The organism is Micromonospora ferruginea (assembly GCF_013694245.2).
In the GTDB taxonomy this organism is placed as follows: Bacteria; Actinomycetota; Actinomycetes; order Mycobacteriales; family Micromonosporaceae; genus Micromonospora; species Micromonospora robiginosa.
The window spans coordinates 4,581,393-4,694,512 of the sequence record NZ_CP059322.2 but is presented as its reverse complement, the minus strand read 5'-3'; the positions used below and the strand labels follow the sequence as shown (position 1 = coordinate 4,694,512).

106 protein-coding genes and 3 pseudogenes (2 of these 109 cut by a window edge) are annotated in these 113,120 nt (G+C 73.0%); 58 read left to right on the top strand and 51 right to left on the bottom strand.

Annotated elements, in window-relative coordinates; translation table 11 throughout:
- The 9 genes from cydC to deoC all read right to left on the bottom strand — a co-directional run.
- Positions 1-299, bottom strand: the start of a protein-coding gene (gene cydC, locus H1D33_RS20405) for a thiol reductant ABC exporter subunit CydC (RefSeq protein ID WP_181571622.1). It extends 1,543 nt beyond the left edge of the window; 299 of the gene's 1,842 nt are visible here — the first part of the coding sequence; its start codon is at positions 297-299; the stop codon falls past the left edge of the window.
- Positions 300-348: 49 nt separating this feature from the next.
- Positions 349-2,031 (bottom strand): thiol reductant ABC exporter subunit CydD, encoded by a 1,683-nt coding sequence (cydD, locus tag H1D33_RS20400; protein ID WP_181571623.1) that lies wholly within the window; start codon positions 2,029-2,031, stop codon positions 349-351.
- Complete coding sequence (locus tag H1D33_RS20395; protein ID WP_181571624.1) at positions 2,028-3,050, bottom strand: cytochrome d ubiquinol oxidase subunit II; 1,023 nt, start codon at positions 3,048-3,050, stop codon at positions 2,028-2,030. The genes cydD and H1D33_RS20395 overlap by 4 nt, the downstream gene beginning before the upstream one ends.
- 11 nt (positions 3,051-3,061) lie before the next feature.
- The gene (locus H1D33_RS20390; RefSeq protein ID WP_181571625.1) at positions 3,062-4,309 is read right to left on the bottom strand and encodes a cytochrome ubiquinol oxidase subunit I; all 1,248 of its coding nucleotides are present in this window, start codon (positions 4,307-4,309) and stop codon (positions 3,062-3,064) included.
- A 100-nt stretch (positions 4,310-4,409) separates the two neighbouring features.
- Positions 4,410-5,315: a M56 family metallopeptidase gene (locus tag H1D33_RS20385; protein ID WP_181571626.1), complete on the bottom strand. Its 906-nt coding sequence runs from the start codon at positions 5,313-5,315 to the stop codon at positions 4,410-4,412.
- Between the two features lie 10 nt (positions 5,316-5,325).
- Entirely contained in the window at positions 5,326-5,778 is a 453-nt protein-coding gene (locus H1D33_RS20380; RefSeq protein WP_181571627.1) for a BlaI/MecI/CopY family transcriptional regulator, read from the bottom strand.
- Between the two features lie 32 nt (positions 5,779-5,810).
- Positions 5,811-6,635: an aldehyde dehydrogenase family protein gene (locus H1D33_RS20375; protein WP_181571628.1), complete on the bottom strand. Its 825-nt coding sequence runs from the start codon at positions 6,633-6,635 to the stop codon at positions 5,811-5,813.
- Complete coding sequence (locus H1D33_RS20370) at positions 6,628-8,058, bottom strand: aldehyde dehydrogenase family protein (RefSeq protein WP_181571629.1); 1,431 nt, start codon at positions 8,056-8,058, stop codon at positions 6,628-6,630. The genes H1D33_RS20375 and H1D33_RS20370 overlap by 8 nt, the downstream gene beginning before the upstream one ends.
- 5 nt (positions 8,059-8,063) lie before the next feature.
- Positions 8,064-9,023, bottom strand: coding sequence for a deoxyribose-phosphate aldolase (gene deoC / locus H1D33_RS20365; RefSeq protein ID WP_181571630.1), 960 nt, complete (start codon positions 9,021-9,023; stop codon positions 8,064-8,066).
- A 136-nt stretch (positions 9,024-9,159) separates the two neighbouring features.
- On the opposite strand from deoC, the gene upp reads away from it, so the two are divergent.
- Both upp and H1D33_RS20355 read left to right on the top strand, forming a co-directional pair.
- The gene (upp, locus tag H1D33_RS20360; protein ID WP_181571631.1) at positions 9,160-9,792 is read left to right on the top strand and encodes a uracil phosphoribosyltransferase; all 633 of its coding nucleotides are present in this window, start codon (positions 9,160-9,162) and stop codon (positions 9,790-9,792) included.
- A 119-nt stretch (positions 9,793-9,911) separates the two neighbouring features.
- Positions 9,912-10,610 carry a GOLPH3/VPS74 family protein gene (locus tag H1D33_RS20355; protein ID WP_181571632.1) on the top strand — a complete coding sequence of 233 codons (699 nt, stop codon included), beginning with the start codon at positions 9,912-9,914 and terminating at the stop codon, positions 10,608-10,610.
- A 66-nt stretch (positions 10,611-10,676) separates the two neighbouring features.
- Here the strand turns inward: H1D33_RS20355 and H1D33_RS20350 are convergent, their stop codons facing one another.
- Together H1D33_RS20350 and H1D33_RS20345 are read right to left on the bottom strand one after the other, a co-directional pair.
- Complete coding sequence (locus H1D33_RS20350; RefSeq protein ID WP_181571633.1) at positions 10,677-12,341, bottom strand: phospho-sugar mutase; 1,665 nt, start codon at positions 12,339-12,341, stop codon at positions 10,677-10,679.
- Between the two features lie 49 nt (positions 12,342-12,390).
- Positions 12,391-14,403, bottom strand: a complete 2,013-nt coding sequence (locus H1D33_RS20345) for a serine/threonine-protein kinase (RefSeq protein WP_181571634.1) — start codon at positions 14,401-14,403, stop codon at positions 12,391-12,393.
- A gap of 187 nt (positions 14,404-14,590) precedes the next feature.
- Here H1D33_RS20345 and H1D33_RS20340 point away from each other — a divergent pair, with 187 nt between their 5' ends.
- Entirely contained in the window at positions 14,591-16,174 is a 1,584-nt protein-coding gene (locus H1D33_RS20340; RefSeq protein ID WP_181571635.1) for an acyl-CoA mutase large subunit family protein, read from the top strand.
- Positions 16,175-16,658: 484 nt separating this feature from the next.
- Positions 16,659-17,918: an amidohydrolase gene (locus H1D33_RS20335; protein WP_181571636.1), complete on the top strand. Its 1,260-nt coding sequence runs from the start codon at positions 16,659-16,661 to the stop codon at positions 17,916-17,918.
- Here H1D33_RS20335 and H1D33_RS20330 read toward each other — a convergent pair.
- Positions 17,875-18,861 (bottom strand): DUF4349 domain-containing protein, encoded by a 987-nt coding sequence (locus tag H1D33_RS20330; protein WP_181571637.1) that lies wholly within the window; start codon positions 18,859-18,861, stop codon positions 17,875-17,877. The genes H1D33_RS20335 and H1D33_RS20330 overlap by 44 nt on opposite strands.
- 123 nt (positions 18,862-18,984) lie before the next feature.
- On the opposite strand from H1D33_RS20330, the gene H1D33_RS20325 reads away from it, so the two are divergent.
- From H1D33_RS20325 to H1D33_RS20310, 4 genes are read left to right on the top strand one after another with little or no spacing between them, the layout of a single operon-like run.
- The gene (locus H1D33_RS20325) at positions 18,985-19,617 is read left to right on the top strand and encodes an MBL fold metallo-hydrolase (RefSeq protein WP_181571638.1); all 633 of its coding nucleotides are present in this window, start codon (positions 18,985-18,987) and stop codon (positions 19,615-19,617) included.
- Positions 19,610-20,578, top strand: a complete 969-nt coding sequence (locus tag H1D33_RS20320) for a hypothetical protein (protein ID WP_181571639.1) — start codon at positions 19,610-19,612, stop codon at positions 20,576-20,578. The genes H1D33_RS20325 and H1D33_RS20320 overlap by 8 nt, the downstream gene beginning before the upstream one ends.
- A 43-nt stretch (positions 20,579-20,621) precedes the next feature.
- Positions 20,622-21,362, top strand: a complete 741-nt coding sequence (locus tag H1D33_RS20315; RefSeq protein WP_181571640.1) for an SCO6745 family protein — start codon at positions 20,622-20,624, stop codon at positions 21,360-21,362.
- 41 nt (positions 21,363-21,403) lie between these two features.
- Complete coding sequence (locus tag H1D33_RS20310; protein ID WP_181571641.1) at positions 21,404-22,366, top strand: GNAT family N-acetyltransferase; 963 nt, start codon at positions 21,404-21,406, stop codon at positions 22,364-22,366.
- Between the two features lie 74 nt (positions 22,367-22,440).
- Here the strand turns inward: H1D33_RS20310 and H1D33_RS20305 are convergent, their stop codons facing one another.
- Positions 22,441-22,896 (bottom strand): gamma-glutamylcyclotransferase, encoded by a 456-nt coding sequence (locus tag H1D33_RS20305; protein ID WP_181571642.1) that lies wholly within the window; start codon positions 22,894-22,896, stop codon positions 22,441-22,443.
- 106 nt (positions 22,897-23,002) lie between these two features.
- On the opposite strand from H1D33_RS20305, the gene H1D33_RS20300 reads away from it, so the two are divergent.
- Complete coding sequence (locus tag H1D33_RS20300; protein WP_181571643.1) at positions 23,003-24,406, top strand: NAD(P)H-quinone dehydrogenase; 1,404 nt, start codon at positions 23,003-23,005, stop codon at positions 24,404-24,406.
- 11 nt (positions 24,407-24,417) lie between these two features.
- Here H1D33_RS20300 and H1D33_RS20295 read toward each other — a convergent pair whose 3' ends face one another.
- The 5 genes from H1D33_RS20295 to H1D33_RS20275 all read right to left on the bottom strand — a co-directional run bounded on the left by H1D33_RS20295 (position 24,418) and on the right by H1D33_RS20275 (position 27,670).
- Positions 24,418-25,317, bottom strand: coding sequence for a PhzF family phenazine biosynthesis protein (locus H1D33_RS20295; protein ID WP_181571644.1), 900 nt, complete (start codon positions 25,315-25,317; stop codon positions 24,418-24,420).
- 25 nt (positions 25,318-25,342) lie between these two features.
- Complete coding sequence (locus tag H1D33_RS20290) at positions 25,343-25,993, bottom strand: DUF998 domain-containing protein (RefSeq protein WP_181571645.1); 651 nt, start codon at positions 25,991-25,993, stop codon at positions 25,343-25,345.
- Positions 25,994-26,089: 96 nt separating this feature from the next.
- Entirely contained in the window at positions 26,090-26,422 is a 333-nt protein-coding gene (locus tag H1D33_RS20285) for a helix-turn-helix domain-containing protein (protein WP_181571646.1), read from the bottom strand.
- The gene (locus H1D33_RS20280) at positions 26,419-26,787 is read right to left on the bottom strand and encodes a type II toxin-antitoxin system RelE/ParE family toxin (protein WP_181571647.1); all 369 of its coding nucleotides are present in this window, start codon (positions 26,785-26,787) and stop codon (positions 26,419-26,421) included. The genes H1D33_RS20285 and H1D33_RS20280 overlap by 4 nt, the downstream gene beginning before the upstream one ends.
- A gap of 67 nt (positions 26,788-26,854) precedes the next feature.
- On the bottom strand, positions 26,855-27,670 hold the full coding sequence (locus tag H1D33_RS20275) for a DedA family protein (protein ID WP_246411978.1): 816 nt from the start codon (positions 27,668-27,670) through the stop codon (positions 26,855-26,857).
- Between the two features lie 373 nt (positions 27,671-28,043).
- Here H1D33_RS20275 and thrS point away from each other — a divergent pair, with 373 nt between their 5' ends.
- Positions 28,044-29,261: a threonine--tRNA ligase gene (gene thrS, locus H1D33_RS20270; protein WP_181571648.1), complete on the top strand. Its 1,218-nt coding sequence runs from the start codon at positions 28,044-28,046 to the stop codon at positions 29,259-29,261.
- Between the two features lie 73 nt (positions 29,262-29,334).
- On the opposite strand, the gene H1D33_RS20265 is transcribed toward thrS, so the two are convergent.
- The 4 genes from H1D33_RS20265 to H1D33_RS20250 form a co-directional block, all read right to left on the bottom strand.
- Entirely contained in the window at positions 29,335-31,395 is a 2,061-nt protein-coding gene (locus tag H1D33_RS20265; RefSeq protein WP_181572657.1) for an ABC transporter ATP-binding protein, read from the bottom strand.
- Positions 31,396-31,562: 167 nt separating this feature from the next.
- A complete protein-coding gene (locus tag H1D33_RS20260; protein ID WP_181571649.1) occupies positions 31,563-33,296 on the bottom strand; it encodes an ABC transporter ATP-binding protein in 1,734 nt (577 codons plus the stop codon).
- Entirely contained in the window at positions 33,290-33,811 is a 522-nt protein-coding gene (locus H1D33_RS20255; protein ID WP_181572658.1) for a MarR family winged helix-turn-helix transcriptional regulator, read from the bottom strand. Before H1D33_RS20255 ends, H1D33_RS20260 begins: the two co-directional genes overlap by 7 nt.
- A gap of 62 nt (positions 33,812-33,873) precedes the next feature.
- Positions 33,874-34,401 (bottom strand): MarR family winged helix-turn-helix transcriptional regulator, encoded by a 528-nt coding sequence (locus H1D33_RS20250; protein ID WP_181571650.1) that lies wholly within the window; start codon positions 34,399-34,401, stop codon positions 33,874-33,876.
- A gap of 55 nt (positions 34,402-34,456) precedes the next feature.
- Between H1D33_RS20250 and H1D33_RS20245 the strand changes: the two genes are divergently transcribed.
- The gene (locus H1D33_RS20245; protein WP_307755225.1) at positions 34,457-36,076 is read left to right on the top strand and encodes an MFS transporter; all 1,620 of its coding nucleotides are present in this window, start codon (positions 34,457-34,459) and stop codon (positions 36,074-36,076) included.
- 11 nt (positions 36,077-36,087) lie between these two features.
- On the opposite strand, the gene H1D33_RS20240 is transcribed toward H1D33_RS20245, so the two are convergent.
- Together H1D33_RS20240 and H1D33_RS20235 are read right to left on the bottom strand one after the other, a co-directional pair.
- Complete coding sequence (locus H1D33_RS20240; RefSeq protein WP_181571651.1) at positions 36,088-37,527, bottom strand: GuaB1 family IMP dehydrogenase-related protein; 1,440 nt, start codon at positions 37,525-37,527, stop codon at positions 36,088-36,090.
- Positions 37,528-37,646: 119 nt separating this feature from the next.
- Entirely contained in the window at positions 37,647-39,401 is a 1,755-nt protein-coding gene (locus H1D33_RS20235; protein WP_181571652.1) for an acetyl/propionyl/methylcrotonyl-CoA carboxylase subunit alpha, read from the bottom strand.
- Between the two features lie 133 nt (positions 39,402-39,534).
- Between H1D33_RS20235 and H1D33_RS20230 the strand changes: the two genes are divergently transcribed.
- From H1D33_RS20230 to H1D33_RS20215, 4 genes are all read left to right on the top strand, one after another.
- Positions 39,535-40,128 (top strand): PadR family transcriptional regulator, encoded by a 594-nt coding sequence (locus H1D33_RS20230; protein WP_181572659.1) that lies wholly within the window; start codon positions 39,535-39,537, stop codon positions 40,126-40,128.
- A 94-nt stretch (positions 40,129-40,222) separates the two neighbouring features.
- Positions 40,223-41,182 (top strand): ATP-binding cassette domain-containing protein, encoded by a 960-nt coding sequence (locus tag H1D33_RS20225; protein ID WP_181571653.1) that lies wholly within the window; start codon positions 40,223-40,225, stop codon positions 41,180-41,182.
- Between the two features lie 17 nt (positions 41,183-41,199).
- Positions 41,200-41,955, top strand: coding sequence for an ABC transporter permease (locus H1D33_RS20220; RefSeq protein ID WP_181571654.1), 756 nt, complete (start codon positions 41,200-41,202; stop codon positions 41,953-41,955).
- 117 nt (positions 41,956-42,072) lie between these two features.
- A complete protein-coding gene (locus H1D33_RS20215; protein ID WP_181571655.1) occupies positions 42,073-43,374 on the top strand; it encodes an MFS transporter in 1,302 nt (433 codons plus the stop codon).
- A 14-nt stretch (positions 43,375-43,388) separates the two neighbouring features.
- Here H1D33_RS20215 and H1D33_RS20210 read toward each other — a convergent pair whose 3' ends face one another.
- From H1D33_RS20210 to H1D33_RS20190, 5 genes are all read right to left on the bottom strand, one after another.
- Positions 43,389-44,042 (bottom strand): O-methyltransferase, encoded by a 654-nt coding sequence (locus H1D33_RS20210; protein WP_181571656.1) that lies wholly within the window; start codon positions 44,040-44,042, stop codon positions 43,389-43,391.
- Positions 44,043-44,051: 9 nt separating this feature from the next.
- Complete coding sequence (locus H1D33_RS20205) at positions 44,052-44,708, bottom strand: Maf family protein (protein WP_181571657.1); 657 nt, start codon at positions 44,706-44,708, stop codon at positions 44,052-44,054.
- Positions 44,709-44,718: 10 nt separating this feature from the next.
- Positions 44,719-45,852: a S8 family serine peptidase gene (locus H1D33_RS20200; protein WP_414685427.1), complete on the bottom strand. Its 1,134-nt coding sequence runs from the start codon at positions 45,850-45,852 to the stop codon at positions 44,719-44,721.
- A gap of 1,351 nt (positions 45,853-47,203) precedes the next feature.
- Positions 47,204-47,656 carry a hypothetical protein gene (locus H1D33_RS20195; RefSeq protein WP_181571658.1) on the bottom strand — a complete coding sequence of 151 codons (453 nt, stop codon included), beginning with the start codon at positions 47,654-47,656 and terminating at the stop codon, positions 47,204-47,206.
- 101 nt (positions 47,657-47,757) lie between these two features.
- Positions 47,758-47,970: an acyl-CoA carboxylase subunit epsilon gene (locus H1D33_RS20190; RefSeq protein ID WP_181571659.1), complete on the bottom strand. Its 213-nt coding sequence runs from the start codon at positions 47,968-47,970 to the stop codon at positions 47,758-47,760.
- Between the two features lie 91 nt (positions 47,971-48,061).
- Between H1D33_RS20190 and H1D33_RS20185 the strand changes: the two genes are divergently transcribed.
- Complete coding sequence (locus H1D33_RS20185; RefSeq protein ID WP_181571660.1) at positions 48,062-50,050, top strand: serine/threonine-protein kinase; 1,989 nt, start codon at positions 48,062-48,064, stop codon at positions 50,048-50,050.
- Positions 50,051-50,136: 86 nt separating this feature from the next.
- Complete coding sequence (locus H1D33_RS20180; protein ID WP_181571661.1) at positions 50,137-50,352, top strand: hypothetical protein; 216 nt, start codon at positions 50,137-50,139, stop codon at positions 50,350-50,352.
- Between the two features lie 70 nt (positions 50,353-50,422).
- On the opposite strand, the gene H1D33_RS20175 is transcribed toward H1D33_RS20180, so the two are convergent.
- Together H1D33_RS20175 and H1D33_RS20170 are read right to left on the bottom strand one after the other, a co-directional pair.
- Positions 50,423-51,175: a GH25 family lysozyme gene (locus H1D33_RS20175; RefSeq protein ID WP_181571662.1), complete on the bottom strand. Its 753-nt coding sequence runs from the start codon at positions 51,173-51,175 to the stop codon at positions 50,423-50,425.
- A 92-nt stretch (positions 51,176-51,267) separates the two neighbouring features.
- Entirely contained in the window at positions 51,268-51,792 is a 525-nt protein-coding gene (locus H1D33_RS20170) for a Uma2 family endonuclease (protein ID WP_246411986.1), read from the bottom strand.
- Positions 51,793-51,928: 136 nt separating this feature from the next.
- On the opposite strand from H1D33_RS20170, the gene H1D33_RS20165 reads away from it, so the two are divergent.
- The 4 genes from H1D33_RS20165 to H1D33_RS20150 all read left to right on the top strand — a co-directional run bounded on the left by H1D33_RS20165 (position 51,929) and on the right by H1D33_RS20150 (position 55,138).
- A complete protein-coding gene (locus H1D33_RS20165; RefSeq protein ID WP_181571664.1) occupies positions 51,929-52,672 on the top strand; it encodes a M50 family metallopeptidase in 744 nt (247 codons plus the stop codon).
- A 56-nt stretch (positions 52,673-52,728) separates the two neighbouring features.
- Positions 52,729-53,712, top strand: a complete 984-nt coding sequence (locus H1D33_RS20160) for a ketopantoate reductase family protein (protein WP_181571665.1) — start codon at positions 52,729-52,731, stop codon at positions 53,710-53,712.
- A 63-nt stretch (positions 53,713-53,775) separates the two neighbouring features.
- Positions 53,776-54,276 carry an RNA polymerase sigma factor gene (locus H1D33_RS20155; RefSeq protein ID WP_181571666.1) on the top strand — a complete coding sequence of 167 codons (501 nt, stop codon included), beginning with the start codon at positions 53,776-53,778 and terminating at the stop codon, positions 54,274-54,276.
- Complete coding sequence (locus H1D33_RS20150; protein ID WP_181571667.1) at positions 54,269-55,138, top strand: hypothetical protein; 870 nt, start codon at positions 54,269-54,271, stop codon at positions 55,136-55,138. The genes H1D33_RS20155 and H1D33_RS20150 overlap by 8 nt, the downstream gene beginning before the upstream one ends.
- A 68-nt stretch (positions 55,139-55,206) precedes the next feature.
- On the opposite strand, the gene H1D33_RS20145 is transcribed toward H1D33_RS20150, so the two are convergent.
- The gene (locus tag H1D33_RS20145) at positions 55,207-56,790 is read right to left on the bottom strand and encodes an acyl-CoA carboxylase subunit beta (protein WP_181571668.1); all 1,584 of its coding nucleotides are present in this window, start codon (positions 56,788-56,790) and stop codon (positions 55,207-55,209) included.
- A gap of 73 nt (positions 56,791-56,863) precedes the next feature.
- Between H1D33_RS20145 and H1D33_RS20140 the strand changes: the two genes are divergently transcribed.
- Both H1D33_RS20140 and H1D33_RS20135 read left to right on the top strand, forming a co-directional pair.
- Entirely contained in the window at positions 56,864-57,745 is an 882-nt protein-coding gene (locus H1D33_RS20140; RefSeq protein ID WP_181571669.1) for a biotin--[acetyl-CoA-carboxylase] ligase, read from the top strand.
- Between the two features lie 147 nt (positions 57,746-57,892).
- Complete coding sequence (locus H1D33_RS20135) at positions 57,893-58,462, top strand: PH domain-containing protein (protein WP_181571670.1); 570 nt, start codon at positions 57,893-57,895, stop codon at positions 58,460-58,462.
- Positions 58,463-58,469: 7 nt separating this feature from the next.
- Here H1D33_RS20135 and H1D33_RS20130 read toward each other — a convergent pair whose 3' ends face one another.
- Positions 58,470-59,168: a GtrA family protein gene (locus H1D33_RS20130; RefSeq protein ID WP_181571671.1), complete on the bottom strand. Its 699-nt coding sequence runs from the start codon at positions 59,166-59,168 to the stop codon at positions 58,470-58,472.
- A gap of 63 nt (positions 59,169-59,231) precedes the next feature.
- The gene (locus H1D33_RS20125; protein WP_181572661.1) at positions 59,232-59,768 is read right to left on the bottom strand and encodes a GtrA family protein; all 537 of its coding nucleotides are present in this window, start codon (positions 59,766-59,768) and stop codon (positions 59,232-59,234) included.
- A 415-nt stretch (positions 59,769-60,183) separates the two neighbouring features.
- Here H1D33_RS20125 and H1D33_RS20120 point away from each other — a divergent pair, with 415 nt between their 5' ends.
- From H1D33_RS20120 to H1D33_RS20105, 4 genes are all read left to right on the top strand, one after another.
- The gene (locus H1D33_RS20120; RefSeq protein WP_181571672.1) at positions 60,184-62,025 is read left to right on the top strand and encodes a phosphoenolpyruvate carboxykinase (GTP); all 1,842 of its coding nucleotides are present in this window, start codon (positions 60,184-60,186) and stop codon (positions 62,023-62,025) included.
- A gap of 40 nt (positions 62,026-62,065) precedes the next feature.
- Positions 62,066-62,983 carry a hypothetical protein gene (locus tag H1D33_RS20115; protein WP_307755224.1) on the top strand — a complete coding sequence of 306 codons (918 nt, stop codon included), beginning with the start codon at positions 62,066-62,068 and terminating at the stop codon, positions 62,981-62,983.
- Positions 62,984-63,060: 77 nt separating this feature from the next.
- On the top strand, positions 63,061-64,239 hold the full coding sequence (locus tag H1D33_RS20110) for a geranylgeranyl reductase family protein (RefSeq protein ID WP_181571674.1): 1,179 nt from the start codon (positions 63,061-63,063) through the stop codon (positions 64,237-64,239).
- A gap of 31 nt (positions 64,240-64,270) precedes the next feature.
- Positions 64,271-65,041: an isoprenyl transferase gene (locus tag H1D33_RS20105; protein ID WP_181571675.1), complete on the top strand. Its 771-nt coding sequence runs from the start codon at positions 64,271-64,273 to the stop codon at positions 65,039-65,041.
- 181 nt (positions 65,042-65,222) lie between these two features.
- On the opposite strand, the pseudogene otsB reads toward H1D33_RS20105, so the two are convergent.
- The 3 genes and pseudogenes from otsB to H1D33_RS20090 form a co-directional block, all read right to left on the bottom strand.
- Positions 65,223-66,029, bottom strand: a pseudogene (gene otsB, locus H1D33_RS20100) (trehalose-phosphatase); the annotation flags it as partial.
- Between the two features lie 69 nt (positions 66,030-66,098).
- Positions 66,099-66,452, bottom strand: a complete 354-nt coding sequence (locus H1D33_RS20095; protein ID WP_181571676.1) for a hypothetical protein — start codon at positions 66,450-66,452, stop codon at positions 66,099-66,101.
- Positions 66,453-66,615: 163 nt separating this feature from the next.
- Positions 66,616-67,056 carry an XRE family transcriptional regulator gene (locus H1D33_RS20090; RefSeq protein WP_181571677.1) on the bottom strand — a complete coding sequence of 147 codons (441 nt, stop codon included), beginning with the start codon at positions 67,054-67,056 and terminating at the stop codon, positions 66,616-66,618.
- Positions 67,057-67,320: 264 nt separating this feature from the next.
- On the opposite strand from H1D33_RS20090, the gene H1D33_RS20085 reads away from it, so the two are divergent.
- From H1D33_RS20085 to H1D33_RS20060, 6 genes are all read left to right on the top strand, one after another.
- Positions 67,321-67,662 (top strand): hypothetical protein, encoded by a 342-nt coding sequence (locus H1D33_RS20085; RefSeq protein ID WP_091060782.1) that lies wholly within the window; start codon positions 67,321-67,323, stop codon positions 67,660-67,662.
- Positions 67,659-68,084, top strand: coding sequence for a hypothetical protein (locus H1D33_RS20080; RefSeq protein ID WP_181571678.1), 426 nt, complete (start codon positions 67,659-67,661; stop codon positions 68,082-68,084). Before H1D33_RS20085 ends, H1D33_RS20080 begins: the two co-directional genes overlap by 4 nt.
- Before the next feature lie 262 nt (positions 68,085-68,346).
- A complete protein-coding gene (locus H1D33_RS20075; RefSeq protein ID WP_181571679.1) occupies positions 68,347-69,756 on the top strand; it encodes an RNA 5'-3' helicase PhoH2 in 1,410 nt (469 codons plus the stop codon).
- Positions 69,757-70,058: 302 nt separating this feature from the next.
- Positions 70,059-70,760, top strand: a complete 702-nt coding sequence (locus H1D33_RS20070; protein ID WP_181571680.1) for an aggregation-promoting factor C-terminal-like domain-containing protein — start codon at positions 70,059-70,061, stop codon at positions 70,758-70,760.
- 99 nt (positions 70,761-70,859) lie between these two features.
- Positions 70,860-71,519 (top strand): rhomboid family intramembrane serine protease, encoded by a 660-nt coding sequence (locus H1D33_RS20065; protein ID WP_181571681.1) that lies wholly within the window; start codon positions 70,860-70,862, stop codon positions 71,517-71,519.
- Between the two features lie 107 nt (positions 71,520-71,626).
- Positions 71,627-72,595: an NAD(P)/FAD-dependent oxidoreductase gene (locus H1D33_RS20060; protein ID WP_181571682.1), complete on the top strand. Its 969-nt coding sequence runs from the start codon at positions 71,627-71,629 to the stop codon at positions 72,593-72,595.
- Positions 72,596-72,660: 65 nt separating this feature from the next.
- Here H1D33_RS20060 and H1D33_RS20055 read toward each other — a convergent pair whose 3' ends face one another.
- A complete protein-coding gene (locus H1D33_RS20055; protein ID WP_181571683.1) occupies positions 72,661-73,347 on the bottom strand; it encodes a TetR/AcrR family transcriptional regulator in 687 nt (228 codons plus the stop codon).
- A 140-nt stretch (positions 73,348-73,487) separates the two neighbouring features.
- Between H1D33_RS20055 and H1D33_RS20050 the strand changes: the two genes are divergently transcribed.
- On the top strand, positions 73,488-74,417 hold the full coding sequence (locus tag H1D33_RS20050; RefSeq protein ID WP_181571684.1) for an NAD-dependent epimerase/dehydratase family protein: 930 nt from the start codon (positions 73,488-73,490) through the stop codon (positions 74,415-74,417).
- Positions 74,418-74,443: 26 nt separating this feature from the next.
- Here H1D33_RS20050 and H1D33_RS20045 read toward each other — a convergent pair whose 3' ends face one another.
- Entirely contained in the window at positions 74,444-75,454 is a 1,011-nt protein-coding gene (locus H1D33_RS20045; protein ID WP_181571685.1) for a DMT family transporter, read from the bottom strand.
- Positions 75,451-76,482 (bottom strand): class II fructose-bisphosphatase, encoded by a 1,032-nt coding sequence (gene glpX / locus H1D33_RS20040; RefSeq protein WP_181571686.1) that lies wholly within the window; start codon positions 76,480-76,482, stop codon positions 75,451-75,453. The genes H1D33_RS20045 and glpX overlap by 4 nt, the downstream gene beginning before the upstream one ends.
- A gap of 160 nt (positions 76,483-76,642) precedes the next feature.
- Between glpX and H1D33_RS20035 the strand changes: the two genes are divergently transcribed.
- Both H1D33_RS20035 and H1D33_RS20030 read left to right on the top strand, forming a co-directional pair.
- A complete protein-coding gene (locus H1D33_RS20035; RefSeq protein ID WP_181571687.1) occupies positions 76,643-77,326 on the top strand; it encodes a DUF4245 domain-containing protein in 684 nt (227 codons plus the stop codon).
- 90 nt (positions 77,327-77,416) lie between these two features.
- Positions 77,417-78,253, top strand: a complete 837-nt coding sequence (locus H1D33_RS20030) for a hypothetical protein (RefSeq protein WP_181571688.1) — start codon at positions 77,417-77,419, stop codon at positions 78,251-78,253.
- Between the two features lie 52 nt (positions 78,254-78,305).
- On the opposite strand, the gene H1D33_RS20025 is transcribed toward H1D33_RS20030, so the two are convergent.
- Both H1D33_RS20025 and xseA read right to left on the bottom strand, forming a co-directional pair.
- Positions 78,306-78,518 (bottom strand): exodeoxyribonuclease VII small subunit, encoded by a 213-nt coding sequence (locus H1D33_RS20025; RefSeq protein ID WP_181571689.1) that lies wholly within the window; start codon positions 78,516-78,518, stop codon positions 78,306-78,308.
- Between the two features lie 13 nt (positions 78,519-78,531).
- Complete coding sequence (gene xseA, locus H1D33_RS20020; protein WP_181571690.1) at positions 78,532-79,788, bottom strand: exodeoxyribonuclease VII large subunit; 1,257 nt, start codon at positions 79,786-79,788, stop codon at positions 78,532-78,534.
- Positions 79,789-79,857: 69 nt separating this feature from the next.
- Between xseA and H1D33_RS20015 the strand changes: the two genes are divergently transcribed.
- Together H1D33_RS20015 and H1D33_RS20010 are read left to right on the top strand one after the other, a co-directional pair.
- Positions 79,858-80,844, top strand: a complete 987-nt coding sequence (locus H1D33_RS20015; protein ID WP_181571691.1) for a 4-hydroxy-3-methylbut-2-enyl diphosphate reductase — start codon at positions 79,858-79,860, stop codon at positions 80,842-80,844.
- Between the two features lie 37 nt (positions 80,845-80,881).
- The gene (locus tag H1D33_RS20010) at positions 80,882-81,286 is read left to right on the top strand and encodes a hypothetical protein (protein WP_181571692.1); all 405 of its coding nucleotides are present in this window, start codon (positions 80,882-80,884) and stop codon (positions 81,284-81,286) included.
- 61 nt (positions 81,287-81,347) lie between these two features.
- Here H1D33_RS20010 and H1D33_RS20005 read toward each other — a convergent pair whose 3' ends face one another.
- Entirely contained in the window at positions 81,348-84,653 is a 3,306-nt protein-coding gene (locus H1D33_RS20005; RefSeq protein ID WP_181571693.1) for a S8 family serine peptidase, read from the bottom strand.
- 148 nt (positions 84,654-84,801) lie between these two features.
- Complete coding sequence (locus H1D33_RS20000) at positions 84,802-85,980, bottom strand: DNA recombination protein RmuC (RefSeq protein ID WP_181571694.1); 1,179 nt, start codon at positions 85,978-85,980, stop codon at positions 84,802-84,804.
- 54 nt (positions 85,981-86,034) lie between these two features.
- On the opposite strand from H1D33_RS20000, the gene H1D33_RS19995 reads away from it, so the two are divergent.
- A complete protein-coding gene (locus tag H1D33_RS19995; RefSeq protein ID WP_181571695.1) occupies positions 86,035-86,829 on the top strand; it encodes a hypothetical protein in 795 nt (264 codons plus the stop codon).
- Positions 86,830-86,898: 69 nt separating this feature from the next.
- Here the strand turns inward: H1D33_RS19995 and ppc are convergent, their stop codons facing one another.
- Together ppc and H1D33_RS19985 are read right to left on the bottom strand one after the other, a co-directional pair.
- Positions 86,899-89,685 carry a phosphoenolpyruvate carboxylase gene (gene ppc / locus H1D33_RS19990; RefSeq protein ID WP_181571696.1) on the bottom strand — a complete coding sequence of 929 codons (2,787 nt, stop codon included), beginning with the start codon at positions 89,683-89,685 and terminating at the stop codon, positions 86,899-86,901.
- Positions 89,686-89,809: 124 nt separating this feature from the next.
- Entirely contained in the window at positions 89,810-90,844 is a 1,035-nt protein-coding gene (locus tag H1D33_RS19985) for a hypothetical protein (protein WP_181571697.1), read from the bottom strand.
- Positions 90,845-90,895: 51 nt separating this feature from the next.
- On the opposite strand from H1D33_RS19985, the gene H1D33_RS19980 reads away from it, so the two are divergent.
- Positions 90,896-91,936, top strand: coding sequence for a S66 family peptidase (locus tag H1D33_RS19980; RefSeq protein ID WP_181571698.1), 1,041 nt, complete (start codon positions 90,896-90,898; stop codon positions 91,934-91,936).
- On the opposite strand, the gene H1D33_RS19975 is transcribed toward H1D33_RS19980, so the two are convergent.
- Positions 91,930-92,145: a winged helix-turn-helix domain-containing protein gene (locus H1D33_RS19975; protein ID WP_181571699.1), complete on the bottom strand. Its 216-nt coding sequence runs from the start codon at positions 92,143-92,145 to the stop codon at positions 91,930-91,932. The two genes, H1D33_RS19980 and H1D33_RS19975, sit on opposite strands and share 7 nt — an antisense overlap.
- Positions 92,146-92,210: 65 nt before the next feature.
- Here H1D33_RS19975 and H1D33_RS19970 point away from each other — a divergent pair, with 65 nt between their 5' ends.
- Entirely contained in the window at positions 92,211-92,519 is a 309-nt protein-coding gene (locus H1D33_RS19970) for a hypothetical protein (protein WP_181571700.1), read from the top strand.
- 358 nt (positions 92,520-92,877) lie between these two features.
- Here H1D33_RS19970 and H1D33_RS19965 read toward each other — a convergent pair whose 3' ends face one another.
- Positions 92,878-93,816, bottom strand: a complete 939-nt coding sequence (locus H1D33_RS19965) for a cyclase family protein (RefSeq protein ID WP_181571701.1) — start codon at positions 93,814-93,816, stop codon at positions 92,878-92,880.
- Between the two features lie 154 nt (positions 93,817-93,970).
- Between H1D33_RS19965 and mfd the strand changes: the two genes are divergently transcribed.
- The 4 genes and pseudogenes from mfd to H1D33_RS19945 all read left to right on the top strand — a co-directional run bounded on the left by mfd (position 93,971) and on the right by H1D33_RS19945 (position 101,456).
- Positions 93,971-97,609, top strand: a complete 3,639-nt coding sequence (gene mfd, locus H1D33_RS19960; protein ID WP_181571702.1) for a transcription-repair coupling factor — start codon at positions 93,971-93,973, stop codon at positions 97,607-97,609.
- Between the two features lie 47 nt (positions 97,610-97,656).
- Positions 97,657-98,412, top strand: coding sequence for a hypothetical protein (locus tag H1D33_RS19955; protein WP_181571703.1), 756 nt, complete (start codon positions 97,657-97,659; stop codon positions 98,410-98,412).
- Positions 98,409-99,380 (top strand): annotated as a pseudogene (locus tag H1D33_RS19950) (nucleoside triphosphate pyrophosphohydrolase); the annotation flags it as partial. The gene H1D33_RS19955 and the pseudogene H1D33_RS19950, both read left to right, overlap by 4 nt.
- 450 nt (positions 99,381-99,830) lie before the next feature.
- Entirely contained in the window at positions 99,831-101,456 is a 1,626-nt protein-coding gene (locus H1D33_RS19945) for a DUF885 domain-containing protein (protein ID WP_181571705.1), read from the top strand.
- Between the two features lie 4 nt (positions 101,457-101,460).
- Here the strand turns inward: H1D33_RS19945 and H1D33_RS19940 are convergent, their stop codons facing one another.
- Positions 101,461-102,153 (bottom strand): hypothetical protein, encoded by a 693-nt coding sequence (locus H1D33_RS19940; RefSeq protein ID WP_181571706.1) that lies wholly within the window; start codon positions 102,151-102,153, stop codon positions 101,461-101,463.
- Positions 102,154-102,365: 212 nt separating this feature from the next.
- Here H1D33_RS19940 and eno point away from each other — a divergent pair, with 212 nt between their 5' ends.
- The 7 genes from eno to H1D33_RS19905 all read left to right on the top strand — a co-directional run bounded on the left by eno (position 102,366) and on the right by H1D33_RS19905 (position 107,860).
- On the top strand, positions 102,366-103,649 hold the full coding sequence (gene eno, locus H1D33_RS19935; RefSeq protein ID WP_181571707.1) for a phosphopyruvate hydratase: 1,284 nt from the start codon (positions 102,366-102,368) through the stop codon (positions 103,647-103,649).
- Positions 103,650-103,678: 29 nt separating this feature from the next.
- Complete coding sequence (locus H1D33_RS19930; protein WP_181572662.1) at positions 103,679-104,311, top strand: FtsB family cell division protein; 633 nt, start codon at positions 103,679-103,681, stop codon at positions 104,309-104,311.
- Between the two features lie 22 nt (positions 104,312-104,333).
- Positions 104,334-104,891, top strand: coding sequence for a DUF501 domain-containing protein (locus tag H1D33_RS19925; RefSeq protein WP_181571708.1), 558 nt, complete (start codon positions 104,334-104,336; stop codon positions 104,889-104,891).
- A 1-nt stretch (position 104,892) separates the two neighbouring features.
- Positions 104,893-105,402, top strand: coding sequence for an amino-acid N-acetyltransferase (locus H1D33_RS19920; RefSeq protein WP_181571709.1), 510 nt, complete (start codon positions 104,893-104,895; stop codon positions 105,400-105,402).
- Positions 105,403-105,440: 38 nt separating this feature from the next.
- The gene (locus H1D33_RS19915) at positions 105,441-106,370 is read left to right on the top strand and encodes a Ppx/GppA phosphatase family protein (RefSeq protein ID WP_181572663.1); all 930 of its coding nucleotides are present in this window, start codon (positions 105,441-105,443) and stop codon (positions 106,368-106,370) included.
- 165 nt (positions 106,371-106,535) lie between these two features.
- Positions 106,536-106,868, top strand: a complete 333-nt coding sequence (locus H1D33_RS19910) for a PadR family transcriptional regulator (protein WP_181571710.1) — start codon at positions 106,536-106,538, stop codon at positions 106,866-106,868.
- Entirely contained in the window at positions 106,865-107,860 is a 996-nt protein-coding gene (locus H1D33_RS19905; RefSeq protein WP_181571711.1) for an HAAS signaling domain-containing protein, read from the top strand. Before H1D33_RS19910 ends, H1D33_RS19905 begins: the two co-directional genes overlap by 4 nt.
- A 53-nt stretch (positions 107,861-107,913) precedes the next feature.
- Here the strand turns inward: H1D33_RS19905 and H1D33_RS19900 are convergent, their stop codons facing one another.
- Together H1D33_RS19900 and H1D33_RS19895 are read right to left on the bottom strand one after the other, a co-directional pair.
- Positions 107,914-108,231 (bottom strand): helix-turn-helix domain-containing protein, encoded by a 318-nt coding sequence (locus tag H1D33_RS19900; protein ID WP_181571712.1) that lies wholly within the window; start codon positions 108,229-108,231, stop codon positions 107,914-107,916.
- Positions 108,228-108,593, bottom strand: coding sequence for a type II toxin-antitoxin system RelE/ParE family toxin (locus H1D33_RS19895; RefSeq protein ID WP_181571713.1), 366 nt, complete (start codon positions 108,591-108,593; stop codon positions 108,228-108,230). Before H1D33_RS19895 ends, H1D33_RS19900 begins: the two co-directional genes overlap by 4 nt.
- Positions 108,594-108,766: 173 nt before the next feature.
- Between H1D33_RS19895 and H1D33_RS19890 the strand changes: the two genes are divergently transcribed.
- From H1D33_RS19890 to H1D33_RS19865, 6 genes and pseudogenes are all read left to right on the top strand, one after another.
- Positions 108,767-109,453 (top strand): dienelactone hydrolase family protein, encoded by a 687-nt coding sequence (locus H1D33_RS19890; protein ID WP_181571714.1) that lies wholly within the window; start codon positions 108,767-108,769, stop codon positions 109,451-109,453.
- Between the two features lie 19 nt (positions 109,454-109,472).
- Positions 109,473-110,176, top strand: a pseudogene (locus tag H1D33_RS19885) (uracil-DNA glycosylase).
- Positions 110,177-110,196: 20 nt separating this feature from the next.
- Entirely contained in the window at positions 110,197-110,931 is a 735-nt protein-coding gene (locus H1D33_RS19880; protein WP_181571715.1) for a DUF4129 domain-containing protein, read from the top strand.
- On the top strand, positions 110,928-111,509 hold the full coding sequence (locus H1D33_RS19875) for a hypothetical protein (protein WP_181571716.1): 582 nt from the start codon (positions 110,928-110,930) through the stop codon (positions 111,507-111,509). The genes H1D33_RS19880 and H1D33_RS19875 overlap by 4 nt, the downstream gene beginning before the upstream one ends.
- Positions 111,509-112,507: an AAA family ATPase gene (locus H1D33_RS19870; RefSeq protein ID WP_181571717.1), complete on the top strand. Its 999-nt coding sequence runs from the start codon at positions 111,509-111,511 to the stop codon at positions 112,505-112,507. Before H1D33_RS19875 ends, H1D33_RS19870 begins: the two co-directional genes overlap by 1 nt.
- Positions 112,507-113,120 carry the 5' portion of a DUF58 domain-containing protein gene (locus tag H1D33_RS19865; protein WP_181571718.1) on the top strand. 751 nt of this gene lie beyond the right edge of the window, so only the first 614 of its 1,365 coding nucleotides appear in the window; its start codon is at positions 112,507-112,509; the stop codon falls past the right edge of the window. Before H1D33_RS19870 ends, H1D33_RS19865 begins: the two co-directional genes overlap by 1 nt.

The window sequence follows — 113,120 nt, the reverse complement described above, 5'->3', positions numbered from 1 at the left end:
AGCGCCCGTACCGCGACGATCGCCACGGTCAACCGGTCGAGCGGCGGCCGGCCGGCGGCGCTCATCAGCAGCCAGGTGGCGGTCGCCATCAGCGCCAGCCCGGCGAACTCGGTCGCCGCGGCGAGCAGCCCGGCGCCCAGCAGGCGGCCCAGGTAGGGCCGGGCCAGCCGCAGCACCGCCCGCTCGGCGCCGGGACGGGCCGGCGCCGGCGGCTCCGGCGATCCGGACGGCCGCACCGGAACCCCGGTCGGCCCGCCGGGCTCGCGGCCCACCGGGGTCACGCCGTCGCCCGCCGTCATCGGGTCACCTCTCGGGCGTCGTGGTGGCCCCGGGCCACGCCGAGCGGACTCACCGGGTCACCGCCGGGTCGGTGGCGGTCGGGCGCAGCTCGGTGACCCGGCCGTCGGAGACGCGCAGGATCCGGTCGGCGTCGGCCAGCAGCGCCGGCCGGTGCGCGACCAGCAGCGCGGTCCGGCCGGCGACCAGCCGCCGGGTGGCGGTCAGCACGACCGCCTCGCTGGCGCTGTCCAGCCGGGCCGTCGGCTCGTCGAGCAGCACCAGCGGGGCGTCCCGGAGGAACGCCCGGGCCAGCGCCACCCGCTGCCGCTGCCCGCTGGACAGGCCGTGGCCGCGTTCGCCGAGCACGGTGTCGAGCCCGTCGGGCAGGGCGTCGACCACCTCGTCCAGCGCCGCGTCGGCGACCGCGCCGGCCAGCGCGGCGTCCGGAGTGGCCGGCGCGCCGAGGCGGATGTTGTCGGCCAGCGACCCGGCGAACAGGTGCGCCCGCTGCGGCACCCAGGCCAGCTCGCGACGCCAGGCGTCCAGGTCGACGCCGGCCAGGTCGACGCCGTCCACGGTGACCCGGCCGGCGGTCGGGGCGACGAAGCCGAGGAGCAGGTTGAGCAGCGTGCTCTTGCCGGCGCCGCTGGGGCCGATGACGGCAACCCGCTCGCCGGGGCGGATGGTCAGCGTGACGTCGCGCAGCGCGGTGGTCCGGTCGTACGCGACGGTCACGCCCTCGAAGCGGATCTCGCCCCGGCCGGTCGGCGCCGTGCCCCCGGCGGTGGCCGGGGCGGTCGGCGCGTCGACGGCGGAGAGCGTGAGCGCCTCGTCCAGCGCGGTGAGGCCCTCCATGCTGGCGTGGAACCGGCTGCCGGCGGCCCGCAACGGCAGGTACGCCTCCGGCGTGAGCAGCAGCACCAGCAGCGCGGTGGAGAGCGTGATCCCGCCGCCGAGCAGCCGGATGCCGACCGGCACCGCGACCAGAGCCACGGAGAGCGTGGCGACCAGTTCCAGGACCAGCGCGGACAGGAACGCGATCCGCAGCGTCCGCATGGTGGCCTGGCGGTGGCCGTCGGCCATCCGGCGCACCACGTCCACCTGGGCCCGGGCGCGGCCGAACGCGCGCAGCGTGGGCAGCCCGGCGACCATGTCGAGGAAGTGCCCGCCGAGCAGCGACAGCCGCCGCCACTGGCGCTCGGTGGCGGCCTGCGCCTGCCAGCCGAGCAGCGCCCCGAAGACCGGGATGAGAGGGAGGGTCAGCGCGATGATCAGCGCCGAACTCCAGTCGGCGAACACGATCCGGGCCAGCACCGCCGCCGGCACGGTCACGCTCAGCACGAGCTGCGGCAGGTAGCCGGTGAAGTAGGGGTCGAGCGCGTCCAGGCCGCGACCGGCGAGCGTGGCGAGCTGCCCGGCCCGCCGGCCGGCGACCCAGGTGGGGCCGTGCCGCCCGACCGCGCGCAGCAGGTCCGCCCGCAGCGTCGCCTTGACCGTCGCGGCGGCCCGCGCCGCCACCGTGCCCTGCGCCCAGCTCACCAGCGCCCGGGCGGCGACCGCCGCGAGGAGACCGGCCAGCGCCGCCCGGTGCAGCCGCCCGTCGATCGCGGTGGCCAGCAGCGTGGCCAGCGCGGTGGCCTGGGCGACCACCAGCAGCGCGGTGAGCCCGCCCAGCACCGCGAGCACGGCGAGGTCGCGCCGGGCCGCGGGGACCCGGCGCAGCAGACGCGGGTCGAACGGGCGGCGGTTCACCAGTACACCGGTGCCCTGCCGTCGATCCGTCCCCGGAACACCCACCAGCACATCGCCTGAAAGCCTAGTAGGGCCGGCACGAGCGGCAGCACGAGCCAGCCCAGCAGCGCCAGCGTCGGGCGGCTGGCGGCCGCCTCGGCGACGGTGAGCGACGTCGCCGGGTCGGTGGTGGAGATCAGGATCCGGGGCCAGAGCGCGGCCCCGACCAGCGGCGCGGGCAGCGCCAGCGCCGTCGCGGTGGCGGCGAAGGCCACCCCGGCCCGGCCCCGGCGCAGCGCCGCACGGGCCACCAGCAGCGCCGCCACCAGCGCCACCGGCAGGAGTACGGCGACCGCCGGTCGCGCCACGGCGGCGCGTACCCGGTCGGAGAGCAGGCCCAGGACGGTGGCCGTGCCGATCGCGGTGAGCGCGGCGGGCACCAGGCCGCGGGCCAGCCTGGCGAGCGCCGGCGCGTCGGCGGCCGGCAGCCGGAGCGTGAGGAAGGTCGCACCGTGCAGCGCGACCAGCGCGACCAGGGTCAGCCCGGCGGCGGCCACGAACGGGGTGACCACGTGACCGACGCCGGCCACGTGCCCGTCGGCGGTGAGCGGCACGCCCTGGAGCAGGCCGCCGAGCAGCGCGCCCCAGCCCAGCGCGGCGAGCACGCTGCCGACCACCACGAGCCGGTCCCAGCCGGCCCGGGCCGCCTCGCCGCCGGCCCGGCCGCGCAACTGCACCCCGGCGGTGACCAGCACCACCCCGGCCAGCGCGCCGAGCACCACCGGGTAGAAACCGGAGAGCAGTTCCCCCTCCAGCGTGGGGAAGGCGCCGAACAGGATGCCGACCGCGGCCACCAGCCAGACCTCGTTGCCGAGGAAGAACGGGCCGACGGCGGTGAGCGCGACCCGGCGGGCGAGCGCGTCGCCCGGTCCGGTGCCGGCGCGCCGGGCCAGCAGCAGGCCGACGCCGTAGTCGTAGCCGCCGAGCACCAGGTAGGTGGCGAAGAAGAGGCCGAGCAGGGCGTACCAGGCGAGTTCCATGGTGGGCTCCCTCAGGCGAACACGGGCTGGTGGTGGTCGTCGGGCTCGGGCGCGGGCGGCCGGCCGAGCAGCGGGTCGCGCGCGCCCCGGGCGGCGTGCCGGGCCAGCAGCACCCAGTTGGTGACGGTGAGCGCGCCGAGCAGCAGGCTGAACCCGATCAGCGAGGCGAGCATCAGCCCGGCCGGGACCGGGGAGACGGCCTGCGCGGTGGGCAGCAGCCCGTACGCCACCCAGGGCTGGCGGCCCACCTCCCGGGCGATCCAGCCGAGCAGCACCGCCACGAACGGCAGCGGCAGGCCGAGCAGGACCAGCCAGAGCGGGAACCGCAGCCGGATGATCCAGTCGCGCCAGAGCAGCGGCAGCAGGAGCCAGACGCAGCCCAGCGCGAAGCCGATCAGGATCATGAAGCCGAGACCGACGCTGGACAGCACCGGCGGATCCCAGTCGCCGGGGCCGAACCGGGCGGTCCAGTCGGCCACCACCGCGTCCCGGTCCGGGCCGCCGCCGAACTTGGTGGGCTGGAGCTGCCCGACCGGGCCGAACTGGGCGAAGCCGAAGCCCTGCAACGCGCTGACCGCGAGCGCCGCGGTGACCAGCCCGAGCCGCAGCGAGGTGCGGAACAGCGCGAAGTCGGGGGTGCCGCGTAGCAGGTGCCAGGCGCTGACCGCGGCCATCAGCAGGCCGCCGGTGACCAGGCTCGCGGAGACCACGTGCCCGAACGCGAAGCCGAACGTGGGGTTGGTGAGCAGCGCACCGAAGTCGGTGAGGTGGGCGACGCCGTCGCGCACCTCGTAGCCGACCGGGTGCTGGAGCCAGGCGTTCGCCACCATGATCCAGAACGCCGAGGCGTACGCGGTGATCGCGACGCCCCAGAGCAGCGCCAGGTGCAGGCCGCGCCGCAGCCGGTGCCAGCCGAAGATCCACATGCCGAGGAACGTGGACTCCAGGAAGAACGCCACGAGCGTCTCGATGGCCAGTGGCGCCCCGAACACGTTGCCCACGTAGCGCGAGAGGCCGCTCCAGTTCAGCCCGAACTGGAACTCCATCACGATCCCGGTGGCGATGCCGAGCACGTAGTTGATCACGTAGAGCTGGCCCCAGAAGCGGGTCAGCCGCTCGTACACCGGCTTGCCGGTGAGGTAGCCGGCGGTCTGGAGCCCGACCAGCAGGGTGACCAGGCCGAGCGTGACCACCACGAAGAGGAAGTGCAGCGAGGTGGTGGTGGCGAACTGGAGGCGGGCGAGGAGCAGGGGATCCACGGCGGTTCTCCCACGGGTTGGTTCGCTTGTCATAGCGAGCCTACACGTAGCTTGCCTACCTATCTGGATGCGCGAACCCGGAGAAGCCCCGTAGGGGTCGTCAGCTCAGGAACAACGAGATCGGCAGCGCGACGAGCGTGCCGGCCACCGCCAGCGCGGTCGCCCCCAGCACCCGGGGCGGGCGGTCCGCGACCAGCAGGCGCTGCACGCGTACGTCGAGATCCCGGTCGCCGATGCCGAGCGTGCCGGCCGGCGTCACCCGGTGCCCGGCGGCGGCGAACCGGCGCAGCGCGCCGGCCAGCGGCTCGTCCGCGTGCAGCTCCCGGGCCTTGTCGTCGGCGCGCATCTCGACCAGCAGCGCCACCCGCGCGTGCGCGTCGCGCACCCAGCGGAACCACGGCAGCGCCCGGCACAGCGCGGTGAACGGCAGCAGCACCAGATCGTGCCGCTCCTGGGCGTGCGCCCGCTCGTGGGTCAGCACCGCCGCCAGCTCCGCCGGGTCGAGCAGGTCGACCGTGCCGGCGCTCACCACCACCCGGGGCCGCACCCCGGGCAGGCAGTACGCCGCCGCGCTCGGATGGTCGAGCACCAGCGCGCCGGGCACCGTCGGGTCGCGCCGGGCGACCAGGCTGAGCAACTCCCGGTGCTGGCGCTGGGCGCGGACCGCGCCGTGCACCGCGCGCACGGTCGTGGTGAGCAGCACCGCGCCGATGCCGAAGCCCACCCCGACCAGGCCCAGGTGCGCCGCGCCCACCCCGGGCGGCAGCGTGCCGTGGGCCAGGTCGTCGGCGAGCGCCAGCAACGCGCCCCCGGTCGGCCGGTCGTAGGCGGCGAGACCCACCGCCATCGGCAGGCCCATCGCGGAGAGACCGAGCGCCAACCCGACCGCCTGCCAGCAGACGATCGCCACCCGGGGCGCGCGCCACGTCCACCGCGCGGCGGCGAGGACCTGCGCGGTCAGCCAGCAGGCCAGGATGGTCGCGGCGAAGTGCACGGCGTACGCCACGGTGGCCGCCCTACCGGTCCGTCGCCTCGTCGAGCGCCGACCCGGCGGACCGCCGCGGGTCCTCGACCCGGTCGGTCAGCCCGGCGTTCGGGGCTGTTCCGGCGGCCTCGGCGCCGAGCGCCGCGCGCAGCACCTCCGCCTCGGTGCCGGTCACCGAGCGGGCGAAGCGCACCAGCGCGGCGTCCCGGCTGCCGCCGAGGTCGAGCGCGTCGAGCATGAGCTGGGCGATGTGCGCCTCGCGGGTGGCGGCGGGCCGGTAACGCCAGGCCCGCCCCTCCCGCTCGCGCTGCACCATGCCCTTGCCGGCGAGCCGGTCGAGCACCGTCATGACCGTGGTGTAGGCCAGCTCACGCCCGTCCAGGGCGTCGGCGACCTCGCGCACGGTCACACCGTCGGACGTGGCGGGCACCGAGTCCCACAGCACGTCCATCACCGCACGCTCAAGGTCCCCCAGCCGAGTCACCCGTCAATCCTACCCCGCGTAGTAGACCGGTCTCAGACGCCCTTGGGGTGCCAGACCGTCTTGGTCTCCAGCAGCGTGGTCATCCGGGTCAGGCCCGGATCGACGTGCCAGTCGTGATCGGCCGGGGCCGGCCGGAGCACCCGCTTGAGGTTCTCCGCGGCCTTGACCTCCAGCTCCACCGCCAGCTCGGCGTCGGTCACGCCGGTCAGGTCGACGGCGTTGACGTCCATGTGCGCGGCCAGCGTCGGCGCGGTCTCGGTGATCTTCCCGGTGAGGATGTTGACCACCCCGCCCGGCAGGTCGGAAGTGGCCAGCACCTCGGCCAGCGTCACCGCCGCCAGCGGCGCCGCCGGGGAGGCGGCCACCACCACGGTGTTGCCGCTGACGATCGCCGGGGCGATCACGCTGACCAGCCCGAGCAGCGCCGGCGTCTCGGGCGCCACCACGGCCACCACGCCGGTCGGCTCCGGCGCCGACAGGTTGAAGTACGGGCCGGCCACCGGGTTCGCGCCGCCGTAGACCTGCGGCAGCTTGTCGGCCCAGCCGGCGTACCAGACCCAGCGGTCGATCGCCGCGTCCACCTCGTCGGCCGGCACGCCGAGCGCCACGAACTGCTCGCGCCGGCCCTCCAGCATCTCGGCCACCCGGTAGAGGATCTGGCCGCGGTTGTAGGCGGTCGCCCCGGCCCAGCCCTTCACCGCGGCCCGGGCCGCGACGACCGCGTCCCGCGCGTCCTTGCGGGAGGCCAGCGACACGTTGGAGTCCTGCACGAGATACGACCGTCCCGACTCGCTGCGCGGGAACTTCCCGCCGATGAAGAGCTTGTACGTCTTGCGTACCGCGACCCGCTCAGACATTGAGGTACCCCTCCAGCCCGTGCCGGCCGCCCTCGCGACCGTAGCCCGACTCCTTGTAGCCGCCGAACGGCGACGTCGGGTCGAACTTGTTGAACGTGTTGGCCCAGACCACGCCGGCGCGCAGCCGGTCGGCCATCCACAGGATCCGGGAACCCTTGTCGGTCCAGATCCCGGCCGACAGCCCGTACGGCGTGTTGTTGGCCTTCTCGACCGCCTCCGCCGGGGTGCGGAAGGTCAGCACGGACAGCACCGGGCCGAAGATCTCCTCGCGGGCGATCCGGTGCGCCTGGGTGACCCCGGTGAAGATGGTCGGCGCGAACCAGAAGCCGCGGTCGGGCAGCTCGCACGGCGGCGACCAGCGCTGCGCGCCCTCGGCGGCGCCGACCTCGGACAGCTCGCGGATGCGGGCGAGCTGCTCGGCCGAGTTGATCGCGCCGACGTCGGTGTTCTTGTCCAGCGGGTCACCGACCCGCAGGCGGGCCATCCGGCGCTTGAGCGACTCCAGCACCTCGTCGGCGACCGACTCCTGCACCAGCAGGCGGGAGCCGGCGCAGCAGACGTGCCCCTGGTTGAAGAAGATGCCGTTGACGATCCCCTCGACCGCCTGGTCGACCGGGGCGTCGTCGAAGACGATGTTGGCGGCCTTGCCGCCCAGCTCCAGGGTCAGCTTCTTGCGGGTGCCGGCCACGGCGCGCGCGATGGCCCGGCCGACCTCGGTGGAGCCGGTGAACGCGACCTTGTCCACGCCCGGGTGCTCGACCAGCGCCCGGCCGGTGTCACCGGCACCGGTGACGATGTTGACCACGCCGGCCGGCAGGTCGGCCTGCTGGCAGATCTCGGCGAAGAGCAGCGCGGTCAGCGGGGTGGTCTCGGCCGGCTTCAGCACCACCGTGTTGCCGGCGGCGAGCGCCGGGGCGATCTTCCAGGCCAGCATGAGCAGCGGGAAGTTCCACGGGATGACCTGCGCGGCCACACCGAGCGGCCGGGGATCGGGGCCGAAGCCGCTGTGCTCCAGCTTGTCGGCCCAGCCGGCGTAGTAGAAGAAGTGCGCGGCGACCAGCGGCAGGTCGACGTCGCGGGACTCGCGGATCGGCTTGCCGTTGTCCAGCGACTCCAGCACCGCCAGCTCGCGCGAGCGCTCCTGGATGATCCGGGCGATCCGGAACAGGTACTTCGCCCGGTCCCGGCCCGACATCGGACCCCACACCTTCTCGTACGCCTTGCGCGCGGCGCGGACCGCGCGGTCCACGTCCTCGCGGCCGGCCTCGGCGATCTCCGCCAGGACCTCCTCGGAGGCCGGGTTGACCGACTTGAAGCTGCCGCCGTCGGACGGGTCGACGAACTTTCCGTCGACGAAGAGCCCGTACGAGGGCCGGATGTCGACCACCGAGCGCGACTCGGGGGCGGGTGCGTATTCGAACATCGCGTTCAGTCCAGGGTGAAGTAGTCGGGGCCGGCGTAGACGCCGGTCGTCAGCTTGGTGCGCTGCATGAGCAGGTCGTTGAGCAGGCTCGACGCGCCGAACCGGAACCAGTCCGGGTCGAGCCAGTCGGCGCCGACCGTCTCGTTGACCATGACCAGGTACTTGATCGCGTCCTTGGTGTTCTTGATGCCGCCGGCCGGCTTCACGCCGACCTGACGCCCGGTGGCGGCGCGGAAGTCGCGGACCGCCTCCAGCATCACCAGGGTCACCGGGAGCGTGGCCGCGACCGGGACCTTGCCGGTGGAGGTCTTGATGAAGTCGCCGCCGGCCATCATGGCGAGCCAGGAGGCGCGCCGCACGTTGTCGTAGGTGGCCAGCTCCCCGGTCTCCAGGATCACCTTGAGGTGGGCGTCCCCGCAGGCTTCCTTGGTGGCCACGATCTCGTCGTGGACCTCCTGGTAGCGACCGGCCAGGAACGCGCCCCGGTTGATCACCATGTCGATCTCGTCCGCGCCGGCCTCGACGGCCGCCCGGACGTCGGCGAGCTTGATCTCCAACGGGGCCTGCCCGGACGGGAACGAGGTCGCCACGCTGGCCAGGTGCACGCCGCTGCCGCGCAGCACCTCGGCCACGTACGGGACCATCGCCGGGTAGACGCAGACCGCGCCGACGTGCGGGCAGGACGGGTCCGCCGGGTCGGGCCGCAGCGCCTTGGCCGCCAGCGCCCGCACCTTGCCCGGGGTGTCGGCCCCCTCCAGGGTGGTCAGGTCGACCATCCGGATGGCCAGGTCGATCGCCTCGGCCTTGGCCGTGGTCTTGATGGAGCGGGTGCCGAGTTGGGCCGCCCGCTGCTCCGCGCCGACCTGGTCCACGCCCGGCAGGCCGTGCAGGAAGGTCCGCAGAGCGGTCTCGGATCGTCCCAGCTCGGAGAGGTCCGACCGGGCCGACGTCGCTGTCGCCGTCATGCCCCGAATAGTACGCACCCGCGAGTCGAGTGATCTTGGTCACGCCGAACCGGTTGTGAGCGTCATACGTGAGCGGCGTCGCTGGTCCGCCCGCACCCGGCGTGCGCCGGCCCGGTGACCGGTAGGTTGAGCGATCGTGGACGTAACCGTCATTGACCATCCGCTCGCCCAGACGCGGCTGACCGCCATGCGGGACGCCCGGACCGACTCCGCGTCGTTCCGGGCCGCGCTGCGCGAACTCACCACCATGCTGGTGTACGAGGCCGCGCGCTCCTTCCCCGTCGAGAACTACTCGATCCAGACCCCGGTCACCGCCACCGAGGGCACCCGGCTGGCCAACCCGCCGCTGCTGGTGCCGGTGCTGCGGGCCGGGCTCGGCATGGCCGACGCCGCGCTCGCGCTGGTGCCCGAGTCGTCGATGGGCTTCGTGGGCCTGGCCCGCGACGAGGAGACGTACGAGCCCCGGGCGTACATGGAGTCGCTGCCCCGGGACCTGAGCGGCCGGCCGGTGCTGGTGCTCGACCCGATGCTGGCCACCGGCGGCTCGCTGGAGCACTGCTGCCGGCTGCTCGCCGACCGGGGGTGCACCGACATCACCGTGCTCTGCGTGCTGGCCGCACCGGTCGGCATCGAGCGGCTGGAGCGCTCCGGCCTGCCGCTGCGCCTGGTCACCGCGTCGATCGACGAGGGCCTCAACGACCGGATGTTCATCGTCCCGGGCCTCGGCGACGCCGGCGACCGCCAGTTCGGCGGCATGCCGCGCTTCTAGGCGCACGGAAAAGGGCCCGATCCGCTCGGACGGGCCCTTTTCGCATGATCCGGGCGGCGGGAGGGGAGACCTCGGCGTGTCGGTGCGCGGGCTGCGCGGAGGCGCTAGCGTTCCGGGCCATGACTGGTGTTGCGCTCGCCGAGGAGTTGCTCCTCCTCGCGTATGACGACGAAACCGGCAAGGCCGCCATGCCGCGGATCAGCCTGGACCTGGGCATGGCCGCCGCGGTGCTGGTCGAGCTGGCCCTGGCCGGCCGGGTCGCGTACGCGGACGGGAACCTGGCGGTGGTCGACCCGGCGCCGACCGGCGAGCCGATCGCCGACGCGGTCCTCGCCAAGATCGCCGCGGACACCCCGCACACGCCGTCGTCGTGGGTGCAGCGGCTGCGGCACGGGCTGCGCGACAGGATCCTCGGCGACCTCTGCGGCCGGGGCGTGGTCCGCGACGTGGACGAGACCGAGCTGGGCTTCATCCACGTGCACCGGTACCCGGTCGCGGACGCCTCGGTCGAGGCGGACATCCGGCGGCGGCTGGCCGAGGCGCTGACCAGCGGCCAGCTCCCGGACGAGCGGACCGCCGCGCTCGCCACGCTGGTCGCGGTGCTGCGGATGGAACCGGCGCTCGGGCTGACCGGCGCCGCCGCCGACGAGGCGGGAGCGCGCCTGGAGGAGATCGCGGCCGGCGCCGGCTTCTCCGGCACGGTGAGCCTGGACGACAGCGTGGTGCGCCCTTCGGTGAGCCTGGTCATCGCCGCCCTCGCCCAGGCCGTCGACGCCGCCCTCGGCAAGCGCCAGGTGCAAGGCGGGGGCCCCGCTTAACGTTTTCGGTAGAGGAAGGGGCCCCGCTTAACATCCACGTGTTAAGCGGGGCCCCTTCCTTACACCTCAGAGGCCGAGGGCGGCGGCGATCTCGTTGCGCAGCTCGGTGACGGCGGCCCTCGCCCGGTGGCGCGCCGAGGGGACATCGCCACCGGTCACCGGCTCCACCACCTCGAGGTACGCCTTCAGCTTCGGCTCGGTGCCGGAGGGCCGGATCACCACCCGGGCGGCGTCGGTGCGCAGGATCACCACGTCCGCGTCGGGGAGCAGGTCGGACGCCTCGGTGACCGGGTGCCCGAGCAGCGTGGTCGGGGTGGCCGCCCGGATCCGCGCCATCGAGTCCGTGATCACCCGCAGGTCCTCCACCCGCACCGAGAGCTGGTCGGTGTGGTGCACGCCGAACTCGGCGGCCAACTCGTCCAGCCGGTCGGTGAGCGTACGACCCTCGGCCTTGAGCCCGGCGGCCAGCTCGGCGACGGTCAGCGCGGCGGTGATGCCGTCCTTGTCCCGGACGTGTCCCGGGGCCACGCAGTAGCCCAGCGCCTCCTCGTAGCCGAAGACCAGCGGCTGCCGGCCGCCGCCGGCCCGGACGATCCACTTGAAGCCGGTCAGCGTCTCGTCGTAGGGCAGCCCGCGCGCGCCGGTCATGGCCCGCAGCAGTGTCGACGAGACGATGGTGGTCGCGTACAGGCCGGTCACCCCGCGCCGCATCAGGTGGTCGGCGAGCAGCGCGCCCACCTCGTCACCGCGCAGCATCCGCCAGGACCCGGCGTCGCGGACGGCCACCGCGCAGCGGTCCGCGTCCGGGTCGTTGGCGACGGCGAGGTCCGCGTCGATGCGGTCGGCGAGCGCCACCAGCAGGTCCACCGCGCCCGGCTCCTCCGGGTTGGGGAAGCTGACGGTCGGGAACGCCGGATCCGGTTCGGCCTGCTCGGGCACCACGCCCGGCACGCCGAATCCGGCCCGGGCGAACGCGGCGGTCAGCACCGCCGCCCCCACCCCGTGCAGCGGCGTGTACGCCACCTTCAGGTCCCGCGGCCCGGCCGGGTCCACCACGGCGGCGGCCCGGTCCACGTACGCGGCGACGAGGTCGTCGCCGAGCACCTGGCCGGGCGGGCCGAGCGGCACCTCGGCGAGCGCCCCGACCGCCCGGATGGCGGCCTCGATGCCGGCGTCGGCCGGCGGCACGATCTGCGCCCCGGCGCCCAGCTCACCGCCGAGCTGCGCGCCCAGGTAGACCTTGTAGCCGTTGTCCTGCGGCGGGTTGTGGCTGGCGGTGACCATCACCCCGGCGACCGCGCCGAGCTGTCGCACCGCGAACGCCAGGACCGGCGTGGGCAGCGGGCGGGGCAGCAGCAGCGCCGGCCGGCCGGTGCCGGTGGCGACCTGGGCGGTGCGCTCGGCGAAGGCACGCGAGCCGTGTCGGGCGTCGTACCCGATCACCAGCGGACCCTCGCCGCCCTGGGCGGCGAGCCAGCCGACCAGCCCGGCGGCGGCCTGGGTGACCACGGCCAGGTTCATCCCGTTCGGGCCGGCGCGCAGCGGGCCGCGTAGCCCGGCGGTGCCGAAGGTCAGCGGGCCGGCGAACCGGTCGGCCAGCTCGGCGGCCGTGCCGGGCAGCCCGTCGAGGACGGCACGCAGCGCATCCCGGTCCGCCGGGTCGGGGTCGTCGGCGAGCCAGCGCTCGGCTCGCACGCGAAGGTCGTCAAGGTCAGTGGTATCCGCCGCCATTGCCTCTTGATAGCACGGCGGCGGATCACCACCGGTCGTCGGCCTCGTTTCAGTTGGCCGCCGTGAGCTGGAACGAACCGGCCATCGCGTCGAAGATCGGCTTGCTCTCGGCGAACCGCGCGTCGGTGGAGGAAAGGTAGAACGAGTAGACCTTGCCGTCCTTGACCAGCCCTCGCCAGATGCCGTGCCGCATGGTCTCGCCCTCGCCGCAGGTGTATTCGAGCTGGCCCGCGGGCTGGCCGGCGAGCGGCTGCTCGGAGACCGACAACTCGTTGTAGGGCGCCGGGCAGGTCTTGCTGTTGGCGGTCTTGCTCTTCAGGTTCCGCGAGGCGAACTCGGCCCAGGTGATGGAGGTGCCGCCCCACTTCTCGGCGATGACCCGCACCTTGCGGCCCTCGTCCTCCGGGTCGACGTAGTCGACGTAGAGGCCGCCGGTCTGTTGCTGCCAGCCCTTCGGCACCTGGATGGTCACACCCTTGACGGTGCGCTCCTGCATCTCCACCGGCGGCGCGGCGGCCGAGTTGGACGGCAGGGTGCCCACGATCGGCGGGGGCGCGTCGTCGCCGCCGCCGGTCAGCGCGATCACGCCTACCAGCAGCACCACGGCCAGGCCACCGGCGGCGGCGAGCTGCACCTTGCGGGGCCACGCCTTGACCTTGCCGAGCAGGCCCGAAGCCTGGCCGCCGTCGCCCGGCGCGGTGGCCGGAGTGGTCCACGGCTGGCCGGTGCCGGGCACCGACCACTGCGCGCCGCCGCCGTACACCGGCTGGGTGGCGTCGACGCCACCGCCGTAGGTGGCCGGCGGGCCGGTGGGGACGCGCTGGGTGGCGTCGCCGCCGGCACCCTGGCCGAAGCGGACCGTGGCGTCCGGCGAGATGCGCTGGGTGGCGTCGGTCGCGTCCGGCCCGGACATCGCGCCGGTGGGCGTGTGCAGCGGCCCGGCCAGTGCGTCGGCGCTGGTCTCGTCCAGCGCGGCGGCGCCGGCGGCCGGTGCCGCGCCGGGGCGCTCACCGCGACGCAGCGAGGCGAGCCGGTCGGTCAGCGACTCGCCGGGGCCGATCATCGCCCGGCCGCCGATCTGCCCGGCCGGCTTGGGCTCCGCCGCGACGACCGGCGGCGGGGCCGGGCGGGACACCGGCACCACCGCGTACGGGTCGGTGACCGAGTTGACCGCGGTGGCGGTGCTGGTCAGCGGGCCGGCGAGCAGCTCGCGCAGCATGGCGCGGGCCCGGTGCACGTCGAGCCGGCGGGCCGGGTCCTTCTCCAGCAGGCCCATCAGCACGCCGGTGAGCGGGCCGCTGCGCTGCGGGGTGGCGGGCGGGTCCTCGACCACGGCGTGCATGGTCTCGATCGGGTCGCCCTTGTCGAACGGGGGCCGGCCCTCGACCGCGGTGTAGAGCGTCACACCGAGCGAGAACAGGTCGCTGGGCGGGCCGAACTCCTGGCCCATGGCCCGCTCGGGGGAGATGAAGTGCGGCGAGCCGAGCACCATGCCGGGCGTGGTGAGCTGCACGTCGGTGGGCATCCGGGCGACGCCGAAGTCGGTCAGCACGCAGCGGCCGTCGGAGCAGATCAGCACGTTGGCCGGCTTGACGTCGCGGTGCAGCACGCTGAGGGCGTGGGCCACCTCCAGCGCGCCGAGCAGGGCGATGCCGATCTTGGCGACCGCGCGGGGCGCGACCGGCCCGTCCTCGATCACCATGTCGGCCAGGCTGCGGGCGTCCAGCAGCTCCATCACGATCCACGGGCGGCCACCCTCGGTGACCACGTCGTAGACCTGCACCACGGCCGGGTGCTGGATCGCGGCGGCCGCGCGGGCCTCGCGCAGCGTGCGTTCGTAGAGCGCGTCGCGGTCGCTGGGGGCGAGCCCCGGCGGGAGGACGACCTCCTTGACCGCGACGTCGCGGCGCAGCAACGTGTCTGTGGCCCGCCAGACCGTGCCCATGCCGCCGTTGCCCACCGGGGAGCGCAACGAGTAGCGACCACCGATGGTGGTGCCGGGCGCCGCGCGTCCAGTGGGGGGACTGGCCGGTCCACCGCTCCACGTCGGAATCTGAGTCACAGAAAAGCCACCGGGGGATATCGAGGGGGCTGGGACACAACCCCTCTATCTTGCTGGTTCCGACGCCCGATGCGAAACCCGACGCGGCGGGCGTTTACCTACTCGACGGTACGTGGGCGGCTACTCACCTCCGGTGTGTGCGGTATCCCTCACCCGTGCGGCGGCGGGCGCGTCCTACCATCCGGTAATGAGCGATGCGCGGTCAAGCGAGTCGGGTTTCCCGATCAAGGGCGTCTACACGGCGGCCGACCTTCCGGCGGACCTGGAGTCCCGGTCGGGCGAGCCGGGCGGCTACCCGTACACCCGCGGGGTCTACCCGACGATGTACACGTCCCGGCCGTGGACGATGCGGCAGTACGCCGGCTTCGGCACCGCGACCGAGAGCAACGCCCGCTACCACCAGTTGCTGCGCGCCGGCACGATGGGCCTCTCCGTCGCGTTCGACCTGCCCACCCAGATGGGGTACGACTCGGACGACCCGATCGCGCACGGCGAGGTCGGCAAGGTCGGGGTGGCGATCGACTCCATCGAGGACATGCGCACGCTCTTCGCCGACATCCCGCTGGACAAGGTCTCCACCTCGATGACCATCAACGCGCCGGGCTCGGTGCTGCTGCTGCTCTACCAACTGGTGGCTGAGGAGACCGGGGTGCCCGGGACGGCGCTCAACGGGACCATCCAGAACGACATCCTCAAGGAGTACATCGCCCGGGGGACGTACATCTTCCCGCCGAAGCCCTCGCTGCGCCTGGTCGCCGACACCTTCGCCTACTGCCGGGCCGAGGTGCCGAAGTGGAACACCATCTCGATCTCCGGCTACCACATGGCCGAGGCCGGCGCCTCGCCCGCGCAGGAGATCGCGTTCACGCTGGCCAACGGCGTGGAGTACGTCCGGGCGGCGCTCGCCGCCGGGCTCGCCGTGGACGACTTCGCGCCCCGCCTGTCGTTCTTCTTCGTGGCCCGCACCACGCTGCTGGAGGAGGTCGCCAAGTTCCGGGCGGCCCGCCGCATCTGGGCCCGGCTGATGCGCGACGAGTTCGGCGCGAAGAACCCGAAGTCGATGATGCTGCGGTTCCACACCCAGACCGCGGGGGTGCAGCTCACCGCGCAGCAGCCCGAGGTCAACCTGGTCCGGGTGGCGGTGCAGGGCCTGGGCGCGGTGCTCGGCGGCACCCAGTCGCTGCACACCAACAGCTTCGACGAGGCGATCGCGCTGCCCACCGAGAAGGCGGCCCGGCTGGCGCTGCGCACCCAGCAGGTGCTGGCGTACGAGACGGACCTCACCGCCACGGTCGACCCGTTCGCCGGGTCGTACGTGGTGGAGGCGATGACCGACGAGCTGGAGACCGCGATCACCGCGCTGATGGAGCGGGTCTTCGACCACGGCTCGGCGGTGGACGCGATCGAGGCCGGCTTCCAGAAGCGGGAGATCGAGCAGTCCGCCTACCGGATCGCCCAGGAGATCGACTCGGGCGAGCGGGTGGTGGTCGGGCTCAACCGGTTCCGGATCGACGAGGAGGAGCCGTACGAGCCGCTGCGGGTGGACCCGACGATCGAGTCGGCCCAGGGGGAGCGGCTGGCCAAGCTGCGCGCCGACCGGGACTCGGGCGCGGTCGAGCGGGCCCTGGCCGAGCTGCGGGCGGCGGCCGAGGGCGACGCGAACGTGCTCTTCCCGATGAAGGAGGCGCTGCGGGCGCGGGCCACGGTCGGCGAGGTGTGCGGGACGCTGCGGGCGGTCTGGGGGATCCACCGGCCGAGCGACCGGTTCTGACGCGTGCCGACGGCGGCCCGCGCCGGCGCACCCGAGGGGGTGCGTCGACGCGGGCCGCGTCGCGTCCGGGTGTGCGATTTCGGAATACGGGTAACCCGATCGGGTGAACGGGACGGACAGCCTGTGCGGGCGCGCACCGGGGCGTCATGTCACCGTCGGGAGTCGCCCGGCAGCCGAATGTTGTCGGGCAATTGTCGGAGTGGCAGTTAATTGCGGCGACTAATGCGACAATTCGGAACGACGACTCGCTATTTGGTAACCGATGAAACGGTTACGCGTTGTAGGAGGTGGGGGGCAGATGACGGCGTCCGACCACGATCTACCTGCTGTCCCGCAGATATTCGAGCACTCCCACCAGGGCATTCGTGACGCTGCGCGGTCCGACCGCTACGCGAAAGACGTTGCGCAGCGTCACCGTCGGGGGTCTAGGCTGTCTGCTGTTCTGCCCGATGATCCATCCCTCTCTAGTGATCGAGAATTCGACGTGACGAGTGCGTTGACGCTGCCTTCCGGCGGCCCGCTGGCGTCGTCCCGGCCCGAGTCGCCGACCGGTTCCCAGCCCCTGCCCTTCGAGCTCGACCATCTGCTCGCGCTGCGGGTGCCCGGCCTCATCGCGACCCGCCGTCACATCCATTCCCACCCGGAACTGTCGGGCGAGGAGTTCGAGACGGCGGCCCTGGTGCACCGCGAGCTGTCGCTCGCCGGGCTGAGGCCGCGCCTGCTGCCCAAGGGCAACGGCGTCATCTGCGACATCGACGGCCGCCCCGACGGGCCGGTGATCGCGTTGCGCGCCGACATCGACGCGCTGCCGCTGAGCGACCCGAAGGACGTCCCCTACCGCTCGACGGTGGATGGCGTCTGCCACGCCTGCGGCCACGACGTGCACACCTCGGTGATGCTCGGCGTCGGCATGCTGCTCGCCCAGCTCGCCGATCTCGGCGAGCTGGACGGCCGGGTGCGGCTGATCTTCCAGCCGGCCGAGGAGATCCTGCCCTGCGGCTCGCTCGAGGTGATCGAGGCCGGCGGCCTGGACGACGTGGTGCAGATCTTCGCGCTGCACTGCGACCCGAACCTGCCGGTGGGCAAGGTCGGCCTGCGGGTCGGCCCGATCACCGCCGCCGCGGACAACGTCACCGTCCGGCTCACCGGGCCGGGCGGGCACACCGCCCGCCCGCACCTGACCGTCGACCTGGTCGACGCGCTCGGCCGGCTGGTCACCGAGGTGCCGACGCTGATCAGTCGCCGGGTGCCGGCCAACAGCGGGCTGCTGCTGGTGTTCGGCCACGCCTCGGCCGGCACCCGCTACAACGTCATCCCCTCGGAGGCGTGCGCCGCCGGCACACTCCGGGTGATGGACCGGGACACCTGGGACCAGGCCCCCAAGATCGTGGCTCAGGTGGTGCGGGACGTGCTCGCCCCCACCGGCGCCACGGTCGACCTGGAATACCTGCGCGGTCGCCCGCCGGTGACCAACGACGCCGGGGCGATCGGGGTGTTCACCGCCGCCACCGCGTCGGCGCTCGGGCCGGAGGGCATCGCCGAGACGCCGCAGAGCATGGGCGGCGAGGACTTCTCCTGGTATCTGGAGCACGTGCCCGGCGCGCTCGCCCGCCTCGGCGTCGGCCGGAGCGGTCCCAACGTGGACCTGCACCGGGCCTCCTTCGACGTGGACGAGCGCGCCATCGAGGCGGGCGTACGCCTCATGGTCCAGACCGCGCTGCGGGCACTGACGGCGGCGCGCTGACCGGACCGCCGGCCGGCCCGACCGGCGGCGGTCCCGCCGGCATCGGACCGACGGGCATCGGGCCGACCGGCGGCGGCGTCCGCCGGGGCCGCCGGCGGCGCCACCGCAGCAGCAGCCACAGCGGTACGCCGATCACCACCGCGAACGGCAGCAGCGCGCCGAGCACGGTGAGCAGCACGCGCACCGAGGTGAGGAAGACCGCCCAGCCGCCGCCGAGCCCACTGAGGAAGCCGAGGTCGGCGCCCTCCTCGGCGGTGCTGGCGTCCCGGCCCAGGAACGTCACGGTGATGGTGGAGAGCGCGGTCAGGTCGGCCAACCGGCGCTTGCGTGCCTCCAGCGCGGCCAGGTCCGCCTGCCGGGTGCCCACCTCGTTCTCCAGCGTGACCAACTGGTCCACGGAGCTGGCCTGGGCGAGCAGCTTGCGCGCGCTCTCCACCCGGGCCCGCTGGGTGGCGATCCGGGCGTCCAGGTCGACCACCTGCTCGGTGACGTCCTCAGTGCGGATCTCCCGGCGCTCCTGCCGCCCGTAGCCGGCCAACTGGTCGAGCAGCCCGGCGAACCGGTCCGCCGGCACCCGCAGGGTCAGCACCGCGCGGGCGTCGGCGGACTGGCTCGACCGCCGGTCCCCGCCGACGAAGCCGCCGGCCGCGGTGACCGCCGTGGTCGCCTCCCGCGCCGCGGCGTCCACGTCGTCCACCCGGACCTGCATCGTGCCGGTGTAGATGATGGACCGCTGGTCCACCCGCAGGTCGGCGCCGCCGGTCCCGCCCGGCGCCGCCTGGTCCCGGTCCCGCGCGGCGCCGCCCTCCGCCGCCGGCGCCGCCGCGTCCCGGCCACCGCTGTCCCCGTTGCTGTCCCCACCCGCGCTGCAGGCCCCCACGGCCAGTGCCGCGGCGAGGCCCACCGCCGCCAGGGCCACGCCCCGCAGTCGTCGTCCGCCCATTCCCCGCTCCCGATCGTCGACGGCCCCGCGAGTCGGGGCCGATACCTCCGACGCGACGCGTCGCCGCTCCGGTTCCGGCAGACTGCGCTGAGGACGTCACGATTCGGTAATCGAGGAGTCACGATGCAGCTCACCAAGTACGCCCACTCCTGCCTCCGGCTGGAACACGACGGGGGAGTGCTGGTCGTCGACCCGGGTGTCTTCAGCGCCGCGTCCGAGGCACTGGACGGGGCGGACGCGGTGCTGGTCACCCACGAGCATCCGGACCATGTGGACGTTGCCGCGTTGACCGCCGCGCTGGAACGGCGGCCGGTGCCGGTGCACGGCCCGGCGTCGTTGGCGAACGTGCTCGGCGACGCCGCCGAGGCGCTCGTCGCGGTCACCCCCGGTGAGTCGTTCACCGCCGCCGGGGTGCCGGTGCGGGCGTACGGGGGGCAGCACGCCGTCATCCACCCCGACCTCGCGGTGATCCCGAACCTGGGATACCTCTTCGACGACGTGGTCTACCACCCGGGCGACGCGCTGTTCGTCCCCGACGACGTCCAGGTCGACACGCTGTTCGCCCCGATCCACGCGCCCTGGTCGAAGTTCTCCGAGGTGCTCGACTTCATCCGCGCGGTCGCCCCGCGCCGCGCGTACGCGCTGCACGACGGGCTGCTCAACGCGAACGGGTTCGGCGTGCTGGACCGGCAGTACACCGCCATGTCGAACACCGAGTACCGCCGTCTGGAGCCGGGCACCCGGATCGATGCCTGACGTTCCCACCGAGGTGGTCCGGCGGCTCTACGCCACGCCGCCGGAGAGGTTCGTCGCGGCCCGGGACGCCGCCGTCGCCCAGGCGCGCGAGGCCGGCGACCCGCGTACCGCCCGGGAGATCGGCCGGCTGCGGCGGCCCACGGTCGCGGCCTGGCTGGTCAACCTGCTCGCCATCCGCCGACCCGAGCTGGTCGCCGACCTGGCCCAGCTCGCCGAGTCGCTCCGCGCCGCGCAACGCGACCTGCGCGGCGGCACCCTCCGGGAACTCTCCGCCCAGCGCCGCGCCGTGGTGGGCGCGCTGGTGGCGGAGGTACGCCGGCTGGCCGCCGCCGAGCCCGCCGCGCCGCCGGCCGGGAAACTGCCGCTGGGCGAGGTGGAGGCGACGCTCAACGCCGCGCTCTCCGACACCGAGGTGGCCGAGCGGGTACGCGCCGGCCGGCTGCTGCGCGCCAGCCACTACGCCGGGTTCGGCGAGGTGCCCCGCCCCCAGCTACGGCTGGTCACCGGGGGCGAGGAGCAGCCCCGGGCGGGGCGGTCCGGCGTACCGGAGGCGGCGGACGGATCCGGCGTACCGGACCGGGCGGCCGAGCGGGCCGACGCGCGCCGGGCCCGCGAGGAGCGGGCGGCGCGGGCCGAACGGGCCAAGCGGCGGCGGACGGCCACCCGCGAGCTGGCGAAGGCGCGCACCGAGCTGGACCGGGCCCAGACGGAGCTGACCGGGGCCCAGCGGGCCGAGCGGGACGGCGCCGCCACGCTGGAGAGGATCGAGACCGAACTGGCCGAGCTGGAGCGCCGCCGGGCCGTGGCCGAGCAGGAGCTGAGCCGGGCCCGGCTGGCCCGCCGGGGCGCGGAACGGACGCTCACCGCCGCCCGCCGGCGGGCCGGCGAGGTGGAGGCCGTGTTGGAGGCGCTCGACGCCGAAGAGGGGGATGCCGAGTCCGGTGACGAACGGGCAGACTGAGCGCGATGAGCGGCCACGGTGGACGGACGGCGGTGGGTCGCCGATGACCCCGGAGCAGGTCGCCGCCGCCTGCAAACCGCTGGTGCTGGAGCTGGGCGAGGCGTTCTCCCGCTGCCCGTCGACGCTGCGCCGGGCCCGGCTGCTGGGCATCTCCGGCTGGGCCTTCTACATCACCGGTCGGGCCGGCGCGCTCGGTGATGTCCGCGCCGAGACGGTGGCGTCGGCGCTCGGCTTCATCGCCCCGGAGGCGGTCGCGGACGGCTGGGACGCCGCCGCCCGCGCGGTGCCGCCGCTGGAGGTGGCCACCGCCAACCTGGCCGAGTGCTGCCGGTGGGGCACCTCCCGGCTCGGCGACGCGCCCGGCGTGTCCCGGTTGGCCGGGCTCCTCGGCCGGGCCGTCGACGCGGCGGACGGCAGCGCCATGCCGCTCTTCGCCGCCTGGCGGGCCATGCCGATGTCCGACCCGTCCGCCGGCGCCCGTGCCGCCGTCGGCCTGCTGCTGCTGCGCGAGCACTTCGCCGGGGCCTACCTGCTCGCCGTACGGGCTTCCGGGCTGACGCCGCTGGAGGCGGTGCTGGCCGGCCCGGAGGGGGAGGCGGGTGCCGCCGCCTGCGGGTGGGCGCCGCCCTACCCGCCGGTCGGGCCGCTGGTGCGACGCCGGATCTGGGCCGAGGCGGTGACCGACCGGCTGGTGTCCCCGGCGTTCCACGCGCTCGGCGCGGCCGGCGGCGCGGATCTGGTCGACCTGCTGACCGCCGCGCGGCTGCACGCACGGCGCGGATAAATGGGAGGCGCCGCGGGCGGCCCGCTGCCAGGATCTGCCGCGTGACGCTCCCCGCCGGTTGGACGGCCCGCCGCCCCACCCTCGACGACGTCCCCGCGATCCTGGCGGTGGTGCACGCCGCCGACACGTTCGCGGTGGGCCACCCGGACTTCGACGCCGACGACGTGCGGGACGCGCTGACCGCGCCCTTCGTCGACCCGTCCCGGGACTCCTGGCTGGTCACCGACCCGGACGGGACGGCGGTCGCCTGGTCGATCCTGGGCAACCCGACCGGGGTGGGCCGGGAGTGGGTGGACGTGCTCGTCGACCCCGAGCGCGGCGTCGAGCTGCGCGCCCCGCTGCTGGCCCGGCTGCTCGACCGGGTCGCCGAACGCGCCGCCGAGCGGGGCGTGCCCGCGCTGACCGCCCGGACCGGCGTCTACGCGCCGGAGACCCGCTGGGCGGAGGAGCTGGTGGCGGCCGGGTTCACCCGGATCAAGCGCTACCTCCGGATGAGCCGGTCCCTGGCCGACCTGCCCGCCGAGCCGGCGCCGCCGGCCGGGGTCACGGTCCGGCCGCTGCGCGCCGACGACGAGGCCGACCTGCGGCTGTTCCACCGGATCCACGACACCGCGTTCCGGGACACCCCGGATCACGAGCCGCTCGACTTCGACCGCTGGCGGGAGCTGCTGCCGTCGTACGGCAAGGTCTGGGACGAGTGGTTCGTGGCCGAGGTCGACGGCGAGCCGGCCGGCGCCCTCCAGTCCTCCGACCAGGCGGTCGAGCACGACGCGGGCTGGGTCCGGACGCTGTCCGTGCTGCCCGCCCACCGCCGCCGGGGGGTGGGCGCGGCGCTGCTGCGCCGGGCCTTCGCGGTCTACGCGGCGAAGGGCCGCGCCCGCGCCGGGCTGGGCGTCGACCTGGCCAACCCGACCGCGCCGGTCACGCTCTACCGGTCGGTCGGGCTGGTGGAGGAGCGCTGGACCGACATGTACGAGCGCAGCGTGCCCGCCCCGCAGGTGTGACCCGGGACCCCCGCGTCGGGGTCGGCGAGCGCGCGGGCGCCCGCCCGGCGCACACTGTCGGGGTGGGAGACGCGCTACGCCGACGCGGTGCCGGTGGGGCGGGACCGCAGCTCGGTGACGTAGTCGTCCGGCGCGCCCGCCTTCTCCGCCGCGTTCGCGATCTCCGACAGATACCAGGACGTCGGCAGGCCGCCCTCATAGCCGTCGAAGACGTAGACCCATGCGGTCACGTCCCCGTCCAGCGTCGAGACGCGGACGGTCAACCGGCGGTACGTCCCGGCGGTCACCCCTTCGATCTCGTCGAGCTGGGCCGCGTCGTACGGGTGGATGTCGTAGAGCGCCACGAAGACCCGGTCGCCGGGGGCCTCGACCACGGTGCTGACCGAGCCCTCCCAGCCGATGACGTCCTCTCCGGCGAAGGTCAGCCGCCACCCCTCCAGCCAGCCGGTGCCCACCATCGGCGAATGCGGGCAGTAGGCGCGCATGCGGGCGGGGTCCAGGTTTGAGCCGTAAGCGGCGTAGAGACGCACGGCGACGACGATAGCCCGGTCGGCGGGTGGGGGAGAATACGACGGTGCGTGTCGGACGCGACGGGGAGAAGAAAGTCACTGTGCGGACAGACGAGGGGCGAAACCTGTGAGCCAGATCGTGATCATCGGCGGCGGGCCGGCCGGATACGAGGCTGCGCTGGTCGCCGCCCAGTTGGACGCCGATGTCACCGTGGTCGAGGCGGACGGCGCCGGCGGCGCGTGCGTGCTCTCCGACTGCGTGCCCTCCAAGACCTTCATCGCCAGCTCCGAGGTGGTCACCGGCTACCGGGACACCGAGGAGTTCGGGGTGCACTCCGACGGCCTGGAGGCGGTCACGGTCGACGCCCGGGCGGTGCACGAACGGGTGAAGCGGCTCGCGCTGGCCCAGTCCGCCGACATCCACACCAAGCTGGTCAAGGCCGGGGTGGAGTTCGTCGCCGGCACCGCGCGCCTCGGCGAGGACACGCTCGGTCACACCCACCAGGTGATCGTCACGCCGGCCGACGGCTCGCCCGCGTACCCGGTCGGGGCCTCCACCGTGCTGGTCGCGACCGGCGCGACCCCGCGCCAACTCCCCACCGCCGTGCCCGACGGCGAGCGCATCCTGACCTGGCGCCAGGTCTACGACCTGCCCGAGCTGCCCGAGCACCTGATCGTGGTCGGCTCCGGCGTCACCGGCGCCGAGTTCGCCAGCGCCTACCTGGCCATGGGCGTGCAGGTCACGCTGGTGTCCAGCCGCGACCGGGTGATGCCGCACGAGGACGCCGACGCCGCGATGGCGATCGAGCGGGTGTTCCGCAACCGGGGCATGAGCATCCTCAACAACTCCCGGGCCGAGGCGGTGCGCCGGGTCGGCGACGGCGTGGAGGTGGTGCTCTCCGACGGCCGCCAGGTCACCGGCTCGCACGCGCTGATCGCGGTCGGCTCGATCCCCAACACCGCCGACCTGGGCCTGGCGGAATACGGCGTCGAGCTGGCCCGGGGCGGCTACGTGACGGTCGACCGGGTGTCCCGGACCAACGTGCCGGGCGTCTACGCGGCCGGCGACTGCACCGGGGTGCTGCCGCTGGCCAGCGTCGCGGCCATGCAGGGCCGGATCGCGATGTGGCACGCGCTGGGCGAGGCGGTCCGGCCGCTGCGGCTGCGGACCGTCGCGGCGAACGTGTTCACCGACCCGGAGCTGGCCACCGTCGGCGTCTCCCAGGACGAGGTGGACGCCGGCAAGACCCCGGCCCGTCAGGTGATGCTGCCGCTGTCCGGCAACGCCCGGGCGAAGATGGACGACCTGGCCGACGGCTTCGTCAAGCTGTTCTGCCGGCCGGCCAGCGGCCAGGTGATCGGCGGCGTGGTGGTGGCGCCGAAGGCCAGCGAGCTGATCCTGCCGATCACCATGGCGGTGGAGAACAACCTCACCGTCAACGAGCTGGCCCAGACCATCACGATCTATCCGAGCCTGTCCGGCTCGATCACCGAGGCCGCCCGCCAGCTCATGCTGCACGAGCTGGAGTAGGACGGCCGACCTCAGAGGTGCAGCTCGCCGGTCGCCGCCAGGGCGCAGCGGCCGGTGAGCCGGGTCCCCGCGGGCGTGACGTCGATGGTCAGCACCGAGGGCCGGCCCATCGCGCTGCCCTGGAGGAACCGCACCCGGTCACCGGCGAGCCCGAGCCGGTGCAGGTGGGCGGCGAGCGGACCGGCTGCGGTGCCGGTGGCCGGGTCCTCGGCGATCCCCACCGTCGGGTTGAAGAACCGGCAGTACGCGTCGTGCCCGTCGCCGGCGCGGCTGTAGACGTAGCAGCCCTCGGCCCCGGCGGCGGCCAGGACCCGCGCCAGGGCCGGCCCGTAGGGGTCGGCGGCGTCCACGTCCTCGGGTGAGGCCACCGCGACGAGCAGATGGGTGCTGCCGACGGAGCCGGTGACCGGCGGGAGCGCCGGGTCCAGCCGCACCGGCTCGCCGCCGGTGAGCGCCTCGGCCACCTGCTGCCCCGTCACCGGGGACTCGGCCAGCTCGACCGGCCCCTGGTCGAGCCCGATGGTGACCACGTCGTCGGTGACGTCGACGTGCACCGGCAGCGTCTGCCCACCGAGTTCCTGGACGGCGCCCGGCGCGCCGGCGGCGCCGATGGTGACCAGCCACCACCAGGCGCCCAGGGCGTTGTGGCCGGCCCCGCCCACCTCGTCGCCGCCGGCGGTGAAGCAGCGCAGCGCGTGGTCGGCCCCCGGCCGGGTGGGCCGGGAGACGAACGTGGTCTCGGAGAGGTTGAACTCGACGGCCACGGCGGCCATCTGCTCGTCGGTGAGATCGTCGGCGTCGGTGACGACCGCGAGCGGGTTGCCGGTGAGCGGACGGTCGGCGAAGACGTCCACCACGGCGTAGCGATGCCGACCCGCCGAACTGCCGCCGCCCGACCGCACCGACTCCATCGCCTCGTACCTCCTGTGTCGACGCTCAGCACCGCTCGGCGGCTCCGACGTTACCCACGGCCCGCACCGTGATGTCAACCGTGTTCGCCGGCCGCGGCGCCCTGCTCAGGTGGAGGGCGACCGTGGCCAGGAGCGCGGTCTCGGTGAGGATGAGCAGGCGCTCGGTCAGGCCGATCATGACGCGCTCGCCCGGGTAGGCGGACCAGATCATCGCGGCGGCGAACAGCAGGCTGGTCAGGGTCAGGGCGCGCAGCCACCGGGCGGGCGGGCCGCCGGGGCGGCGGGCGAGCAGCCACCCGGCGAGCGGCAGGGCCAGGAACGACAGCACCGAGGCGTACCGGTGCACGTAGGCCGCGGTGTCCATGGGCAGGCCGGGGCTGTTCGTGGGCACCACCGCGGCCGCCAGCAGCCCGGCCGACCAGGCCGCCAGCAGCGCGACCGACGCCCGGTCCGCGCCGGCCCGGCGCAGCGCCGGCAGGAGTACGGCGGTGGCCGCCGCCAGGACCGCCATCGCGGCGTCGATGACGCCGCCCCGGTCGGAGACGGCGAAGTCGCTGACGGTCAGCGACAGGGGATTCAGGTCGTCGTTCACCTCGAGGTGACCGATCACGGCGAGCACCGCCGCCAGGGCGATCCCGCCGAGGGCCAGCAGGCCGCTGCTCCGGGTTCCAGGCATGGGCCCAGCCTGTCGCCGGAGCCGCCCCAGACGGATCCGGGACCACCACCCACTTCGATCCCCGGGTCGCCCCCTAGCGGGGCGTACGGGAACAGGTCAGGCTACGTCGAGCCGGATGTTTCCGATCCGGGCGACGACATCGAGGTGACCGCCCAGCCCGGTGACGTAGGCGCGCAGGATCTCCAGGTTGACGCTCTCCCCGTGTTCGATCTGGCTGATCCGGGCCTGAGACAGGCCCGCCGCTTCCGCCAGTTGAGCCTGCGTCATGCCCAAATGCTTACGGATCTCCGCCAACTGCGCGCCGCTGACCGAGGCCAGCATCTGTTCCCTGAGCCGGCCGCGCCCGGCCACCCGCTCGGCGTCGTCCCAGGAGGGGTCGATCTCCCGGGCCTTCGCCTTGACGTCGCGCCAGTTCGCCCAATCGGTCATGTCCGATCTTCCTTCGAGCTGATCAAGTGTTCCTGAAACCGCTCGTCCGCCAAGGGGATGGCGATCCGGTACCAACTCTGCCACTGCCCCGACTTGTCCCCGGCCACCAGGAACACGGCTTCGCGGAAGGGGTCGAACGCGAAAATCATGCGAACCTCCGACGTGCCACTCGATCCTGGTCGCAGCTCCTTCATGTGGTGATAGACGCTGCCCTTGAGTCGATCGACCAACGGCCGGCCGAGGGCCGGGCCGTGTTCTGCCAGTAGGTCGAGCGCCTCTTCGACGAGTTCGGCCGTGCGTGGATCACCTGAGCACAGGTCGAGGAACCAGGCCTCGACCTCGGGATGCAGCTTGATCTCCCACACCTGGCAAGCATAAGTAGAGCTTATGCGATCCAGGGTGCGGCACTCCGATGTTCTCGAAGGCGCATGACTAGTCGACCGGAGCCTCGGTCCGGGCCGGCGGGTCCGACTCCTCGCCGGCAACCCGCGCCCCGTCGACAGCGGCCAACATCTGTTTCCTGAGCTGTCGGCGTCGGGCCACCCGCTCGGGATCGTTCCAGGTGGGGTCCAGCCGCTGGGCCTGCACGTGGACGTCGCGCCAGTTCGTTCCGCCGTTCATGATCGGACCTCCTTCGATGTGACCATCTGCCTGTGGCGTCGCGGGGTGGCGGTTGCCGAGCCAGGTCATCGCCCAGCCGGCCGCCGCGAACCCGCCCGCGGCGACGCCGGCGATCAGCAGCAACCGCCACCCTGACCCGGTGAGCGCCGCGCCGCCCAGGTGACCGACGAGCGCGCCGTAGGCGGCCCAGCCGACCGCCGCCACCGCCTCGTAGCTCAGGAACAGGCGGTACGGGTAGCGGCTGCGGCCGGCCGAGAAGCACGCCGCCATCCGGCCGCCGGGCACGAACCGGCAGAGCAGGATCACCAGCGGTCCGGGTTCGCGCAGCCGACGGGTGGCCCGGGCGACCGCACGACGGGCTCGGCCGGGCGCTGCCTGCCGGGACGCCCGGCGGGCCGGCGCGCTGCGGCCGAGCAGATAGCAGGCCAGGTCGCCGACGAAGACGCCGGCCGCGCCGACCGCGATGGTGAGCGGGAGGCTGAGACCGCCGTAGACGGTCAGCGCGCCGCTGGTGATCATCACGACCTGGGTCGGCACGACCGGCACGAAGGCGTCCGCGACCAGCAGGATCAACAGCAGGGTGTACGCCCAGACCGGCGACGTGACGCCGGCGATGAGGTCAGCCACGACGGCCGCCTCGCCGGAGTTCGCCGGCCCCCGCGCCGGAGCGGGGCGGCGGATCCGAGCGCACCGGCGTACCGTTGACGGGACGTGGCAACGGTGCCGTCGGGTCCCCCGTTCCCGACGCCCGGGCCACGGCGGGTCGTCGGCAGGTCCCGTGCCGGCGACCCGCACCCACTCTCCGAAATTCACGTGCGTCCGTGGTGTCCGCGCGCCTACCGTGACCGCATGCGCAGCGCGGGAAAGACCACGACGCCGGGTGTTCCCGGCGCGCCGCACTGACGTTTCCGTCGACGAGGCCCCGGGGCGATCCGCTCCGGGGCCTCGCGGCGTTCCGGGACCGCTCGCCTCCGGGTCGTACCCGATCAAGGAGAGCGACATGATCGACCACCGTAGGCTCGGCCGGGACCTGGAGCTGTTCGTCTCCGATCCGCTGGCGGGCGCCGGCCTGCCGATCTGGCTGCCGGCCGGCGCCGCCGCCCGGCACGCCGTCGAGGAGTACGTCCGGGAGCTGGAGCGCCGGGCCGGCTACCGGCACGTCTACTCGCCGCCGCTGGGCAAACGGGAGCTGTTCGAACGCTCCGGACATCTCGGCTGGTTCGCCGACGAGATGTTCCCGCCGATGCGGCTGAGCGCCGACGACGAGTTCGTGCTCCGGCCGGCGCTCTGCCCGCACCACGCGCTGGTGTTCGCCGCGCGCGGCCGGTCCTACCGGGAGCTGCCGCTGCGGGTCGCCGAACTGGGCGGCATGTACCGGGCGGAGCGTTCCGGCGTGCTCGGCGGGCTCTCCCGGGTGCGCGCCATCTCGCTGAACGACGCGCACAACTTCTGCGCGCCGGAGCAGGTCGGCGACGAGGTCCGGGAGATCCTGCGGCTGATCCGCGAGGCGCACGCGGCGCTCGGCGTGCGACCGGCCGGGTTCCGGCTGTCGGTGCGCGGCCCGGGACAGCGGTACGTCGGTGACGACGCCGGTTGGGCGCGGGCCGAGGACCTGCTCCGCGCCGCGCTCGACGGGGTGGACGCCGTCGAGGCGCCCGGCGAGGCCGCGTTCTACGGCCCGAAGATCGACGTGCAGATCGTGGACGCGGCCGGCCGGGAGTCGACCATCTCCACCGTGCAGCTCGACTTCGACAAGCCGGAACGCTTCGACCTGTCGTACACCGACTCGGACGGGAGCCGGAAGCGGCCGGTGATGGTGCACCGCAGCCTGGTGGGCAGCATGGAGCGGCTGTTCGCCTACCTGATCGAGGTGCACCAGGGCGCCTTCCCGGCCTGGTACGCCCCGGTGCAGTTGCTGCTGCTGCCGACCGGCGACGCGCAGGCCGACGCGGCCCGGCGGTTGTGCCGGGAGGCGGAGGCGGCCGGCCTGCGGGCCGAGGTGGACGAGTCGGGCTCGCTGGGCGCCCGGGTCCGCGACGCGGCCCGCCGCCGCGTCCCGTACGTCGGGGTGCTGGGCGCCCGGGAGGTGGCCGACGGATCGGTCTCGCTGCGCCTGCGCGACGGGCGCGGTCTCGACCCGATGCCCCGGGCGGACGCGTTGCGCCTCGTCGGCGCGGTGGTCGCGAGCCGGTCGGCCGACCTGCTCCCGCCGGCCTGACCCGGCCGGGCCGCCCGGGTGACGCACGGTCACCCGGGCGGTGCCCGGTGTCGGAGCTGTCGCGGGATCCACGTCAGTTCCCGACCGGGGTGCCGGCGGGGCGCATCCCGGCCGGCGGGCCGGCCGGCGCCGGCACCTCGTCGGCGATGACCGCGCCGGTGAACTGCGCCCGGTAGAGCCGGGCGTACGCGCCGCCGGCGGCGACGAGCTGGTCGTGGGTGCCCTGCTCGACGATCCGGCCCCGCTCCATCATCAGGATCAGGTCGGCGTCGCGGATGGTGGAGAGCCGGTGGGCGATGACGAAGCTGGTCCGGTCGGAGCGCAGCGCCGCCATGGCGCGCTGGAGCAGCACCTCGGTCCGGGTGTCGACCGAGCTGGTCGCCTCGTCCAGGATCAGCAGCGACGGCTCGGCCAGGAACGCCCGGGCGATGGTGATGAGCTGCTTCTCGCCGGCGCTGACGTTGCTGCCCTCCTCGTCGATCACGGTGTCGTAGCCGTCCGGGAGGCTGCGTACGAACCGGTCCACGAAGGTGGCCCGCGCGGCGGCCAGGATCTCCTCCTCGGTGGCGTCCGGCCGCCCGTAGGCGATGTTGTCCCGGATGGTGCCGCCGAAGAGCCAGGTGTCCTGGAGCACCATGCCGATCCGGCCGCGCAGGTCGTCCCGGCGCATCGTGCTGATGTCCACCCCGTCCAGGGTGATCCGCCCGGCGTCCAGCTCGTAGAAGCGCATGACCAGGTTGACCAGGGTGGTCTTGCCGGCGCCGGTGGGGCCGACGATGGCCACCGTGTGCCCGGGCTCGGCGACCAGGGAGAGGTCGTCGATCAGCGGCGTGTCCGGGTCGTACCGGAAGGAGACCTGCTCGAACTCGACCCGGCCGTGCGGGTCGGCGATCCGGGCCGGCTCGGCCGGGTCGGCGCTCTGCTCGTCGGCGTCGAGCACCGCGAACACCCGCTCGACCGAGGCCACCCCGGACTGCAACAGGTTGGCCATCGACGCGACCTGGGTCAGCGGCTGGGTGAACTGCCGTGAGTACTGGATGAACGCCTGCACGTCGCCGAGGCTCATCGCACCGGAGGCCACCCGCAGGCCGCCGACCACCGCGATGGCGACGTAGCTGAGGTTCCCGATGAAGAACATCGCCGGCATGATGATCCCGGAGACGAACTGGGCGCCGAAGCTGGCGTTGAACAGCTCGTCGTTCTTGGCGTGGAAGGCGGCCTCGACCTCCTTCTGCCGGCCGAACACCTTGACCAGCTCGTGCCCGGTGTACGCCTCCTCGATCTGGGCGTTCAGCTCGCCGGTGTGCTTCCACTGGGCGATGAACTTGCGCTGCGACCGCTTGGCGATCTGGCTGGTGACGATCACCGACAGCGGCACCGCGACGAGCGCGACGACCGCCAGCAACGGCGAGATCCAGAACATCATCCCGAGTACGCCGACGACGGTGAGCAGCGACGTGAGCAACTGGCTCAGTGTCTGCTGGAGTGTCTGCGACACGTTGTCGATGTCGTTGGTGACCCGGCTCAGCAGTTCCCCACGGGGCTGCTTGTCGAAGTAGGGCAGCGGCAGCCGGTTGAGCTTGTCCTCCACGTCGGCGCGCAGCTTCAGCACGGTGCCCTGCACCACGCCGTTGAGCACCCAGCCCTGCGCCCACTGGAGGATGCTCGCGCCGACGTAGAGCACCACCGCGAACGCCAGCACCCGGCCCAACGCGTCGAAGTCGATGCCCACGCCGGGGATCACGTCCATCCGGGCGAGCATGTCGGCGAAGTTGCCGTTGCCCTCGGCGCGGGCCGCCTGCGCCGCCGCCTCGGTGGTGGTGCCGGGCGGGAGCTGCCGCCCGATCACCCCGCTGAAGATGATGTCGGTGGCGTGGCCGAGCACCTTCGGCCCGACGACGCTCAGCCCGACGCTGGCCACGGCCAGCGCGAGCACGCCGGTGAGCTGGAGCCGGTACGGCCGCAGCCGCCCCAGCAGCCGGCGCGCCGACGGCCCGAAGTTCATCGCCTTCTCGGCCGGCATGCCCATGCTCATGTGCGGCGGGCCGCCCGGACGCCGCCCGCCCGGCGGCAGCCGCGTCGGCTCGCCCTTCTGCTGCTGCTGAGGTACGGCCGGTTCACTCCGCGCGCTCATGCGGTGCTGGCCGGGCATGCCCTCACGGCCCTCGCTGCGCTCGGTGCGTTCGTTCATGCGGTGCTGGCCGGGCATGTCCTCACGGCCCTCGCTGCGCTCGGTGCGTTCGTTCATGCGGTGCTGGCCGGGCATGCCCTCACGGCCCTCGCTGCGCTCGGTGCGTTCGTTCATGCGGTCACCCCCGCGGTCTGCTGGGACGCCACGATCTCGGCGTACGTCGGGCAGTCGGCCAGCAGTTCCTCGTGTCGTCCCATCCCGACGACACCCCCGTCCTCGAGCACGATGATCTGGTCGGCGTCGACGATCGTGGAGACCCGCTGGGCCACGATCACCACCGCCGCGTCCGCGGTGACCGCCTTGAGGGCGGCCCGCAGCCGGGCGTCCGTGCCGAGGTCGAGCGCGGAGAAGGAGTCGTCGAAGAGGTAGATCTCCGGTCGGCGTACCAGCGCGCGGGCGATGGCCAGGCGTTGCCGCTGGCCGCCGGAGACGTTCGTGCCGCCCTGCGCGATCGGCGCGTCCAGCCCGCCGGGCATCTCGCTCACGAAGTCGCGTGCCTGGGCGATCTCCAGGGCCGCCCACAGGTCCGCGTCGGTGGCGTCCGGATTGCCGTAGCGCAGGTTGCTCGCCACCGTGCCGCTGAACAGGTACGGCCGCTGCGGCACCAGCCCGATCCGCCGCCACAGCTCGTCCGGGGCCAGCTCCCGCACGTCCACGCCGTCGACCAGGACCGCACCGGCGGTCGGGTCGACCAGCCGGGGGATCAACGTCAGCAGCGTGGTCTTGCCGGCGCCGGTGGACCCGATGATCGCCGTGGTCCGGCCCGGCCGGGCGTGGAACGAGATGTCGTGCAGCACCGGCGCGGTGGCGCCGGGGTACTGGAAGCCGGCGCTGCGCAACTCCAACTCCCCGTGCCCGGTGACCTCGATGACCGGGTCGGGCGCCGGCACCACCGACGACTCGGTGTCCAGCACCTCGGAGATGCGTTCGGCGCAGACCGCGGCGCGGGGCACCATCATCAGCATGAAGGTGGCCATCATGACCGCCATCAGGATCTGCATCAGGTACGCCAGGAACGCGGTCAGCGCGCCGATCTGGATCTGGCCGGAGTCGACCCGGCCGGCGCCGAACCAGAGCACCGCGACGCTGGAGACGTTGAGCACCAGCATCACGATCGGGAAGATCAGCGCCTGGAGCCGGCCGATGCGCAGCGCGGTCGCGGTCAGCTCGGTGTTGGCCACCCGGAAGCGGTCCGTCTCGTAGGGCTCGCGGACGAAGGCCCGGACCACCCGGATGCCGGTGATCTGCTCGCGCAGCACCCGGTTGACGGTGTCGATCCGGGTCTGCATGAGCCGGAAGCCCGGCACCATCCGGCGGATGATCAGGCCCAGCGCGACGGCCAGCACCGGCACGCAGATCAGCATCAGCCAGGAGAGCCCGACGTCCTCGCGCAGCGCCATCACCACGCCGCCGACGCTCATGATCGGCGCGGCCACCAGCATGGTGCAGCTCAGCAGCACCAGCATCTGCACCTGCTGGACGTCGTTGGTGTTGCGGGTGATCAGCGACGGCGCGCCGAACCGTGCGACCTCGCGGGCGGAGAAGCGGTTGACGTGCCCGAAGATGGCGCTGCGGACGTCCCGCCCGAAGCCCATCGCGGTCTTCGCGCCGAGGTAGACGGCGGCGATCGAGCAGGCGATCTGGAGCAGGCTGACCACCAGCATCCACCCGCCCGTACGCAGGATCTCGTCGGTGTCGCCGCGGGCGACGCCGCGGTCGATGATGTCGGCGTTCAGGCTGGGCAGGTAGAGCGAGGCCATCGTGCCGACGAACTGGAACGCCACCACGGCGGCCAGTAGTCGTCGGTACGGGCGTAGGTGTGTGCGGAGCAGGCGGATCAGCACGGATGTCTCCCCGTTGGCGACTCGGTGTCGGACTCGCTGTCCCGGTTCAACCGACGGAGGTCCCCGTCGGACATGCCGGTGATGATTTCGGTCAGGAATTCGCGGATGACCGCTCGCTTGGCCGGGTCGGCGTCGACCGAGGTCAGCGGCCGGCCGCTGTCGATCATGTCGATGATCGCGCGGGCGTGTTCCTGGCCCTTGTCGGTGAGCGTGAGCTGGACCGTGCGTCGGTCCTCGGGGCTGCGTCGGCGGACGACGAAGCCGTCCCGTTCCAGGGTGTCGACGATGCCGGTGAGGGTGGCCGGCCGGACGAAGCACACCTCTGCCATCTCGCGGTGGGTGACGTCGCCGGAGCGCAGCAGGATCATCAGCACGCGCATGCCGGCGGAGGTGAGCCCGTGGTGCTCGGCCAGGTAGCGACCCCAGTGCTGCTCGACGACGTGGCCGGCGATGGAGACGAGCCGGCCGAGCGGCGCGTGCTGCAGCGCGTCGGGGAAGCGGACGAGCGGTCCCATGTTCACGGGCGCTAGATTAGCGCCCGAATCATCAGGCCCCAAACTAATTCCTGAGAAGCGCCTCAGCCGGGGTCGGAGCCGGTGCGCCGGGTGGTCGTGGGCTCGTCCGGCGCGGTCGCCACGTAGTCGCGCATCACGTCCGCGACCTCGCGCAGGAACGCCGCGGTGGCCTCGGCCTGCTCGGGAGTGAGCCGGGCGACCGCCCGGTCGACGCCGACCAGCATCGGGCGCAGCGCCTCCAGCACCTCACCGACCGCGTGCTCGGTCACCTGGAGGCTCAGCCGCCGGCGGTCGTGCGGGTGCGGGGCGCGGGCGACGTGACCGGCGCGTACCAGTCGGTCGACGAGCGTGGTGGCGGACGCGGACCGGATGCCGAGCCGGTTGCCCAGCTCGACCGGGCCCAGCGGTTCGGGGCTGGAGACCAGGTGGTCGATGGCCGCGGCGTCGGTCGCGCCGAGGCCCAGCCGGCGGGCCAGCGCGGCCCGGGTGTCCCCGGCGATCCGCAGCACCTCGCGCAGGGCACGGGCGGCCTCGCTGCTCGGCGGCGGGCCGGTGGGCCCGGCCGCTCCGGTTGACGGCGACCCCTCCACGGGTTAAAGCTAGCATCTCGGGTAGCTAGAAAATCTAGCTAAAGGGGAGGGCGCAATGCGCAGCGACGGGCGCGGACGCTGGTTCGGGCTGCTCGCCATCAGCCTCGGCGTCGCGATGATCATCGTGGACGCCACCATCGTGAACGTCGCGGTGCCGCAGATCATCCGGGACCTGGACATCACCTCCACCGACGCCCAGTGGGTCCAGGAGGCGTACACCCTGGTCTTCGCGTCCTTGCTGCTGGTCGCCGGCCGCTTCGCCGACCGGTCCGGGCGGCGGCGGATGTTCGTCACCGGAGTGAGCGTCTTCGTGGTCGCCAGCGTGCTGGCGGCGGTCGCCGGCTCCGGCGAGGCGCTGATCGGCGCCCGGGTGCTCCAGGGCATCGGCGGGGCGATGATGCTGCCCACCTCGCTGTCCCTGCTCAACGCCAACTTCACCGGCCGGGAACGGGGCATCGCGTTCGCCGTCTGGGGCTCCACCATCGGCGGTGCGGCGGCGCTCGGTCCGCTGCTCGGCGGCTGGCTCACCACCACGTACTCGTGGCGGTGGGCGTTCGGGATCAACGTCCCGGTCAGCCTCGCCGTGATCGTCGGCACCCTGCTGCTCGTCGCCGAGTCCCGCGACGACCGCGCCGAACGCGGCGTCGACCTGGTCGGCGCGCTGCTCTCCGTGGTCGGCATGACCGGCGTGGTGTTCGCGCTGATCGAGGGCCGCACCTACGGCTGGTGGGAGCGGGAACGGCCGTTCAGCCTGTTCGGCCTGGACTGGACCGCCTCGATCTCGCCGGTGCCGGTGGCCGCGCTGGCCGGACTGGCCGCGCTCGGCGTCTTCCTGGCCCAACAGATCCGCCGCAACCGGGCCGGCCGGCCCGCGCTGCTCGACCTGTCGCTGTTCGGCATCCGGTCGTTCCGCACCGGCATCCTCGCCGCCGCGATCGTCAGCCTGGGCGAGTTCGGCCTGCTCTTCGCGCTGCCGCTGTGGTTCCAGAACGTGCTCGGCTACAGCGCCTTCCGCACCGGCCTGGCGCTGCTGCCGCTCGCCGTCGGCAGCTTCCTGGCCAGCGGCATCGGCGCGCCGCTCACCCAACGATGGGGCGCGGCCCGGGTGGTGCAGCTCGGCGTCGCCGCCGAACTGGTCGGCGTGGCCGGGCTGGGCCTGGTGGTCGCGCCGGACACCCGCTGGTGGGCGCCGGTGGCGTTCCTCTTCGTCTACGGCATCGGCGTCGGCCTGGCCACCGCCCAGCTCACCGGCGTCTCCCTGGCCGAGGTGCCGGTGCGGCGCAGCGGGCAGGGCTCCGGCCTGCAGAGCACCGCCCGGCAGGTCGGCTCCGCGTTCGGCATCGCGGTGCTCGGCACCGTGCTCTTCGCCGGCCTCGGTGGACTGCTCGGCGACCGGCTGGCCGACCAGCCCGGCCTCGACCCGGCCGGGCGGGACCAGGTTGTGACCGCCGTGAAGGAGAGCGCCGGCGCGGCGATCACCGGGCTGGCGGCGGACCCGCGTACCGCGCCGATCGCCGAGGAGGCGAAGGGGGCGTTCTCCGACGCCACCCGCTACGCCGCGTTCACCGCCGCCGGGTTCCTGCTGATCGGCCTGCTCGCCTGCCTGCGCCTGGGTGAAAGGAGGGGCCCCCGCTTAACGCATTCGGTAGAGGCGGGGGCCCCGGTTAACACCTGACGTTCACCAGCTCACCAGCTCGTCGGCAGCGGCATGCCCTCGGTGTAGCCGGCGGTGCTCTGCACGCCCACCAGCGCCCGCTCGTGGAACTCGTCCAGGGTGCGCGCGCCGGCGTACGTGAACGCGCTGCGCACCCCGGAGACGATCTCGTCGATCAGGTCCTCGACGCCCGGCCGGTTCGGGTCCAGGTACATCCGGGCCGAGGAGATCCCCTCCTCGAAGATCGCCTTGCGGGCCCGGTCGAACACGCTGTCCTCGGCGGTCCGCGCGCTCACCGCCCGGGACGAGGCCATCCCGAAGCTCTCCTTGTAGCGCCGGCCGTCGGCGTCGGTGTAGAGGTCGCCGGGGGACTCGTAGGTGCCGGCGAACCAGGAGCCGACCATCACGTTCGAGGCGCCCGCGGCCAGCGCCAGCGCCACGTCCCGCGGGTGGCGTACGCCGCCGTCGGCCCAGACGTGCCGGCCCAGTGAGCGGGCCGCCGCCGCGCAGTCGAGCACCGCCGAGAACTGTGGACGACCCACCCCGGTCATCATCCGGGTGGTGCACATCGCGCCCGGTCCGACGCCCACCTTCACGATGTCGGCGCCGGCCTCGACCAGGTCGCGTACCCCGTCGGCGGTGACCACGTTGCCGGCCGCGACCGGGACGCCCGGGTCGAGCTTGCGGACCGCCCGCAGCGCCTGCATCATCCGCTCCTGGTGCCCGTGCGCGGTGTCCACGACCAGCGTGTCCACCCCGGCCTCCAGCAGCGCGGCGGCCTTGCCGGTGACGTCGCCGTTGATGCCCACCGCCGCCGCGATGCGCAGCCGGCCCCGGTCGTCCACCGCCGGCGTGTAGAGCGTCGCGCGCAGCGCGCCCGCGCGGGTCAGCACGCCGACCAGGCGGCCGTCCGCGTCCACCACCGGGGCGAGCCGCCGGCGGCCCGCCGACAACCGCTCGAATCCGGTACGCGGGTCCGCGTCCGCCGGCACCGTGTGCAGTTCGGTGGACATCACGTGCCGGAGCTGGGCGAAGCGGTCCACCCCGACGGTGTCCGCCTCGGTCACCACGCCCACCGGCCGGCCGGCGTCGTCGACCACGATCACCGCGCCGTGCGCGCGCTTGGGCAGCAGGTGGATGGCGTCGCCGACGGTGTCGGTCGGGCCGAGCGTGATCGCCGTGTCGTGCACCAGGTGCCGCTGCTTGACCCAGCCGACCACGTTCGCGACGACCTCGATCGGGATGTCCTGCGGGATCACCGCGACCGCGCCGCGCCGGGCGACCGTCTCGGCCATCCGCCGGCCGGCGACGGCGGTCATGTTCGCCACCACCAGCGGGACGGTGGTGCCGGTGCCGTCGCCGGAGGACAGGTCGACGTCGAGCCGGGAGCCCACCTCCGAGCGGTTGGGCGCCATGAAGACGTCGTTGTAGGTCAGGTCGTGCGCGGGGACCGCGCCATGAAGGAACCGCACCCGGCCATCATTCCCGCTCCCGGCGCTTCCCGCCGCCGCTGGTGGCCCAGACCACCCGCCGTGCGGGGTGTTAAACGGGGGCCCCGCCTCTACCGAAGGCGTTAAGCGGGGGCCCCGCCTTAACCCTCGATGGTGCAGATGGGGGCGCCGGCGGTGATGACGGCGCCGACCTCGGCGGCCAGCCCCTTCACCGTGCCGGCCTTGTGCGCGTGCAGCGGCTGTTCCATCTTCATCGCCTCCAGCACCACGACCAGGTCGCCCTCGGCGACCGTGTCGCCGTCGGCCACCGCGATCTTGACGATGGTGCCCTGCATGGGGGAGGCGAGCGTGTCGCCGCTGACCGCGGCGCCGGCCTTGCCCGTGCCGCCCCGGCGGGCCGGCTTGCGCGCGGCGGGCGCGGCGGCAGCCGTACCCGCGCCGAGGCCGGCGGGGAGGACCACCTCGATCCGCTTGCCGGCCACCTCGACCACGACGGTCTCGCGCTCGGCCGGGGCCTCGGCGGCGCCGGCGGCGGCGGTGAAGGCCGGCACGGTGTTGTCGAACTCGGTCTCGATCCACCGGGTGTGCACGGTGAACGGCTCGCTGGTGAACGCCTCGTCGCGCACCACCAGGCGGTGGAAGGGCAGCGCGGTGGCCATGCCGTCGACCACCATCTCGTCGAGCGCCCGGCGGGCCCGCTCCAGCGCCTCGGTACGCGTCTCGCCGACGATGATCACCTTGGCGAGCAGCGAGTCGAAGTTGCCGCCGATCACGTCGCCGGCCGAGATGCCGGTGTCCACCCGGACGCCGGGGCCGCTGGGCAGTCGCAGCGCGGTGACGGTGCCCGGGGCGGGCAGGAAGTTGCGGCCCGGGTCCTCGCCGTTGATCCGGAACTCGATCGCGTGCCCGCGCGGCGTCGGGTCCTCGGTGATGCGCAGCTTGTCGCCGTCGGCGATGCGGAACTGCTCACGGACCAGGTCGATGCCGGCGGTCTCCTCGGTCACCGGGTGCTCCACCTGGAGCCGGGTGTTGACCTCCAGGAAGGAGATGGTGCCGTCCGCGCCGACCAGGTATTCGACCGTGCCGGCGCCGTGGTAGCCGGCCTCCCGGCAGATCGCCTTGGCGCTGTCGTGGATCTGGGCGCGCTGGGCGTCGGTGAGGAACGGCGCGGGCGCCTCCTCGACCAGCTTCTGGTGCCGGCGCTGGAGCGAGCAGTCGCGGGTGCCGACCACGATCACGTTGCCGTGCTGGTCGGCGAGCACCTGCGCCTCGACGTGGCGGGGCTGGTCCAGGTAGCGCTCGACGAAGCACTCGCCCCGGCCGAACGCGGCGACCGCCTCGCGGGTGGCCGACTCGAACAGGTGCGGGATCTCCTCCATGGTGCGGGCGACCTTGAGGCCGCGACCGCCGCCACCGAAGGCCGCCTTGATGGCGACCGGCAGCCCGTGCTCGGTGGCGAACGCGGTCACCTCGTCGGCGCCGGCCACCGGGTCCGGCGTGCCGGGCACCAGCGGGGCGCCGGCGCGCTGGGCGATGTGCCGGGCGGTGACCTTGTCACCCAGGTCGCGGATCGCCTGCGGGGTGGGGCCGATCCAGGTCAGGCCCGCGTCGATGACGGCCTGGGCGAAGTCGGCGTTCTCGGAGAGGAAGCCGTAGCCGGGGTGCACCGCGTCGGCGCCGGCCCGGGCGGCCACGTCGATCAGCTTGTCGATGCGCAGGTAGCTGTCGGCGGCGGTGTCGCCGCCCAGGGCGTACGCCTCGTCGGCGAGCGTGGCATGCAGGGCGTCCCGGTCGGAGTCCGCGTAGACGGCGACGCTTGCGAGCCCGGCGTCGCGGCAGGCGCGGATGACGCGGACGGCGATCTCGCCGCGGTTGGCGATGAGGACCTTGCGCACCTTGAGGGCTCCTCCCGGGAGGTCGATGCCGGGAGTGTATCGGCCGGCATGCTGGCCCTAACGATCGCTCAGTGTGGGATGTCGCACTGTAGTCAAACTTGGCTATTACGCTTGTCCGGTGTCGGCGACAAGGATGATGATTCTGGGCCTGGTCAGGTGGATGCAGCCGGTGCACGGCTACGACGTGCGCCGCGAACTGCTGAGCTGGAGCGCGGACAAGTGGGCCAACGTGCAGCCCGGTTCGATCTACCACGCGCTGCGCAAACTCACCGACGAGGGGCTGCTGCGGACGGTCTCGGTGGAGCAGGTGGGCGCCCGCCCGGCCCGCACCACGTACGAGGTGACGCCGAAGGGCGAGGACGAGTTCGAGACGTTGCTGCGGGCGCAGTGGTGGCAGGTGCACGAGTCGCCGGACCCGTTCGCGGTGGCGTTCTCGTTCCTGCCGGCGATGCCGCGCGACGAGGCTGCGGCGGCGCTGCGCAACCGGGCCAACCTGCTGCGCGCCGGCGTCGAGTCGATGCGCGCGTCGCTGGACTCCGACTGGGTGCGCAACCGCAAGCCGGTGCACGTGGGCTGGATGTTCGAGCTGTGGCTGGCCCGGGCCGAGGCCGAGACGGCGTGGTGCGAACGGATCGCGGAGCGGATCGAGTCCGGGGTGTCGTACCTGCCCGCTGGGATGGAGCGCGCGGAGGGCTGGTCCGGCTGGACCGACACAGACACGAAATAATCAACGTTGACCACAAGAGTTATATCGCGTTAGCCTCGACGCGAACCGCTGACCGGTGGCCGGGTGACCCCGGCCCGGACGACCAGGAGCAGAAATGATCGAGACCAGGGGGCTGCGGAAGTCGTTCCGCTCCCGCGCGGGTCGCGAGAAGAAGACCGTGGACGCGGTGCGCGGCGTCAACCTCGACGTCGCCGAGGGGGAGATCTTCGGCTTCCTCGGGCCCAACGGCGCCGGCAAGACCACCACGCTGCGGATGCTCGCCACCCTCATCGAGCCGGACGGTGGCCAGGCCACCATCGCCGGCGCCGACCTGCTCAAGGACCCGGCCGGGGTGCGCCGCCGGATCGGCTACGTGCCCCAGGGCGGCAGCACCTGGGACGAGTCCAGCGCCCGCGAGGAGCTGGTGCTCCAGGCCCGCCTCTACGGCATCTCCAAGGCCGACGCGCACCGGCGGGCCGCCCGCGCGCTGGACGCCTTCCAGCTCAGCGACTACGCCGACCGCAAGTGCAAGACCTACTCCGGCGGCCAGCGCCGACGGGTCGAGATCGCGCTCGGCATCATCCACGAGCCGAAGATCGTCTTCCTGGACGAGCCGACCACCGGCCTCGACCCGCAGAGCCGCGCGCACATGTGGGACGAGATCCGCCGGCTGCGCACCGAGGGGATGACCGTCTTCATCACCACGCACTACCTCGACGAGGCCGACGCGCTCTGCGACCGCATCGCGATCATGGACAACGGCGAGGTGGTCGCGGAAGGCACGCCGATCGAGCTGAAGCGCGAGATCTCCGGCGAGGTGGTGATCGTCGGCCTGGACGCGGCGACCACCCCGCACGCCGCGCAGCTCCTCGACACCGAGGCGTACGTGACGAAGCTGGAGACCGCCGACGAGGGCGGCCTGCGCCTCTACGTCGACGAGGGCGCCGTCGCCATTCCGCAGGTGCTGCGCCGCCTCGACCACGCCGGGCTGGAGCTGCGCTCGATCGAGCTGCACCGCCCCAGCCTCGACGACGTCTTCCTCACCAAGACCGGCCGCTCGCTGCGCGAGTCCTGACCCCCGGAGAAGCTGTCATGAAACTCGCCCGCGACACCTGGCTGATCTTCCAGCGCCAGGCACAACTGCTCCTGCGCAACCCGGTCTGGGTCTTCGTCGGCGTCTTCCAGCCGGTGATGTACCTGCTGCTCTTCGCCCCGCTGCTCAAGCCGGCGCTGAACGCGCCGACGCAGGCCGCCGCGTACAAGATCTTCGTGCCCGGCCTGCTGGTGCTGCTCGCCATCTTCGGCGGCCTGTTCCAGGGCTTCGGCCTGATCGCCGAGCTGCGCGCCGGGGTGATCGAACGCTCCCGGGTCACCCCGGTCAGCCGGCTCGCCCTGCTGCTCGGCCGCTCCCTGCGCGACGTGGTCTCGTTGATCTCCCAGGCCGTCATCATCACCGTGCTGGCGTTCCTGTTCGACCTGCGCGTGTTCATCGGCTACCTGCTCCTGGCCTACCTGATGCTCGCCCTCATCGCGCTGATGACCTCGGCCGTCTCCTACGGCGTCGCCCTCAAGGTCAAGAGCGAGGACGCGCTGGCCCCGCTGATGAACACCGTCGCGCAGCCGGTGCTGCTGCTCTCCGGCATCCTGCTGCCGCTCACCTTCGCGCCCGGCTGGTTGCAGGGCGTGGCCAAGTGGAACCCGTTCTCCTGGGCGGTCGACGGGACCCGGGCGCTCTTCGACGGCGACCTGGGCAACGACAACGTCTGGCAGGGGCTCGGCATCATCGCCGTGCTCGCGGTCGCCGGCGTCGTCTGGGCCGCCCGCCAGTTCGCCCGCAGCGTGAGGTGAAAGGCGGGGCCCCCGCTTAACGCATTCGGTAGAGGAAGGGGCCCCGCTTAACACCCCGGCGAGAGCTGCCTCTCACTCAAGGCGGGGTGCCGGTCCGGCGCGCGTAGCGTCGGGCCGGTGCCCCGCCTCACCCGTGACCGGACCACCTGGCTGACCTACGCCCAGCTCGGCCTCTGGGGCTTCTTCCTCTACGGGTTCGGCCCGGTCGTACCGCTGCTCCGCGACGAGCAGGGCACCAGCGCCGCGGTCGCCGGCCTGCACAGCACCGGCATCGCGGTCGGCGCACTGGCCGGCGGCGCGCTCTTCGCCCCGGTCGCCCGCCGATTCGGGCGAGGCGCGGCCGTCTGGCTCGGCCTGGCCGGCGTCGCCGCCGGCGTCACCGCGCTCGGCCTGCTCCGCCCGCTGCCCGCCACCATCGCCGCCGTCGCGGTCGTCGCCACCTTCGGCATGATGGTGATCAGCGGCGTCAACGTGCTGCTCACCGCCCGGCACGGCCCCGCCGCCCCGGCCGCGCTCACCGAGGCCAACGCCGTCTGCGCCGGCATGGGCATCCTGGCGCCGCTGACCATCGGCGTCACCGTCGGCGCGGGCCTCGGCTGGCGACCGGTGATGGCCGTCGAGGTCGGGCTGATCACGCTCGTCGCGCTCGCCGCCCTGACCTTCCGGGTACGCCGACCGAAGCGCGCCCCCGCTGCCGCGGCTGCCGCCCGACCCGTCGTGGTCCCGGCGCTCCGTCCGGTGCCCGCCGCAGCGGGCGTCGTCGCGGCGACCGCGGGACCGGACGCTGGGCAGCGCGAGATCCCGGACGGTGCGCGCGGGACGCACACCGGCGACGATCGAGGCGTCCGGGCGGGTTCGGGGCGGCTGCCGCGCGCGTACTGGATCGCCTGGGTGTTGATGGCCGTCACCGGGTCGATCGAGGTCTGCCTGTCGCTGTGGACCGCCGACGTGCTCCGCACCCACGCCGGCCTGAGCGCCGGTGGGGCGTCGGCGGCCGTGGCGGCGATCGTCTGCGGCATGTTCGCCGGCCGGCTCGCCGGTGGCCGGGCCGCGCTCCGCTGGCCACCGGTGCCGCTGCTGCTCGGCGCGTTCACCGTCTCCCTCGCCGGGTTCTCGCTGTTCTGGGCGAGCCCGGTCGGCTGGCTCGCGGTCACCGGACTGGTCGTGCTCGGCCTGGGCAACGCGCTGCACTACCCGTTGGCGATCGCCATCGCGCTCGCGGTGGCCGGCGGGGCCGCCGATCGGGCGGCGGGCTGGTCGTCGTACTCGATGGCGGTTGGTTTCGGGATCGCGCCGGTGGCGCTCGGCCGGGTGGCCGACGGCGTCGGACCACACGCGGCCTTCCTGCTGCTGCCCGCGTTCATCGTGGTGGCGGTGCTGCTGACCGTGCGGCTCGGGCGAGCGCTGCGCCCGGCGTGATCTGCGCCGCCGGCTCAGCGGACCCGGGCGAGCGTGACCCCGTCGGCGATCGGCAGCATGACCGCCTCGACGCGGACGTCCGCGATCACCTCGTCGTTGAAGGCGGCGATGGCCCGGTCGTCCGCGTTGCGTGGGGCGAGCACCCGGCCGGCGCGGAGCGTGTTGTCGACCGCGATGACCGCGCCGGGGCGCATCCGGGGCACCAGCTCGTCCCAGTAGACCGGGTAACCGACCTTGTCCGCGTCGATGAACGCGAAGTCGAGGTGACGCTCCCGGGGCAGCTCACGCAGCGTCTCGGCGGCCGGGCCGATGCGCAACTCGATCCGGTCCTCGACGCCCGCCCGCGCCCAGTAGCGGCGGGCCACACCGGTGTATTCCTCGGAGATGTCGAAGCAGGTCAGCCGGCCGCCCTCGGCCAACCCACGGGCGATCGCCAGCGAGGACAGGCCGGTGAACGTGCCCACCTCCACCGCCTGCCGCACGCCGAGGAGTTGGGTCAGGAAGGTCAGGAACGCCGCCTGTTCCGGCGCGACCTGCATGTCGGCCTCGGCCGGCAGGGCCGCCCGGGTCTCCTCGGCCAACTCCCGGACGACGTCGTCCGGGTCGGACCCGTGGGCCACCAGGTAGGCGTGCAGTTCCGGGGTCAGCGGCAACGGCTTCGTGGTCATGCTCGGACGTTAGCCGAGATGCTCGATCTCCTGGCCCCCCGGCGCGACCTTCGACCACAGGTCGACCAGGCGCAGCTCCAGGTCGGCGAGGAGCCGGCGCAGCAGCGGCAGGGAGAGCCCCACCACCGTGCCCGGATCACCCTCGATGCCGGTCAGGAACGCCCCGCCCAGCCCGTCGATGGTGAACGCGCCGGCCACCGCCAGCGGCTCGCCGGTCGCCACGTAGGCGGCGATCTCCTCGTCGCTGATGTCGGCGAAGTGCACGGTGGTCGACGCGACCGCCTCGGCGCGCGCCTCGTGCGTCACGTCGATCAGGCAGTGCCCGGTGTGCAGGACGCCGCTGCGCCCGCGCATCCGCCGCCACCGCCGGGTGGCATCCACCGCGTCGGCCGGCTTGCCCAGAATCTCCCCGTCGAACGCGAGCACCGAGTCGCAGCCGAGCACCAGCGTGCGTTCGTCCACGGCGGGACGCAGCCGGCCGAGCACGGCCTGAGCCTTCAGCCGCGCGAGTTCCAGACAGAGATCCTCCGCCCGCTCACAGACCACCTGCGACTCGTCGACGCCGCTGACCAGCACGTCGGGCTCGATGCCGGCGGCCTGGAGCAGCTTGCGGCGGGCAGGACTCTGCGAGGCGAGGACGAGGCGCAACGGCACGGAGGTCGACACCCTTCCGACGCTACCGGCTGATCCGCGGCGGCGGGTCGCCGGCACGTCGACGGCGACGCCAGACCAGATAACCGCCCCCCGCAGCCAGCAACACCCCGAGGGTCGCCAGGCCCCGGGCGGTGCTTCCGCCGTCGCCGGTGCCGGGCGCGGCCGCCGTCGAGGCCGGCGCGGTGACGCCGGTGGACTCAAAACCGATCGGGGGTACGTCGGCGGTGAGCGCGGCGACCAGGTCGATGATCCCGTAGCCGTACTGGTCGTCGCGGCCGGGTGGTCCCCTGTCGATGGCGGTCGCGGTGAGCCGGTGCGCGACCTCGGCCGCGGGGAGGTCCGGATATTTGGAGCGGATCAGAGCGGCGGCACCCGCGACGATCGCGGTGGCACTGGAGGTGCCAGTCCCCTTCGAATACTTGCCGTCATAGCTGGTGCTGTAGATATCGACAGCCGGAGCAACAACATCGATCTCCGGCCCGTCAACCGAAACGGGGGCAACAACTCCTGATTGGCCAATGCCTCCCACTGCAATCACGCCGGATTCTGTGGCCGGATACCCCACATACGAGTCTTCGGGCTTGTTTCCGGCTGCTGCAACTACCACTATGTTCGACGATAGTGCGACCCGTACTGACCTAACCAGATCGGCACTTACGCCGCCAGTGCTCGAAATGCTTATCACGTCTGCGTGATGGGCTACCGCATAGTCAATGCCGGCGGCTAAGTCATCTGGCTGACCAGTGTTGGCTGAGCCTGAAGTCTTAATAGGCATTATCCGGGCATCAGGGGCAATTCCCATTGCCCCTGTACTGTCCGGCTGGCCATGGGCTGCGATCAGTCCAGCCATTCCCGTTCCGTGACTATTCTCATCAAGGCGCCCATCGCCAGGTATTCCTGGGATGGTCGATGTGCCGGCTAGGAGGTTGCCTCGGAGGTCTTGGTGAGGATCGACTCCGGTGTCCAGTACTGCGACTGTCACCCCGTCGCCTCTGCTGATTGCATTGGCCTCGGCTGACTTGAGAAAGCGGAGATGCCACTGGTCCCTGCGGATGCGCTCCCCTGGTGCATCCGGTGCCCGCTCTGCGCTTGTTCCAGTAGGTGCGATCCCGCCTAGGAGTAGAAGCGCCGCAGCGGCGAGAGGTGCTAGATTCACCGGTCAAAGCCGATTGCCGGGCCAGGATTTATTGGCCCTTCTTCTTCAGGTGGAAGCATCACCGGCTTCACGCCTTGGTTTGTCTGCCATGGGTGGTCCGGGTCCCACGTCGCCTTGTCTTCCGCATCGTTCCTGTTGGGCTGCCTTTGGCCAGGCCTGGGCGTAGCGGTTGGTGAACCACCCGCAGGGAAGGAGTTTTGAGTCCATGGCGGAGAAGTGAATCTTCCTGCCCCCGGTCTGGAGCCGGCAGAGCCGCTTGGTGCAGTCCCTGCACCGCCTCCGCCGATTACTCCTCCTACCGGATTCACTCGCCGTGGAACGTTGGATCCTGGCTGGCCAATTCCTGTGCCAGGAGGTGCCCCAATGAATCCGCTGGACGGTGTTGGGCGAGGACTGATAGGTGGCGATGGCCGGCCGGTCGGTTCGCCGCTGGGGTGGAGACCCGGCGGGGTGGGAATCCCGGGTTGCATGGGCAAGCGTCCGTCCATGCCGTTCCAAGGTGGGATGGGTGGCTGCGAGCCCAATCCGGGTCCAGCGGAAGAGGCCGTGCTGGCTGGGGGCGTTGATGTAAGGGGCGCCGGCGCTGTTCCAACTCCGCCCAATATTGGCCCCGTAACCCCTGTCGGGGGCGTCGATGGCTGGGCCGTTGGCACACTCATGCCCGGCTTGTTGAAGTGGTTACTGCTGGTTGGGGGTTGGATTGAAATCGGAACAACTGGCGGAATCACAGGGGCGGGCTGTCCATACGCGTCGGGATCGGTGACTTGGCGACCTGGGCGTACTGGTGCGGGTGGGCGTTGGAGCATGACCTGGGCTTGCTGGAGTTCGCCGCTCAACCCCGCCATCAGCCCGCGTGCCCGTACGTTCAACTGCTCCAGGTCGTCGTCTGCGACCGGGGGCCGCGCCGGCAGCCGGCTGCCCGCCACCGCTTTCGGGTCGGCGACTATCGCCTCGTACGCCTGCTTCTGCCGCAGTTTGGTCGCGAACTCGTCGTAGAGCGGCTTCAGCTCGATGCGGGCGCTGCCGATGGCGCGGGCGGCGGCGGCGAGCGCGTCGTAGTTGGCGGCGGCCGCGTCGTGGGTGTGCTGCACCCGGTCGATGAGCTGGTCGAGTTCGCCGACGTACGCCCGCGCGGCGGCGTTGGTCTCGGGCGGCCAGGCCTCGGCGAGCCCGCGCCGGTATTCCCGGAGCCGGCCGAGGTGCGCCAGGGCGAGGTCGCAGACTTTGCGCCAGCCGGCGACCTGCTTCCACTGGCCGGCGGTGTCCTGGTCCTGCAGGCACGCCCACATGCTGAGCACGTCCATCAGCCGCCAGTCGGTGAGCCCGGAGGTGCGTCCGCCGCCCCGTTCGATCACGGCAGGACCACCCGTCCCTGGTCGGGGCCGGTGGGGTCGGCCAGTGGCGGGGTCGGGCGGGCGACGGCTGTGGTGGGTGCGGCGAGCGCCCGTTCGACGTCGGTGACCCTTGCGGAGGAGAAGGCGTCCGAGTCGTCGTAGCGGGCGGCGATCCGGCCGGCGGCGTCGGCGAGCCGGCCGGTGGCGGGCGCCACGTCCCACACGGCGCTGACCGCGGCCTTCTGCGTCTCGTGGTGGGCCTGCAGGAACTGGACCAGCTCGATGAAGGCGTCGGCCGGGTTGGGCACCGGGGCCTTCATGTCGTCGGCGATGTAGGACAGGTGGGGGGAGTAGTTGCGCGTGACCTCGTCCTGGAGTCGGTCGGCGAACTCTCTCATCTGTCGGATGTCGGCCTCGATGCCGCCGTAGTCGCGCAGCCAGCCGGCTGGCCGGTTGTCCTCCGGGATCATCGGACCTCCCTGCCCGTCACCGCACGGTTTCCCTGAGTGAGGTTAATGGCTCCGCGTGGATACCGGCAGCCCCGGCCGGGCTCGCGTACGCGGGGAAGGTTTCAGCGGGGAAGGCCGGAGGCGCGCCACGCGCCGGGACCGGCGGCGAGCGTCGCGCCGGCCGGGCGGGCGCTGTGCGCCCACCGCGACACGACGGGCGGCGCGGCGGCGGCGACGGGCCGGGTGCGGACCACGATCGCGCCGACCAGAGCGGCCAGCTCCTCGGCGGTGGGCACGCCACGGACGACCCGGAACATCGGCTCTTCGGCAGACATGGACCCAGGGTACGCGTCGCGAACTCGACCTTCGGCATACAGTGGCGTGCCGGCGGTGTGCGCGTCGGAGCGGCCGGGTACCGTTTCTGCGATGTCGAACGCACTTCCCCAACTCGTCGCTGACCGGTATCGGCTCCTCACGCCGCTCGGTCAGGGCGGCATGGGTCGCGTCTGGAAGGCGCGGGACGAGGTGCTGCACCGCGACGTCGCCATCAAGGAGTTGGTCCCGCCGCCCGGCCTCACCCCGGACGAGCGCCGCGAGATGCGCGAACGCTCGCTGCGCGAGGCGCGGGCCATCGCCCGGCTGAACAACATCAACGTGGTCCGCATCTTCGACGTGCTGCGCACCGACGGCGACCCGTGGATCGTCATGGAATACGTCGCGTCGAAGTCGTTGCAGGACACGATCGCCGAGGACGGCCCGGTCTCGGTGGCCAAGGCGGTCGAGATCGGCCTCGGCGTGCTGGGCGCGCTGAAGGCCGCGCACAAGGCCGGCATCATGCACCGCGACGTCAAGCCGGGCAACGTGCTGCTCGGCGAGGACGGTCGGGTGGTGCTCACCGACTTCGGCCTGGCCACGATTCCCGGCGACCCGAACGTGACCCGCACCGGCATGGTGCTGGGCTCGCCCGCCTACATCTCGCCGGAGCGGGCGCGGGACGGCACGGCCGGGCCGGAGGCCGACCTGTGGTCGCTGGGCGCCACGCTCTACGCCGCCGTCGAGGGCAAGTCGCCCTACGCGCGCCCGTCGGCGATCGCCACACTGGCCGCGCTCGCCACCGAGCCGATGCCGCCGCCGCGCAACGCCGGGCCGCTCAAGCCGGTGCTCCAGGGCCTGCTGCGCAAGGACCCCGACGAGCGGATCACCGCCGAGGTGGCGGAGCGCATGCTGCGCAAGGTCGGCGGTCGGCGGGGAGTCAAGGGCATCTCGCTGCTGGACGGCGTACGCCGGCCGGGGCCGAACGGTCCGCGCGCGCCGCGCCCGCCGCTGGTGCCGGCGCCGCGCCCGGCCGACGAGCAGGTCGAACGCGCGGCCTCCGGGGTCGCGGCCACCGGGGGTGCGGCGGCGACCGCCGACCCGACCGCGAAGGTGCCGGCGCCGACCTCCGACGCGGGGCCGACCGCGAAGGTGACGCCGCCGGTCGCCGACCCGACGACGAAGCTGGACGCCGACGACGCGACCCGGGTGGACGACTCCGGTCCGGCGCTGGACGAGACGCGTCTCGACGGCGAGCCGGTTCCGGCCGCTCCCGCGCAGCGCTCGGCCCCGGTGCCGGTCAGCCCGGCCCCGTCGGACTCCACGCCGGTCAGCGCGGCGCCGGTCAGCCCCGCGCCGTCGACCGGCCGGGCGACGGTGCTGCCGGGGGTCAAGGATTCGCCGAACCGGCGCAACCTGCTGATCGGCGCGCTGGTCCTGCTGTTGCTGGTGGGCCTGGTCGTGGCGGTGCCGCTGCTGAACCGCGGCGACGACGACGGTGACGGTGGCGGCCCGACGGCCGGCTCCTCGGTGGCGTCGGCGGGTCCGCCCGCGCCGACGGCCAGCGCGTCGCCGAGTGCCAGCGCCTCGCCAAGCGGTGCGTCGGCCAGCCCGACGCCCTCGGCCAGCGCGTCGCCGTCGGCCTCGGCCTTCACGTTGCCGGCCGGCTGGAAGTACTACACCGGCTCGAACGGCTTCAAGGTGCCGATTCCGAACGGCTTCGAGGCCAAGCCGGGCAACAACCAGGTCGTGCTCTACGAGGTCGGCGGTGCCCGCCGCGTCCTGTTCATGCAGTGGACGTCCAGCCCGCAGAAGGACGCGTTGGCGGACTGGAAGGACCAGGAGCCGAACCGGCGCAACTACGTCCGGAACTACGAGTACGTCAACATCACCCGGTGCAACTACTACCGGACCTGCGCCGACTGGGACTGGCTGGAGACGCGTAGCGGCAACGTCCGGTTCCACGTGCGCAACCGGGGCGTCGCGACGGCCACCAACCGTGGCTACGCGTTGCGCTGGGAGGTCCCGGCGAAGGACTGGCAGGCCAACCTGCCCGCCTTCGACATCATCACCAAGGGGTTCGTGCCGGACCGGAGGAACTGACCCGGGAGTCCCACCGTCGCGAAACTGGTTCGCATGACTTTCCGTAGTCGGGGGTATGAGTATCCCGACGACGAAGGAGGTGCGACATGGGTTACCGACACAGGGACACCGGCCCGCGCCTGGCACTGTGGATGCTGGTCGCGCTCGGCGACGCCGTCCTGCTGATGGTCGCCGCCGGCCTGTCCGCGCCGGTCGCGGTTCTCGGTGTGCTCACCCTGACCGTCGCCGGGGTCGCGGTGTGGCGCTGGACCCGCCGACCCGCGCCCGTGCCCATGGCGCCCGCCGCGCGCCGCCGGGCCTGAGGCGACAACCAGACGGTACGACGGCAGCGGGACCGCCTCATGTCGAGGCGGTCCCGCTTCCGTGCGTACGTCAGGTGTTGTTGGCCAGGGCGATCAGCCGGGTCCGGTCGCCGTTCCAGTAGTTGCGGTCCACGTTGCCGCTGATCCCGGAGACGCTGCCGGTGCTGGTGTACTGCCAGAAGCTCCAGACCGAGGCGCCGGCCGGCAGGGCGCCCGGCGTGCTGGACCAGCGGGCGAGCCAGAGCGGGTGGTTGGCCCACGGGCCGGTCCAACTGCCGGTGCACTGGTTCCACCAGCTCGTCGTGGTGTAGATGACCGCGTACCGGCCGGTGCGGGAGCGGTAGGTGTTGAGGAAGTCCTGGATCCAGTTGCGCATGCCGGTGGTGCTCAGGCCGTAGCAGTAGCCGCCGCTGTACGGGTTGGCTTCGATGTCCAGCGCGGCGGGCAGCGTACGGCTGTCCGCCGACCAGGCGCCGCCGTTGCTGGCCAGGTAGCCGGCCTGGGTGGAGCCGGCGGAGATGTTCGGGCGGGCGAAGTGGTAGGCGCCCCGGATCACGCCGGCGTTGTAGGCGTTCACGTAGTTGGTGTTGAAGTTGGGGTCCTTGTAGCTGGTGCCCTCGGTGGCCTTGATGAAGGCGAACTGGATGCCGGCGTTGCGCGCGCTGGTCCAGTTGATGCTGCCCTGGTAGCGGGAGACGTCGACGCCGGGGGTGGTCGCGGCGGCGGCCGGTCCGCCGGTCGCCACGAGGGCCGCGGCCGCGGTGGCGGCGACGGTCAGGCCGGTGGCGAGAAGCCGGCGCACGGAGAGTCTGGTACGGGCCATGGTGTGCCTCCAGAGGACGTCAACTGATTGACGCCCATCTTTGGAGATTAGTGCCCTAGATCGCAATAGGACGCAAGGAAATTTTCATCGCATCATCGGAGGGCGGCCGGATCCATCGCCCAGCGGAACGGCTCGGTCACGCTCAGCGTCTCACCGGCCTTGGCCACCGCATCCTCGACGTAGTGCCCCCCGTCCAACCGGTGCAGCCGCAGTGAGTGGCTGTCCCCGTCCTGCTCGACCAGCAGGTAGAACGGGATGCGGGCGATCGCGTAGAGCTGCATCTTGACCAGCCGGTCGGCGGCGGCGTTGCCGGGCGACACGATCTCGCCGACCAGCGTGACCCGTTCGGCGCTGAGGACCACTCCGTCGTCGTCGGCATCCGTGACGACCAGGTCCGGGATGACGATTCGGTCGGAGCCCAGCCGCACATTGATCGCGTCGTAGACGAGCAGGCCGACCGGCTCAGCCGCCAGCTCGACGGCGTTCGCCAACCGTCGGGCCACCCGTTGGTGTCGCCGGCTCGGGGCAGGGCTCACGATCAGGGCCCCGTCGAGCAGTTCGATGCGGTCTTGGCTGTCGCCCAAAGCCAGGTAGTCGGTCTCGGTCCATGGACCCACGTGTGGGCTGTACGGCTCCAACGGAGCTGCACTCACCGATCTCACCGCCCCTTCAGGCACCTCGTCCGATCAGTCGCACACTCTATGAGACACGGCCGGTCGTACGACACGAGTCGGGCCGGTAGGCTCCCCGCCCATGCCCCTGATCGACGGCCTCACCACGCTCTGGGACACCCTGCTGAGCGCTCAGCCGGACCCGCCGCCGCTGCTGGTGGTGCTCACCGCCGTGGCCGCGCTCGTTGTGGTCGCCACCCGGCTGCCCTGGCGGATCGCCCGCAACGCGGTGACCATCGCGCACGAGGGCGGCCACGCGTTGGCGGCCCTGCTCACCGGCCGGCGCCTGCACGGCATCCGGCTGCACTCGGACACGTCCGGGCTGACGCTGTCCGCCGGCCGCCCGAGTGGGCCCGGCATGATCCTCACGCTGCTCGCCGGGTACGTCGCCCCGTCGCTGCTCGGTCTCGGTGGCGCGTGGCTGCTCGCCGGCAACCGGATCACGCTGCTGCTCTGGCTGGCGGTGGCGCTGCTGCTGGCCATGCTGCTGCTGATCCGCAACCTCTTCGGCGCGCTGTCGCTGCTGGTCACCGGCGGCGTCGTGCTCGCCGTCTCCTGGTACACCTCGCCACAGGTCCAGGCCGCGTTCGCCTGGACCTCGGTCTGGTTCCTGCTGTTCGGTGGCGTCCGGCCGGTCTTCGAGCTGCGACGCCAGCGCAGCCGGGGCCGGATGCCGGAGTCGGACGCGGACCAGCTCGCCCGGCTCACGCCGGTCCCGCCGCTGGCCTGGGTGGGCGTGTTCCTACTGGTCGCCGTCGGCGCGCTGGTCGCCGGTGGACTGCTGCTCGCCGGCCCGATCCTCGCCGACGCCGGCCTCACCGGCTGACCCGTCCGGCGCCGCGCTCCGGGCGGCGCGCGCCCCGACCGGGCAGAATCGGACAGATGCGATACGTGATTATCGGGGCCGGCGCGGTCGGCGGCACCATCGGCGTACTCCTCGGCGAGGCCGGCCGGGACGTGACGCTCGTGGCCCGCGGCGCGCACCTGGACGCGGTACGCGAGCGGGGGTTGACGCTGCGGCGCCCCGACGGCACGGTGACCGGCCAGCTGCCGGCGGTGGGCGGCCCGGACGGGCCGCCGCTGCCGGCCGACACCGTCCTGGTCCTCACCGTGAAGTCGCAGGACACCGCCGCCGCACTGACCGGCTGGGCGGACGCGCCGGTCGAGGGCGGCGGTACGGCCGGCGAGCGGCTGCCGGTCGTGCTCGCCCAGAACGGGGTGGCGAACGAACCGGCCGCGTTGCGGCTCTTCGCCCGGGTGCACCCGGTCTGCGTGTGGCTGCCCGCCACCCACCTGGAGCCGGGCGTGGTGGTCGCCAACGGCGACCCGCACCCGGGCATGCTGCACTTGGGCCGCTACCCGACCGGCGCCGACGACGCCACCCGGGCGATCGCGGCCGACCTGACCGCCGCCGGTTTCGTCGCCCCGGTCCGCGACGACGTGATGCGCTGGAAGTACGGCAAGCTGCTGGCCAACCTCGGCAACGGCCTCCAGGCGCTGCTCGGCCGGGACGTGCCCGAGCACCTGTCGCAGCGGGTACGCGCCGAGGGCGAGGCGGCGCTGGCCGCCGCCGGCATCGCGCACACCACCCGTGCGGAGGAGGCCGCCGAACGCGGCGACCTGGTGTCGCACCGGCCGGTCGACGGCGAGCCCCGATCCGGCGGCTCCACCTGGCAGAGCCTGGCCCGGGGCGCCGGCTCGGCCGAGGCCGACCACCTCAACGGCGAGATCGTGCTGCTCGGCCGGCTGCACGGCGTACCCACCCCGGTCAACGCGGCGGTGCAGGCCGCCGTGCGCCGGGCCGTCCGCGACCGGATCCCGGCCGGCTCCTTCGATGTGCGGGAGCTGGCGAAATTGGTCGGCTGAGCGGGCAACCGCGCCCGGTGCGGCAGGCGTCTCTCCTGCGACCACCACGGGGGAGGCGACAGCGTGCCGGACGTCGACGGGTTCGACGAGTTCTACCTGGGCAGCCGTCAGCGACTGCTCGGGTTCGTCTTCGTGCTCACCGGCAACCTCGCCGAGGCGCAGGACGCCGTGCAGGAGGCGTACATCCGGGCCTGGCAGCGATGGGCGACGGTGCGGGGCTACGACGACCCGGAGGCCTGGGTGCGGGTGGTGGCCAGCCGGATCGCGGTCAGCCGGTGGCGCAGCCTGCGCAGCCGCGCCCGGGCCTACCTGCGGCACGGGGCGCAGGAGAGCATCCCCGCCCCGGGCACGGAGACGGTGGAGGTGGTGGCGGCGTTGCGGCAGCTACCCGAGGAGCAACGCGTCGCCATCGCCCTCTACTACCTGGTCGGCATGCCGGTCGCCGAGGTGGCCCGGGAGACCGAGGCACCGGTCGGCACGGTCAAGGCGCGGTTGTCCCGAGGTCGGGCCGCGCTGGCCGAACTGCTCGCGGTCGTGGATCTGGAGGAGCCCGCGGATGCGTGACGACAACCTGACGTTCATCGAACTGGTGCAGCGGAACCTGCACACCGTGCGTTGGGCCGACCCGGCCGACCTGCGGGCCACCGCCCGCCGGCGGAACAGGCGGGCGGTGGTGGCGGCGGTGGCGGTGCTGGCACTCACCTCCGGCGTCGCGCTCGTGGCGACCGGGCGGGTCGACCGACCGACCGCGGCGCCGGTCGCCGCCGGCCCGTCGGCGACCGCCTGGATCGCCACCGAGGTGCCCGCCGACGCGCTGCTGCAAGCCTCCGACCTGCGACCCGCCATCGCGCGGCCGTGGAACGACGCGGGTCTCGGCGAGGAGATCCGTCTGGATCGGATGGTGGAGGTCTGTCGGCAGGACCAGGGGCTGGCGACGACCTGGGAACAGTCCCGCTACTCCCGTTCGGTGACCCTGCTCCGGGACCGGCCCGACGTCGGTGACCAGCGGGAGGGTCAGATGCTCGCCACGCAGGACCTCTACCGGGTGGCCCCGGACCGCGCCGACCGGCTCTTCGACGGGCTGCCGGCGCTGCTCGGGCCGTGCCGGCAGTGGCGGGCGAGCGGCCCGACGGCGTGGCAGGGTCGGACCGTCGCCGCGGAGGTCGTCCACTCGTGGCAGGAGATCGACCGGGGCTTCGCCGGCGACGAGTCGGTGCTCGTCCGGCACACCGTCAGCCAGGCGCGCCGGCTGGACACCGGGGCGCCGCTCGGTGATCCGCCACCGCCCGCCGACCGTGCGGTGGTGCGCGTCGGTGACCTGGTCAGCGTGTTGCAGAACCGCGCCGGGGGCACCGAGTCGCAACTGCGTGACCTGGCCCGGGCCGCAGCCCAACGGATGTGCGTCGCCGCCAACCCGAGCTGCTGAGCCGGCCCGAGTGTTAAGAAGGGGCCCCGCCTATACCGGAGGCGTTAAGCGGGGGCCCCTCCTTACACCTACAGGGGGATGTTGCCGTGCTTCTTCGGCGGCAACGTCTCGCGCTTGGTGCGCAGCACCCGCAGCGCGCGGACGATCTGGGTCCGCGTCTCGTGCGGCGGGATCACCCCGTCGACGTAGCCGCGCTCGGCCGCGATGTACGGGTTGGCGAGCGTGTCCTCGTACTCGGCGATCTTCTCGGCCCGCACCGCCGCCGGGTCCTCGGCGTCGGCCAGCTCGGAACGGTAGAGGATGTTCACCGCGCCCTGCGCGCCCATCACCGCGATCTGCGCGGTCGGCCAGGCGAAGTTGAGGTCCGCGCCGAGGTGCTTGGAGCCCATCACGTCGTACGCGCCGCCGTACGCCTTGCGGGTGATGACGGTGACCTTCGGGACGGTGGCCTCGGCGTACGCGTAGATGAGCTTCGCGCCGCGCCGGATGATGCCGTCCCACTCCTGCCCGGTGCCGGGAAGGAAGCCCGGCACGTCCACGAACGTCAGCACCGGCACGTTGAACGCGTCGCAGGTGCGCACGAAGCGGGCCGCCTTCTCCGACGCGGCGATGTCGAGCGTGCCGGCGAACTGCATCGGCTGGTTGGCCACCACGCCCACCGGGCGGCCCTCGACCCGGCCGAAGCCGACCACCATGTTCTGCGCGTAGAGCGGCTGCACCTCCAGGAACTCGCCGTCGTCGAGCACGTGCTCGATGACCCGGTGCATGTCGTACGGCTGGTTGGCCGAGTCCGGGATCAGCGTGTCCAGCTCCCGGTCGGAGTCGGTGACCGCCAGCTCGGCCGGCGCGTCGAACACCACCGGCTCGTCCAGGTTGTTCGACGGCAGGTACGACAGCAGCGCCTTCACGTACTCGATCGCATCCTCCTCGTCCGTGCCGAGGTAGTGCGCGTTGCCGCTGCGGGCGTTGTGGGTGCGGGCGCCGCCCAGCTCCTCCATGCCGACGTCCTCACCGGTGACCGTCTTGATCACGTCGGGGCCGGTGATGAACATGTGCGAGGTCTGGTCGACCATCACGGTGAAGTCGGTGACCGCCGGGGAGTAGACCGCGCCACCCGCGCACGGGCCCATGATCAGGGAGATCTGCGGGATGACACCGCTGGCCCGCACGTTGCGGAAGAAGATCTCGCCGTAGAGGCCGAGCGACGCGACGCCCTCCTGGATCCGCGCGCCGCCGGAGTCGTTGATGCCGACGACCGGGCAGCCGATCTTCATGGCCAGGTCCATCAGCTTGACGATCTTCTCGCCGAAGACCTCGCCGAGCGAACCGCCGAAGACGGTGAAGTCCTGCGCGAAGACGCAGACCTGCCGGCCGTCCACGGTGCCGTAGCCGGTCAGCACGCCGTCACCGTACGGGCGGGTCCGCTCCAGCCCGAAGTTGGTCGAGCGGTGCCGGGCGAACTCGTCCAGCTCGACGAAGGAACCCTCGTCGAGGAGCATGTCGATCCGCTCCCGAGCGGTCTTCTTGCCCCGCGCGTGCTGCTTCTCGACCGCGCGCGCCGATCCGGCGTGCACCGCCTCGTCGAGCCGTCGCTCCAGGTCCGCCAGCTTGCCGGCGGTCGTGTGGATGTTGGTCCCGGTCTCGATAGTCACCCAGGGAATATAACGATGGTTCAGGTGGGTGAGGTTGTGCAGTGCGCCTCACCCCGCGCCGTAGGCTGGTCCGATGCCCGGCTCGCCGTACACCGACCTGGATCGCCCGCCGCTGTCCGCGGCCCGGCTGCGCCGCGCGCTGGTCGCGCCGCACGGGCCCTGGCGCCGTCTCGAACTGCTGGCCGAGACCGGTTCGACGAACGCCGACGTGGTGGCCGAGGCGCGGGCCGGCGAACCGGAGGGCCTGGTGGTGGTCGCGGAGCGGCAGAGTGCCGGCCGGGGCCGGCGCGGCCGGGTCTGGGAGTCGCCGCCGCGCGCCGGCATCGCGGCCAGCGTCCTGCTCCGGCCCGGCGAGGTGGTCACCGAGCGCGGCTGGTCGCCGGTGCCGGTCACCGGGTACGGCTGGCTGCCGCTGCTCGCCGGTGTCGCGCTGGTCGAGGCGGTGCGCCTGCTGGCCGAGGTGGACGCCCGGCTGAAGTGGCCCAACGACCTGCTGGTGGACGGCGCGAAGTGCGCCGGCGTGCTGGCCGAGGTGGTGCCGGGTGACGGCGACGCCCGGCCGCCGGCGATCGTGGTCGGCGTCGGGCTGAACGTGACCCTGCGCGCCGACGAGCTGCCGGAGAACCCGACCGGCCTGCCGGCCACCTCGCTCCAACTGGCCGGCGCCACCGCCACCGACCGTGACCCGCTCCTGCGGTCGCTGCTGCGCTCGCTCGCCGACTGGTACGAGCGTTGGCGCGCCGCCGGGGGCGACGCGGTGGCCAGCGGGCTGCGGGACGCCTACCTGGCCGGGTGCGCCACGATCGGCCGCCAGGTGCGGGTGCTGCTGCCGGACGGCCGGGAGGTGCACGGCACCGCCACCGGCGTCGACCCCGACGGCCAACTCCTGGTCACCACCACCACCGACGGCGCCCCCCTCCGCCTGGCCGCCGGCGACGTCCTGTACCTGCGGTGAAAGGAGGGGCCCCCGCTTAACGCTTCCGGTAGAGGAAGGGCCCCCGCTTAACACCCGCCGCCGCACCCGCCGCCCGCGCGGCCGATGCCGCCGGGATGCCCTGACCGGTTACGGTCAGCGCGTCCGGTTCCCGCGAGGAGGTTCGAAGTGGCGTTCCCCGAAGACGTGCTCACCGAGGACGAGCACGTCGTGCTGCACCTGCACCCGCACTGGAAGGCCCTGATCCGGCCGATCCTGGTGCTGGTGCTCACCGTCGCGGCGGTGGTCGCGGGCTGGCTCCTGCTGCCCGACGGCGACGGCGGCACCATCGCGCTCTACGTCATCGCCGGGCTCGGCCTGGTGCTGGCGTTGTGGCTGGGCCTGTGGCCGTTCCTGGTCTGGCGCACCACGCACTACCTCTTCACCAACGAGCGCGTGCTGCTCCAGGAGGGGGTGTTCTCCCGCAACCGGCGGGACCTGCCACTGACCCGGATCAACGACCACGCCATGCACCAGCGGTTCCTGGAGCGGATCCTGGGCTGCGGCACGTTGACCATCGAGTCGGCCGGTGAGCGGGGCCAGTCGGTGCTCGCCGACGTGCCGCACGTGGACCGGGTGCAGACCAAGCTCTACGAGCTGGTCGAGGCGCACCACGACAAGCACAGCCTGGGCGACGGCGAGATGCGCGAGATCCTGGCCGACATGGCCGAGGGCAAGTCGCTCCGCGACCCCTCCTGAGCGCCGCTCAGCGGCGGGCGCGGCGGGGGCGCAGTTCGGCGGCGAGTTCGGCGTCCAGGTCGGTCCCGAGCGCACCGCCCAGGGCCGCGTCGGCGGGCGCGGCGCGGCCCTGCGGCGGGGTGTAGTCGCTCCCGGGGCGGTTCGCGCCCAGGGGCGGCTCTTCCTCCTCCAGTTCGCTGACGGACTCGGCCAGCTCGGCGACCGGGTCCATCTCGGCGACGTTGTCCCACTCGTCCCGGGGGACGGTGTGCCAGGTCTCCTCGGCGTGCTTGGGCACCGGCTGGAAGACGAACGTGCGGTAGGACCAGAAGCGGAACAGCGTGGCCAGCAGGACACCGATGGTCTTCGCCACGTTCAGCGCGAGCAGGCCGTGCACGCCGAGGCCGTACTTGGCCAGGGCCAGGACGCCGAGTTCGATGAGCAGGCCGGCGCCGTTGAAAAGGAAGAAAAGGATGTATTCCCGCCGTAGCGCTGATTTCGGCCGATCCCGGTACGTCCAGTGCCGATTCATCAGATACGACGTGATGGTCGCCACCACGGTGGCGATCACGGTCGCCTTGAGCTGACCGTCCCGAAAGACCGTGAGTGCCAGCGCATTGAACACCGCGTAATTGATGACGGTGTTGATGCCGCCGACGATGCCGAATGTGAGCGCCTCGTGGATGAACTTCTGCCAGCGCTCGGGCAGCAGACGGACTCCAGGCATGCGAAACACCTTAGGGCAGTGGGCAGGGCCGGCTCGGCCCGGCGGGTCGGGATGGGCGGTGCGTCACGCCCCGGACTCTCGGTCGTGGCTCGGTGCCGGAACGGGGGGAGTTCCCGCCTCGACGAAGACGAACCGTCGGTACGACCAGAACCGGAACAGCGTGCCCAGGCCGGTGCCGACGACGAAGCTGGCGAGGTTGTCGGCCAGCGGGGTCTGGAACATCCGCGGCCAGAGCGCGCCGAGCCCGTAGTGGCTGATCGCCAGGCAGGCCACCGCGATGCCGAGGCCCACCCCGTTGAAGAAGAAGAACAGCGCGTACTCACGGGCGGGGTGGGAGCGCTGCCGGTGCCGCCAGGTCCAGAACCGGTTGCCGATGAAGGCGACGGTCGCGGCCACCACGGTGGAGATGGTCTTCGCCACCAGCGGTGGCATGCCGCGCCCGCTCGACAGGTAGTTGAAGAGCGCGAAGTCCACGAGGAAGGCCACGCCGCCGACGGTGGCGAACTTGCTCAGCTCGTGGATGAGGTGGCCGAAGCGGTGGAGCAGTGCTCCGATCAGACCCCGACGGGTCGGCGGAGCCCCCGGTTGGTCCCCGGTCATCGTCGCGGCCACCCGCAGAGAGTACCGGTTGCGCCCAACCCGGGCCGCCTGCAACGGCGAGTCGGCCACGGCAACTTCGCCGGCGGTCGTCTGCCGGCGGTCGGCGGGGTCGCCCGTTTCAGATATCCGTGATCGCAGCGTAACCGACCGTGCGAATGGGTGGGGCGGCTTCGGAACCGGGCCGGTGGAGGTTCACCGCAGGATTTGCGTGAAACTGCGCGCGAAAGCGGGTATCAGATCGCGATGCCGCAGCGTGGCCGTACCTTGTGCAGTTCTTCACAACCAGTCCCACTGACTGGGGAGGCAGCCCGGTTTACGCTGAGCCCAATCCCAGGTTTCCACGACGGCGGCGCCTCGCCCGCCAGAAATCGTGCATCCCATAGATCGGTCAGCGTCGACCACAAGGAGATGTGACATGGTTGCTCCGGCTGCTGTTCGGGGTATCGATCAGGCCCCGACGTCCCACCCCAAACTGCTCGCCTGGGTTCGTGAGGTCGCGGAACTGACCACCCCGGAGCGGGTGGTCTGGGTGGACGGGTCCGACGAGGAGTGGCGTCGCCTCACCGACGAGCTCGTCGAGAACGGCACCCTGATCCGGCTGAACCCCGAGAAGAAGCCCAACTCGTTCTACGCGCGAACGGACCCGACGGACGTCGCCCGGGTCGAGGAGCGCACCTTCATCTGCTCCGTCGACGAGGCGGACGCCGGCCCCACCAACAACTGGATGGCGCCGGCCGAGATGAAGCGGACGATGACGGAGCTCTACCGCGGCAGCATGCGCGGTCGCACCATGTACGTCATTCCGTTCTGCATGGGCCCGGTCGAGGCCGAGAGCCCGATGTTCGGCGTCGAGATCACCGACAGCCCGTACGTGGTCGCCTCGATGCGGATCATGACCCGGATGGGGTCGGCGATCCTGGAGGCGATGGGCGACGACGCCGACTTCGTGCACGCGCTGCACTCGATCGGCGCCCCGCTGGCCCCGGGTCAGCAGGACGTGGCCTGGCCGTGCAACGAGACCAAGTACATCTCGCACTTCCCGGAGAGCCGGGAGATCTGGTCCTACGGCTCCGGCTACGGCGGCAACTCGCTGCTCGGCAAGAAGTGCTACTCGCTGCGGATCGCCAGCGTGATGGGGCGCGACGAGGGCTGGCTCGCCGAGCACATGCTGATCCTCAAGATCACCTCGCCCGAGGGCAAGGTCTACCACATCGCCGGCGCGTTCCCGTCGGCCTGCGGCAAGACCAACCTCGCCATGCTGGAGCCGACCATCCCGGGCTGGAAGGTCGAGACCATCGGCGACGACATCGCCTGGATGCGGTTCGGCCCGGACGGCCGCCTCTACGCGATCAACCCGGAGTACGGCCTGTTCGGCGTCGCGCCCGGCACCGACTGGAAGACCAACGCCAACGCCATGCGGACGCTCGACCGCGGAAACTCGGTCTTCACCAACGTGGCCCTCACCGACGACGGCGACATCTGGTGGGAGGGCATGGGTGAGCCGCCGGCGCACCTGATCGACTGGAAGGGCAACGACTGGACGCCGGAGAGCGAGAACCTCTCCTCGCACGCGAACAGCCGGTTCTGCACCCCGATCACCCAGTGCCCGATCCTGGCCGACGACTACTTCGACCCGAACGGCGTGCCGATCGACGCCATCCTGTTCGGTGGCCGGCGCCGGGACACCGTCCCGCTGGTCACCGAGGCGCGGGACTGGGTGCACGGGGTCTACATGGGCGCCACGCTCTCCTCGGAGACCACCGCCGCCGCGTCCGGCGCGGTCGGCGTGGTGCGCCGCGACCCGATGGCCATGCTGCCGTTCATCGGCTACCACGCCGGTGACTACTTCCGGCACTGGATCGAGATGGGCAAGGGCACCGACGGCGACGAGGCCAAGCTGCCCAAGATCTACTACGTGAACTGGTTCCGCAAGGACGCCGAGGGCAGCTTCCTCTGGCCGGGCTTCGGCGAGAACTCCCGCGTGCTCAAGTGGGTCATCGGGCGGCTGGAGGGCACCGCCGACGCGGTGGAGACCCCGATCGGCATGGTGCCGGCGCAGGACGCGCTGGACATCGAGGGCCTCGACATGACCCCGGAGGACGTCCGGATCGCCCTGAAGGTCGACCCGGAGGAGTGGCGCAAGGAGCTGCCGCTGGTCACCGAGTGGTTCGAGAAGTTCGGGGACAAGCTGCCCGGCGTGCTCTGGGCCGAGCTGGACGCGCTGCGCGCCCGCCTGGACGTGGAGCCGCAGAAGTAGCAGGTGTGCCGATGGCCCGTACCGGGCACCATCGGATGCCATGAGGACGGCCGCCGCACCTGTCGAGGTCCGGCGGCCGTCCGCCGTCCGGGCGCTGACCACCCTGCTCGCCGTGACCGCGGCGGCCACCGTCGTGGTCGAGCTGCTCAATTACTGGTACGCCCCGGAGCAGGAGTTCGGCCTCGCCGTGCGCACCGGTTGGGCGATGCTCCGCTCGCTCGGTTTCCTGATCCTGATCGGGCACGTCAACCGGGGGCGGGTGGCGGCCCGGCCGTTCGGGCTGATCCTGGCCGTGACGACGGTCTTCGCGGTGGGCCGGCTGGTCGTCCCGCGGCAGGGCGTGCCCGCGCTGCCCGGCCTGCTCGGGTTCGCCGCGCTCACCGCGCTCTGCGTCGCCGTGGTGGTGCTGCTCTACCGCTCCGACACGATCCGCGGCCATCTGGTCCGGCACCGCAAGGGCCTCGTGGTCGAGGGCGGGACGATCTCCTGGCGCGAGGTGGCGCCGAAGCGCCCGCAGGCGAACGGGTGGCTGCTGACCGCCCGGGTCGCCGCGTTCACCTACAGCCCGCTGATGCTGGTGCCGGCGCTGGTGGCGACCGGGTCGCTGCTGGACGGCGGGATCGCCGCCGTGCCGGCGGTGCTGTTCTGGATCGGTGCCGGCATCGCGGCCAGCTACGCGGTGCTGTTCTGCACCGCCTTCCTGTTGCGCGGCAAGGGCTGGGCCACCCGGGCGCTGGTGATGGTGACGCTCGGCGTCCTCGCGCTGGACCTCCCGCTCTGCTGGTGGCTGCTCGGCGTGGACGGCCTGGTCCGTGACGGCGCCCCCCTGCTGACCGCCGCGACCCTCTGCCTCTGGTCCCTCCACCGCGCTACCCGCCTCACCCCGCCCCCTGACCCTCCGACCCGCCGACCCGATCTCGTCGATCATGAAGTTAGCGGCAAATTTGATCTCCGTTGACGCCGCTAACTTCATGATCGACGGTCTGGGCGGGCGCGGTGGGGTCGGGAGGAGGGGTGTGGCGGGGAGGATGTGGGGTGGGTGGTTCCGGGTGGGACGTCGTGGTGGTGGGGGCGGGGCCGGCCGGGGCGGCGGCGGCGCTCGGGGCGCGGCGGGCCGGGGCGGCGCGGGTGCTGCTGCTCGATCGGTCCGACTTCCCGCGCGACAAGGCGTGCGGCGACGGCATCGCCGCGCACGCGCTGGACGTCCTCGCCGAGCTGGGGGTGACCGGTGCCGTCGACGGATACCCGCCCCTGCCGGCGTTGCGCCTGGTCGGGCCCGGTGGCGGCACGGTGGCCCGGCCGCTGCCCCGGCCGGCGTACACGGTGCCCCGGAAGGTGTTCGACGCGCGTCTGGTGCGGGCCGCGGTCGCGGGCGGGGCCGAACTGCGGCGGCACACCGTCCGCCGGGTGGAGGTGGCCGGCGACCGGGTGGTCCTCGACGGCGAACTGGTCGCCCGGGCGGTGGTCGGGGCGGACGGCGCCGGCTCCGTGCTGCGCCGGGCGCTCGGGCACCCGGTGAACCCGGACCGGCACCTGGCGCTCGCCATCCGGGGCTACGCGCCCGCGCCACCGGGGCCGCCCGAGCAGCTCATCGTCACCTCGTCGGCGCGCTGGCCCGCGTACGCCTGGGCCTTTCCGATCGGGGACGGCCGCGCGAACGTCGGGTACGGGGAGGTGCTGCGCGGCGAGCCGCTGACCCGTGCGCACCTGCTGGACCGGATGGCCGCGCTGCTGCCCGGCACCGACCCGACCACGGTGACCGACCTGCGGGCCCACCACCTGCCGCTCTCCACCCACCGGCCGGCGCCGGGCCGGGGCCGGGTGCTGCTGGCCGGCGACGCGCTGTCGTTGATCAACCCGTTCACCGGCGAGGGCATCTTCTACGCGTTGCGCTCCGGCGCGCTGGCCGGGGCGGCGGCGGCTGAGGCGCCCGCCGACGCGGCCCGCCGGTACGCGGTCGCGCTGCGCGAGCGGCTCGGCACCCACCTGCGGCACAGCTCGGCGGCGGCCTGGCTGGCCCGGCGGCGGTGGGTGGTGGACGCGGTGATCGGCGCCGCCGGCCGGGACGAGCGGGTCTACCGGACGGTGGTGGAGCTGGGCCTCGGTGACGGCCGCCTGGACGCCCGCACGCTCGCTGCGATCGCCGCCGGCGTGCCGCGGCCACGGCGGCCCGGAAACGACCGGCCGTCCCGCTATGCGCCACCGCGGCACTGATCTTCGTCGTGGGTCGCTACCCTGCAAGGTGATGACTCTGCGGAAACTTCTCTACTCCGTGTACGAGCGCCGGTTGACGGCGAAGCTCGCGGGCAAGCCCGTGCCCGCGCACGTCGGTGTGATGTGCGACGGCAACCGCAGGTGGGCCCGGGAGATGGGCTTCGTCGATCCGAACGACGGCCACCGGATGGGCGCCGAGCGGATCAAGGAGCTGCTGCGCTGGTGCGACGCGGCCGGCGTCGGCCACGTCACGCTCTGGTTGCTCTCCACCGACAACCTCTCCCGGCCGGCCGCCGAGCTGGACCCGCTGCTCCAGATCATCGAGGACCTGACCAGCGAGCTGGCCGAGGAGGGCAACCCCTGGCGGCTGCGCATGGTGGGCGCGCTCGATGTGCTGCCGGCGCAGCACGCGGCGGCGCTGAAGGGCGCCGCCGAGCGCACCCGGGACCGCGACGGCGGGGCTCAGGTCAACATCGCCGTCGGGTACGGCGGCCGGCGCGAGATCGCCGACGCGGTCCGCTCGCTGCTGCTGGAGCACGCGGCGCACGGCGGCACGCTGGAGGAGCTGGCGACCACGATCGACGTGGACGACATCTCGGAGCACCTCTACACCAAGGGCCTACCCGACCCGGACTTGATCATCCGGACCAGTGGCGAGCAGCGGCTCTCCGGCTTCATGCTCTGGCAGAGCGCGCACTCGGAGTTCTACTTCTGCGAGCTGAACTGGCCCGACTTCCGCAAAGTCGACTTCCTCCGCGCCCTGCGCTCCTACGCCACCCGCCAACGCCGCTACGGCGTCTGACCCCCTCTCCCCTCTCCCCTCTCCCTCGGCCTGTCTCCCCGTCGATCTTGCACATTCGGCCCTCGATATGGGGCTCATGCCGGCTTTGCCCGGGCAGCAAGTGCAAGATCGCCGAGGGGTGGGGCGGGGTGGAGCGGGGTGGGGTGGAGCGGGGGTGGGGTGGGTTAGGTGAGGTGGGGAGGGCGGCGGTGAGGAAGTCGCCCAGGGCGGCCGGGGAGTCGAGCGTGAGGTCGGCGGCGTCGGCGACCTCGTGGCCGGTCTCCGGGTTGGCGACGGCCACGCAGACGCCCAGGAAGTCGGGGTCGGTGGCGGCGCGGGCGCGCAGCGCGGCGAAGGCCTTGATGTCGGACACGTCGTCGCCGAAGTACCAGGCGCCGCCGGCGTCCCGGACCGTCTCGCCGATGACCATGCCCTTGTCCCGGTCGACCGGGGGCTTCAACTCCAGCACCATGCGGCCGGCCTGGCAGCGCAGGCCCAGCCGCTCGGCCCGGGCCCGGCCCCACTCCTGCACCACGTCGCCGAGCTGCGGGGCGGTGCGCCAGTGCAGCGCGACGGAGAGCCGCTTGAACTCGACGAGCGCGCCGGGCGGCAGCTCGGCCTCGGCCTGTGCGGCCAGCTCGGCCATGGTCGGCACCCACGGCAGGGCGGCCGGCTCGGTGACCGTCTCGCCGCCGGAGTGACTGTGCTCCAGGCCGTAGAGCCCATACAGGTCGACGCCGGCGAGGCCGCCCAGGTGGTCGCGGAGGAAATCGACCGGGCGCGCGGAGACGATGGCGATCCGGCGTACCCGGGGGGCGAGCGCCTCCAGCGCGGCGAGCACCTTCGGCGCGGGCCGGACCGCGGTGGGGTCGTCGTCGACCGGCGCGAGTGTGCCGTCGAAGTCGAAGAAGAGCACGACGTCACCAGCGCGGGCGGCGGTGGCACGCCAGGCGTGCTCGGCGTCCAACGGAGTCTTCGGCGGCTGGTTGCCCAGATTCAACGGCGGCACGCGCGACAGCGTACCCCGCGCCGGGCGGCGTATTCGTGGCCGAGATGTGACGTCGAGGCGACGCGGTGGTCAGCGTTCGGCGGCTCCTCTTCCCCGGCGCCCGAACGGCACCACGGCCGCCTCCGGCCCGTGGCTGAGCAGGTAGCCCTCCACGAAGCCGGTGTTCCGGTCGCCGGTGTGCGCCTCGATCTCGTTGAGCCGCGCCACCAGGAACTCGGTGAGCGCGCTGACCCGGTCGTTGAGCCGGTCGTGCAACTCGGCGACGACGGCGATGATCACCGCTGTGCCGGCCGTGGTGAGCGTGAGGAGATTGACGACCAGGGGAAGCTGCCCGCCGTTCAGCACACCGACCACCACGTTGCCGGTCACGCAGGATGTCACCGACACCACCGCGACCACGACTGCCAACCATTTCAGGGTCATGGACAGACCCCTCCTTCTGTCCCGCAGGGCTGGGTTCGGCTGTGTCCCGTCCCCCCGCCGACGACGAGCCCTTAGCAGTACAAACGTGGACGCTAGCCGGTCCGATCCGTCCCCGAGGCGAAACGATCGGGACTGACCTTCCGTTCTTTCGCCATCTGAGGAACTACCCCGCCTGTTTCCCTCGATTTCGGACATTTGCCGGAAGAGTCGGGCGATATGCGAGGTAACGAATGGTTTCTCGAATGTGGAACTTCTCCGCCTCGGAGACGTTCGGGTCGACCAGCCGGCGCAGCAGCGCCTCGACGTCGGGGTCCATCGGCGGCGGCGTGGGGGCGGCGCGGGAGCCGGTCGCCCGGTCCCAGCCGAGCGCCGTGAACGCGCCGGTCGGGTCGAGCCCGAGCCCCTCGCAGAAGGCGACCACGCGCTCGGCCTCGGGGTCGCTGGCCCAGTCGCCGCGGACCCAGCGGTTGATGGTCTGCCGGGAGACGCCGGTGCGCCGGGAGACCTCGGTGCCGCTCCAGGCCCGCATGGCGCGGGCGTCGTCCAGCGCGCGGCGGACGAAGGTGGCGAAAGCGATCTTCCGTGCGTTGGCCGTCTCACTCACCCCGTGACGGTACGGCCAGTCGGTCGTTGCGGGGTGGCTCGGCGCGCTGGTGTCACGCAGACGTGACGTCGATCCGGGTTCGCCGGTAAACGATCCAGAGCTGCTTCTGAGGGGTGCCACCCGGGCAGAATAGATAGACACGAGTGCAGTCGCAAACGGACGGAAAGCTGATACTGTCACGCTCATGAGACAACTTACGGTGTGTCACGTGCTTGAGACGACGAGTGCTCACATGCGTCACTCCGCGGTTGCGGAGGGGGTTTCGTGACCGAGCTCGCGACCCGTGCCCAGGCGTTCGGGTTGATCGCGGACGGAGTCTCCGCCGGGTTGAGCGCCCCGTGGCGCCTCTATCTCGCCCGGGGCTGCCGGTACCTCTCGCTGAGCGTCGGTGACCGGGGGGAGTGGGACGCCTGGCGTACCCACCTCGGCTGTCCCGAACTGAGCGTGCGTGTCTACGACTCCGGCGGCGAGATCCGCCGGGCGTCCGTCGCCGAGGTGATCCTCGACGGCTGCCGGATCAGCGTCGAGCTGGTCGAGGAGGTCGGCACCGACGACCTGGAACGGTTGCTGGTGGTCGACCCGCTGCCCGGGGCGGACGAGCGGTGAGCCCCTTCCTCGCCGTCGTGCTGGTCCTGGTCCTCGGCTCCACCTGCTACGCCGCCGGTCGGCTGCACGGCCAGCTCAGCTACCGGATCGGTTACCGGTTCGGCTACCGGCAGGGCTACTTCGACGGCGACCGGGGCGCCTGGAACCGCCGCCGCCGGGACGCCCAGGCCGCCATCGCCTCGGCGCTCTCCGGTCCCGCGCCGACCGTGGTGACGTCGGTCGGGCGGGCGTCCACGCCGTTCGGCGGCACCACCGTGCCGGCGGCGGTCACCGCCCGCCCCGGCGCCCCGGCCGTACGGGTCACCGCGACCGCCCAGCTCGGCGGCTCGGCCGCCCGCGTGGGCACCACGTACACCGGGTCCTCGTTCGCCGCGACGGCCGCCGGGCCGCGGGCCGGCACCCTGGTCCGCCGCACCGGCTGAGGCCCCACCTGACCGGCCGGGATGCGCGCAGGGGGCATGCATCCCGGCCACTTTCTCCCGCGTTCATCGGAGATCCATCCGGACCCCTAGCCGCGCGGGCCCACGGGGATTAGCGTCTAGGCATGGCACGGGGTTTTCCCGGGCCATCCGGACAGCCCGGACCTGCGACCTCGCGCACGGGGCCCGCATCCGACCCCGTGTCCGCCGGGCACCGGAAGAGGCGGAACTCGGGTGGCCGGGTGCCCACCCGCGGAGCAGGCCTGTGACCACTCGCCGTACCCCCGCCGGTGCCGACCAGACCCCGGCCGCGACCGCCACGACCCGTCGGACCACCCGCAGCCGGCGCACCGCCGCCGCTGCCGCCACCGAGGAGCCTCGACCATCGGGCCCGGCATTCGTGCTGGACACCTCCGTCCTGCTCTCCGACCCGGCGGCGTTCCATCGCTTCGCCGAGCACGAGGTGGTGCTGCCGCTGGTGGTCATCTCCGAGCTGGAGGGCAAGCGGCACCATCCCGAACTCGGCTGGTTCGCCCGCCAGTCGCTGCGCATGCTGGACGAGCTGCGGGTGCGGCACGGCCGGCTGGACCGGCCGGTGCCCGCCAACGACCAGGGCGGGACGCTGCGGGTGGAGCTCAACCACACCGACGACGGCGTGCTGCCGCCCGGCTTCCGCAACGAGTCGAACGACGCCCGGATCCTCTCGGTGGCGCTCAACCTCGCCGCCGAGGGGCGTGAGGTGACGCTGGTCAGCAAGGACATGCCGCTGCGGGTGAAGGCGGCGTCGGTCGGCCTGCGCGCGGACGAGTACCGGCACGGCCAGGCCAGCGACCCGACCTGGACCGGGATGGCCGAGCTGGAGCTGGCCGAGGAGGAGATCGGCCGGCTGTACGCGGGCGACGCGCTGGACCTGGACGCCGCGGCGGGGCTGCCCTGCCACACCGGGCTGGTGCTGCACTCGGCGCGCGGCTCGGCGCTCGGCCGGGTGCTGCCCGACAAGACGGTGCGGCTGGTGCGTGGCGACCGCGAGGCGTTCGGCCTGCACGGGCGGTCGGCCGAGCAGCGGATCGCGCTGGACCTGCTGCTGGACGAGTCGATCGGCATCGTCTCGATGGGCGGCCGGGCCGGCACCGGCAAGTCGGCCCTGGCCCTCTGCGCCGGCCTGGAGGCGGTGATGGAGCGCCGGCGGCACAAGAAGGTGATCGTCTTCCGCCCGCTGTACGCGGTCGGCGGCCAGGAACTCGGCTACCTGCCCGGCTCGGAGTCGGAGAAGATGTCGCCCTGGGCCCAGGCGGTCTTCGACACGCTCGGCGCGGTGGTGCACGAGAACGTGCTGGAGGAGGTCACCTCGCGCGGGCTGCTGGAGGTGCTGCCGCTCACCCACATCCGGGGTAGGAGCCTGCACGACGCGTTCGTCATCGTCGACGAGGCCCAGTCGTTGGAGCGGGGGGTCCTGCTCACCGTGCTGTCCCGGATCGGCCAGGGTTCGCGGGTGGTGCTCACCCACGACGTGGCGCAGCGCGACAACCTCCGGGTGGGCCGGCACGACGGGGTGACCGCGGTGATCGAGGCGCTGAAGGGCCATCCGCTCTTCGCGCACGTCACCCTCAGCCGATCGGAGCGATCTCCGATCGCCGCGATGGTCACCGACCTGCTGGAGGACATCCCGGGCTGACTCGCCTATTTGTCCTACTTCGTCCGCATTTTAAATGTGGCGCAGATCACTTTTGCCCTCCGCGGTTTCCCACCCGCCTCACCGTGCGCGATGGTGTCCATCGAGCGTCACCGACAACTCCGGTGTCTGGAGCCCCATTCGCGCCGGGCCCTCGTCGAGCATTCTCCGCCACGGACGGCGGGAGCCACGAGGGCCGGCGCGCCGGTCGAGACCGGCGGGGCGGGGCGCTTGCGGCACCCGGGCGCGGCCGTAACCAGGCCACGCGTGGTGCCGTGTCCCTGCCTCCGACGAAGGGAAACTTCGTGAGTCGGCTGTGGAGCCGGTTCGGCGCCCGTACGGCCGCTGTCGCGCTGCTCTCCGTGGGCGTTGCCGGCGGTTTCTACCTGGGCGAAGATCGTCAGACCCAAGAGCAGGGTCTGACCGCGCAGGTCGGCCGCGAGGTCGACCAGGCCGAATACACCTACCAGCGCGAACGGCAGGCCGACCATCGCCTGCAGTCGTCGAAGCAGCGGGCCGCCGAGTACCAGGCCAAGCTGCGGGCCGCGGCGGCGGCGAAGGAAGCCGCCGAGCGGGCCAAGGCGGCCGAGGCGGCCGCCGCGAACCGCAAGAAGGAGCGGGACGCGGCGGAGGCCGAGGCCAAGGCGACCGCCGACGCCAAGGCGAAGCCGTACGACGGGCCGATCCCGGCCTCGTGCGCGGAGTACAGCGGCAACCGGAAGATCGGTTGTGCCGTCATGCTCGACAAGGGCTTCGGGATCGACCAGTTCCCCTGTCTGGACAAGCTCTGGACGAAGGAGAGCGGCTGGAACCCGAAGGCCTCGAACAGCAGCTCCGGCGCGTACGGGATCCCGCAGGCCGTGCCCGGCAGCAAGATGGGCTCGGTGGCCGACGACTGGCGGACCAACCCCGCCACCCAGATCGAGTGGGGTCTCGGCTACATCAAGGGCCGCTACGACACCCCGTGCGGCGCCTGGCAGCAGTCGCAGAGCGAGGGCTGGTACTGATCCGACCGACGGCGGGACGCGCGGTGATCCGCGTGTCCCGCCGTCGTCGTTCGCCCCCTCGACTGGCGGCCGGCCGCATTTACTGATAGCTCTTGGTGGGTGACCTGGCAGGACGGCCCTCGCGGCGGAGACCCCCACCGGTTCGGCACAGACGCGTTCTACGCGTCGCTCGGCCGGGCCTTCGTCGCGATGTGCGCGGTCGTGCCGGTGCTGTTCCTCATCGAGGCGCTCGACGTCGGGCTGCGCCTCAACCTCGACGTCACCGCCGGCATCATCCCGCACCGGATCCAGGGCCTGGACGGCGTCTTCTTCTCGCCGTTCCTGCACGCCGGCTGGAACCACCTCTACAGCAACAGCATCCCGCTCATCCTGCTCGGCACGTTCGTGCTGGCCGCCGGCACCCGCCGGTTCCTCTGGTCCACCGCGGTGATCATCCTGGTCAGCGGCCTGGGCGTGTGGTTCACCGGCTCGCCCACCTCGGTGGTGGTCGGCGCGAGCGGGGTGATCTTCGGCTACCTCGGCGTCCTGATCACCCGGGGCGTGGTGGAGCGGAGCTGGTGGAATTTCGCCGTGGTGCTGCTGGTCGGGCTGCTCTACGGCTGGCAACTGCTGGGCATCCTCCCCACCGACGAGCGGATCTCCTGGCAGGGCCACCTGTTCGGGCTGCTCGGCGGCGTGGTCGCGGCGATCCTGTTCCGCCGTCGGTCCGACAGCGGCGCGCACGACCGGCTCGGGTCACCGCCGGTCACCTTCCCCTGACGACGCGTTCGTCCATCGGCGGGACGTGCTTGCCCACCGCCACCCGTCCGCCTACCGTCGGCATCAGCACCCGTTGATCCATCCCGGGCGGAAAGTGACGGTACGCCATGCGCGAGGTCGATGTCGCCGTGATCGGGGCCGGCCCGGCCGGGCTCTTCGCCGCCTACTACGCCGGCTTCCGTGGGCTCTCGGTGGCCGTGATCGACGCGCTGCCCGAGGCGGGCGGGCAGGTCACCGCGATGTACCCGGAGAAGCTGATCCTCGACGTCGCCGGCTTCCCCGCCGTGAAGGGCCGGGAGCTGGTCGCGAACCTGGTCGCCCAGGCCGCGCCGTTCCACCCCGACTACCTGCTCGGCGTACGCGCGGAGAAGCTCGCCCACCTCGACGGGCGGCCGGTCCTCGGGCTGGCCGGCGGCGAGCAGATGCGCTGCGGCGCGGTGGTGGTGACCGGCGGGCTGGGCAGCTTCACGCCCCGGCCGCTGCCGGTCGCGGACAGCTTCACCGGTGGCGGCATCGTCTATTTCGTGCCGCAGCCGACCGAGCTGACCGACCGGCACGTGCTCATCGTCGGCGGCGGTGACTCGGCCTTCGACTGGGCGGCCACGCTCGCCCCGCTGGCCCGGTCGGTGACGCTCGTGCACCGGCGGGACCGGTTCCGCGCGCACGCGGCCACCGTCGAGCGGGTCCGCGGGTTGCCGGTGCGCGTCGTGGTCAACGCCGAGGTGACCAGGCTGTACGGCGAGGAGCGCGTCACCGGCGCCGAGCTGACCGTACGCGGCGGCGCCGCGGAGACGCTGCCGGTGGACACGGTGGTGGCCGCGCTGGGCTTCACCGCCGATCTGGGCCCGCTCGCCGAGTGGGGGCTCGCCCTCGACCGGCGGCACATCCTGGTGGACAGCGCCATGGCCACCAACCTGCCCCGGGTGTTCGCCGCCGGCGACATCACCGAATATCCGGGCAAGGTCCGACTGATCGCCACCGGCTTCGGCGAGGCGGCGACCGCGGTCAACAACGCGGCGGTCGCCATCGACCCCACCGCGCACCTCTTCCCCGGCCACTCCTCCGACGGCACGTAAGGAGGGGCCCCTGCTTAACGCCTCCGGTAGAGGCGGGGCCCCCGCTTAACAGCCGCCGCAGGCGTTCACGGCAGGCCGACCAGGTCGGCCGCCAGGGCGAGCTGGTGGTCGAAGTACTCGTCGCGGTGCGGCAACGCCCGGTTGATCCGGCCGAACAGCTCGAAGCTGATCAGCCCGAAGAGCTGCGTCCAGCCGGCCATCCCGCGCGCCATCAACGCGGGCGGCAGCGCCACCCCGATCTGGTCGACCAGCTCGGCCACGTCACCGCGCAGCGGCTCGGGCAGGTCGTCGTCCGGCGGGGCGAGCCGGCCGGTGGCCACCCCGTCGCACAGGATCCCGATCAACGTCATCGGGGGGCGCTGGGCCGGCGCGACCGTGTCGTCGGGCGCCGCGTAGCCGGGGACCGGGCTGCCGTAGAGCAGCGCGTACTCGGCGGGGTGGGCCAGCGCCCAGGCGCGGGCCGCGCGGCCGGCGGCGAGCCAGCGCCCGCGCAGGTCGCCCTGGTCGGCGGCGGCGTCGGCCGTCTCGACCGCGTCACCGAGCGCGTCGTACGCCTCCAGGATCAGCGCGGTGAGCAGGTCGTCGCGGCTGGGGAAGTAGCGGTAGATCGCCGAGGACACCATGCCCATGTCCCGGGCGACGGCGCGCAGCGAGAGGTCGGCGCCGTCGGTGGCCAGGTGCCGGCGGGCGACCGCCTTGATCTCGTCGATCATGCCGGCGCGGACCCGGGCGCGGAACGAGGGAGCGACCATGCCCCCACTGTGCCACGGGTGAGAGCGGCAATCAAAACAGAGAGCACTGCTCTTGACTTTTGCGCGAACGCTGAGTCATGCTTTTCTTCGAGAGCGGTGCTCTCCATTCGGACTACTGCTTCAGCGAAGGTGGACCCACCATGGCCCTGCACGTGATCGTCGGCGCCGGACCCGTCGGCACCGCCACCGCCCGCCTCCTCGTCGAGCGCGGCGACCGCGTGCGGGTGGTCACCCGCCGCGGCACCGGCCCCGACCACCCGGCGGTCGAGCGGATCGCCGCCGACGCCGGCGACGCCGACCGGCTCACCGCGCTCACCGAGGGCGCGGTCGCGCTGCACAACTGCGCCAACCCGCCCTACCACCGGTGGGCGACGGACTGGCCGCCGCTGGCCGCCGCGCTGCTCACCGCTGCCGGACGCAGCGGCGCGGTGCTCGCCACCGTCGGCAACCTCTACGGCTACGGCCCGGTCGACGCGCCGATGACCGAGGCCACCCCGCTCGCCGCCACCGGCATCAAGGGCCGGGTCCGCAACCGGATGTGGACCGACGCCCTGGCCGCGCACCGCGCCGGTCAGGCTCGGATCACCGAGGTACGCGGCTCCGACTACGTCGGCGTCGGCGGCACCTCGCTGGCCATGATGGTGCTGCCCCGGGTGCTCGCCGGGCAGCGGGTGCTCCTCCCGGTCGACTGGGACGCCCCGCACACCTGGACGTACGTCCCGGACGTCGCCCGTACCCTGGTCGCCGCCGCCACCGACCCGCGGGCATGGGGGCGGGCCTGGCACGTGCCCAGCGCGCCGGCGGTCTCCATGCGTGAGCTGGCCGACCGGACGGCGGCCCGGGCCGGCGCGCCCGCGCCGAAGCTGACCCGGATGCCCTACCCGCTGCTCTGGGCGGCCGGCGTGGTCAACCCGTTCGCCCGGGAGTTGCGCGAGACCGCGCACCAGTTCAGCCGGCCGTTCGTGCTCGACTCCAGTGCCGCCACCACCACGCTCGCCATCGACCCGACGCCGCTGGACAAGGTCGTCGACGAGATCGTCACCGGCCTGCGCGCCCCGACCGCTCGTTAGGCGGGGGCCCCGCTTAACGCCTCGTGTTAAGCGGGGCCCCCGCCTCTACCGAAAGCGTTAAGCGGGGCCCCCGCCTTACCGCCGCCGAAGGCGGCGACCAGCACGGCGACGAGGGTCAGCCCAGCGCCGAGCACCGTCCGCACGCCCGGGTGCGACGCTTCGGTCGGCAGCGCCACGTCCAGCAGCACCGCCCCGACGATCTGCCCGGCGATGGTGGCCAGGCCGAGCAGCAGCACGCCGGTGAACCGGACCAGCGCGGCGGCCAGCGCGATGAACACGATGCCGATCGGACCGCCCAGATAGAGCCACGGTTCGCCCGGCAGGCCGCCGGCCGGCCGGCCCCGCACCGCCACCTCCACCGCGAACGTGGCGAGCAGCGCCACCGTGCCGACGGCGAAGTTGACGAGCGTGGCCGTCACCGCGCTGCCGGCCGCCGCCCGGACCCGGCCGTTCACCGCCTGCTGCCAGGCGATGCCCACGCCGGCCGCCAACGGCAGCAGGGCCAGCGCCAGCGCGCCCGGGTCGCCGAGCCGGTCGCCCACCGCCAGCACGACGGCCACCACGGTGAGCAGCGCGCCGACGAGCCGGTTCGGGGTGACCGGCTGCCGGCCGGTCGGGCCGATGCCGGCCCGGTCGACCAGCAGGCTGCTGCCGGACTGCCCGGCCACCACCGCGACGGTGAACACGGCCACGCCGAGCGCGCCGATGGTCAGCCCCTGGGTGGCCACCAGGAACGCACCGCACACCCCGCCCAGGCACTGCCACGGGCGCAACGTGCCGGCGCGCAGCGCGCGGCGCAGGGCGACCAGTCCCCGCCGGCCACCTCGGGTGGCGGGGACCAGCACCAACAGGATCAGCAGGCCCAGGCCGAACGACACCACCGCCGCGGCGATGCCGTCGGCCAGCCGTACGCCCAACTCGCCGTTGATCCGGGACTGGAGGGCCACCATCACGCCGGAGGCGGTGGCCAGCCCGACGCCGGCGATCCGCCTCCCGGTCGACAGCGTCGGCGGCGTCGCCGTCCCGGTCGTCGTCACTCCTGCTCGGCCAGCGGACGCCCGTCGAAGTCGACGGACGAGTAGAGGGCGAGCTTCTCCAGCCGGTGGTAGGAGTCGATGACCCGGATCGTGCCGCTCTTGGAGCGCATCACGATCGACTGGGTGTACGCCCCACCGGCCCGGTAGCGCACGCCCCGCAGCAGGTCGCCGGAGGTGACGCCGGTGGCGACGAAGAAGCAGTTGTCGCCGGTGACCAGGTCGTCGGTGAACAGCACCCGGTCCAGGTCGTGCCCGGCGGCGAGCGCCTTCTCCCGCTCGGCAGCGTCCTTCGGCCAGAGCTTGGCCTGCAACATGCCGCCCATGCACTTCAGCGCGCAGGCCGCGGTGATGCCCTCGGGGGTGCCACCGATGCCCATCAGCACGTCGATGTCGGACTCGCCGCGGGCGGCCGCGATGGCGCCGGCGATGTCGCCGTCGGAGATCAACCGGATGCCGGCGCCGGTACGCCGGATCTGCTTGACCAGGTCGTCGTGTCGTGGCCGGTCCAGCACGCAGACCGTCACGTCGGCGGTGTCGGTGCCCTTGACCTTGGCGATCCGGCGGATGTTCTCCACCGGCCCGGCGTCGATGTCGACCACGTCGGCGTACATCGGGCCGACGGCCAGCTTCTCCATGTAGAAGACCGCGCTGGGGTCGAACATCGCGCCCCGCTCGGCGACCGCGAGCACCGCGAGCGCGTTCGGCATGCCCTTGCTCATCAGGGTGGTGCCGTCGATCGGGTCGACCGCCACGTCCACCTCGGGACCGGTGCCGTCGCCGACCTCCTCACCGTTGAAGAGCATCGGGGCGTTGTCCTTCTCGCCCTCGCCGATCACCACGACGCCGCGCATCGGAATCGAGTTGATCAGCTTGCGCATGGCGTCGACGGCGGCGCCGTCACCGCCCTCCTTGTCGCCCCGGCCGACCCAACGGCCCGCGGCCATGGCCGCGGCCTCGGTGACCCGGACCAGATCGAGGGCGAGATTGCGGTCGAGATCCTGGGGCGTCCGCGTCCTGGTGGTTGTCATGGCGGCCTCCTCCTCGCGACGTTGCGGGGTGGACCGGCGGGAGTGCGGCCGTCGCCGCCGCCGGTTTTGTCGCTGATCCTCACACGATCTCAGGTTCGCCGCCCCGGCGGGGCGGAGGAGGCCAGGATCACCTCACCCGTGCGGCTGCGACAATGGCCGGGTGGAACCCGCACAGCCTGCCGACCGCGTACCGCCCGACGCCACCCCGCCCGACGGGCAGCCGCCGGTGCGGCCCGGCGCCGACCCGACGCCACCGCCCGACGGGCCGCCCGCGCTGGTCGAGCCGGCCACGGACGCGGGTGACCACCCGGCCCCACCGGCCGGCCGGGAGAAGGCCCGCTCCGAGCGGTCGCCCAAGGACATGGTGCTGTCGCTGCTGATCCTGCTGGTGCCGATCGCGCTGCTGATCGCCTTCTACCGGGGCTTCCTGGGCGGCGACTCGCCGGTCACCGTCGACCCGGCGCCCGCCCTGGATCAGGCCCGCTCGGCCAACGCCTTCCCGGTCGCCGCGCCGTCCGGGTTGGGCGACGACTGGCGTACGGTCAACGCCCGCTTCCAGACCGCGGCGGACGGCGCGACGCTCCGGATCGGTTACGTGACTCCCGAGGGGCGCGGCGCGCAGCTCGTGGAGAGCAACGTCGGAGCGGAGAAGCTGCTGCCGGCCGAGCTGAGCGACGGGCAGCCGCAGGGCCCGGCCGACCTGCCCGACGGGTTGAGCTGGCAGCGGTACACCGCCCGCGGCAACGAGCAGGCGCTGGTCCTGCTGGAGCCGAACCGCACGGTGATCGTGGTCGGCGACGCGCGGGAGGCCGAGCTGCGCAAGCTCGCCACCTCGCTGCGCTGACGTCCCGCCATCGGGTGACCGGGATTGCGGAACGCCGCTTCAGGGAACAGAAGGGACACGAGCCCGGACGACCCACCTGGAGAGGTTGACGTGAAGATACGACGCTTCAGCGCCACCGCGTTCGCCGCGGCGCTGCTCATTCCCGGCCTGGCGGCCTGCAACGGCAACGGGACCTCCGACGCCTCCGCGACGCCCAGCGCCTCCGGCAGCGTCGCCCCCAGCGCGTCGGCGTCCAGCAGCGCGGCCAAGCAGGCGCTGCTCGATTCCACCAACGCGATCCGGGACGGCAACTTCCGCTTCGCCATGACGGGCGCCGGTTCCACCGCCGAGGGGCAGGTGCACGAGCCCAGCCAGAGCGCCGAGATGCGGATGACGATCGGCGACCCGTCGTCGGACCTGATGATGAAGCTGGACCTCATCCACGCCAAGCCGGACAGCTGGGTCAAGCTGGAGCTGGGCGGCACCGCGGCGGCGCAGATCCCCGGCGTGAAGAACATCAACACCGGCAAGTACCAGCACCTCGACCAGAACCGGATCAAGGGCAACCGGGCGCTGGGCTTCGACTTCGATAAGGTCGACCCGGCCGGCAGCGCCATCCTCACCCAGGGCGTCACCGACGTACGGCAGACCGGCGAGGGCGCCTTCGAGGGCACCGTCGACGTGTCGAAGGCCGCCGAGGCCGGCTCGCTCGACCCGGCCGTGATCACCGCGCTCGGTGCGCAGGCCCAGTCGGTGCCGTTCACCGCCAAGGTCGACCCGCAGGGCCGGCTCAGCGAGCTGGTGCTCAAGATCCCGGCCGCCGGCCAGAGCGCCGCCCAGGACGTGAAGATCACCTACTCGGACTACGGGAGCGCCGCCGCCGCGACGAAGCCCCCGGCCGACCAGGTCGTCGAGGCGCCGAAGGAGCTCTACAACCTGTTCAACTGAGCGCGACCGTTCGTCGACGCACCCCGGAGGCCGTGAGCGCCGCCGGGGTGCGTCACTCCTCGGGGCGCTGCCGGGCCGCGTCGATGCGGGCCCGGGCGCCGTCCAGCCAGCGCTGGCACACGCCGGCCAACTGCTCGCCCCGCTCCCACAGGGCCAGCGACTCCTCCAGCGAGGTGCCGCCCGCCTCCAGGCGTTCCACCACCGACGCCAGCTCGGCGCGCGCCTGCTCGTAGCTGAGCTGCTCGTTCTTGGTCGCTTCAGTCATCGGTCCCATTCCATCAGCCGTCGACGGTGGCGGTCAGCTCGCCCTCGGCGAGGCGTACCCGCAGTGGATCGCCCTTGGCCACCTCGGACGCCGCGCGGACCACGTGGCCGTCGCCGCGCTGCACGATGGCGTAGCCGCGGTCGAGCGTGGCCGCCGGGGAGAGGGCGCGCAGCCGGGCCAGGGTGTGGCGCAGGTCGTCGGCGGCGGCGGTCAGCCGGTGCTCCAGGCACCGGCCGGCGCGGTCGTGCAGCGCGGTGACCTCGGTCGCCCGCTGGTCGACCATCACCTGCGGGCGGGCCAGCACCGGGCGGGACCGGAGCAGGTCCACCCGGTGCTGCTCCCGGTCGACGAGGTGGCGCACGGCCCGCTCCAGCCGGGACCGGGCCTGCCCGATGAGGCGCACCTCGTCGGTCAGGTCGGGCACGATCCGCTTGGCGGCGTCGGTGGGGGTGGAGGCGCGCACGTCGGCCACGTAGTCGAGCAGCGGCGCGTCGGTCTCGTGGCCGATCGCGCTGACCACCGGCGTGCGGCAGGCGAAGACCGCCCGGCACAGCGCCTCGTCGGAGAAGGGCAGCAGGTCCTCGATGCCGCCCCCGCCCCGGGCGATGACGATCACGTCGACCGCCGGATCGGCGTCGAGCACCTTCAGGGCGGCCACGATGTCGGGCACCGCGGCCGACCCCTGCACCGCCACGTTGATGGTGCGGAAGTCGACCGCCGGCCAGCGGCGCCGGGCGTTGGTCAGCACGTCGCGCTCGGCCGCCGAGGCGCGCCCGGTGACCAGGCCCACCCGGCCGGGCAGGAACGGGAGCCGCCGCTTGCGGGACCTGTCGAACAGGCCCTCGGCGGCGAGCAGCTTCTTCAGCTTCTCCAGCCTGGCCAGCAGCTCGCCCAGGCCGACCTGGCGGATCTCGTCGGCGCGCAGGCTGAGCGAGCCCCGCGCGGCATAGAACTCGGGCTTGGCGTGCAGCACCACCCGGGCGCCCTCGCGCAGCTCCGGCGCGCCCGAGTCGAGCACGTCGCGGTTGGTGGTGACGGTCAGGCTGAGATCGGCCGACGGGTCACGCAGGGTCAGGAAGACGGTGGAGGCGCCGGGGCGGCGACTGATCTGCGCCACCTGGCCGTCGACCCAGACCCAGCCGAGCCGGGCGATCCACGCCCCGACCTTCTGGCTGACCACCCGGACCGGCCACGGCTCCTCGGCGGTGCTCCGCTCCGGGGTCGTGCTCCGCTCCTGGGGAGTGCTCCGCCCCACCTCACCCGCGCTCACGCCGCCCACCCTACGGCCCGGCGCCGACAGCCCGGGGCAGGGCGCTGCCGGCGCACGTACCATGGTCGGGTGACTGACGCTGAGACCACTCCCCGGACCGGCAAGCGCGTGCTCCTGGCCAAGCCCCGCGGCTACTGCGCGGGCGTGGACCGGGCGGTGCAGACCGTCGAGGAGGCGTTGAAGCTCTACGGCGCGCCGATCTACGTCCGCAAGGAGATCGTGCACAACAAGCACGTGGTGCGGACGTTGGAGGCCAAGGGCGCGATCTTCGTGGAGGAGAACGAGGAGGTGCCGGAGGGCGCCACCGTGATCTTCTCCGCCCACGGCGTCGCCCCGGAGGTCTACGAGCAGGCGAAGGAGCGGTCGCTCAAGGCGATCGACGCCACCTGCCCGCTGGTCACCAAGGTGCACCACGAGGCCCGGCGGTTCGCCCAGCAGGACTACGACATCCTGCTCATCGGTCACGAGGGGCACGAGGAGGTCATCGGCACCGCCGGTGAGGCCCCCGCCCACATCCAGCTCGTCGACGGCCCGGACAGCGTCGACCAGGTCACCGTGCGTGACCCGGAGAAGGTGGTGTGGCTCTCCCAGACCACGCTCTCGGTCGACGAGACGCTGGAGACGGTGGCCCGGCTCAAGCAGCGGCTGCCGCTGCTCCAGTCGCCGCCCAGCGACGACATCTGCTACGCCACGTCCAACCGCCAGCACGTGGTCAAGGAGATCGCCCCGGAGTGCGACGTGGTGATCGTCGTCGGCTCGCGCAACTCCTCCAACTCGGTCCGGCTGGTCGAGGTGGCGCTGGACGCCGGCGCCCGCGCCGGCCACCTGGTCGACTTCGCCCACGAGATCGACGACGCCTGGCTCGCCGGCGCCCGCACGGTGGGCCTGACCTCCGGCGCGAGCGTGCCGGACGACCTGGTCCAGGACGTGCTCGCGCACCTGGCCGAGCGGGGCTTCGCCGACGTCGAGGAGATCACCACCGCGGACGAGCGGCTCACCTTCTCGCTGCCGCAGGAGCTGAAGCGCGACATGAAGGCCGCCGCGGCCCGCGGCTGACCGGGAACGGATCGGCCGCCCCGCGCGTCCAACCGACATGAAGACTCCTCGGACGGTGCTCGTCGCCCTGCTCGCCGTCGCCGCGCTGACCGCCTGCGCCGGCCCGGACGACGAGCCCACCGGCCCCAGCCCGAGCGGAGCCGTCCCGACGACCGGCCAGCCCGACCCGGTGCCGAGCGCGAGCCCGAGCCGGCCCAACCCGACGTGGAAGGGCGGCGCCTCGACGCCGCCGGGGGTCGGTGGCACCACCATCAGCGGCACCATCCGGGCCGGGGTCGAGCCGAACTGCCTCCTGCTCGACGACCACCTGCTGGTCGGCGGCCCGCGCGACCTGCTCAAGGCGGGCGCCAAGGTGGAGGTCACCGGCCGGCCCGAGCCGGGCCTGATGACCACCTGCCAGCAGGGCACCCCGTTCGTGGTGGAGTCCGCCCGCCGCGCCTGACCACAGGCGGAAGCCCGCCTCCCCCGAGGGGAGACGGGCTTCCTGGGTGACGCCGGGTGGTTCAGTTCACCGCGTTGATCTCCACCGAGCCGCGGCCGACGACCGCGCCCTCGACGGTGGTGACGGCCAGGTCACCGAAGAGCTCCCGGCCGGCGGCCGGTGCGCTCAGCGCGGTCACCGAACCGGTCAGGGTCGCGGTGGCGCCGTTCGCCAGGAACAGCGGCGTGGCCGGCGCGGAGAGCGAGCCCAGCGCCGGGGACGCGAACGAGTCCCGGTAGTCGTACGCCGAGCCGCCCGCGGCGACCGCGTAGCCCTCGATGACCACCCGGTACGTGGCGGCGACCGGGTTGGTCAGCGTCACGGCCTCCTCGGAGTCGCCGTCGGCCGACCGGCCGACCTCGGTGGTGCCGCGGAAGATGTACAGGTCCAGGTCGGCGCCCAGGTCGGCGGTGTTGCCGATCCGGGCCGAGAACGAGGTCGTCCCGGCCGGGATGTCCACCGTGTACTCCTGGGTGGCGCCCTCGGTGATGGTCGGCCGCTCGGCGCGGACGCTGGACAGCGGCCCGCCGACGCCGGTCACCCGGACCGGGCCGAACGTGTTGGTCAGGCCCCAGCTCACCGAGGTCGGCGTGCCGGCGGTCACCGACGGCAGTTGGACCACGGCCGGCTCGACCTTCACGCCCTGCACCCGCGCCTGGAGCTGGAACGGGTTGTCCAGCGCCGGCGACGTGCGACGCGCCTCCACCTCGATCTCCCAGACACCCGGGATCGGGTTCTGGTAGTCCCGCTCCTGCGGCTTGCAGGCGGCGGCGTCGGAGAAGTTGGTGTAGCAGGCGGTGCTCGCGGTGCTCTCCACCGGGACGCCGTACGGGTTGATGGCGATGAACCGGGTCTGCGAGCCGGTGGCGATACCGGACAGGTTGACCTGGAGCGCGCCCGCACCCTGCGGAACGGTCACGAAGTACGAGGTGAAGCTGTTCCGGTCGACCGAGCCCTCGGCCGAGTAGGAGTACGCCGGAGCGGTCACCGCGTTGGACGCCACCACCACGGCGGCGACCTCGAAGTCGACCACCGAGGTGGCCGGGTCGTCGACGGTGATGATCGCGCCGTGCGCGCCGACGGTCATCGGCTTGGCCTTCACCTTGACCGTGACGGTCTTGTTCAGCGGCAGCCACACCTCGGCGGGGGCGCTGTAGGTGCCGTCGTTGCCACGCAGGCCGACCAGGTGCTTGACGCCCTTGTTCGGGCCGCTGGTCCGGGTCAGCTTGACCTCGTAGGTGCGGCTCTCCTTGACCTTCTGCCCGCCCCGGTCGGCGGCGCAGCGGTTGTAGATGCCGGTGCCCACGTTCGGGTTCGGCACGAAGGTGCCGGAGTTCCGGTCGTAGCGGGTCAGGTTCGGCGACAGCTCCGTGCAGACCGCGGCCTCGGAGGTGTAGGTGCGGGTCTGCACGCCGTTGGCCAGCAGCGTCCACGCGCCCGGCACGTTGAACATGCCGTAGCCCTGCGCGTACGTCGGGACGTCCGCGATCGGCTTGGCCGAGGTGTAGACGGCCCGACGCAGCGCGGCCGGGGTGACCCCGGTGCCGGTCGCCTTCGCGGCCGACAGCAGCAGCGCCGCGGCGCCGGTGGCCTGCGGGGAGGCCATCGAGGTGCCGTTCAGCATCTGGTAGCCCGGGGGCAGCGGGTAGCCCGCCTCGGGCACCGGGTTGCCCGCCTGCCAGGTCGGCGCGGTGGAGATGGCCGAGCCGGGGGCGGAGATGTTCGGCTTGAAGCCGCCGTCCTCACGCGGGCCGCGGGAGGAGAAGTTGAACAGCGCGTTCTCCTTGCGGACCACCGAGCCGTAGTTGGCCAGCCAGGTGTCCTTGCTGATGTTGGCGGCGACGCTGACCACGTCGGTGGCGACCGACGGGTCGCCGACCGTGTTCAGCCCCGGGCCGGAGTTGCCGGCCGAGATGAAGAGCTGCACGCCGTACGTGTTGATCAGGTCGTTGTAGAGGACGGCCCGCGCGTTGGAGCCGTCGTTCAGCGCCGGCAGGCCGCCGATCGACATGTTCACCACGTCGACCCGGCGGTTGACCACCAGGTCGACCATGCCGGTGGTGAGCGCCGCGGCGGTGCAGCCGCCGCCCCAGGAGCAGGCCCGGGCGGAGACCAGCTTGGCGCCGGGGGCGGCGCCGTCGAAGGCGCTGTTGCCCAGCATGTCGTTGGCGGCGGTGATGCCGGCGACGTGGGTGCCGTGGGTGCTCTCGATGATGCCGATGTTGACGTAGTCGACCAGGCCGGGGCCGCCGACCGGAGTGGTGTCGACGTTGCGCCGGAACTCGACCACGAACGGGATCTGCTCGCGTACGGCGGTGGCCGGGTTGTCCGTGCCGAAGTGGCCGACCTGGAACTTCTCCTTGTAGGGCCGCATCACCTCGTCGTCGGTGAAGTCGCGGTTCTGGTTGACGTCCACCCGGATGTCGCCGTTGGCCGGGTTGTAGAGGATGCCCCAGGAGTCGGTGGTGTCGCCGTCGCGGTTGACGTCACCGGCCGGGTCGCTGCCCGCGGTGATGGACTCGCGGAAGGTGTTGAACCGGTAGGTGCCGGCCGGCGCGGTCCAGGTCAGGGCCGAGGCGCCGCTGCCGGTGGTGAACGTGGGCCCGCTCACCTCGGTGATCATCGCGCGCCAGGTGGCGTCCTCGAGCGGGTCGGTCGCGGTGACCCAGTCGACGATCTTGCGCTCGCCGGTGGTGGTCTTCTGCAATGCCGGCTGGTCGAGGTCCACGCCGGAGTCCATGATGCCGATGGTGACGCCGCGGCCGTCCCACTCCGGGTGGGCGGCCTTGAACGCCTCCGCGCCGGTCTCGTTCGTCGGCATGTACGGGTTGACCGCGCCGGTGTCGCCGCCGGGGCCGGCCAGCGTCTCGCCCTGCTCGGCGGCCTTGGCGCCGTTCGGGGCGGCCTCCGGGGCCGGGTCGGGGAGCTTGATGGTCTCGTCGAGGTCGACGGCGGCGACGCCGGGTAGCGTGGCGGCCTTGAGCGCCTTCGCCGTCGGCACCTTGGCCAGCACGTAGCCGACCTGGTCGTACCGCTGGGTGACGGTGGCACCGAGGCTCGCCAGGCCGTCGGCGACCTTCTTGGCCGAGCCCTTCTTCGCTGCGATGATCATCGTGACGGTCGGGGCGTGCTTCGCCTCCGCCGCGTCGAGCAGCTTGGCGTCGTGGGCGCCGAGGGCCTTCGCCGCGGTCGGCAGCGAGGGCTGGGGAGTGGCGGGGGCCGCGCTCGCGGTCGCGGCGCCACCCCCGACGGTCATGGCGCCGGCCGCGAGGGCCGAGGCGAAGAGCACGGCGGAGGGACGCCGGCTCCGACTGCGGGGTTGACTCACGTTCTCTTCCTCCAGAGAACAGGGCCCTTGCTGGGGCAGGGCGGGTGTGACGCAGATCCTTCGTGTTCGGACGGCGTGTGTCACTAACGGGGGCGGCTTTGTGACCGCTCCGTGACAATAATCGGCCGGTGTCGACGTGCTGGTCGTGTTAGACGTCGAGACCCGGTGACCGTTCGGCCGATGTGGACGGCGAGCCGAGCAACTCCGGCGCCTGCGGCTGCCGGGGCGCCAGCTCCACCTGCGCCGGGGCGGCCAGCTCGTCGCCGGAGACGCCCAGCTCGGCCAGCTTGCGGGCGCTGACCAGCACCCGGGACTCCAGCGAACCGACCGCCCGGTTGTAGGCCGTCACCGCGCCGCCCAACGAGTTGCCCAGCTTGCCCACGTGGTCGCCCAGCGTGGAGAGCCGCGCGTACAGCTCGCGGGCCAGCGAGTGGACGGTGGCGGCGTTGCGCGCCAACGCCTCCTGCCGCCACGAGTAGGCGACCGTGCGCAGCAACGCCACCAGCGTGGCCGGCGTGGCCAGCACCACGTTGCGGGAGAACGCGTGCTCCAGCAGCGCCGGGTCGCGCTGCAACGCCACGTCGAGGAACGGGTCGGCCGGCACGAACAGCACCACGAAGTCGGGCGTCTGGTCGAACGCGGCCCAGTAGGACTTGGCCGACAGGCTGTCCACGTGCGCCCGCAGGTGCCGGGCGTGCGCGTCGAGCTGGGTGTCCCGACCGCGCTCGTCGCGCGCCTCCATCGCGGTCAGGTAGGCGTCGAACGGCGCCTTCGCGTCGACCACCACCGAACGCCCGCCGTGCAGCCGCACCACCAGGTCGGGGCGGACCCCCTGGTGGTCGGTGGCGGCGGTGACCTGCTCGTCGAAGTCGCAGTGCTCCAGCATGCCGGCCGCCTCGACGATCCGCCGGAGCTGGTGCTCGCCCCACCGGCCGCGCACCTGCGGCGCCCGCAGCGCGGCGACGAGCTGCTTGGTCTCGGTGCGCAGCTCACCGGAGACCGTGCTCATCGAGCGGACCTGCTCGCGCAGCTCGGCGTAGGCGTCGACCCGGTCGTGCTCCAGCTCGGCGACGCGCTGCTCGTAGCGGCGGAGCGTGTCGTGCAGCGGCGCCACCGCGCGCGCCACCGCCTCCTGCGACTGCGCGGTCGCCTCGTAGCTGAGCGCCCGCATGGACTGCTCCAGCCGCCCCTCACCCGCCCGGGTGGCGGCCAGCGTCGCCTCCAGCCGGGCCACGTCGGCCGCGGCGCGCGCCCGGGCCGCCAGCCAGCCGACCGCGCCGCCCGCGGCGAGGCAGAGCACCACCACGGCCAGCGTCGAGAAGCTCATGCCAGAGAGCTTGCCAAACGGGTACGACGTGCGCTCGCTGGGTACGTTCGAGTCATGGAAGTTGCCCTGTGGCTGTTCCTGGTGCTGATGCTCGGAGGTGCGCTGGTGTTCTGGCGGTGGGGGAGCAGGTCCCGACAGGCGAACGAGTTGGCGGACGCCCGCGCCGAGGCGCAGCGCTGGTACGAGCGGCTCGGCGGCCAACTGATGAACCTGCACGGCGACCAGCCGGCGGTCCGGCAGGCGCTGGCCGACGCCGGCGAGCGCTACAACGCGGCCGGCTCGCAACTCGAGCAGGCGCGCACCACGCACCAGTTCGCGCTGGCGCGGGAGACCGCGCTGGAGGGGCTGGCGTACATCCGGGCGGCGCGTACGGCGATGGGCATCGACCCGGGCCCGGAGCTGCCGCCGCTGGCCGCCGCCCGCGGCGCCGGCATGCTCACCAAGGAGCGTGAGGTCGCCGTGCAGGGCCAGACGTTCCGGGCCGGGCCGCAGCCGGGCAGCCGGACGCCCTACTACTACCCCGGCGGTCACATGCAGGGCCGGCCGGTGCCGGCCGGCTGGTATTCCACGCCGTGGTGGAAGACCGCGCTGGGTGCGGGCGCCGGGGTGCTCGGCGGCATGCTGATCGCGGACGCGCTCTTCTCGCCCGCGTTCGCCGACCCGGGCTACGGCTACGAGTCCGGCTACCAGGAGGGCTTCCAGGACGGGTTCGGCGACGGCCAGGACTACGGCGACCAGGGCGGCAACGACTTCGGCGGCCAGGGCGACTACGCCGGCGGCGACTTCGGCGGCGGGGGAGATTTCGGCGGCGACTTCGGTGGCGGCGACTTCGGCGGCGGCGACTGGTAACCCCGCGCAGGTGTTAAAAGGGGCCCCCGCCTATGCAGAATGCGTTAAGCGGGGGCCCCTCCTTACACCTCAGCCGGTGTTGCGCATGCCGGCGGCGATGCCGTTGACCGTGGTCAGCAGCGCCCGCTCCAGCGCGGTGCCGTCGTTCGGGGCGCGCCGGCCGCCCGGCGCGGTGGCCACCGCCCGCCCGGCCGCGCCGGACTCGCGGTACTGCCACAGCAACGCCACCTGGAGGTGGTGCAGCGGCTCCAGGTAGGTGTCCCGCACGGCCAGGGTGCGTTGCAGCACGGGCGAGTTCTCCAGCAGCGCCGGCGAGGCGGAGATCGCCAGCACCTCGCGTTTGGTCAGCTCGTACTCCTCCTCGATCTTCGCGAAGATCGGGTGCAGCTTCTTCGGGACCAGCGTCTCCACGTAGCGGCGGGCGATGCTCAGGTCGGTCTTGGTCAGCATCATCTCCACGTTCGACAGGAACGTGCGGAAGAAGTGCCAGTTGCGGTTCATCTCGGCGAGCACGTCGGCGAGGCCCGCCTCCCGCGCGGCGGCCAGCCCGGAGCCCACGCCGAACCAGCCCGGCACGATCTGCCGGGTCTGCGTCCAGCCGAACACCCACGGGATGGCCCGCAGGCCGGACAGGCCGGCACCGGTGTTCGGCCGCTTCGCCGGCCGGGAGCCGATGTTCAGCGCGCCCAACAGCTCGGTCGGGGTGGACGCCCAGAAGTAGGCCGGCAGGTCCGGGTCCTCGACCAGGGACCGGTAGGACCGGAACGCCGACTCCGAGACCACGTCCATCGCCGCGTCCCAGCGTTCCAGCATCTCGGCCGGCTGCCGGGGCGCGGTGTGCAGCAGCGTGGCCTGGAGCACGGCGGCCACGGTCAGCTCCAGGTTCTCCCGCGCCAGCGCCGGCAGCGTGTACTTGTCGGAGATGACCTCGCCCTGCTCGGTCACCTTGATCGCGCCGTCCAGCGTGCCGTAGGGCTGGGCCAGGATCGCCTCGTGGGTGGGACCGCCACCCCGGCCCACCGTGCCACCCCGGCCGTGGAACAACCGCAGGTGTACGCCGTGCCGGGCGGCCACGTCACGCAGCGCGCGCTGGGCCCGGTGGATCGACCACTGGCTGGTGGTGATGCCCGCCTCCTTGTTGGAGTCGGAGTAGCCGAGCATCACCTCCTGCACGTCGCCCCGGGCGGCGACCAACGCCCGGTAGGCCGGCAGCGACAGCAGCTCGTCCAGCAGCTCACCGCCGGAGTTCAGCTCGGCCGGCGTCTCCAGCAGCGGCACGATGCCGACCCGGGCCCGGCCGCTCTGCACGTCGACCAGGCCGGCCTCGCGGGCCAGCACGACCGCGGCGAGCACGTCGTCCACGCCCAGCGTCATGGAGATGATGTAGGACTCGATGACCTCGGGGCCGAACCGGTCCTGCGCCTCGCGGATCGCGCCGAACACGTCGAACGTCTTGCGGGCCGACTCGGTGAGCGGGCTGTCCTGGGTGGAGAGCGGCCGGCGGCCGGTCAGCTCGTCGGCGAGCAGCTTGGTGCGCTCCAGCCGGCTCAGCGACGGGTAGTCGGAGACCTCGCCGACCGCCTCGTAGAGCTGCGCCAGCACCTCGTGGTGCTTCTCGGCGTGCTCCCGGATGTCCATGGTCGCCAGGTGCAGCCCGAACGCGGAGAGCGTACGGATGGTGGAGGCCAGCCGCCCGACGGCGGTGAGCTGCCCGGAGTTGCGGGCCAGCGAGGCGCGCAGCAGCTCCAGGTCGGCGATCAGCTCGGTGGCGCCCTGGTAGTCGCGGCCCGGCACGTGGCCGGTGCCGGCGCGCAGCCGCTCCCGGGTGTTGGCGAGCTTCGCCTTCACGCAGCGGGCCTTGAGCCGGTAGGGCTCCTCGGCGTTGACCCGGCGGAACCGGGGCGCCACCTCGGGCAGCGCGTCCAGGTCCTTGGCCAGGCTGGCGGAGAGGTCGAGCGAGACGGCGCGCAGCCGGCGGGAGACGCTGACCTCGCTGATCAGCTCGTCCATCGCCTTCTCGGTGGCCTCGATGCCGTGCTCGTGCTGGATCCGCAGCACCTCGCGGGTGACCGTGGGGGTGACGAACGGGTTGCCGTCGCGGTCACCGCCGATCCAGGTGCCGAACGTCAGCGGGCGGGCCGTCGGCGACGTCTCCACCCCGAGCGTGCGCAGCGTGTCGGCGAGGTCGTCGAGAACCTGCGGGGCGGCCTCGGCGTGCAGGTCGCGCAGGTAGTAGATGGCGTTGCGGGCCTCGTCCGTCGGGTCCGGCCGGTCCAGCCGCAGCTCGTCGGTCTGCCACATCAGGTCGAGCAGCTCGGCGAGGCGGCGGTTGGCCGGGCCCTCGTCGCTGGCGCCGTAGAGGATCGCGTTGGTGGTCTCGGCGTCCAGCTCGTCGGCGATCGCGCGCAGCTTGGACAGGATGGACCGGCGGGCCGCCTCGGTGGGGTGGGCGGTGAAGACCGGGCGGACGGCCAGCCGCCGGGCCGCGGCGGCGATCTCCTCGGCCGGTACGCCGCGCTCGGCGATCATCTTGGCCGCCTGGTCCAGCCAGCCGCCGTGGGTGGCGCGGCGGCGGCGCAGGTCGCGGGCGCGGTGCACCTGCTCGGTGATGTTCGCCAGGTGGAAGTAGGTGGAGAAGGCGCGGGCCAGCTTCGTGCCGGTGGTGACGTCGAGCCCGGCGAGGCGCTGGGCGGCGGCCGGCGCGTCGGAGCGGACCTGGGCGCGGATCTCCTCGACCAGGTCGAGCAGCGGGCGCCCTTCCTGCCGGGCCAGGGTCTGCCCGAGCAGCGTGCCGAGGCGGCGGATGTCGGCCCGGAGAGCGGCGTCGGGGCCGTCGTGGTCGTGCTGGTCGGTCACGGGTGCGCTCCTTACGCGAGGACGAAGGACAGCGCTGTCCGACTCCCCTGGATGGTATCCGCGTGAGCCCCGACGGCAGGAGGGGGACGGCGTGATGATCTGCACTCTGGGACGCGCCGGCCGCTCACCCCTCGGCGGCGACGCGCCGTCCCGGAGCGGTCCGCGCGGCCCGCCGGCGGGCCCGGATCAGGGTCGCGGTGAACAGCCCGGCCAGGCCGACGACCACCCAGACCACCAGCCCGGTCAGCGCCCAGCCGCCGCCGCGCCAGTCGAAGTAGATGGCGGACTTGAGCAGGTCGGTGGCGAGCCCCGGCACGTTCCAGCGGTGCATGCCGCGCAGGAACGCGGGCAGGAACTCGGGCGCGTAGATGCCGCCGGAGCCGGGGTTGCCGAGCACCACCAGCAGCAGGATCACGATGCCGGTGCCGAGCAGCCCGAGCCACGCCTGCACGGCCGCCGCGACCATGCCGGCCGCGAACGCGGCCAGCGCGCCGACCACCGCGATGGTGCCCACGTCGTGCGGGAAGACGTCCAGCACCGGTCCGACCAGCACCGCGCCGATGAGACCGAGCAGGGCGGAGTGCACCGCGAGCGTGGCGGTCCGCAACCCGGCCTGGCGCAGCCCGCGCGGACTGGTGCCGAGTGAGATGCCGAGCGCGGTGGAGGCCAGGTAGCCGCCGAGCACCACGCCGACCGCCAGGTAGAACGGGACCAGGCCGCGCGGGTCGCCGCCGGAGACCGGCACCTCGTCGGTGACCTGGAGCGACACGCCCGCCTGCTGGGCGGCCTGGGTGAACACGTCGGTGACCAGTTCGGTGGCGGCGGGCGCGCCGGCGCTGGCCGTGGTCAGGGTGAGGCCGCCGGGGGCGGAGCCGAGCACCGCGTACACCGATCGGTCGTTCAGGCCGTCGACGGCGCGGTCCCGGCTGTCGTACCGGACCGGTTTGATCGTGTCGGTGCGGGCGCGGACGGCCGACATCACGGCCTGGGCCTGCTGGTCGCTGCTGACCACGGCGACCGGCACGTCCTTCGGGTCCGGCTTGTGCAGCGCGCCGACGTAGGCGGCGATGAACGCGCTGGCCAGCGCCAGGGTGCCGAGCACCAGCGCCGCCGTGCGGGGCAGCCAGTCCCGGGTCCGCAGCTCCGGCTCGTCGTCCACGGCCCCAGCCTATGGCCGGAAATCGCTGGTGCGGGCCGATAGCGTCGGATCATGACGCCGCCGCGCTACCCCGCCAAGCCACGACCGGGTGACCGGGTCGCGGTCGTCTCACCCTCCGCCGGCCTGCCGGGTCTCTTCCCCCACGTGTACGAGCTGGGCCTGCGCCGGCTCCGCGACGAGTTGGGGCTGGAGCCGGTGGAATATCCGACCACCCGGCGGATGGGCGCCGACCCGCGGGACCGGGCCCGGGACCTGACCGCCGCGTTCGCCGACCCGACGATCACCGCGGTGCTCGCCACCATCGGCGGCGACGACCTGATCACGGTCATCCCGTTCCTCGACGACGAGGTGATCCGGGCAAACCCGAAACCCTACTTCGGCTACTCCGACAACACCAACGTGCTCAACCACCTGCACCGCCTGGGGATGGTGGGCTACCACGGCGGCTCGGTGCTGGTGCACCTCGGCCGGCCCGGCAAGCCCCACCCGCTGACCATCGACTCGCTGCGCGCCGCGCTGTTCACCTCCGGCTGGTACGACCTCAGCCCGGCCGCCGAGTGGGGCGACAAGACGCTCGACTGGCACGACCCGGCGACGCTGACCGGGGAGCCGCCGATGCTGCCGGGCGAGGGCTGGCGTTGGCACGGTCCGGCCCGGGTGGTGCAGGGCCGCACCTGGGGCGGCAACCTGGAGATCCTGCACTGGCTGGCGGCCGCCGACCGGGTGCCGCCCGCCGCCGAGCTGGCCGGCTCGGTGCTGCTGGTGGAGACGTCGGAGGAGATGCCGCCGGCCGAGGAGGTCTTCCGGATGCTGCGCAACCTGGGCGAGCGTGGCTTGCTCGCCGGCTTCCCGGCGATCGTGGTGGGCCGACCGAAGGCGTGGCACTTCGACCGGCCGCTGTCGGTGGCGGAGCGGGTTGCCTGGGGCGAGGAGCAGCGGGCGGCGGTCCGGCGGGCGATCGGCCCGTACGCCGACGATTCGGTGGTGGTCTTCGACGTCGACCTCGGTCACACCGACCCGCAGGTGATCGTCCCGTACGGCGGGGAGATCCGCGTCGACGCGGTCGAGCGGCGGATCGCGGTGCGCTACTGACCGCGCACGAACACCCCCTCGCCCTGTCGACCCTCGATAAGCCCCTCGGCCTTGAGGATCAGCAGGGCGGTGCGGACCGATCCGTAGGAGACGCCATAGGTTTCGATCAGCCCCTGCGTCGTGGGTAGCTGATCACCTGGCTTCAAGGTGCCCGCTTGGATCTGATTGCGGATGGCCGACGCCACCTGCTCGTACTTGGGTGTGTTCACGGTGACTCTCGGGGTGGAGCTGGCACTCCGCTCCCCGGGCCTTGACCGGGAAAGGAGCCCGGCCCATGAGCAACCTATCGAACATCGCCCACCCGCCCTGGTGCCTGCGTGGCTCGGACTGTGCCGACGGCAACGGCCTGCACCTGTCCCGCCTCGCCGGCACGGCGCTCCGGGGTGACGAGGTGATCCAGGCCGGCGTCGGCCTGTGGCGGATGGACGTCGGCCCGACCGCGCCGTCCGGCATGCTGCTGGAGTTCTCCGCCGGCGAGGACGTCGAGCGGTGGCCGCTCGACCTGCCCCGGTCCCGGGTGCTGGTCCGCGCGTCCCAGCGCCTGCTCCGCCGCTTGGACCCCACCGCATCCCGCGCCGCCTAAACCCGCCCCGCCCGCCTCGCGATCAAGGATGCTTCGTCGATCTTGGGCTTGTGGTGTCAGGAAATGCCGGAGTTGCCAGCTATCTGAGGTGCCAAAACTCCTAGATCGACGCCGTCGGTCGAGATCTTGGAGCGAAATGGCCCCCGGAGGGGCGCTCAGCTTCCAAGATCTCTCCTGCTCCTGACATGCGGGAAGGATTGCCTGCTACGTGGGAGCGGCGCGGCGGGGTGGGACGGCGCGGGTGTCTCGGGGGTCCGGACACCCGTCCCGACGCTCAACGGCAGACCCCACCAGCGCTCCCCGGTCCGCCGGCGTTCCTGACGTCGCGGTGCGGGGCGTCCGCCCTGGCGGCCCCCGCTCACCGATCGACGGAGGTTGAGGGTGGTCGGGCGTCGACGACGGCGAAGGCGCGAACCGGGAAGGTGCCCATGCCGGCCACCCTCGGCGGGGCGGCGGTGAACCGGAAACCGGTCGGTGGCAGCGCGCCGAGGCCGGTCAGGTGCTCCACGATCGGGATGCCGGCGGCCAGCAGCGCGGTGTGCGCGGGGCGCTCGCCGGCCGCCGCCGGGGTCATGTCGTCGATGTTGATCGAGTCGATGCCGACCAGCGCCGCGCCGGCGTCGACCAGCCAGGAGGCGCCGTCGCCGGTCAGGTAGGGCGCGTCCGGTGCGGCGTAGGCGTCGGTGCCGAAGTGCGCGTCCCAGCCGGTGTGCAGCAGCACCGCCCGCCCGGCCACCTGATAGGGGGCGAGCAGCAGGCGGTCCACCGCTCGGGTGCCGGCGGGCACGCGGACCACCAGGGCGGGCAGGTCGGCCAGCCGGTCCAGCGGCACCCCGGCCAGGTCGGGGGCGGCGGCGAAGCGGTGCGACGGCGTGTCGACGTACGTGCCGGTGTTGGCGATCATGTCGATGCGGGCGATGTGGAACTCGACGCCCGGTGCGTACCGCTGTCGGGACGCCTCCCGGCTCAGCCAGTCGGTGATCCGGGGGGCCGGCAGGTCGGGGAGGGTGACCATGCCGTCGGTGATCTCGTGGCTCAGCTCGACCAGCCGCCGCCCGCCGCCGGTCGGGGCGGTCGCCACGCCGCGTCCGCCCTTGTGCGGCTCCTCCACCACGCTCCGGTTGCTGATCCGCACCTCGCCGACCATGAGCAGCCCGAGGTGCCGTACGAGCAGCGCGGCCAGCTCGTCGTCGGTGACCTCGGGGTCGGGGACGTCCAGCCGGAAACCGTCGGTGCGCAGGCCCCCACCGTTGGCGAAGACCACCTCGGCGTCGAAGACCGCCCGATACTCGACCATCGGTCCACCGCACCACGCCGGGCCCGGGTCGTCAAGATCGAAAAGCGGCGACGCCCGGATGGTCGGGGGAGGGGGATAGGCTCGACGGGTGCACCCCCCGTCCGGCTGGACGCGGGGTCGTCGTCATGCGTCGACCCGCTGGAAGTGATCACTGATGCTCACCGGACTCTTCGCCGCCGCCCTGGCCGACCCCGGGCTGGCCCGGGCGCGTGACCTGGCGCGCTCCGGTGCCGCGCAGGTCGACGGCCTCGACCTCACCGCCCCCGCCGCGCTGCGCCCGTTCGCGGTCGCGGCGGTGGCTGCCGACGAACAAGGTGCCGGCCGACCCGTGCTCGCGGTGACCGCCACCACCCGCGAGGCCGACGACCTGGTCTCCGCGCTGGGCAGCCTGCTGCCGCCGGAGCAGGTCGCCGTCTTCCCGTCCTGGGAGACGCTGCCGCACGAGCGCCTGTCGCCCCGCTCCGACACGGTCGGGCGGCGCCTCGCCGTGCTGCGCCGGCTGGCCCACCCCGACTCGGCCGACGCGCACGGCCGCACCGGCCCGCTGCGGGTGGTCGTGGCGCCCGTCCGGTCGCTGCTCCAGCCGCAGCTCAAGGGCCTCGGCGACCTGGAGCCGGTGCAGCTCGCCGCCGGCGAGGAGGCCGACCTGGAGGAGGTGGCCCGCCGGCTCACCGACATGGCGTACGCCCGGGTCGACCTGGTCACCAAGCGTGGTGAGTTCGCCGTGCGCGGCGGCATCCTCGACGTCTTCCCGCCCACCGACGAGCACCCGTCCCGGGTCGAGTTCTGGGGCGACGAGGTGGAGGAGATCCGCACCTTCGCCGTCGCCGACCAGCGCACCATCGAGGGCGTACCGCAGCTCTGGGCGCCGCCCTGCCGCGAGCTGCTGCTCACCCCGTCGGTGCGGCAGCGGGCCGCCGCGCTCGCCGCCGAGCACCCCGAGCTGGCCGAGATCCTCGACAAGCTGGCCGAGGGCATCCCGGTCGAGGGCATGGAGTCGCTGGCCCCGGCGCTGATCGGCGACGACGCGCTGGAGCTGCTGGTCGACTGCATGCCGGCCGGCACCCACGTGCTGCTCTGCGACCCGGAGCGCATCCGCACCCGGGCGCACGACCTGGTCCGTACCTCGGAGGAGTTCCTCCAGGCGAGCTGGGCCGCGGCCGCCGTCGGTGGCCAGGCCCCGGTCGACCTCGGCGCCGCCGCCTTCAAGACCCTGGCCGAGGTACGCGCGCAAGCCCGCGCCCTGCGCCAGCCCTGGTGGACGCTCGCCCCGTTCGGCCTGGTGGAAGCCGACGCCGCGCCGGCCCGGCAGCCCTGGGAGGACGCGCCGGCCGAGGTCGACGTCACCCCCGACGACGCCATCGCGGTGAGCCTGGCCGCCCAGCCCGCCCCGCTCTACCACGGCGAGACCGCCCGGGTGGTCGACGACCTGAAGCGCTGGGCCGGCGAGGGCTGGTCGATCGCGCTGGTCTTCGAGGGCCACGGTCCCGCCCAGCGGGCCGTCGAGGTGCTCCGCGACGCCGGCCTCGGCGCCCGGCTCACCGAGGAGGTGCCCACCGCGCCGGCGCCCGGCGAGGTGCTCGTCTCCTGCGGCTGCCTGACCGCCGGCTTCGTCGACGAGGCGTCGAAGTTCGTGCTGCTGACCGGCGACGACGTCACCGGCGGCCGGGGCACCTCGACCCGCGACATGCGCAAGATGCCCAGCCGGCGGCGCAACACCATCGACCCGCTGGAGCTGAAGGCCGGCGACTTCGTCGTGCACGAGCAGCACGGCATCGGCCGCTACGTCGAGCTGGTGCAGCGCACCGTCAACGGCGCCAGCCGCGAATACCTGGTCATCGAATACGCGGCGAGCAAGCGCGGCCAGCCCGGCGACCGCCTCTTCGTCCCCACCGACCAGCTCGACCAGCTCTCCCGCTACGTCGGCGGCGAGCAGCCCACGCTGCACAAGATGGGCGGCTCGGACTGGCAGAAGTCCAAGGCCCGGGCCCGCAAGGCGGTCCGCGAGATCGCCGCGCAGCTCATCCAGCTCTACGCCGCCCGCAAGGCGTCCAAGGGGCACAACTTCGGCCCGGACACCCCGTGGCAGCGGGAGTTGGAGGACGCGTTCCCCTGGCAGGAGACGCCGGACCAGATGGCCGCCATCGAGGAGGTCAAGCGGGACATGGAGCAGACCGTCCCGATGGACCGGCTGATCTGCGGCGACGTCGGCTACGGCAAGACCGAGATCGCGGTGCGGGCGGCGTTCAAGGCGGTGCAGGACGGCAAGCAGGTGGCCGTGCTGGTGCCCACCACGCTGCTGGTGCAGCAGCACTACAACACGTTCGCCGAGCGGATGAGCCAGTTCCCGGTGAACATCCGGCAGCTCTCCCGGTTCCAGACGCCGAAGGAGTCCGAGCGGACGCTGGAGATGGTCGCCGACGGCAGCGTCGACATCGTCATCGGCACCCACCGGCTGCTCCAGGCGGCCACCCGGTTCAAGTCTCTCGGGCTGGTCATCATCGACGAGGAGCAGCGCTTCGGCGTCGAGCACAAGGAGCACCTGAAGACGCTGCGCGCCTCGGTCGACGTGCTCGCCATGTCGGCCACCCCGATCCCACGGACTCTGGAGATGGCGATCACCGGCATCCGGGAGATGTCCACCATCGCCACCCCGCCGGAGGAGCGGCACCCGGTGCTCACGTTCGTCGGGGCGTACGACGACCGGCAGGTGGCCGCGTCCATCCACCGCGAGCTGCTCCGCGACGGGCAGGTCTTCTACCTGCACAACCGGGTCGAGTCGATCGACAAGGCGGCGCGGCGGATCCGCGAGCTGGTGCCCGAGGCCCGGGTCGCGGTGGCGCACGGCCAGATGGGCGAGGAAGCGCTGGAGAAGGTGATGGTCGGCTTCTGGGAGAAGGAGTTCGACGTCCTGGTCTGCACCACGATCGTGGAGTCCGGCATCGACATCCCGAACGCCAACACGCTGATCGTGGAGCGCGCCGACCTGCTCGGCCTGGCCCAGCTCCACCAGATCCGCGGCCGGGTCGGCCGGGGCCGCGAGCGGGCGTACGCCTACTTCCTCTATCCGCCGGAGAAGCCGCTCACCGAGAACGCGCACGAGCGGCTGGCCACCATCGCCCAGCACACCGAGCTGGGCGCCGGCATGTACGTGGCGATGAAGGACCTGGAGATCCGGGGCGCCGGCAACCTGCTCGGCGGCGAGCAGTCCGGCCACATCGAGGGCGTCGGCTTCGACCTGTACGTGCGGATGGTCGGCGAGGCCGTCTCCGCGTTCAAGGGCGAGAGCACCGAGGAGGAGGTCGACGTCAAGATCGACCTGCCGATCGACGCGCACCTGCCGCACGACTACGTCGGGGTGGAGCGGCTGCGGCTGGAGATGTACCGCAAGCTCGCCGAGGCCCGCGACGCCGAGCGGCTGCACGAGGTGGTGGCCGAGATGACCGACCGCTACGGCGAGCCGCCCGCGCCGGTGCAGAACCTGGTGGCGGTGGCCCGGTTCCGGCTGCTGGCCCGCCGCTACGGCCTCACCGACGTGTCGATGCAGGGCAAGCACATCCGGTTCGGTCCGTTGCCGCTGCCCGACTCGAAGCAGATGCGGCTCAAGCGCTACCACCCGGACTCGGTCTACAAGCAGGCGGCCGACCAGGTCAGCGTGCCCCGGCCGAGCACCCGCCGGATCGGCGGCGAGCCGCTGCGCGACCAGGCACTGCTGGAGTGGTGCGCCCAGCTCCTCTCCGACGTCCTCGGCGAACCGGCGGCGGCGCAGCCGGCCGGGGCGGGTGCGCGGTGAGGTGGGCGGCGTCACAGCCCACCGCAGGGCGTGAGAGAGTGACCGTCATGCGTGCTCGCCGTCTTGTCGCCGTCGCCAGCGTGGCGGTCGGCCTCGTCGCCCTCTCCGGTTGCCGTACCGAGCCGGGGGTCGCCGCCTACGTCGGTGACCACCGCGTCACCGAGGACCAGGTCACCTCGATCCTCGACGAGGCCCGCAGCGGCCTGGCCAGCCAGCCGGCCACCGCCGGGCAGGCCGACGCGCTGCTGCCGCCCCGCGACCAGGTGGTCGCCACCCTGGTGCTGTCGGACGTGTGCAAGGAGCTGTCCGCCGACAAGGGCTACCAGCCGAAGAACCAGGTCACCGCGGAGCAGGTGGCCCAGCAGCTCGGCCTGCCCGCCGACGCGACGTACCCGAAGCGGGTCGCCGAGTTCTACACCTGCGTCTCCGGCGTGCCGGTGGGCGAGTCGACCGCCCCCACCAAGGAGGACCTGGCCGCGGTGATCGCCGCCGGTCGGGCCGCCGGCGCCATCCCGCCGGACGTGTCCGACGCGGACGCCGCCGGCCAGCTCGACGGCGACCAGCTCCGCTCCGCGCTGGCCACCCGCAAGGCGCTCGCCGACGCCATCGACGGGTACGACGTCTCGGTCAACCCGCGCTACCGGCCGCTGGCCTTCCCGGTGCTCACCTTCAAGGGTGACGTGCCGGCGGTCTCCGTGCCGCTCGGCGAGGCGGGCTCGTCGGTCACCGACATCTCCACCCCGGAGCCGGAGACCGGTGACTCGGCGCCGGTGGTCGACCCATCGGCGGCGCCCGGCGCATGACCGCGCGCATCGTCCTGCTGGTCACCTCGCCCCGGCTGCCGGCCGGGCTGCTGACCTCGGCCGCCTGGGACGCCGTACGCTCCGCGCCGGTCCTCACCGGCGTCGACGGCGAGCTGACCCGGGCGGTCCGGACGGCCGGCGCCGAGGTGCGCGTGGTGACCGAGGGCGCGACGCAGGCGCTGCTGGACGCCGCCGCCGCCCACGGCGGCGCGGTCTGGCTGGCCGGCGCGACCGGCGACGAGACGCTCGCCCGTGAGCTGGGGCTGCGGCTGGCCCGCCAGCCGGGCCTGGCCGAGCTGGAGCTGATGTACGGCTCGTGGGACCCGCCGGGCGCCCGGCTGCTCGACGCGGTCGAGGTGATGGACCGGCTGGCCTCCCCGGGCGGCGATCCGTGGAAGCGGGCGCAGACCCACCGCAGCCTGGCCGCGTTCCTCATCGAGGAGTGCTACGAGGCGTACGACGCGATCAGCGCCGACGACACCGACGCGCTCCGCGAGGAGTTGGGCGACGTGCTGCTCCAGGTGCTGCTGCACGCCCGGCTGGCCGAGGACCTGCCGGAGGGGAAGAGCTGGACCGTCGACGACGTGGCCGGCGGCCTGGTCGACAAGATGGTCCGGCGTAACCCGCACGTGTTCTCCGGCGAGCAGGCCGGCACGATCGAGGAGATCGAGGCCAACTGGGAGCGGATCAAGCGGGCCGAGAAGACCCGTGACTCGGTGCTCGACGGCATCGCGTTGAGCCAGCCCGCGCTCGCCCTGGCCGCGAAGATCCTGGATCGCGCCGGCCGGGTGGGGCTGGCCGTCCCGCCGCCGCTCGCCGAGTCGCAGGTGGACCCGGAGGCGCGGCTGGGCGCGAGCCTGCTGGCCACCGTCGCGGCGGCCCGGCAGGCCGGCATCGACCCGGAGGCGGCGCTCCGCCGCGCCACCCTGGCGTACGCCGAGGCCGTCCGCGTCGCCGAACGCGCCACCCCCGCCCCCAACCTGACCCCGCCACCCCGGCGTACGCCGAGCCGGTCCGCGCCAACCCCGCCCCGGCCCGACCTCGCCGCCCCGAGGCCGTCACACGCTCCCCGGTGCGCCGTCGTCCCATGCCCGGCCTCCCCACCCCTACGCACCCTCGCCCGGCCCCCGTCGATCTTGCACTTTCGGCCCCGGCAAACCGCCTGAACCAGACATCAGAGGGGCCGAAACTGCAAGATCGCGGGGATGGGCGGGGCGAGGGGGCTGTTCGTGGGTGGCTTCTCGAATGGTGAGAGTTGATGTCCGCAGCTTGGGGTTCTGAAGATCTTGGTAGGAAAGGGCCCCTCGGGGGCCGTTTCGTACCAAGATCTCGCAACCGAGCCGAGCCGAGCCGAGCCGAGCGAGGGTGGGCGCTGGGCGCTGGGCGGGGGTGTCGGGGGTGGTCGGTAGGGTTCGGGGATGGAAGCGTTCGTGCCGCTCGCGGAGCGGATCGTGGAGGCGTTGCTGGAGAGCCGGCCCGGGTTGGCCACCGCCGCCGGGGACCACCGCTACGACGACCGCCTGCCCGACCTCTCCGCCGACGCCCTCGCCGCCGACCAGGCGATGCTGAAGGACGCGGCCGATGCCCTCTCCGAGATCGACCCGGACGTGCTCGACGTCGACGAGGGCGTGGACCACGCGCTGCTCAGCAGCCTGGTCGACCGGGGGCTGTTCGAGGCCACCGAGATCCGCAGCCACGAGTGGGATCCGCTGCGGCACAACCCGGGTCCGCTGCTGCACGCGTTGCTGGCCCGCCCCTACGCCCCGGTCGACGAGCGGCTGACCCACCTCGCCGGGCGCCTCGACGCCGTACCGGATGCGCTGGCGACCGCGCGCGCGACGCTGCGGGACATGCCGCGGGTCCACGCCGAGACGGCGGTGGGGCAGTTCGCCGGCGCGGCGGCGCTGGTCCGCGACGAGGTGCCGGCGTTGCTCGCGCAGGCGCCGGCGTTGCGTGACCGGGTGGGCCCGGCGGCCACCGCCGCGGTCGCCGCGCTTGACGAGTTCGTGGCGTGGCTGCGGGCCGGGCTGGCGGCGGACGCCGGCCCGGGGCGTGACCCGCGGCTGGGGCGGCGGCGCTGGGAGGCGCGGCTGTGGCACACGCTCGACACCGAGCTGGGCGCCGCCGAGGTGCAGCGCCGCGCCTGGGCCAACCTCGACCGGGTCACCGACGAGATCCGGGCGGCGGCGGTCGAGCTGGTCGGTGGTCCGGCCGACGACGAGACGGTACGCCGCGCACTGGACCTGCTCGCCGCCGAGCACCCGGACGACGCCACCATCGTGGACCTCGCGTCGGTCACGCTGGACGAGGCCACCGACTTCGTCCGCCACCACGACCTGGTGAGCCTGGTCGCGGATCCGTGCGTGATCCAGGAGATGCCGGAGTTCGCCCGGGGCGTGGCGGTGGCCTACTGCGACTCGCCGGGGCCGCTGGAGACGGCGGACGTGCCGACGTTCTACTGCATCGCGCCCACCCCGGCGGACTGGCCGGCGCGGCGGGTGGAGTCGTTCTACCGGGAATACAACGACCACATGATCCGCAACCTGACCGTGCACGAGGCGATGCCGGGTCACTTCCTGCAGCTCGCCCACGCCCGCCGCTACGCCGGTCCGACGCGGGTGCGCGCGCTCACCGAGTCCGGGGTGTTCATCGAGGGGTGGGCGGTCTACACCGAGGAGCTGATGGCCGGGCTGGGCTTCGGTGGGCTGCCGGTGCGGTTGCAGCAGCTCAAGATGCAGCTCCGGATGACCATCAACGCGCTGCTCGACCAGCTCGTGCACTGCGACGACCTGCCCGAGGCCGACGCGATGGCGCTGATGACCGGGCGGGGCTTCCAGGAGGAGGGCGAGGCGGCCGGCAAGTGGCGGCGCGCGTTGCTCACCTCGACGCAGCTCTCCACCTACTTCGTCGGCTACAGCGAGATGGCCGGGATCGCCGGCGCCCGGCCGGACGGCGTGCCGGTGCGCGACTGGCACGACGCGATGCTGTCGCACGACTGCCCGCCGCCGCGCCACCTGCGCACCCTGCTGGGGCTGGGCGGGTGAGGCGTCAGGACGTCTTGGTGCGGCGGTCCACCACGGCGGCGCCGGCCGGCAGGTCGAACGCGGTGGCCTCGACCGTCTCGGTGTAGCGGCTGAGCGTGACCTCGGCGGCCTTGTTGTCGAGCGTGCCGGTGAAGCTGCCCAGCACCCCTTCGGTGGTCACGCAGGTGGCGAAGCGATCGCCGGCGTTGGTGACGTCCACGCAGGTGGCGTGGTGTCCGGCGAGCGTGGTGTCGCTCTGCTTGATGACCGCGTCGGGTTCCAGCGCCGCCTCGGTGAGCAGCCGGATCACCGCCGGCGGGGTGACCAGGCCCAGCTTGCGGGCCTCGTCGTAGACGATCACCGACGGCTTGCCGGCGGTGAGCACCGGGGGCGACACGGTGCAGGAGGTGCGGGCGGAGGCGCTGGTGCACCGGGTCACCGCCTCCTGCGTGACGGTGATCCGGCCGCCGGGCCAGGTGTAGGTGGAGCGCAGCGGCTTGGCGGTCTGCGCGATCGAGGCGGTCCGGCCGCCGGCGAGCTGGTAGTCGGCGGCCCAGGTCTGCTCCAACGCCCGGTCCATCCGCGCGGTCAGGTCGTTCACCAGGTCGGCCCGTCCGAGTGCGACGCCCGCGTCGTCCAGGGTCTGGCAACCGGTGACCGAGAGCGACGCGATGACCGTGGCGGCGAGCACGCGGAGAGTCGTCGAGGCGGCAGGCATGATGCCCAGCCTTGTCGATCGACGCAACCTCTCGCAAACCGGTTGCCGGTTGACGACCGGTAAAGCGGGAATGTCCGTCTCATTCGCCGCGGTGGGGTCCGCCCCGACCGGCATGTGGGAGGGCGGGGACCGATACGCTGCGTTCAACACCTGCCTCAGCCGCACCGTCGCGGCCCGAATCGGACCGGAACACACAAACGAGGAGCGACTCAGTGGCAACCATCGAGGGAATTGTCGCCCGGGAGATCCTGGACTCGCGGGGCAACCCGACGGTCGAGGTCGAGGTCGGGCTCGACGACGGCACGATCGCCCGCGCCGCGGTGCCGTCCGGCGCCTCCACCGGCGCGTTCGAGGCGGTCGAGCTGCGCGACGGCGACAAGGACCGCTACCTGGGCAAGGGTGTCGAGAAGGCCGTCTCCAACATCGAGGACCGGATCGTCGACCAGCTCATCGGCTACGAGGCCAGTGAGCAGCGGCTGATCGACCAGAAGATGATCGACATCGACGGCTCGGACAACAAGGGCGAGCTGGGCGCGAACGCCATCCTCGGCGTCTCGCTGGCCGTGGCGAAGGCCGCCGCCGGCAGCGCCGAGCTGAGCCTCTTCCGCTACCTGGGCGGCCCCAACGCGCACCTGCTCCCGGTGCCGATGATGAACATCCTCAACGGTGGCGCGCACGCCGACTCGAACGTCGACATCCAGGAGTTCATGATCGCGCCGATCGGCGCGCCGACGTTCCGGGACGCGGTCCGCTCCGGCGCCGAGGTCTACCACGCGCTGAAGTCGGTGCTGAAGAAGAAGGACCTGTCGACCGGCCTCGGCGACGAGGGCGGCTTCGCCCCGAACCTGCCGACCAACGCCGCCGCGCTGGACCTGATCGCCGAGGCGGTCGAGAAGGCCGGCTACCGGCTCGGCACCGACATCGTCTTCGCGCTCGACGTGGCCGCCACCGAGTTCTTCGACAACGGCACCTACACGTTCGAGGGCAGCGCGAAGAGCGCCGAGGAGATGAGCAACTACTACACCAAGCTCGCCGGCGACTACCCGATCGTGTCCATCGAGGACCCGCTGGCCGAGGACGACTGGAGCGGCTGGGCCACGCTGACCGCCGCGCTCGGCGACCGGATCCAGATCGTCGGCGACGACCTGTTCGTGACGAACCCGCAGCGCATCGCCCGGGGCATCGCCGAGCGGGCCGCCAACGCGGTGCTGGTCAAGGTCAACCAGATCGGCTCGCTGACCGAGACGCTCGACGCGGTGGACCTGGCCCACCGGGCCGGCTTCACGTGCATGATGAGCCACCGGTCCGGCGAGACGGAGGACACCACCATCGCCGACCTGGCGGTCGCCACCGGCTGCGGCCAGATCAAGACCGGCGCCCCGGCCCGCTCGGACCGGGTCGCCAAGTACAACCAGCTCCTGCGGATCGAGGAGGAGCTGGCCGACGCGGCGCGGTACGCCGGCGCCGGCGCGTTCCCGCGTTACCGTTCGGCCTGAGGTCAGCGCTCCGGGGGAGGGGTGTGACGATGCAGCAGCGCCGCACACCGGGTGGCCAGCGGCCCGCCCGTCGGCCGGGTCAGGCCGGTCGGTCGGGCGGTGCCCGGGTCCGGTCCACGGCCCGCGACGGCGTCCGTGCGGAGGCGCGCGCCGCCGGGCGGTCACCCGGGGCGTCCCGCGCCACCGAGGGCGTACGCGCCGCGAACCGTCCGGGCTCGCCCCGGCGAAGCGCGGCCGGCGGCCCGGTCAAGCGGCTCACCGCACCCCAACCCCGGCGCTTCACCGGGCGCGCCACCGTGCTGTTCGCGGTGCTGATCGCGCTCGCCCTGGCGTACACCTATCCGGTGAGGGTCTACCTGGACCAGCAGGCCGACATCGAGCGGATGGAGGCTTCCCAGGCGTCGCAGCGGGCGGAGATCGACCGGCTGACCGCCGAGGCGGCCAAGTGGAAGGACCCGGAGTACGTCAAGACGCAGGCCCGGGAGCGGTTCTTCATGGGCAAGCCCGGCGAGACCCTGCTGGTGGTGCTCTCCGACCCGGACGGCGCCGCCAAGGACGCCGGCAGGGGCGCGAAGCCGGGGCCGCCGAAGCCGCCCGACCCCTGGTACGACACCCTGTGGTCGAGCGTGCAGGCGGCCAACGCCGAGCGCCCCGACAAGTGAGCTATCGCGAAAGGCACAACCCGTGAGCGTCGTACCACCGCAGGATCCGGCGGCGGACTCCGTACCCCCGCCGGAGCGCCAGCCGGCCACCGAGGCCGACCTGGCCGCGGTGGCCGCCCAGCTCGGACGCGCGCCGCGCGGCACCCGGGCGGTGGCCCACCGGTGCCCGTGCGGCCTGCCCGACGTGGTGGAGACGACGCCCCGGCTGGCCGACGGCACGCCCTTCCCGACGCTGTTCTACCTGACCTGCCCGCGGGCCACCGCGGCGTGCAGCCGGCTGGAGTCGGCCGGGCTGATGAAGGAGATGGCCGACCGGCTCGCCGAGGATCCGGAGCTGGCCGCCCGCTACCGGGCCGCGCACGAGGACTACCTGGGCCGCCGGGACGCGATCGGCGTGGTGCCGGAGATCGCCGGCATCTCGGCCGGCGGGATGCCCGGCCGGGTGAAGTGCCTGCACGTGCATCTCGGTCACGCGTTGGCCGCCGGGCCGGGGGTGAACCCGTTCGGCGACGAGACGCTGGCGCTGGTGGAGAAGTGGTGGGCCGCCGGCCCCTGCGTGGACGTGCCCACGGCCCAGTGAGATGAGCGGCGACGAGATCGTGGTCCGCCGGGCCCGGACCGCCGACGTGCGCGGCATCCGCCGGCTGGTGGACACCTACACCGACGACCGGCGGCTGCTCAGCAAGGCGACCGTGACGCTCTACGAGGACGTGCAGGAGTTCCGGGTCGCGGCGACGCCGGACGGCACGGTGGTCGGCTGCGGGGCGCTGCACGTGATGTGGGAGGACCTGGCCGAGATCCGCACGGTGGCGGTCGACCCGTCCTGCCGGGGGCGGCGGCTCGGGCACCGGATCGTCGGCGAGCTGATCGACGCGGCGCGTGAGCTGGGTGTCGCCCGGATCTTCGTGCTCACGTTCGAGACCGGGTTCTTCGGCGGGTTCGGCTTCCGCGAGATCGACGGCGCCCCGGTGCCGCAGCCGGTCTACGAGCAGCTCCTGCGCTCCTACGACGAGGGTGTCGCCGAGTTCCTCGACCTGGAGCGGGTGAAGCCCAACACGCTCGGCAACACCCGGATGCTGCTGCGCCTGTGAGCCGGTCGGGCCGTAGGGTGGGCGCCGTGAGTGCGCGTGTGGCCGCCATCGACTGCGGGACCAACTCGATCCGACTGCTGATCGCCGACCTGCCCGACGCGTCGGCGGGGGAGGCGGCGCCGCTGCGCGACGTCAGCCGGCGGATGGAGATCGTGCGGCTGGGGCAGGGCGTCGACCGGACCGGCATGCTCGCCCCGGAGGCCGTCGAGCGGACCCGCGTCGCGCTCGCCGACTACGCGGCGGAGATCGAGAAGGCCGGCGTGGACCGGGTGCGCATGTGCGCCACCTCGGCCTCCCGCGACGCCTCCAACGCCGCCGACTTCCGCGCGATGGTCGAGCGCACGCTCGGCGTACCGCCCGAGGTGGTGACCGGCGACGAGGAGGCTCGGCTGTCGTTCACCGGCGCGGTGCGCGGCCTCCCCGCCGACGCCGAGCCGCCGTACCTGGTGGTCGACATCGGTGGCGGCTCGACCGAGTTCGTCGTCGGCACCCGCGCCGACGGCGTGCGCGGCGCGATCTCGGTGGACATCGGCTGCGTCCGGATGACCGAACGCCACCTGCACGGCGACCCGCCGACCCCGGCGCAGATCGCCGCCGCGGAGGCCGACATCGCCGCCGCCGTCGACCGCGCGCTCGACGCCGTGCCCGGCCGCGAGGCCGCCACGCTGGTCGGGCTCGCCGGTTCGGTCACCACCGTGGTCGCCCTGGCCGAAGGGCTCCAGGGGTACGACCCGAGCCGCATCCACCACGCCCGGGTCTCCTACGAGCAGGTGGCCGAGGTGACCGCCGACCTGCTCGGCAAGAGCAGCGAGCAGCGGCTCGCGTATCCGGTGATGCACCCCGGCCGGGCGGACGTGATCGGCGCCGGCGCGCTGGTGCTGCGCGTGATCATGGAGCGAGCCGGCATGCCGTCGGTGGTCGCCTCCGAGCACGACATCCTCGACGGCATCGCCTGGAGCCTCGCCTAACCCCTCCCCTCCCCTCCCCTCCCACCCCCACCGGGCGGCACCGCCTCGTCGATCATGAAGTTGGCGGCGACATTCCGGACATCCCTTGCCGCCAACTTCATGATCGACGGGCTGTTCGGGTGGTGTCGTTGACGGTATTGCGCAATGCGCAGTAGTGTGCGGAGCGTGGATGCGACGCAGCTTCTCAAGGGTGTCCTCGATCTGGCCGTGCTCGCCGTGCTCAAGGACTCCGACGGATACGGCTACGACATCCTCCGTCGGCTGCGCGAGGCGGGCCTGGCCGAGGTCGGCGACGCCTCGGTCTACGGCACGCTGCGCCGGCTGTTCGCGGCCGGCCTGCTCACCACCTACGTGGTGCCCAGCGAGTCCGGGCCGCACCGCAAGTACTACGCGCTCAACGCCGCCGGGCGCGACCAGCTCACCCGCTCCGGCAAGACCTGGCGCTCGTTCGCCACCACCATGGACGCACTGCTCGACGATCGGGGGATGGCGGCATGACCGTCACTGGGCAGGAGATCACGGACTACGTCGACCGGGTGCGGGCCGCCCTCGCCGACCTCCCGCCGGCGCTGCGGGACGAGTTGACCGAGGACCTGCCGGAACACCTCGCCGAGGTGGCCGCCGAGGGCGACGGCGCGCTCGTCGACCGGCTCGGCCCGCCCGAGGCGTACGCGGCGGAGCTGCGGACCGCGGCCGGCGCGGAACCGGGAGGGCGCCCGGCGCGCCTGCACCGCCTGGCCGGCGCCCGGAACCGGGTCGCCGCCCAGGTGCGCCTGCTCGACCGCCAGCTCGGCCCGCTGCTCGGGCACGCCCGGGTGGCCGACTTCGTGCGTTCGCTGCGCCCGGCCTGGTGGCTGCTGCGCGGTTGGCTGGCCGCGTTGCTCATCGGCGAGATGACCGACAGCGGTCGGGCCGGCCTCCTGCCCCGCCTCGAGGGCAGCGCGCTGGGAGGGCTGGCGCTGCTGGCTGCCGCGGTCGTCGCGTCGCTCTGGCTCGGCCGCCACTCCGACGGCTTCACCGGCTGGCCGCGACGGCTGTACCTGCTGGGCACGGCGGTGCTGGTGGTCTTCTCCTTCGCGGTGCTCGCTGACGTCCACCGGAATGCCCGCGAAGACATGTACGCCGGCTACCAGCAGACCTCGGTGGACCGGCGGATCGACCGGATCGAGGACGTCTTTGTCTACGACCAGCAGGGCCGGTTGATCCGCGACGCCCAGCTCTTCGACCAGAACGGCGTGCCGATCCGGCTCGGTTGGCCGAACTGCGTGGACTCGTCCGGCAACGTGCCGGCGCCGCGCAACGCCTACCCGTACTGCGCCATGCGTGCCCCGTTCGGCGCGCCGGCGGCTTCCGCCGCGCCCACGCAGAGCGGCGCTTCCGCATCGACGGCGAGCGCCGCGCCGGGGCCGACCGCGACGGGTCTGCCGGCCCAACCCGGTCCCAGGGTCTCCACCGAGCCCGCGGCGCCGACCCCGACACCGACCAACTGAACCGTCCTGGCCGCCCACCCCCGCTCGTGCCGCGGGGTGGGCGGCATCTCGCGTCACGCGATGGCGGCGATGTCGCCGTCGTCGAAGTAGATCGCCTGATGGAGCCGGCCCCCCAGCGCCGCGGCGAAGCGGGCCACGACCTCCTGGCCGGAGATCTTCCCTTGCTCGATCTGGGAGACACGCCCCTTCGTGACGCCCATGCGGTCGGCCACCTGTTGCTGGGTCAGCCCTCGGGCGCGACGCACTTCGGCGAGCCGGTGGCCGATGACTTCGGCGAGAAGCTGCTGTTTGCCCGCCTCCACCGCTTCCTCACCGCCGGCTCGGGCGACCTGGCCGGCGCGAATGTCCTGCCACCGCGAGTATTCGCTCATGCCTTTCCCCCCTCCTCTCGTGCTCGATCTTTGAGGTAGAGCTCGTAGCGGTGCTCGGCGACCGGTATGGCTTCCTGGTACCACGTCTTCCAGCGGCCGGACTTGTCGCCGGCTACCAAGAGGACGCTCGAACGCCATGGGTCGAACGCAAAGAGGATACGTACGGTGCCTGGCCGGAGTTCCTTCAAGTTGGCTATCGACGAACCATGGATCGTGTCGACCAGCGGCCGTCCGAGCCCCGGGCCTAGCTCGGCGAGGAGGTCTATCGCCTGAACGACGCGGGCATGAGTGTTGGTGTCCAAGGTGTCGAGCCACTGCCGCACCTCGTCGACGAGGTAGATGTCCCACTCGCCAGCCACCATGAGGTGAGTTTAGCAATCGCTATACCGGCGTGTGGCCCCGACGGTGTGTACAGGAGGTGAATGCCACTGTTCTTCCGTCTTCCCCGGGCCGGTGACGGCATGGCACGCTACCGGCACGTAACACCCAACTGTGCGACCAGCCAACGATGACTGACCGCTAGGAGGACGGGCCCATGGGCGAGATGGTGAGCTTCACCGGCAACGGGGGGACGAGCGAGGGGTATCTCGCGATACCCTCCGGCGGTGTGGCCAGCCCGGCGGTCATCGTCATCCAGGACTGGTGGGGTCTGGTGCCCCACGTCCGGGCCGTGGTCGACCGCTTCGCCGACGCCGGCTTCGTCGCCCTCGCGCCCGACTTCCGGCACGGCGGGCCGGCCGTGAAGCCGACCGAGCCCCGGCAGATGCTGAACAGCACCCAGATGGACGAGGCGGCCAGCGACATCGCGGCCGCCGCCGAATACCTGGCCGACCGGCCCGAGGTCGCCGGCAAGGTGGGCTGCGCCGGGTTCTGCGCGGGCGCCAGCCTGGCCCTGTGGTCCGGCAGGTTCTCCGAGCGGATCGTCGCCACCGCCGGCTTCTACCCGCGCCTGCCCTGGGAGGGCATGCCCACCGACTGGTCCGGCTACGCGGGTAAGGCGTCGCTCGTCCACTGCTCCGAGGCGGACGGCCTCTCCGCCGCCGACGGCGTGCAGAGCGTCAGCCGGTCCATCGAGGCCGCCGGCGGCACCTGCCAGACGTTCGACTACCCGGGCACCGCGCACGCGTTCTTCAACGAGGACCGGCCGGAGCACTTCGACCAGCGGGCCGCCGCCACCGCCTGGGCCCGCACGCTGGAACTGTTCCGGGCCAAGCTTGGCTGAGTCGCGTACCCCCGGCGAGGTGGTCGCCCGCGCGGCGCGGGCGACCGACCTGGCCGACCTCGACGGCGCGGTCGCCGACTGTTTCGCCTGCCCGCGTGGCGGGAGGAGGTGGCCCGGGTCAAGCGGGCCGCGTTCCGCGACCAGCACTACTGGGGGCGTCCGGTGCCGGGCCTCGGCCCGGCGGACGCCCGGATCGCGATCCTCGGCCTGGCGCCCGCCGCGCACGGCGGCAACCGCACCGGCCGGATCTTCACCGGGGACCGCTCCGGCGACGTGCTCTTCGCCGCGCTGCACCGGGCGGGGCTGGCCAACCAGCCGACCAGCGTGGCCGCCGACGACGGCCTCACCCTGCGGGACACCCGGATCTTCGCCGCCGTGCGCTGCGCGCCGCCGGACAACAAACCCACCCCGGCCGAGCGGGACACCTGCGCGCCGTGGCTGCACCGCGAGGTCGAGCTGGTACGCCCCACCCTGCGCGTGGTGGTCGCGCTTGGCGCGTTCGCCTGGGCCGCGTGGTGGCCGGTGCTACGGCACGTGTACGGACAGCGCCCGCCCACACCGCGACCCGTGTTCGGTCATGGGGCACACTGGTCCGGCGAGTCCGCGCCGGCCGTGCTCGGCTGCTATCACGTCAGCCAGCAGAACACGTTCACCGGCCGGCTCACGCCCTCGATGCTGGACGACGTGTTCACCCGGGCGAAGCACCTGTCCGGGGTGGACTGAGAAACACCTGAGGCGGTGGGATGGATTTCGGCGTGCTGCGCAGGTGGTGGCCGGTCGTCGCGGTGACGGCGCTGCTCGCGGTCGCCGCGCTCGCCGCCGGCCACTCCGCCATCGGCGCCAGCCGGATCCCGCCCGTGGACAACGTCCCGTACGTCCCGGAATATCCGTCCGAGGCGCCGCCCTCGATCGCGGTCGAGCCGCGGGAGGCGGGCGTGCCCTCCGAAGGCGGGGTGCCCGACTGGTTGGGCACCGCCGCGGTGGCGCTGCTCTTCACGATCGTGCTGGCCGCCGTCGGCTACGTGCTCTACAGCGTGCTGCGCGGCGCGCTGCGCCGGACCACCCGCGTGGTGCCGGTCCGGCGCACCCGGCGCAGCGCCGAGGGCACCGCCCGCGAGGTGGTGGCCGCGCTGGACGCCGGGCTGGAGGAGTTGGACGACCGCGCCACCGACCCACGGACCGCGGTGATCGCCTGCTGGGTGCGGCTGGAGGAGGCCGCCGAGGACGCCGGGGTGCCCCGGCAGACCGGTGACACCCCCACCGACCTGGTCAGCCGGTTGCTGCGCGGCGACCCGGAGGCGGGCATCCCGGCGATCGCCAGCGCCGACGTGCTGGACGGGTTCGCGCACGTCTACCGGGAGGCCCGCTACGCCACCCGGGACGTCGACGAGCGCACCCGCGACCAGGCCCGGGCGGCGCTGCGCCGGTTGCGCGGCGAGCTGACCAGCGTGGCGGCGGGGGAGGTCGGCCCGGCGTGAGCACCAGCATCGACGACCTGCTCGGCTCCGGCGAGGAGCCCACCGGCCAGGCCGAACGGCCGTCCGGCGGCCGGGCGCGGGGGCTGCTGCGGACCGTGCTGGTGACCGCCGCCGTCGTGGCGGTGATCCTGGTCGTCCTGCGCGCCGTCGGCCTGCGGGTGCCGATCTGGATCGTCGTGGCGGGCGTGCTCGCCGTGCTCGCCGTACGCCGGGTCACCGCCGCGTTGTCGCCCCCGCCGCCGCCCCGCGCCGGCGCCCGGGTCCCCGCCGGGGAGGAACCCGGCACCTGGAACTGGTCCGCCCGGGACGCGCTGCGGACCGCCATCAACGGCTGGGAACGGCCGCTGGACTGGTGCACCGACAATCGGGAGCGGTTCACCGAGCGGGTGTTGCCCCGGCTGGGTGAGCTGGCCGACGAGCGGCTGCGCCAGCGGCACGGCGTGACCCGCGAGTCCGACCCGGCGCGCGCCCGCGCCCTGCTGGGCGAGCCGCTGTGGACGTTCCTCGGCACTCCCGCCCGCCGCCCCCCGTCGCCGCGCGACCTCGCGGCGATCGTCGCCGAACTGGAGAAACTCTGATGAACGACGTGGACCGGAGCATGCCCCCCGCCGAGGTGGGCCGGCTCGCCCGGGCCGTCCTGGACGCGGTCGGCACCGTCGTGGTCGGCAAGCGCGAGGCGTTGGAGCTGGTGCTGGCCGGCATCCTCGCCGGCGGTCACGTGCTGCTGGAGGACCTGCCCGGCCTGGGCAAGACGCTCACCGCGCGCTGCTTCGCGCAGGCGCTCGGGCTGGACTTCCGCCGGCTCCAGTTCACCCCGGACCTGCTGCCCGCCGACGTCACCGGCTCGTTCCTCTACGACCAGAGCAGCGGCGACTTCTCCTTCCGCGCCGGCCCGCTCTTCACCAACCTGCTGCTCGCCGACGAGATCAACCGGACGCCGCCGAAGACCCAGTCGGCGCTGCTGGAGGCGATGCAGGAGAAGCAGGTCTCGGTGGAGGGCGTGACCTACCGGCTGGACGAGCCGTTCCACGTGCTGGCCACCGCCAACCCGATCGAGTACGAGGGCACCTACCCGCTGCCCGAGGCGCAGCTCGACCGGTTCCTGCTGCGCGTCTCCTTCGGCTACCCGAACCACGACGAGGAGTGGGAGGTGCTGCGCCGGCGCATCGCCCGCCGCCGCGAGGAGGCGGAGATCAAGCCGGTGGTGGACGCCGGCACAGTGCGCGCCATGCAGGCCGCGCTGGAGGACGTGGTCGTCGAGGACTCGATCGGCCGCTACGTCGTGGCGCTCACCGCGGCCACCCGGGAGCACCCGTCCGTGCTGGTCGGCGCGTCGCCGCGCGGTTCGCTGGCGCTGCTGCTGCTGTCCCGGGTGCGGGCGGTGCTCGCCAACCGGGACTACGTGGTGCCGGAGGACGTGAAGGCGGTCGCCGCGCCGGCCCTGGCGCACCGGATCACGCTGCGCCCGGAGATGTGGCTGCGCCGGGTCGACCCGTCGTTCGTGGTCGGCGAGGTGCTCGAGTCGACGCCCGCACCGGCCAGCGGCGCGCTGCCCAGCTACGCCGCCGGGCGCTGATGGACGCGCGGGCCGAGCCGGCGGGCGGCTGGGCGCCCACCTGGGCGCTCGGCCGGGCCGTGCTGCTCACCGGCGTGCTGATCGTCGCGGCGGTGCTGCTCGGCCGGATCGACCTGGTGGTGCTGGCCACGCCGTTCGCGCTGGGCACCGCGTACGCGTTGCGTCGCCGCCCGGCCGCCCAGCCCGAGCTGGAGTTGAGCGTCGCCGACACCCACCTGGTCGAGGGTTCACCGATGGCCGCCACGGTGGCGGTCGCCAACCCGGACCTGATCGGCTACGACGTGGCGGTGGTGCGGACCCGGATGTCGCACTGGCTGCGGGTGGAGCAGGTCGGTTTCGGCGGTGCCGGGCTGGACGTGAGCCGGTCCGGCGGCGCGGACCGGCCGTTCGTCACCTCGGTTCCCCGGGGCAGCGCCGTCGACCTGGAGCTGACCGGCACCGCGATGCGGTGGGGCCGCCACCCGTTCGGCCCGGCCGGCGTCCGGGTCGCCGCCGCCGACGGGCTGCTGATGTCCCGCGCGGTGATCACCGACTCGATCCGGGCCCGGGTCTATCCGCGCACCGAGCCGTTCGACGCGGTCGAGGCGATGCCCCGGGCCGCCGGGCTGGTCGG

What these genes read in the sequence shown, in the direction of transcription:
- H1D33_RS20140 (WP_181571669.1), top strand. Translation starts at nt 56,864, where the DNA reads ATGCCCGGCTCGCCGTACACCGACCTGGATCGCCCGCCGCTGTCCGCG.
- H1D33_RS20180 (WP_181571661.1), top strand. Translation starts at nt 50,137, where the DNA reads ATGGGTTACCGACACAGGGACACCGGCCCGCGCCTGGCACTGTGGATG.
- H1D33_RS19980 (WP_181571698.1), top strand. Translation starts at nt 90,896, where the DNA reads ATGACGCCGCCGCGCTACCCCGCCAAGCCACGACCGGGTGACCGGGTC.
- H1D33_RS20115 (WP_307755224.1), top strand. Translation starts at nt 62,066, where the DNA reads ATGAGGACGGCCGCCGCACCTGTCGAGGTCCGGCGGCCGTCCGCCGTC.
- H1D33_RS20010 (WP_181571692.1), top strand. Translation starts at nt 80,882, where the DNA reads ATGAAGACTCCTCGGACGGTGCTCGTCGCCCTGCTCGCCGTCGCCGCG.
- H1D33_RS20370 (WP_181571629.1), bottom strand. Translation starts at nt 8,058, where the DNA reads ATGTTCGAATACGCACCCGCCCCCGAGTCGCGCTCGGTGGTCGACATC.
- H1D33_RS20245 (WP_307755225.1), top strand. Translation starts at nt 34,457, where the DNA reads ATGCGCAGCGACGGGCGCGGACGCTGGTTCGGGCTGCTCGCCATCAGC.
- H1D33_RS20225 (WP_181571653.1), top strand. Translation starts at nt 40,223, where the DNA reads ATGATCGAGACCAGGGGGCTGCGGAAGTCGTTCCGCTCCCGCGCGGGT.
- H1D33_RS20060 (WP_181571682.1), top strand. Translation starts at nt 71,627, where the DNA reads ATGCGCGAGGTCGATGTCGCCGTGATCGGGGCCGGCCCGGCCGGGCTC.
- H1D33_RS20210 (WP_181571656.1), bottom strand. Translation starts at nt 44,042, where the DNA reads ATGACCACGAAGCCGTTGCCGCTGACCCCGGAACTGCACGCCTACCTG.
- H1D33_RS20285 (WP_181571646.1), bottom strand. Translation starts at nt 26,422, where the DNA reads ATGACCGATTGGGCGAACTGGCGCGACGTCAAGGCGAAGGCCCGGGAG.
- H1D33_RS19890 (WP_181571714.1), top strand. Translation starts at nt 108,767, where the DNA reads ATGGGCGAGATGGTGAGCTTCACCGGCAACGGGGGGACGAGCGAGGGG.
- H1D33_RS20105 (WP_181571675.1), top strand. Translation starts at nt 64,271, where the DNA reads ATGACTCTGCGGAAACTTCTCTACTCCGTGTACGAGCGCCGGTTGACG.
- H1D33_RS20190 (WP_181571659.1), bottom strand. Translation starts at nt 47,970, where the DNA reads ATGTCTGCCGAAGAGCCGATGTTCCGGGTCGTCCGTGGCGTGCCCACC.
- H1D33_RS20375 (WP_181571628.1), bottom strand. Translation starts at nt 6,635, where the DNA reads ATGTCTGAGCGGGTCGCGGTACGCAAGACGTACAAGCTCTTCATCGGC.
- H1D33_RS20350 (WP_181571633.1), bottom strand. Translation starts at nt 12,341, where the DNA reads ATGGCGGCGGATACCACTGACCTTGACGACCTTCGCGTGCGAGCCGAG.
- deoC (WP_181571630.1), bottom strand. Translation starts at nt 9,023, where the DNA reads ATGACGGCGACAGCGACGTCGGCCCGGTCGGACCTCTCCGAGCTGGGA.
- H1D33_RS20195 (WP_181571658.1), bottom strand. Translation starts at nt 47,656, where the DNA reads ATGATCCCGGAGGACAACCGGCCAGCCGGCTGGCTGCGCGACTACGGC.
- H1D33_RS20355 (WP_181571632.1), top strand. Translation starts at nt 9,912, where the DNA reads ATGACTGGTGTTGCGCTCGCCGAGGAGTTGCTCCTCCTCGCGTATGAC.
- H1D33_RS20055 (WP_181571683.1), bottom strand. Translation starts at nt 73,347, where the DNA reads ATGGTCGCTCCCTCGTTCCGCGCCCGGGTCCGCGCCGGCATGATCGAC.
- H1D33_RS20125 (WP_181572661.1), bottom strand. Translation starts at nt 59,768, where the DNA reads ATGACCGGGGACCAACCGGGGGCTCCGCCGACCCGTCGGGGTCTGATC.
- H1D33_RS20395 (WP_181571624.1), bottom strand. Translation starts at nt 3,050, where the DNA reads ATGGAACTCGCCTGGTACGCCCTGCTCGGCCTCTTCTTCGCCACCTAC.
- H1D33_RS19920 (WP_181571709.1), top strand. Translation starts at nt 104,893, where the DNA reads ATGAGCGGCGACGAGATCGTGGTCCGCCGGGCCCGGACCGCCGACGTG.
- H1D33_RS20340 (WP_181571635.1), top strand. Translation starts at nt 14,591, where the DNA reads ATGAGCGATGCGCGGTCAAGCGAGTCGGGTTTCCCGATCAAGGGCGTC.
- H1D33_RS20175 (WP_181571662.1), bottom strand. Translation starts at nt 51,175, where the DNA reads ATGGCCCGTACCAGACTCTCCGTGCGCCGGCTTCTCGCCACCGGCCTG.
- H1D33_RS20315 (WP_181571640.1), top strand. Translation starts at nt 20,622, where the DNA reads ATGACCCCGGAGCAGGTCGCCGCCGCCTGCAAACCGCTGGTGCTGGAG.
- thrS (WP_181571648.1), top strand. Translation starts at nt 28,044, where the DNA reads ATGATCGACCACCGTAGGCTCGGCCGGGACCTGGAGCTGTTCGTCTCC.
- H1D33_RS20000 (WP_181571694.1), bottom strand. Translation starts at nt 85,980, where the DNA reads ATGAGCTTCTCGACGCTGGCCGTGGTGGTGCTCTGCCTCGCCGCGGGC.
- H1D33_RS19880 (WP_181571715.1), top strand. Translation starts at nt 110,197, where the DNA reads ATGGATTTCGGCGTGCTGCGCAGGTGGTGGCCGGTCGTCGCGGTGACG.
- H1D33_RS20185 (WP_181571660.1), top strand. Translation starts at nt 48,062, where the DNA reads ATGTCGAACGCACTTCCCCAACTCGTCGCTGACCGGTATCGGCTCCTC.
- H1D33_RS20050 (WP_181571684.1), top strand. Translation starts at nt 73,488, where the DNA reads ATGGCCCTGCACGTGATCGTCGGCGCCGGACCCGTCGGCACCGCCACC.
- H1D33_RS20160 (WP_181571665.1), top strand. Translation starts at nt 52,729, where the DNA reads ATGCGATACGTGATTATCGGGGCCGGCGCGGTCGGCGGCACCATCGGC.
- H1D33_RS19955 (WP_181571703.1), top strand. Translation starts at nt 97,657, where the DNA reads ATGCGTGCTCGCCGTCTTGTCGCCGTCGCCAGCGTGGCGGTCGGCCTC.
- H1D33_RS20265 (WP_181572657.1), bottom strand. Translation starts at nt 31,395, where the DNA reads ATGAGCGCGCGGAGTGAACCGGCCGTACCTCAGCAGCAGCAGAAGGGC.
- H1D33_RS20025 (WP_181571689.1), bottom strand. Translation starts at nt 78,518, where the DNA reads ATGACTGAAGCGACCAAGAACGAGCAGCTCAGCTACGAGCAGGCGCGC.
- H1D33_RS19970 (WP_181571700.1), top strand. Translation starts at nt 92,211, where the DNA reads ATGAGCAACCTATCGAACATCGCCCACCCGCCCTGGTGCCTGCGTGGC.
- H1D33_RS19930 (WP_181572662.1), top strand. Translation starts at nt 103,679, where the DNA reads ATGCAGCAGCGCCGCACACCGGGTGGCCAGCGGCCCGCCCGTCGGCCG.
- H1D33_RS20130 (WP_181571671.1), bottom strand. Translation starts at nt 59,168, where the DNA reads ATGCCTGGAGTCCGTCTGCTGCCCGAGCGCTGGCAGAAGTTCATCCAC.
- H1D33_RS20325 (WP_181571638.1), top strand. Translation starts at nt 18,985, where the DNA reads ATGCAGCTCACCAAGTACGCCCACTCCTGCCTCCGGCTGGAACACGAC.
- H1D33_RS20320 (WP_181571639.1), top strand. Translation starts at nt 19,610, where the DNA reads ATGCCTGACGTTCCCACCGAGGTGGTCCGGCGGCTCTACGCCACGCCG.
- H1D33_RS19995 (WP_181571695.1), top strand. Translation starts at nt 86,035, where the DNA reads ATGGAAGTTGCCCTGTGGCTGTTCCTGGTGCTGATGCTCGGAGGTGCG.
- H1D33_RS20255 (WP_181572658.1), bottom strand. Translation starts at nt 33,811, where the DNA reads ATGGGACCGCTCGTCCGCTTCCCCGACGCGCTGCAGCACGCGCCGCTC.
- H1D33_RS19895 (WP_181571713.1), bottom strand. Translation starts at nt 108,593, where the DNA reads ATGGTGGCTGGCGAGTGGGACATCTACCTCGTCGACGAGGTGCGGCAG.
- H1D33_RS20165 (WP_181571664.1), top strand. Translation starts at nt 51,929, where the DNA reads ATGCCCCTGATCGACGGCCTCACCACGCTCTGGGACACCCTGCTGAGC.
- H1D33_RS19905 (WP_181571711.1), top strand. Translation starts at nt 106,865, where the DNA reads ATGACCGTCACTGGGCAGGAGATCACGGACTACGTCGACCGGGTGCGG.
- H1D33_RS19940 (WP_181571706.1), bottom strand. Translation starts at nt 102,153, where the DNA reads ATGCCTGCCGCCTCGACGACTCTCCGCGTGCTCGCCGCCACGGTCATC.
- H1D33_RS20095 (WP_181571676.1), bottom strand. Translation starts at nt 66,452, where the DNA reads ATGACCCTGAAATGGTTGGCAGTCGTGGTCGCGGTGGTGTCGGTGACA.
- H1D33_RS20120 (WP_181571672.1), top strand. Translation starts at nt 60,184, where the DNA reads ATGGTTGCTCCGGCTGCTGTTCGGGGTATCGATCAGGCCCCGACGTCC.
- mfd (WP_181571702.1), top strand. Translation starts at nt 93,971, where the DNA reads ATGCTCACCGGACTCTTCGCCGCCGCCCTGGCCGACCCCGGGCTGGCC.
- H1D33_RS20230 (WP_181572659.1), top strand. Translation starts at nt 39,535, where the DNA reads ATGATGATTCTGGGCCTGGTCAGGTGGATGCAGCCGGTGCACGGCTAC.
- H1D33_RS20150 (WP_181571667.1), top strand. Translation starts at nt 54,269, where the DNA reads ATGCGTGACGACAACCTGACGTTCATCGAACTGGTGCAGCGGAACCTG.
- glpX (WP_181571686.1), bottom strand. Translation starts at nt 76,482, where the DNA reads ATGACAACCACCAGGACGCGGACGCCCCAGGATCTCGACCGCAATCTC.
- H1D33_RS19870 (WP_181571717.1), top strand. Translation starts at nt 111,509, where the DNA reads ATGAACGACGTGGACCGGAGCATGCCCCCCGCCGAGGTGGGCCGGCTC.
- H1D33_RS19945 (WP_181571705.1), top strand. Translation starts at nt 99,831, where the DNA reads ATGGAAGCGTTCGTGCCGCTCGCGGAGCGGATCGTGGAGGCGTTGCTG.
- H1D33_RS20220 (WP_181571654.1), top strand. Translation starts at nt 41,200, where the DNA reads ATGAAACTCGCCCGCGACACCTGGCTGATCTTCCAGCGCCAGGCACAA.
- H1D33_RS20295 (WP_181571644.1), bottom strand. Translation starts at nt 25,317, where the DNA reads ATGGAGTCGGTGCGGTCGGGCGGCGGCAGTTCGGCGGGTCGGCATCGC.
- H1D33_RS20290 (WP_181571645.1), bottom strand. Translation starts at nt 25,993, where the DNA reads ATGCCTGGAACCCGGAGCAGCGGCCTGCTGGCCCTCGGCGGGATCGCC.
- H1D33_RS20330 (WP_181571637.1), bottom strand. Translation starts at nt 18,861, where the DNA reads ATGGGCGGACGACGACTGCGGGGCGTGGCCCTGGCGGCGGTGGGCCTC.
- H1D33_RS19900 (WP_181571712.1), bottom strand. Translation starts at nt 108,231, where the DNA reads ATGAGCGAATACTCGCGGTGGCAGGACATTCGCGCCGGCCAGGTCGCC.
- H1D33_RS19965 (WP_181571701.1), bottom strand. Translation starts at nt 93,816, where the DNA reads ATGGTCGAGTATCGGGCGGTCTTCGACGCCGAGGTGGTCTTCGCCAAC.